We start from the raw sequence: 111,499 nt of genomic DNA, 5'->3' as shown, positions 1-111,499 counted from the left end.
GCACGATCGGCAGCAGCGCGATCACCGACAGGGCGAACATCGGGCCGAACGCGGAGGTGCTGGAGGCGTCCACGAAGGAGCGCAGCGCCAGGGTGAGGGTGAACTTCTCCGGGTCGAAGAGGTAGATGAGCTGGGTGAAGAAGTCGTTCCAGGTCCAGATGAAGGTGAAGATGGCGGTGGTGATCAGGGCCGGCCGGGTGAGCGGCAGCACGACCTGGAAGAAGCTGCGGAACGGCCCGCAGCCGTCGATCCGGGCCGCCTCCTCCAGCTCGCGCGGCAGACCGCGCATGAACTGCACGATGAGGAAGACGAAGAACGCCTCGGTGGCGAGGAACTTCGGCAGGATCAGCGGCCAGTAGGTGTTCACCAGGCCGAGCTGGTTGAAGATGATGTACTGCGGGATCAGCACCGCGTGGTGCGGCAACATGATCGTGGCGATCATGAAGGCGAACAACGGCCCGCGGAAGCGGAACCTCAGCCGCGCGAAGGCGTAGGCGGCGAGCGAGCAGCTGATGACGTTGCCGAGGACCGCACCGCCCGCGATCAGCAGGGAGTTGCCGAGCAGCCGCCAGATGGAGACGTCGTTGACGCCGTCCAGGGCGGTGGCGTAGTTCGACCACTCCAGGCGGCTGGGCAGCAGGTCGAGGCTGGCTATGACCTCGTCTGCGGGTTTGAGCGAGGTGGCCAGGAGCCAGGCCAGGGGGTACAGCATGACCAGCAGGGCGGCCAGGCAGCCGAGGTGTACGGCGGCACGGCCCCACCGAACGGGCTTGTCTGTTGCGGTCGTCGAGGTCACCGGTCCCCCTCGGAGGCGTAGAAGACCCAGGAGCGCGAGGTGCGGAACAGCACCGCCGTGACGACGCCGATCACGAGGAGCAGCACCCAGGCCATGGCGGAGGCGTAGCCCATGTGGGAGGCGACGAATCCGCGGTCGTAGAGGTACATGGTGTAGACGAGCGTCGAGTCGGCCGGTCCGCCCTTGCCGGCGCTGACCGCGAAGGCGGGCGTGAACACCTGGAACGCCTGGATGGTCTGCAGAACCAGGTTGAAGAAGAGCACCGGGGACAGCATCGGCACGGTGACGGACAGGAACTGCCGCCACTTCCCCGCTCCGTCGCACGCCGCCGCCTCGTACAGCTCCGCGGGAATCTGCTGGAGCCCGGCGAGGAAGATGACCATCGGCGCGCCGAACTGCCACACCGTCAGCAGGGCCACGGCCAGCAGCGCCCAGCCGGGCTTGTTCACCCACCCGCCGGTGCCGAGCAGGCTGTCGACGGGGCCGCCGTCGTTGAAGACCGCCCGCCAGACCAGCGCGATGGACATCGACGCGCCGAGCAGGGATGGGGCATAGAACGCGGAGCGGTAGAAGCCCTTGCCCCGCTTCATGCCCTTCAGGGCGAGCGCGACGGCGAGGGCGAGGGCGAGTTGCAGGGGCACGGCGACCGCGACGTACGTCAGGGTCGTCGCGACCGAACGCCAGTAGCGGGGGTCCTCTGTGAACATCTGCGCGTAGTTGCGCAGGCCCACCCACCGCGGCGGGCTGAACAGGTCGTAGTCGGTGAACGACAGGTACAGCGACACGGCCATCGGAAGCAGCGTCAGGACGATCGCGCCGAGCACCCAGGGCGAGAGGAACACCCAGGCGGCGCCCTCGCGTTCGCGCCGGGGGCGGCGCTTCGGGGCGGCGGCGGGGGCGCGCCTCGCCTCCGCCGGGACAGCGGTGGTGGTCATGGCCTCAACTCCGCCTTCGCCTCGGTGACGTAGTTCTCGGCCGCCTCGCGGGGCGACATGCGCGCGTAGGACACCTGGTCGTAGTCGCGCTGGAAGGTGCTCTGCAGGGCGTTGTCGCCGGAGGGCGGCGCCTGGGGCGGATCCTTGAGCTTGCCCTCCAGGGATGCCTGGTAGTCGGCGATGGTCTTGTCGAAGTCCTTGAGCTGCGGGCCGACCTCGTCGCGGATCGTCTCGTTGACGGGGATGCCGCGGCTCGCACCGAGGATCTTCGCGGCCTGCCGGTCGTTGATCAGGAAGTCGACGAGCCGCGCGGCCTCCTTCGGGTGGCCGGTGTCGGCCGAGACCCCCACGAACATGGACGGCTTGAAGTACTGGCCGGGTGTGCCGTCCTCGCCGGACGGCATCGGGGCGAGGGCGACGCCCCCCTCGACGAGGGCGGCGAAGCCGCTGGCCGGGGCGTCCCAGTTGGCGTCGGTGACGGATGTGCCGCGTCCCAGCGGGGTGTTCTCGACGGAGCCGTCGAGCTGGGTGGTCTGCTCGGCGGGCGAGACGGCACCCTCGCGGCGCAGCCGGTCGGTGAAGGTCCACCAGCGTGTGAGGTCACCGGCGGTGAAGCCCAGTCGTCCGTCCTCGGTGTAGAGGGCCTTGCCCCGGCCGCGCAGCCAGACCTCGAAGGCGTCCTCGCTCTGGCCGGGGTCGGTCGCCCCGGGCTTGCCCGTCTTCTTCGCGAGGGCCCGCATGGTGTCGGCCCACTCGCTCCAGGTCCAGCTCTCACCGGGCAGGGGGACGCCCGACCGCTTCCACGTCCGGACGTCGTAGGCGACGGTCTCGGTGCCGCGGCCCTGCGGGATCGCGTACTGCACGTCGTCGACACGGCCGGTGGCGAGCAGACCCGGGTCGATCTCGGAGGTACGCAGGACGGACTTCTGCTCGGCCAGGTCGAGCAGGACTCCACCGGAGGCGTACTGGTCGATCTGGCGATAGTCCAGCTGCATCACGTCCGGGGCGTCACCGCCGGCGGCCTGGGTGGCGAGCTTCTGCTTGTAGGCGTCGTAGCCGGAGAACGACGTCGCCACGTCGATGTCCGGGTGCTGTTTCTCGAACAGCGCGACGGCCTGCTCGGTGCGTGCCGCGCGGTCGGGGTTGCCCCACCACGTGTAGCGCAGCACGACCTTGCCGCCGCCCGCGGACTCGCCGGATCCTCCGCAACCCGCCAGCACGGCACACAGTGCCAGTGCGGCGGCCGACGCGCAGAACCCCTTTGTCCTGTGTCCGGGCATGCCGACGTCACTCCTCTCGACGGAGTTTCGGTTGAGCCCCCCTCAGAGCTTCAGGTCCCCTCGACAGCTCCCTGCCGCTACTCTCCCTGGTACGGCAGCGTGGTGCCGGGCAGCGTGTACTCGTCTCGCCGGCCGCACATGCCGAAGCCGCCGAGCCGGGTGGGCGCCGCCTCGTGGGCGGTGGCCCCGCCGAGGTAGGCGGGATCGCCGGCGGCCAGGGCGTCGAGCTGGGCGCCCGTTCGTTCGGCGGTGGCCCGTGCACCCTCCCGCCACAGGGCCTGCCAGGTGGGCACCTTGTCGCGCACGATCCGGGCGGCGGCCCGCTGGAACTCCAGGTACGGGCCGTTGTCACCGGCGACGAGGGCCTCGCGCAGGACGAGATACCCCTCTACGGCGAGATCCCTGCGGCGCCGGGCCGCCGCGGCCGTCTCGGGTCCGGTACCGGGCGGGAGGGCGGCAGCGGCGGCGTACTTCTCCGGGTCGGCGAGCACCTCGGGCGGGAAGGTGAACACCGCGTCCCCGGCCTCGGGCAGGCCGCTGTTCTGCATCAGCACGGTGATGCGCAAGTCGCCGCCCTGCACCATGCGGTGCACGGTGCCCGGCGTGAACCAGGCGAGGGAGCCGGCTTCGAGGGGAATCTCCCGGTAGTCGTCCGGGCTCAGTGTCTGGACCGCGCCCCGGCCGCCGGTGACGACGTACGCCTCCGTGCACACCAGGTGCAGGTGCGGGCTGCCGCCGCAGACGCCGTCGGCGGCCTCCCAGTCGTAGGCGCTCAGGTGGGACAGGCCGATCGCCCCGGGCAGCGGGTGCGGAAGACCCGTCGGCTCGTGTTCGCTCACCACGCCAGGCCCTTCAGGTGTGCGCCCACGCGGTCGCGGTCCCAGGCGCCGTCGGCGACGACGATGCGGTACCGGTACCCGAAGGACTCCCCCGGCGGCAGTTCGAACTCCTCGAAGAACGCCCAGGAGAACGCGACCGTCGGGAACGGTTCGGAGCGGACGAACCAGTGCGACTCGTGGATCGGGGACGTCCCGTCAAGGTTCTCGGGCGCGTGCGCGAAGATCAGAGTGGAATGGCCGTCGACGTCGTCGTGCTCGGTGGTGAAGGCGAGCCAGGGGCCCTGGGTGCCCATCAGGTTGCCCGCGTCGGCGTCGGCGTCCGGGGCGAAGACCGTGCCGCCGGTGAAATCGCGCGGGCCGCGCCACTGGAGTCCGGTGTAACCGGCCATCTCGCGGCCCGCGGTGGTCGGGGAGCCGAAGGCCAGGGGTTCGGAGCGGGTGTTGGTGAGGTGGATCGACCAGTCCAGGACCCAGGATCCGGCCTCCTCGTCCACCGCATGGACGGTCAGTCCGCGCACCTCGCGGGCCCACTCCTCGCCGCCGTTCTCGATCCAGGTGAGGTTCTCGGTGAAGGCGAGGCGGTCGTCCTCGACGGTGAAGTCCGCGAAACCGTCGTGCCGCATCGAGCCGACGCGCTCGGGCAGGCGGAGGTACCCCTGGCCGTGTACGTAGCAGTTGCCGCCCCAGAAGTTCTGCCCGGACAGATGGCTCGCGGTCATCTGCAGGCCCTTGTGCCAGCGATGGTCGTTCGGGCGGTAGCCGGTGACGGTACGGCCCGAGAGCGTGCGCACGGGGTGGGCGTAGGGTTTGCGGGACTCGAAGGGGTCCGGGTCTGGGCGGTAGACGTAGCGGAGGATCTCCGTGCCGCCTGCGGTGACGGCGATGTCCTCGCCGTGCGTGTGGGTGACGCGGATGGTCATGCGCGCTCCTTGGGGGCCCAGTCGGGGTACTCGCCGTGCATGGCCTCGTAGAACGGGTCGCCGGGGCCGATCTCCCCCGCCTGCACCGAGCGGCCGGTGAAGGCCGCCTTGTACAGGGCGGCGGCGAACTCGAGGGTGGCGCGGGCGTCGTGGCCGCTGCCCGGTGGCCGGGTGCCGGCGTCGAAGGAGTCGAGCAATGCGCCCAGCTGAGCGGTGTGCGAGCTGGGCACGTCACCGGCGGGCGTGCGCCAGGCGGTGGCCCGCTCGGAGGCGACGTGCGGGGCGGGGGTGTAGACCCAGCTGTCGTTGCTGTGGCCGTACAGATGGGTCAGCTCGACCGTGGCGTCGGCGCAGTCGATGCGGATGCGGCTCACCTCGTCCGGGGAGAGCACGCTGTTGACGACGGTGGCGAGGGCGCCGCTGCGGAAGCGCACCAGCGCGGTGGAGACGTCCTCGCTCTCGGTGTCGTGGACCAGACGCGCGGCCATCGCGCGGATCTCCTCCCACTCTCCGAGCAGGTGCAGCAGCAGGTCGTACTGATGGATGCCGTGGCCCATGGTCGGGCCGCCGCCCTCGCTGGCCCACTTCCCGCGCCAGGGCACCGCGTAGTACGCCGCGTCCCGGTGCCAGGTGGTCTGGCAGTGCGCCACGAGCGGTGCTCCCAGCTCGCCGCTGGTGATCAGCTCACGGGCGTGTACGGCGCCGGATCCGTAGCGGTGCTGGAACACGACCGAAGCGTAGGCGCCGGAGGCCTCCTCGGCGGCGGCGATCTCGTCGTACTCGGCGAGCGACAGGGTGAGCGGCTTCTCGCACAGCACCCAGGCGCCGGCCTTCAGCGCGGCCACCGTCTGTTCACGGTGCAGCGAGGGCGGCGTACCGATGAGCACCAGGTCGGGGCGTACGGCGTCCAGCATCGCGTCGACCGAGGTGTATCCGGCGACCTGATCACCGGCCAGTTCGCGGAAGGCGTCGAGGCGCTCCTGGTCCACGTCGACGGCGGCCACCAGTTCCACCCGGTCGGAGTGGGCCCGCAGCGCGGGCAGGTGGCTGCCGCTGACGATGGCTCCGGTGCCGACGACGGCCACGCGGCGGCGGGTGGGGGACAGGGACATGCGGGGGCTCCTCGGACAACCGGCGGACAGGCGCTTGGAAAGCGCTTGCACTCGGAAAGGACCCTAGGCGGGAGAGAATGTCTGGACAACCCCCCTGCAGTGACCTGCACAAGGTCTGCCAGAGCATCGCCCCAGCTTGGGGCGCAGATACGGGTCGTAGCCCGCGCCATGGAAACGGCGTTCCCCCCTCTGTCCGCTCGGGACGGCCCCACCGGGCACCGGCGGGCAGCCGGAGTGAGGGAGCCGCACGCCGCGCCGCCCTCGCCGTGGTCGACTGTCCGGCGCGCGCGGGAGACTCGGGCAGCCAGGAGGTCCGGCGGTTCGTGGGGCGGGGCCGGGCCGGGCGGCACCTACAGTGGCCGTCTGCGATCACAGGGTGAGCGTGCGGCCCGCCGCGCCGGCAGGCCTCCCCAACCGCGCGGGCGACGGGTCCGCTCCCGACGCCGGGCGGGACAAGCCCCGTGCCCGGCCCACCTGCTCGGAGTCACCATGGCCGCGCCCGCACCACCGCCCCACCCCCGCCGCTCCGGGACATCCGTTCTGATGGTCCTGCTCCCCCTCGCGGTCCTGATCCTGGTGGCGGTGTCCGTGGGTCATGGCTGCAGTTCACCGAGCGGCAGGCGAAGGACAAGGTGCACACCGTCGGATCCGGGGCCGCCGACCGGGTGGACGTGGAGGTCACCGCACAGAGCGTCGACGCCGCGGCCAGAGAACTCGTCCTGCGGGTGCGGGTCCGCCCCCGCGGAGCTCTGGGTGCAGCGGAAGGGACCGCCCCGGTGGCCGATCTCCGCCTCCAGACATCCGTGGCGACCCTGGGCGACCTGGCGTTCGCGGCGCACGAGCGGCTCGCGCCCAAGGACGTGCAGGTCGCGCTGACGGGTGGGTCGATCAGCGACTACCCCTTCGACACCTATGACACCGACATCGAGTTCTGGGCGGTGCTGGGTGGCGAGCCGGTGCCGGTGCGGATGCTCTTCTCCAACAACGACACCCTCTTCTCCATCGCCGTGACACCCCCGTCCTCCGGGCGTGAGGCCGTCCTGGGGCTCAGGCTGTCCCGCTCGGGCAGCCTGCTCGTCTTCGCGGTCTTCATGATGGTCGTGATGTGGGCGCTGGCGACGTCCGTGCTTCTCGGGGCCTGGTTCCTGACGATGCGCAGGCAGGGTCTGGTCTGGCCGGCCCTCGCGTGGATGGCCGCCACGCTGTTCGCTCTCGCGGCGTTCCGCAACACGGCCCCCGGTACACCGCCGATCGGGTGCGTGATGGACTGGTTCGCCTTCTTCTGGGCCGAGACCGTCATCGCCGTGTGCCTGATCATCGTGGTCACCGTGGGCATCCGCACCGCTCTGCGGGCGGGTGACGACCGCCCCGCCTAGGACTCTCCACCTCACCCGGACCACGACGGCGGCCGGCCCTGTGGGGCACCGCCAGCGGGCGGTGCCCCACAGGGCCGGCCAGGAAGGTCAGGATTCGACGATCTTGCGTACGTTCTCCACGGAACCGCACCCGGCCTTCAACTGGCGCTCACGCTCCTGCCAGAACGCCACGCCGAGTTCCTCGCGCCGCTCCATCGCCACGTTCTCCCGCGCCCCGTTGAGGATGGTGCGTTCCTCCTCGTCGGCGTGATGGGTCACGGCCTGGACCAGTTCCTCGAGCTTCGAGTCCCACTCCTCGGAGCCGACCTCCTCGACCTCGAGGAGCTCCAGGAGGGCCTCGTTGCCCTCGTCGTGCTCGTGCTCGCCGTGCTCGACCTCTTCGTCATCGATGTTCTTGTACCGCTTGAGCGCCGGGTAGACCTTGGCCTCCTCGGCCTGCGCGTGTGCGATCAGCAGGTCCGCGAACTCGCGCAGGGCTCCTGCCCGGTCGTCCTCGACGCTCCGCATCCGACGGAAGAGGTCTTCCATGCGCCGGTGATCCTGAAGGATGAGTTCTACGACGTCTTTCGTGTCGGCCATGGAAATGGAACGCCTTTCCTGGGAGATCTTCGGGTCACTTTCGTCTACCCCATTCCTGACGATCTGCTCGCCACCGACATGCCGTCGGTCCGCCGGTCTACCAGCGATACCAGCGGCCCTTACGGCCACCGCTGTCCGCGGTGCGCAGCACGAAGCCGAGCAGCCACAGGACCAGCACGATCACCGCGATCCACCACAGGGCCTTCAGTGCGAAGCCCGCACCGAACAGGATCAGGGCCAGCAGCAGGACGAGAAGCAGGGGAACCATAGTCATCAACCTCCGCTCCCTCTGGTGCCCCACCGACAGACGAACACACAGTCGAATTTTCATGTTTCTTCACAAGGATCACGGGAACGTGAATCGCTGCCGTCAGCACCCCGGCTGCGTCTCATGCTTGAGCCCCCCGGCACCCGCAACGGCCTCTTCTCAGTCCGTCCCCACCACGATCACCTCGTCGTCGGCCGTCCAGCGACGGCGCTCGGACTTGGGCGGGTTGACCCGCACGCCGTACCCCGGACTCGTGGAGGCGTCGGCGTGGCTGCGGTAGCCGATGGCGCACTCGCCCCGCCCGCGTGCCGCGGCCACGACGGTGGCGAAGGCCGTCTCGCACCCGGGCAGCACGTAGTCGCCGGCCGGCCGCAGGCGGATGCCGATGCCCTCGGCGGAGAACAGTTCCTCGAAGACCGCCGCCAGGTGCCGGTTCTGGGAGATCTGTGCCATGAGCAGGCCGATGAGCTTTCCGCTGATGATCACGTCGGCTCCGGGCCCGATTGGTGCCAGCGCCCTGTTGCGGTCGTCCACCAGCTCGGTGACGACGGGGAGTTCGCGCCCGGAGGCTTCCTCCAGCTGTCGTAACAACAGCAGGGTGACGAGCGTGCGGTCGTCGGGCCGGTCGGGGGGATGTCCGGCGGCGGGGTCCTCACCCACGACGATCACACTGTCGTAGGAGTGCACGTCCAGACGCCGGAGGGTCTCGGGGCGGGTGACGTCCCCCAGGTGGAGGGTCAGGGCCAGATCGGTGCCATCGGGGGCTCCGGACTCGCGCACCTGCCGGACCGTGGCTTCGCAACCGTCCGCCACGACGTCGACGACCGACCCGGGCCGGGCCCGGCGACGCAGTTGCTCGACCATGAGCGGCGCCCGGCGGTTCCAGCCGAGCAGGAGGATCCTCTCCGGCCGCGCGGGCGTCGCCGGTCCGCAGGCCATCGCCGCCTTCTCGACCCACTGCCCGCACTCCCCCGGCCAGGCCGTGTCGTCGTCGCGGGAGATGACGATGAGCAGATCGCCCGCGGCGACGGTCGTCTGCGGCGGCGGGTTGAGCAGCGGGGTGTCGCCGCGTACCAGCCCGACGACGCTGGACGTCGGGTAGGACAGCAGCGCCTCGCCGAACGGGCGGCCCGTCAGGGATTCTTCGGCGACCAGGTAGAACTCGTCGCCGGCGAAGTCGAGGAGCTCCTGGTGGACGAGGGAGAGCCCGGGACGGCGGGCGGCCTGGACGATCAGCCGGGCGGTGACGGTGTCGCTCTCCAGGACGACACCGCCCGGGCCGGCGGCGAGGCCGGCGGCCAGCCGGTAGCGGTCGTCCCGGACGGCGGCGACGACGGGCGGGCGGTTCTCCACTCCGGCCAGGGCCGCCCGCAGCGCCAGCAGCGTCTTGACGACCTCGGCATCGGCGTCGGGCTCGTCGCGGGGCAGGACCAGCACGACACCGGCCGTCGCCGGGCTGGTCAGGGTGAGCACGGCCGGGTCGGTGGTGGGGCCGCTGCGGCAGATCAGCCGCGTCCGGCCGACGGGGCCCACCTTCGTGCCGAGTGCCTCCTCCATCGCGGTCTTGTCCCGGTCGGCCAGCACCGCCACCGCCGCACGCCGCTGGTTGGCGTTGGCGGCCACGAGCTCGCCGACGACCGTGAACACCTGCTCCGACCAGCCCAGGACCACGACGTGCCCTTGTTCGAGCACGGTCGAGCGGCCGCGCCGCAACGCGGTGAGCCGCTCCGTGAGTGCCGTCGTGATCAGACCGACCAGCGTCGAGACGTACAGCAGCGCGACCAGGGCGAGCAGCACCGACATCGTCACGCGCAGCGGCGTGCCGGTCGTCCCGCCCAGCCGCAGGGTCTCCCCCGTGAGGCGCCACACCTGTGCCAGCCGGTCGGGCAGGGCCTTGGGAGCGTGCGGGTCGGTCCACACCACCAGCGCGCTGGCCGGGACCACGACGGCCAGACACAGCAGCGCCATCCAGCCGACCAGGGCGGAGGCACCACGGGCCAGCGTGCTGTCGAACCAGTAACGGACCCGGTCACCCCAAGCGGTGCGCCGCTGCGCCACCCTTCCCCCTCCGTCGCCCCGGGCTCTCGTGCGGCCGGCCGGTGCCGCGTGCGCGATGCACCGAACAGGACGGCCGGAGAGCACGGTTGTGGATCTGCAGTCGCAGTGTGGAGGCTCGATCGCGGCGACCGACGCCGTTCGCCGCGCTTTCATTCCTTCGGGTGTGCAGGCACGCCGAGAGTGGCGGATCCGCTGCGACGTGAGGGTTTTGCCCCTGATTCGCTCATTGGGGGCAACGCCCTGAAGAACGGCGGCGGCCCGTCACGGCCCCCGTTACAAAGATCGCCATGACTGATGATCACGCGGTGGTGCGCTCCGATTCTGGTTTCTCCCGGCGGGAGTTCGCGGCGGTGGCCGGCACGGCCACGGTGGCGACGGCCCTGGCCGGCGGTACCGCCGCGGCCCTGCCCGCGCCGGCCGTGCCGCTCGCTCCGGCCGCCCCCGGCGGCAGCCGCGGCGCCGACGCCGACCGGTGCCTCGCCGTCGCCCGTGCCCTGCTCGTCCTCGACTCCGACGACCGCCCCCTCGTTCCGCGCTACCTGCGTGTCCTGAAAGACGGACTGCCGGCGCGACGGACCCGCCCCAAGGACGTCCTCGTCATCGGCGCCGGCCCGTCCGGGCTGGTGGCCGCCTGGCTGCTGAAGGAGGCGGGCCACCGGGTGACGGTCCTGGAGGCCAACGGCAACCGGGCGGGCGGCCGCATCAAGACCTTCCGCAAGGGCGGCCACGAGAGCGCCGGGCAGCCCTTCGCGGACCCCCGCCAGTACGCCGAGGCGGGTGCGATGCGCATCCCCGGCAGCCATCCGCTGGTGATGGAACTCATCGACCGGTTCGACCTGAAGAAGCGGCGCTTCCACTACGTCGACGTCGACGAGGAGGGGCGTCCCGCCGCGCGCACCTGGATCCACGTCAACGGCATCCGCATGCGGCGGGCCGACTACGCGCGCTCCCCCCGGCGCGTGAACCGGTCCTTCGGCGTCCCGAAGGCCTACTGGGACACCCCCGCCGCGGCGATCCTGCGTGCCGCGCTGGACCCCGTGCGCGACGAGTTCAGCCACGTCGGTCCGGACGGCAAGCGGGTCGACAAACCGCTGCCGGAGCGGCTGCGGGGCTGGGCACGGGTGGTGAAGCGGTTCGGCGACTGGTCGATGTTCCGCTTCCTCACCGAGCACGCGGGGCTCGACGAGCGGACCGTCGACCTGATCGGCACCCTGGAGAACCTCACCTCACGCCTCCCGCTCTCCTTCATCCACAGCTTCATCGGCTCCTCCCTCATCAGCCCCGACACACCCTTCTACGAGCTGGAGGGCGGCACTGCCGTGCTGCCGGACGCACTGCTCGAACGCGTGCGCAAGGAGGTGCGGTTCGACCGGCGGGTGACGCGCATCCAGTACCACCACCCCGACCGGCCGGCCCCGGACGGCGGGCATGTGCGGAGCAAGGGCCCGCACGTGTGGGTGGACACCGTGTCCGAGGGACGCGACGGCCCGGTCGTGCGCGAGCAGTTCACCGCCGACGTCGCCGTGCTCACGGTGCCGTTCTCCGGACTGCGCCATGTGCAGATCGACCCGCCCCTGTCCTACCGCAAGCGCCGCGCCATCTGCGAGCTGCACTACGACTGCGCGACCAAGGTGCTGCTCGAGTTCAGCCGCCGCTGGTGGGAGTTCGACGAGGACGACTGGCAGCGCGAGCTGAACGCCGTGAAGCCGGGCCTGTACGACGCCTACCGCACCGGCAAGGCCCCCGCGGACGGCAGCCTGCTCGGCGCACACCCGTCCGTGCCCGGCGGGCACATCACGCAGGCTCAGCGCACCCACTACGCCGCGAACCGCGCGATCGGCCGCGACCAGCCGGAGGCGGCCGGTGTCGTGGGCGGCGGCTCCGTGTCGGACAACGCCAACCGCTTCATGTTCAACCCGTCGCACCCGGTCCCGGGCAGCGCGGGCGGCGTGGTCCTGGCGTCGTACAGCTGGGCCGACGACGCCCTGCGCTGGGACTCCCTGGACGACGAGGCACGGTATCCGCACGCGCTGTGCGGTCTCCAGCAGGTCTACGGCCGGCGCATCGAGGTGTTCTACACCGGTGCGGGGCGTACCCAGAGCTGGCTGCGCGACCCGTACGCCTACGGGGAGGCGTCGGTGCTGCTGCCCGGGCAGCACACCGAGCTGTTGCCCGTCATCCCCGGGCGTGAGGGGCCGTTGCACTTCGCCGGGGACCACACGTCCGTCAAACCGGCGTGGATCGAGGGGGCCCTGGAGTCGGCCGTGCGGGCCGCCCTGGAGGTTCACGCGGATCGGTGACCGGTGACCGAGGGGCCCCGGCGCGCATGCGTGCCGGGGCCCCTCGCGCGTCCCGCACGCACCCGGCGGCGCTTCCGGCGACCGCAAAGACCAAAACCTCCGTTGCTTCCGGAAGGCAGACAGCCCGCCGGAGCACGGGCACCATGTGGCCCACGTCACCCTTCCTCACAGGGTCTTTACCTACCCGCATCGACGTACCGACAGGTGGTGGCACTCGTGCGCCTGCGCACCCCCCTCGCCCTGCTCGGGGCCGCCGTGCTCGTGCTCGTCGGACCCCCGCTGCTGAGCACCGGCAGCGGCTCCGAGACCGGCACGCAGATCCCGGGCCTGCGCTTCATGGTCCCCAACACGCCCGGCGGTGGCTACGACATCACGGCCCGGACGGCCGCGAAGAACGCGGAGGACGCCGGGCTCACCCACAACATCGAGGTGTTCAACCTGCCCGGCGCCGGCGGCACCGTGGGACTGAGCCGGCTGGTGAGCGAACACGGCAACGGCAAGCTCGCCATGTCCATGGGGCTCGGGGTGGTGGGCGCCGTCCGTTCCAACGACGCGCCGAAGACACTCGGGGACACCACGCCGATCGCCCGGCTCACCGAGGAGCAGGACGTGGTGGTCGTGGCGAAGGACTCGCCGTACAAGACGATCGACGACCTGGTCGGCGCATGGAAGAAGAACCCGGGCAAGCTCCCGGTGGGCGGCGGCTCCTCGCCCGGCGGGCCCGACCACCTCGCCCCGATGCTGATGGCACGGGCCGCCGGGATCCCGCCGAAGCAGGTCAACTACATCCCCTTCGACGGCGGGGGCGAACTGCTCGCCTCGATCCTCGGCAACAAGGTCGCCTTCGGCGTCTCCGGGGTCGGCGAGTACCAGGACCAGATCAAGGCGGGCGAGCTGCGCCTCCTCGCGGTCACCGGCCCCCAGCGCGTCGACGGGCTCGACGCTCCCACGTTGAAGGAGGCGGGCTACGACGTGAACTTCACCAACTGGCGCGGGATCGTCGCCCCGCCCGGACTGAACGACAAAGAGCGCGACAAGCTCGTGAAACTGGTCGAGGAGCTCCACGACTCGGACGAGTGGCGCAGGTCCCTGGCTCAGAACGGCTGGGACGACGCCTTCCTCACCGGTGAGAAGTTCGGCGCGTTCCTCGACGCCGAGGACAAGCGCGTGGTTTCGGTGCTGAAGGAGCTGGGACTGTGACGACGCAGACCGACATACCCACCGCGCAGACCGGCGGCGAGCGGCGCTCGTGGCTGCGGGAGCACTCCGAACTCGGTGTGTGCGCGCTGCTGCTGGCGCTGGGCGTCCTCGTGCTGACCGACGCGCTCACCATGGACGTGGACATCGCGCAGCGTGGCCCGGTCGGCCCGAGGACCGTGCCGGTCGTGGTCGGCGCCGCTCTGCTGGTCATCGCCGCGCTGCTCGCCGTGGACGTGCTGCGGGGCGGCCGGGGCCAGGCCGAGGGCGGTGAGGACGTCGACCTGTCCGAGCCCGCCGACTGGCGCACGGTGCTGCTGCTCGCCGGGGTGTTCCTCGCTGCGGCCGTCCTGATCGAGCCGCTCGGCTTCCCCATCGCCGGCGCGTTGTTGTTCTGGGGCGCGGCATTCGCACTCGGCAGCCGCCGGACCGACCGCGACCCGCTCATCGCCGCCGGGCTCTCCCTCGTCACCTACACCGTCTTCAACAACCTGCTCGGAGTGCCCCTGCCCGGCGGTCCGCTGATGGGAGTGCTGTGACATGGATGCCTTCAACTCCCTCTTGGACGGCTTCGGTACGGCCCTGACCCCGATCAATCTCCTGTGGGCCGTGATCGGTGTGCTGCTCGGCACGGCGATCGGCGTGCTGCCGGGCATCGGCCCGGCGATGGCGGTCGCCCTGCTGCTGCCGGTGACGTACGGGCTCGACCCGATCGGCGCGTTCATCATGTTCGCGGGCATCTACTACGGCGCGATGTTCGGCGGCTCGACCACCTCCATCCTGCTCAACACACCCGGTGAGAGCGCGGCGGTAGTGGCGGCCATGGAGGGCAACCCCATGGCCAAGTCCGGGCGCGGCGCCCAGGCCCTGGCGGCGGCCGCCGTCGGGCACTTCGCGGGCGGCCTGATCGGCACGCTGCTGCTGGTGGCGCTCGCGCCGACGGTCGCGAAACTCGCCGTCGACATCGGCGCGCCGGACTACTTCGCCATCATGGTGCTGGCCTTCATCGCGGTGACCTCGGTGCTGGGCTCGTCCCGCATTCGCGGTCTGGCCTCCCTGCTGATCGGCCTCACCCTGGGTCTGGTGGGCCTGGACCAGATGACCGGCCAACAGCGCCTGACGTTCGGTTCGCTGCAACTGGCCGACGGCATCGACGTAGTGATCGTCGCGGTCGGGCTCTTCGCGATCGGTGAGGCGCTGTGGGTGGCGGCGCACCTGCGGCGCAGGCCGCCCGAGCCGATCCCGGTGGGACGTCCCTGGCTGGGGCGCGGGGATGTCAGCCGGACCTGGAAGTCGTGGCTGCGCGGCCCGTTCATCGGCTTCCCGTTCGGCGCGATCCCGGCGGGCGGCGCGGAGATCCCGACCTTCCTGTCGTACGTGACGGAAAAGCGCCTGTCGAAGCACAAGGACGAGTGGGGCAAGGGCGCCATCGAGGGCGTCGCCGGTCCCGAGTCGGCGGCGTCGGCCTCGGCGGCGGGCACACTGGTGTCGATGCTGACCCTGGGCCTGCCGACCACCGCGGTCGCGGCCGTGATGCTGGCCGCCTTCCAGCAGTACGGCATCCAGCCCGGCCCGCTCCTCTTCGAGCGCGAACCCGACCTGGTGTGGGGTTTGATCGCCTCCCTGTTCGTCGGCATGGTGCTGCTGCTCGCGCTGAACCTGCCGCTGGCGCCGGTGTGGGCGAAGCTGCTGCGCATCCCGCGGCCGTACCTGTACGCGGGCATCATGTTCTTCGCGGCGGTCGGCGCGTACGCCGTCGGCGGCGAGGTCATCGACCTGGTGATCCTGCTGATCATCGGCCTGATCGGGTTCGGTATGCGCCGCTACGGGCTGCCCGTGCTGCCCGCCGTGATCGGCGTCATCCTCGGTCCGAACGCCGAGCAGCAGTTGCGACGCGCCCTGCAGATCAGCGACGGCAGTGTGACGGGCCTGGTCAACACGCCGTTCGCGGTGACCGTGTACACGGTGATCGTGCTGCTGCTGGTGTGGCCGCTGCTGCGGAGGGCGGTGACGCGCGGCGGCGCCGAGGCCTGAGGTCCGGCCGTCACGGCGCCCGTCCCGGGGGGCCGTGACGGCGGGTCTGTCCCCCCCAACCGGTCGCGGCGGCCCGTACGCGTGTTCCTGAACATCGCGCGTGCGGGTCGCCGTTCTCTCCACGGGCCGCGTACGGCCCGGTCGTCGCGTCAGGCGGAGAGCAGACCTCTGCCCAGCCAGTCGGAGGAGTCCCGCACCCCGGGCAGGGCGAAGAAGTAGCCGCCGCCGGTCGGTGAGATGTAGTCGACGAGGGGTTCGTCGATCAGCCGGGTCTGGGTGGCTTCGAACTGACGGCGCACGTCCTGCTGGTAGCAGCAGAAGACCAGTCCCATGTCGAGGTTGCCGACGCTGTCGACGCCCCGGTCGTAGTTGTAACCCCGGCGGAGGATACGGGAGTTGTCGGTCTTCGGGGTGCGTGGATTGGCGAGCCGGATGTGTGCGTCGAGCGGGATCGCCGTGCCGTGCGGGTCCGCCGCGTAGTTCGGGCTATCCGTCTCCCGGGCGCCGTCCAGCGGAGCGCCGGTGTCCTTGCGACGGCCGAACATCAGCTCCTGCTCGGACAGCGAGACCCGGTCCCAGAACTCGACGAGCATCCGGATGATCCGTACGACCTGATAGCTGCCTCCGGCCGTCCACGCGGGCTCGCCCTGTCCGTCGCCGACCCACACCAGGTGGTCCATTTCACGGGCCGACACGACGTCCGGGTTGGCGATGCCGTCCTTGAAGCCCAGCAGGTTGCGCTGGGCACCGCTGGGCCGGGGCACGTTCTGGAAGCCGTCGACGCGCCACCGGATCTGCAGCGCGCCGCGCGTGTGCTTGGCGATGTCGCGCAGCGCGTGCAGCACGGTGTCCTGGCGGGCGGCGCAGATCTGCAAGGACAGGTCACCGTGGCATTCGGCGGGGTCGAGGTTGTCGTTGGGGAAGGTCCGCATGGGTGTCAGCCGGTGCGGTTTGGCCGGGGTGAGTCCGTAGCGGTCGTCGAAGAGGGAGGCCCCGACCCCCACGGTGACGGTGAGCGCGTCGGCCGGTACGACGGGCCCGAGGATGCCGTTGTCCGAGGGCGGGGCGCCGACGCCGAGGTCCGCCGGCGTGCCGCCGGAGGTGAGGAAGCGGGCCCGGTCGGTGAGGGTCTTCAGCACGTCGGCCAGTTCGGCACGGCGGTCGGCGATGACGTCGAAGGAGACGAAGGCGGCGGCCGGTGGAGCGGGGGTGAGGATCCCGGCCTGATGGATTCCGTGGAAGGGCACCGGACCGGCGCTCTGCTGTCCGGCCGCCCGGGCTGTGCCGCCGCTCTCGGCGAGCGCGAGCGCTCCCCCGGCCAGGACCGCTCCGGCGGCTCCGGCGCCGAGGGCCGTCTTCACGAAGGAGCGGCGGCCGGCGTGGGCGGGGCAGCCCGTCGGCGGGTTGTCGGGGGACGGCATGGGGGTGTTCCCTTCGGGGTCTGCTGCGGGGTGGTGTCGTCGTTCGGCGCTCATGCGGACTTCCTGATCTCCAGCAGGTCCGGCACCGGGGAGAGGTCTTCCAGGAGTTGCCCCGTGGCCCCGTCGATCCGGGCCTTCACCTCCGGGTCGAGCCGGTCGACGGGGGTCCAGCGGCCCCCGTGGTGTTCCGAGTCGAGCAGGCGCTGCAGGCGGGTGAGGTCCGCGTCGACGGTGGGCAGCAGCCGCGGGGCACGCGGGGTGAGCAACGGCCGGAGCACGGTGAGCAGTTCGCGGGTGCCGGCGAGGTTGGCGTCGGCGGTGGCCAGCCCGGTTCCGCTGCCCTGGTCGGTGTCGCCGGTCAGCTCGAACTGGAGGGTGTTCTCCAGGATCTCGTGGGCGCGCAGGGGAAGGTCGGCGGGGTCGAAGTCCTGATGCGGGAAGGCCTTCCGCAGTCCGGCGGCATTATCGGCCAACTGCTGTGCCGGGCCCTTCAGTTCCGCGGCGGACTGACCGTGCCACAGCCCGTACTCGATCCGGTGGAAACCGGTGAAGCCCGGGTCGTGCACGCCGCCCGGCAGCCCGTCGGGCCGACCGTTGATCTTCTGGTCGAAGTCCTCGAAGGTGCCGTAGGCGGCACCGAGGGAGGCATAGGTGCGGTGGGCGGTCAGCCAGTCGGCGCGGGCGGTGTCCAGGTGCCCGGCCCGGATGTCGTCGCCGAGCCGCCGGGTCTGGGCGACGAGCGTCGACAGGCCCCGGTTCACGTACGCCTTGTATGCCGTGAGCGGTGCGGTGAGGTCCCGTTCGCTGACGGGGAGGACGGCGTGGGCACCGGCGGCTCCGGTGACCCGGACCGCCTGCGAGGTGACCGCTCCGCCGTCGGCGGGCACGCAACGCCAGGCGTAGGTGCCGCCCGCCACGGTGGCGACGAGGTCCCGGGTGGTGCCGGGGGCCAGGCCTTCGACCTCTCCGTAGACCGCGTTCGAGGCCGGGTCGATCAGGTACACCTCGGACGTCTGGTTCCCCGTGTTGTGCATCCGGAAGTCCTGCCGCCCCGGCTTCGGTGCCGTGAAGCCCTGGCCGCAGTCCGTCTCGGAGACGGCGACGGTCTGACCGGCGGCGGGCTTGGGGTGAGCCAGGGCCACGACGAGAGCGGCCAGGACGGCGGGGACGGCGACGACGGCGAGGGGCAGGAGCAGGCGGTGGCGCCGTGCCGCGCGGCCGGCGGTGGGGTCGGGCCGCGAGTCCGCGGGCGAAAGTGCCGGGCCGGTCCGACGAGTTCCCGGTACTCCGCGCACGCCCCTGACGAACAGCGGCATCACCACGGCGAGATAGCCGACGTACCCGGCCACCTGGAGCCAGGTCATGGCCGGAGTCAGGTTGAGAACGCCCTGAAGGAGGGTGCTGTACCAGGAGCCGGCGTCGACACTGCCGCTCAGGTCGAAGGCGAACGCCGCCCCGCCGGGCAGGACCCCGCCCTCCTGGAGGTCGCGCAGCCCGTAGCCGAGGACGCCCGCGGCGATGACGACGAGCACCGCCCCGGTGACGGTGAAGAAGCGGGTGAGGTCGATGCGCAGTACCCGGCGGTAGAGCCCCCAGCACAGGAGGGCCGCGAGGGCGAGCCCCACGCCCGCTCCGGCGAGCGGTCCCGCCGATTCGTCGGCGGCGCGTGCGGTGGTCCACAGGAACAGGGCGGTCTCCAGTCCCTCGCGGCCCACGGCGAGGAAGGACGTGAGGATCAGGACTCCGGCGCCCATGGTCAGCGCCTCGGTGACCTTCTCCCGGATCTCACTGGCGAGGCCGCGGGCGGACCGCCGCATCCAGAACACCATCGCGGTGACGAAGGCGACGGCGACGATGCTCAGGGCTCCGCCGAAGGCTTCCTGAGCCGGGGTGGAGAGGGAGGCGGCGGTGAAGGTCAGCACCGCGCCGAAACTCATCGACAGGGCGATCGCGGCCAGCACCCCGGTCCACACCTGCGCCAGCCGCGACCTGGCCCCGGCCCGCACGAGGGTGGCGACCAGCACGGAGACGACGAGCCCCGCTTCCAGCCCCTCCCTCAGCCCGATCAGAAAGCTCGGAAACGAGTCGTCCCACATGTAGCGCGGCCCTCCCGGCCCAACGCCCGGCCCCCGCACAGCGAGTTAGCCAAGGCATGCCTTACCGACGCCGACCATCATGGACTCGTCTCTCTGGGCATCCGGTCATGAATGCCTCATGGCCCGGCAAATATCCCTGCGATCTCGGAAGGGGTGCAGCATGCGGCGCGGCCACGGCAGGAGGCGGGGGGAGGTGAGCAGCGGCGATCGGTCCGCACCTTCCCACCCTCAGACCTCTTGACGCGTCAATGACAACAATGGCTTGATGTGCTGGGAGCGCTCCCACCTCCAGGGAAGGGACCATCATGCGCGGAACCCTCCACCCGCCCCCGCACTTACGGGTCATGTCCGTCCTCGGCCTGCCGGCCGCCCTGCTCCTCCCTCTCGGCATGACGTCCGCGTCCCGTGCGTCAGCCGCGCCCGCGGCGGTCCCCGTCCGCGTCATGCCGCTCGGCGACTCGATCACCGGCTCCCCGGGCTGCCGGCGGGCCGTACTCTGGAACCGGCTGGCCGCCGGCGGGTACACGGACGTCGACTTCGTCGGCACCCTCCCCCCGCAGGGCTGCGGACAGGCGCACGACGGGGACAACGAGGGGCACGGAGGCGAGCTGTTCACCACCGTGGCGGACCAGAACCCGTTGCCCGGCCGGTTGTCCTCGACGCGCCCGGACATCGTTGTCATGCACTTCGGCACGAACGGTCTGGAGCAGCATCGCCCCCGACCGCATCCTCGCCGCCTACACCAAGCTCATGGCGCAGATGAGGGCCTCGAACCCGGACATGCGGATCCTGGTGGCACAGCTGATCCCCATGCAACCCAGTTCCTGCGCGACCTGCGCCCAGCGCGTCGTCGACCTCGACGCACGCATTCCCGGCTGGGCCCGGGCGACCGGCACCGAGCGCTCGCCCGTCAGCGTGGTCGACCAGGGGACCGACTTCAGCACGGCCGGCGGCACCTACGACGGTGTGCACCCCAACGCCTCGGGCGACGCCAAGATCGCAGCCCGCTGGCTCCCGGCCCTGGCGGCGGCCCTCGACGCCGGCGTCCCGCAGGAACCGGGAGGGCCGGGCGGGGAGCCTGGCGCGTGCACCGCGCGTTTCCGGGCCGTCGCCTCCTGGCAGGGCGGCTACCAGGGCGAGGTGACGGTGACGAACACGTCGGGCTCCGCCGTCCCGGGCTGGACCGCGACCGTCGTACCGGCGGGCGGCGCGCGTCTGACCCAGCTGTGGAACGGCTCCCTCACGACGGCCGCCGACGGCACGGCCACCGTCACCGACGCGGCGTGGGACGGCGCCCTCGCGCCCGGCGCGAGCGCCGCGTTCGGCTTCGTCGCCACCGCCCCGGCAGCGGCCGGCTCCCCGGCGGCGAGCGTCACCTGCGCAGGGAGGGCATCCACCGGCTGAACGGCCGTGCCGGGCCGGAAGCGCCCGGCACGGCACATCCAACCCGGCCCACTCACCCGGACCGTACACACCCGAACCGGCCCACCCGTACCGGACTCAGCCGAACCCGGCCGTCCCCACCGGTCCGTCCCGCACGGCACCGACACGTACCGACTTCACCGCACCGCACCCGTACCCGACAGCCGGCCCCGTTCAGCACGACAGCGCGACCGACAACGAGTGTCACTCGACCCCCACTCCTGGAGCCGTCATGAGACTCCGCCCCACCGCTCCACGCCCGGCCACCGTGGCCGCCGCCCTGATCGCCCTCTTGCTGTCCTTCCTCGCTCTCACCCCGCCGGCCCAGGCCGCGCCCACCGGCTTCCGGGTGCAGAACGGCCGGCTGCTGGAGGCCGGCGGGAACGACTTCGTGATGCGGGGCGTCAACCACGCCCACACCTGGTATCCGGACCGCATCAGCTCCCTCGCCCACATCAAGGCCAAGGGCGCCAACACCGTGCGCGTGGTCCTCTCCAGCGGCGACCGCTGGACCCGCAACGACGCCGCCGACGTGGCCAACGTGGTCTCCCAGTGCAAGCAGAACCGGCTGATCTGCGTCCTGGAGGTGCACGACACCACGGGTTACGGCGAGCAGAGCGGAGCCGTCTCGCTCTCCCGGGCCGCCGACTACTGGATCGACGTGAAGAGCGCGCTGGCCGGCCAGGAGGACTACGTCATCGTCAACATCGGCAACGAGCCGCACGGCAACATCGGTTGGGCGGCGTGGACGGCCGACACCAAGGCCGCGATCCGAAAGCTCCGCACTGCCGGGTTCGACCACACGATCATGGTCGACGCGCCCAACTGGGGTCAGGACTGGGCGTTCACGATGCGTGACAACGCCGCCTCGGTCTTCGCCGCCGACCCCGACGCCAACACCGTCTTCTCGGTCCACATGTACGGCGTCTTCGACACGGCCGCCGAGATCACCGACTACCTGAACCGGTTCGTCACGGCCAAGCTGCCCATCGTCATCGGCGAGTTCGGCCACGACCACTCGGACGGCAACCCCGACGAGGACACCATTCTGGCGGTGGCCCAGCAGCTCCGCCTCGGCTACCTCGGCTGGTCCTGGAGCGGCAACGGCGGCGGCGTCGAGTACCTGGACCTGGTGACGAACTTCGACCCGGACCAGCTCACCTCGTGGGGGCAGCGCCTGTTCAACGGCGCCAACGGCATCGCCGCCACCGCCAAGGAGGCCGCGATCTACGGCTCCGGCGGCGGCGACACCACTCCCCCGACGGCCCCCGGCGCCCCCACCGCCTCCGGTGTGACCTCCTCGTCCGCCACGCTGTCCTGGGCCGCCGCGTCCGACGCGACGGGCGTCACCGGCTACGACGTCGTGCGGATCAGCGGCGGCTCCGAGTCGGCCGTCACCAGCACCACGAAGACCACCGCCACCCTCACCGGCCTGTCCCCCGCGACCTCCCACACCTTCGCCGTCTACGCCCGCGACGCCGCCGGCAACCGCTCGCCCCGCTCGGCCACGGTGACGGTCACGACCCCGTCCGGCGGCTCACCGTCGGCCTGCGGTGTCGGCTATCGGGTGACGGGCAGCTGGCCCGGCGGATTCCAGGGCGAGATCGTCCTCCGCAACACGGGCTCGTCGGCGATCAACGGCTGGACGCTGCGCTGGACCTTCCCGGACAGCCAGCGCATCACCAGCCTCTGGGGCGGTACGGCGACCCAGAGCGGCTCCGCGGTGAGCGTGGCGGCCGCCTCGTACACCGCGACGATCCCCGCGTCGGGGTCGGTCACCCTCGGCTTCACGGCCTCCCGGTCGACGGCCAACCCCAGCCCGACGGCCTTCGCCCTGAACGGTGCCGACTGCTCCGTGAGCTGACCGTGCCCCGTGCGGCGGTGCCGCCGCGGCCCCCGGCCCGGCGGCACCGCATTCGATGTGATCCGTGCTACAGCACCACGGAAAGCGGTTTACGTCGTTCCGCAGTGGTCAGGCGGCGGGGATGTCGCACCGGCACCCCATCGCCGTATCTCCGGCAAGACGCGTCTACGCCCGTCCGGGTTCCCCGCTCGCCTCGCGGGAGGCGTGGTGAGCGAGGACACCCTGCGCATCCGCGCGGTCCCGGGCGGAGCGGCGGAAGGGAAGACACCGCCCGCGGCCGAGCCGGCCGGCCGCCGGGACGCGTTCTTCGACAACGCGAAGTACCTGGCGATCGTGCTGGTGGCGATCGGGCACGCGTGGGAGCCGTTGCGGGACGGCAGCCGGGCGGCCTCCGCGCTCTACATGGTCGTGTACGCCTTCCACATGCCGGCGTTCATCGTGATCTCCGGCTATTTCTCGCGTTCCTTCGACGCGAGCCCGGGTCGGATCAAGCGCCTGATCACCGGGCTCGTGGTGCCGTACGTCGTCTTCGAGACGGCGTACACCCTGTTCACCCGGTGGACCGACCAGGAACCGGGCCGCCCGGTGACCCTGCTGGACCCCCTCTATCTGACCTGGTTCCTGATCGCCCTGTTCGTCTGGCGGCTGACCACGCCGATCTGGCAGCGCGTGCGGTGGCCGCTGCCGGTCGCCCTGGTCGTCGCGATGCTGGCGACGCTCTCGCCGTCCATCGGCAACGACCTCGACCTGCAGCGCACCCTGCAGTTCCTGCCGTACTTCGTGCTCGGTCTGCTGCTGCGGCCCGAGCACTTCACCCTGGTGCGGCGCCGTGCGGCGCGGATCCTCGCCGTTCCGGTGTTCGCCGGTGCGCTCCTCGTGGCCTACTGGGCGGTGCCACGGATGAGCGGGGCCTGGTTCTACCACCGTGACAGCGCGGAGGAACTGGCCGCGCCCTCCTGGTACGGGCCGGTGATGACGCTGGTGACGTTCGGCTGCTCGCTGGTCCTGGTCGCCTGCTTCCTCGCCTGGGTGCCCGGCCGCCGCATGTGGTTCACGGTGCTGGGCGCGGGCACGCTCTACGGCTACCTGCTGCACGGCTTCGTCGCGCAGGGCTCCAAGTTCTGGGGCTGGTACGAACAGGCGTGGGTGCACCGGCCCCCGGGCGAGGTCCTCGTGACGGTCGTCGCCGCGCTGCTCGTGACCGTGCTGTGCACCCCTCCGGTGCGGCGGGTGTTCCGCTGGGTGATCGAGCCCGACATGGCGTGGGCGTTCCGCCGGGACGCCCGCGACCAGGCGCGGGAGCGCAACGCCGTACGGGCGTGAGGGAGCCGGAAGGGGCCGGCCGCCGACTCGTTCCGCGGCCGGTCGCGGGGCGAGTGCGGCGGGTCCACGACGCGCTCATTACCCTCTCTTGACGATCCAGGAGTGACCGATCACAATTCTCGGCATGCATGTGACCGGTCACACCAGGCGCCCGGCGAGCATCCGGGACGTCGCCACGGCCGCGGGGGTCTCGTACCAGACGGTCTCGCGGGTGATCAACGGTCATCCCAGCGTCCGGCCGTCCACCCGGGAGCGGGTACAGGCCGCCATCGAGGAGCTGGGCTTCCGCCGCAACGCCACCGCCCTCGCCCTGGCCAGCGGGCGCACCCGCACCCTGACCGTGCTCACCGCGAACACCACCCACTACGGCTACGCCTCGATTCTGCAGGGCATCGAGGAGTCCGCCCGCGCCGCGTCGTACGCGGTCGGCATCGGCGTGCTGGAATCCGCCGAGGAGGCGGCCGTCGCCGCCGAAGTGCAGCGCGCCACGGACACCGGCGGCGGGATCGTCGTGATCGCCTACGATCCGGCCGGTGTGCGGGCGTTGAGCGCCGTGCCCGCCGGGGTGCCGGTCGTGGGCGTGGTCGAGACGCCGGCGAGCCCGCCCGGCGGCGGGAGCCCCTGGGTGTGGACCGACGACCGCGAGGCCGCCTACCAGGCGACCCGCCATCTGCTCTCCCTCGGTCACGAGACCGTGCACTACGTCGCCATCCCCTCCAGCACCCGCCGCACCAGCGCCCGCACCAGCGGCTGGCGGCAGGCGCTGAGGGAGGCGGGCGCCCCGGAACCCCGCCCGGCGCAGAGCGGCTGGGGACCGGCGGGCGGTCATGCCGCGGCGCTGAAGCTGGCGCGTGACCCGTCCGTCACCGCGATCCTGTGCGGCAACGACGACCTCGCGCTCGGCGTGCTGCGCGCCCTGCACGAGACGGGCCGCCCGGTGCCGGGCGAGGTCAGCGTGGCCGGGTTCGACGACGCCCCGCACTCCGCCTTCCTCACTCCGTCCCTGACCACCGTGCGCCTGGACTTCACCGGCCTCGGCCGGGCCGCCTTCGCCCTGTTGCACGGCGCCCTGGAGGAGTCCGCCCCGGTCGCCCCGCATCCCGTGTCCGAACCGGAACTGGTGGTGCGGGAGAGCTCGGGCCCACCGCCGGCCCGCATCTGAGCAGCCCCTGTCCGCGGCCGCGCGTCCCGCCTCCCGACCCCCACCGCGTGCGGCCGAAAGATCGTGTCCGGAATCACCAGTGGAGCCGTCGAGTGACCGGAGGTCCAGCAGCGTGATCACCCCCACCCCCAAGAGATCCCGCACCAGAACCGCCCTGTTCGCAGCACTCCTTGGAGCAGCCGCCATGGCAGCCACCCTTCCCGCAACCGGATCGGCGGCCGCGGTCGCCGACCCGCAGCGTCTGACCGTCGACCTGGACTCGTCCGAGGGCCCGGTGATGCTCGGCGCCAACGGCTCCCTCTACGGGCTGAGCGACGACGGGGTGCCCAGTGACGCCGTGATGGAGCCGCTGAAGATCACCAGCGTCTCGCAGAAGCCGGAGGGCGGGGCCCAGCATCCCAACGGTGACGCACTCACGGTCTCCCGGTCGTTCTTCCGCACCGGCGGCGGCGAGATCAACGTGATGATGCAGGACATCTACGCGAAGTGGCCGTACGAGGACCTCGGCATCGCCGACTACCTCCCCAAGGTCGACAAGATCGTCAAGGAGGTGTCGGCCGACCCGAACAGCGACCGCTTCGTCTACATCCCGTTCAACGAGCCCGACCAGATCTGGTACAAGCTCGACGTCAAGGACCAGGCCCAGTACGAGAAGAACCGCGACCGGTTCTTCGAGGACTGGAAGACGGTGTACCAGCGGATCCGCGCCATCGACCCGGACGCGCGGATCGCCGGGCCCAACGAGGCCGGGTACCACACCCGCCTGTTGAGGGACTTCCTCGCTTTCGCCAAGCGGGAGAACGTGCTCCCCCAGGTGATGACCTGGCACGAGCTCGGCTCGGGTTCGCTGCGTGACTTCCAGGCGCACTACGACGACTACCGCGGGCTGGAGCGCGAGGCGGGCATCGCCCCGCTGAAGATCAACATCGACGAGTACGCCAACCGCCGCGACCTGTCCGTGCCCGGGCAGCTCGTGCAGTGGGTGTCGATGTTCGAGCGCAACAAGGTGTACGCCAACATGGCGTACTGGGACGCCGCCGGCAATCTCAGCGGCCAGATGGCGCGGACCAACATCCCGAACGGCGGCTGGTGGCTGTTCCGCTGGTACGCGGGCCTGACCGGGAACACCGTGAAGGTGACACCGCCCCGGCCGAACACCGTCGACACCCTGCAGGGCCTCGCCTCCCTCGACACCTCCCGCCGCCAGGCCCAGGTGCTGCTCGGGGGCGCGGACGGCGACGCGGACGTGGTCGTGCGGAACGTACCGCGGTCCGCGTTCGGCCGTACGGTCACCGCGACCGTCGCCGAGGCCGCCTGGTCGGGGTACGAGGGGCAGCACGCGGCGCCGCGGGTCCTCGCGCGCACGAAGGTGAAGATCGCACAGGACGGCTCGGCGACCGTCCCGCTGCGCGGCCTGCACAAGATGTCCGCGTACCGGATCGTGCTCACCCCCGGCGGCTCGGGAACCCCGTCCGCCGTCTCCGTCCCGTGGTCGGCGTCGTACGAGGCCGAGGACGCGGCCATCACCGACGGCAAGGTCTACACCCAGGGCACGGTGAGCAACGCCAACGGCTACGCGGCCTCCGGCACCAAGGACGTCGGCTCCCTCGACCAGCCCGGCAGCCAGGTCGAGTTCACGGTGGACGTGCCGAAGGACGGCACCTACGACCTGGCGATCCTCTACGGCAACCAGTCCGGCGGCCCCGCCACACAGAAGCTGACCGTCGACGGCACCGCCCCGGTGACCGTCACCTACGCCTCCACGGAGAACTGGACCTACCGCGCCAAGAAGGACGTCGGCGTCCGGCTGACGGCGGGAACACACCGGTTGGTGCTGGCCAAGGGCGACGCCGAGGTCACGCTCGACCGGATCGACCTGACGGCCCGCACGCAGGCGGCCTCCGCGTCGTACGAGGCGACGCTGGCGGACATCAGCGGCAGGCCGTCCTACGACTACACGTCGTCGGCCGGCGTGGGCACGGGTGCCCTGGTGCTGCGCCCGGGCGACAAGGCCGTCTTCGACGTCTACGCCCCGCGCGACGGCTACTACACGGTCACCCCGCGGGCCTCGGCCTCGGTGAGACTGGCCCTGCACGGCGAGACCGTCCCGGCGGCGCCCGGCCGCTCGCTGCGGCTGTACCTCGTCGCGGGCAACAACCGGGTCGCGATGACATCGGGCCACGCCGCCGTCCGCTCCCTCGACGTCACGGGCGACGGCTCGGCGGCGGGCACCCTCTCCTACGAGGGCGCCTCGGCCACGCTCGCGGGTGGCGCGAAACTCGTCCACTCCCCGCACGCCTCCGCAGGCTCGTTCATCGGGGAGCTGGGCAACGACCCCGACAGCACGGCGCAGTTCACGGTGGACGCCCCCAGGCCCGGCCGGTACGTGCTGGTCGTTCACTACGCCCACAACGACCGCCGGGACAACGGCCACGCCTACAACACGGACATCATGTCCCGCACGGCGGACATCACGGTCGGGGGTGGCGCGCCGCGGAAGGTCACCTTCAAGAACACCTGGAGCGAGGACGACTACTGGACGATCGGTGTCCCGGTCGATCTCGTGATGGGAACGAACAAGGTGACGTTCGGCAACGCCACCGCCTGGGCGCCGAACATCGACCGGATCGAGCTGGGCCGCGTCGTGGGCTGAGCCTTGCGGTGAGGGACGGATCCGGTGCCGCAGTCCGCCGTGGAGGCGGGCTGCGGCACCGTCGTGTCCCGGGGGTGATCCCTTTTCAGCCAATCCCGGCGCGCGGGCACCCACGACACGGTCCCCCGCCGCTTGCACCCCCTATGCTTCTACAGGCTTGTAGAAGACAGCACACGCACATGAAGGAGTGGACGCCACCATGGTGTTCAAACGACTGCTCGGCGCCCTCGGTGTCGGCGGCCCCACGGTCGACACGGTCCTCGACCCCGCTCCCGTCCGGCCCGGCGGCGCCCTCACCGGTCAGGTCCACCTCGCGGGCGGCAAGGCCGACTTCGAGATCGAGCACATCACCCTGGAGCTGGTGGCCCGGGTCGAGGCCGAGCACCAGGGCGGTGAGAGCGAGGGCGTCGTGGCCTTCGACCGGTTCGCCGTCGGCGGCGGCTTCCGGCTCGCGGAGGGCGAGCAGCGCAGCGTGCCGTTCAGCGTCGTCCTGCCGTGGGAGACACCGGTCACCGAACTGCACGGGCAGAACCTGGGCGTGGTCCTCGGGGTGCGCACCGAACTGTCGGTGGCGGGCGCGAAGGACAAGGGCGACCTGGACCAGCTGAACGTCTCGCCGCTGCCCGCGCAGGAGGCCGTACTGGAAGCCCTCGGCGGGCTCGGGTTCGGTTTCAGGTCGGCCGACCTCGAGTACGGGCGCATCGGCGGCACGGGGCAGCGACTGCCCTTCTACCAGGAGATCGAGCTCCTCCCCGCTCCGCAGTACGCGCACCAGATCAACGAGGTCGAGCTGACGTTCCTGGCGAACCCGGGCGGCCTGGAGGTGGTACTGGAAGCGGACAAGCGGGGCGGCTTCCTGTCGCCCGGCCACGACGCGCTCACCCGGTTCACCGTTTCCCACGACGGGGTGGAGCAGCGGGACTGGCCCACGCTCCTCGACGGCTGGATGCGGCAACTGGCCGAGCACCGGGCGTCGTACGCCACCCCCGCCGGGTACGGCTCGCCCCTGAACCACGGCTCCCCCGCCCCCTTCGGCCCGGGCGACCACGGACCCAAGGGGCAGCACCACGACGGCGGCCGCTCGGGCCCCGGTATGGGCACGGCCGTCGCCGCGGGTGCGGCCGGGCTGGCGGTCGGAGTCGTCGGCGGCATGGTCGCGGGTGAAGTCGTCGACGAGGTCGGGGACTTCTTCGAGGGCGAGGAGGAGGACGAGGGCTGAGGCCGCGCCTCGGCGGCTTCCGAGGTGACACTTCCCGCCGCCTGCCGGATGCGGCGCCATCGTGACTCGTCGCGCGGTTCCCCGCGCCCCCTGGGGGCGCGCGCACTGCTCTGGCAGGTTGGTCAGAGCGGTGTCGCGGCGTGCAGGATGAGGACCATCGTCACCGCAGAGTTCGCCGACGACATCGCCGAGGCGGCCGTGCCCGCGGCCGCGCCCCACGCCGCCAGTCCGACCGCCGTGAACGCCGGTGGCCAGTGACGCACGGCGGGGGCGGGGCCGAGCAGCGCCGCCACCCGGCGCGGTACCGGTCCGGGGGCGGCGAGTCCGGCGAGGGTGGGATGCGGGGTGCCCCGCGAGACGAGCGCGGCGGTGCCGATCGCCCGGGCCACCGTACGGCGGCTGCCGACCGCCCGGGCCGCCTCCTCGTCCGCCCACCGCTCCGCCGTGTACGCCACGGCGGTGCGCAGGGGCCGCAGGAACGGGTTGGCACGGGCCGCCAGCTGCACGGCGAGCAGGAAGCGGTCGTGGCGTGCGGCGAGATGCGCCCGCTCATGGGCGAACAGAGCCCGCCGCTCGGCCGGCCGGAGCCGGTCCAGCAGAGCCGTCGTCACCACGACGCGGCCGCGCCCCGCACCACGGGCCGGCAGGCCCCCGCCCCGGCGGACCGCGGGCGGCAGCGCGTACGCGTAGGGCTCGGCGTCGGGCAGTACCGCCACCTCCGTGCCCCGCAGTCCGGCGAGGGCCAGATGCGCCCGGCGGCGCACGCGTCCGTGCCGTCGCACCGTCCGGGCGCAGGCGACGAGGACCGCGCACAGCGCGGGGATCGCGGCCTTGCCCACGACCTCGTCGTAGGGGACCGCCGCCCGCACCTCGGGGTCGGACCAGCCGTCCGGCAGCGGATTGCCGGGCAGTTGGGCGGTGCCGACCACCATCACCAACGCCAGACACACCGTGCTGCACAGTGCCAGCACCACGGCCAGCACCGTCAGCAGCCGGGTCGCGGTACGCGGATGCAGATGCTGTTCGGCCAGGCGCGCCACCGGCCAGGCCGTGAGCGGCAGGACGAGTGGCAGAAAGACGAAGACCCCCATGAGGCTTCAGCCGTCCCCTTCGCCCTGGTCCTGATCGAGCAGCTGACGCAGCAACTGTTCCTCGTCCGGGCCGAGGCCGGTGACGAAACTGGCCAGTACCGCCCCGCGGTCGCTCTCGGCGTCCAGCACCTTGCGCATCTTGCGGGCGGCCAGGCCCGCCTGGTCCGAGGCCGGTGTCCAGGCGAAGGACCGGCCGACCCGCTCCCGGGTCACCGCGCCCTTGCCCAGCAGCCGGGTCAGGATCGTGATCACCGTGGTGTACGCGAGATCACCGCCGAGGCGTTCCTGCACCCAGCCGGCCGTGGCCGGGCCGTCCGCCTCCCGCAGCGCGGACAGCACCAGCGCCTCCAGCTCGCCCTGTCCCCGCCGGGGACGCTGCCCGGGGTCCGTCACCGCCTGCCTCCCTCACGCCGCCGTGTGTCTCCCTCACGGCCATCGTATAGATCCACGGCCCGCGACCCCATCTATTTCTACAGTGCTGTAGATTTCAGAAGGCATCACACCGCATACGTCAAGCGCTCAAGAAGGAGTACCCCGTGGGAGTTTCCCTGTCCAAGGGCGGCAACGTCTCGCTCAGCAAGGAGGCGCCGGGTCTCACCGCCGTCCTGGTCGGTCTGGGCTGGGACGTGCGCACGACGACCGGCGTCGACTACGACCTCGACGCCTCCGCCCTGCTCCTCGACGCCTCCGGCAAGGTCCCCTCGGACCAGCACTTCGTCTTCTACAACAACCTCAAGAGCCCGGACGGTTCGGTCGAGCACACCGGCGACAACCTCACCGGTGAAGGCGAGGGCGACGACGAGTCCGTCAAGGTGAACCTCGCCGCCGTGCCCCCCGGCATCGACAAGATCGTGTTCCCGGTGTCGATCCACGACGCCGGCAACCGCGGCCAGAGCTTCGGACAGGTCAGCAACGCCTTCATCCGCGTCGTCAACCAGGCGGGCGGCCAGGAGATCGCCCGCTACGACCTGTCCGAGGACGCCTCCACGGAGACCGCGATGGTCTTCGGCGAGCTCTACCGGAACGGCAGCGAGTGGAAGTTCCGCGCGGTCGGCCAGGGCTACGCCTCGGGCCTGGCCGGTATCGCCTCCGACTTCGGCGTCAACGTCTGAACACGGACCGACCGCGCCGCCGGGCCCGACCACGTGCGGGCAGGCCCGGCGGCCGCCTCAGCAACCGACCGGGAGACCCTGTGGCCGACCTGTCCCGCCTCCGCCCGGACGACCGCGCGGACTTCGAAGCCGTCCTGCACCACGCGCTGGGCACCGCGGACATCCGCGGCGCCCTGGGCGCCGACCCCACCGGCCGGGCGGCAGCGCACCTGCGCGCCCACGCGCTCGCCCACGCCGACGACATCGCGGCGGCGGCCGAGCAGCCCTACCGCTCGTACCTCGCCGTGCGCCGGGCGGCCCGGCACGAGGCGCGACACCCGCTCGGTACGGGCGAGCTGCTGCCGGCCCTCGCGGTGCTCACCCCGCTCGTGTCCGGCACCTCCGCCGCGGCGCTGCTCCTGATCGGCGGCCTGCTCCACGTCGCCGACGCCCTCGGGCCCCTGCCCGGATCGCTCGTCGCGGCCGGCTGGACGCTGGCGCTGGTGGCGGCTCTGACCGGCCTCGCCGCCCTGGCCGCGCTGTTGCACACGGCCCTGCGCCGGCGCGGCGGGCCCCCGGCCGCCGGCCAGGTGGAGCACACCCGGCTGGTCTGGCGGCAGGAGTTGCTCGACCGCGGGATGCTGCCGCACCTGCGCCGGCACCTGGTGCCGCATCCCGGTACGGCGGTCACGCCGTGCTCCCCGCCCGATACGCTCACGCCGTGCCCGGCCCGGGCGAGAGAGGACAGGACACCATGTTCGGACTGAGCGAACTCGCGATCATTCTCATCGTCGTCATAGCCGTCATCGGGATGAAGAAGCTCCCCGAGCTGACCCGCTCGGCCGGAAAGGCGGCCCGCATCCTCAAGGCCGAGGCGCGCGCGGCGAAGGACGAGGAGGCCGGCACGGCGCCCGCGCCGCGGGTGGTCCAGGGCGAGGTCGTCCCGCCGAACACCGGCACGACCCCGCCCGGCAGCAGGCCGGCGGGCGCCCCGGACCATCCCTGATCCGACGCCGGCTACAGGGTCCGCTCCAGGCGGTCCGCGACGAGCCTGACGAAGCGCGCCGGGTCCTTGGGCTGACCGCCTTCGGCGAGCACCGCCAGGGCGTGCAGGAGCTCCGCTGACTCGGCGAGCTCCGCACGGTCCTCGCTCGCCCGGTAGGCCTCGTGGAGGCCCTTCACCAGCGGGTGGCCCGGATTGAGCTCCAGGATCCGCTTGGTGCGCGGCACCTCCTGGCCCATCGCCCGGTACATGTTCTCCAAGGCCGGGGTCAGGTCGTGCGCGTCGGAGACGATGCAGGCCGGGGAGACGGTGAGCCGCGTGGAGAGACGCACCTCCTTGATGTCCTCCTCGAGCCGCTCACGCATCCAGCCGAGCAGCCCGGCGAACTCCTCGGCCTGCTTCTCCCGCTCCTCGCCGGCCTTCTCCGCGTCCTCGGCGTCGAGATCGATCTCGCCCTTGGTGACCGACCGCAGCTTCTTGCCCTCGTACGCGCCGACGGCGTCGACCCAGACCTCGTCGACGGCGTCGGTGAGCAGCAGGACCTCGATGCCCTTGTCCCGGAACGCCTCCATGTGCGGGGAGTTCTCGATGCTCTGCCGGGACTCCCCGGTGATGAACCAGATGTCGTCCTGGCCGTCCTGCATCCGCTCCACGTACTGAGCGAGCGTGGTCGGTTCGTCGTCGGAGTGCGTGGTCGCGAACGAGGAGACGGCGAGGATGGCGTCGCGGTTCTCGGGGTCGGTGACCAGGCCCTCCTTCAGGGCTGTGCCGAACTCCCGCCAGAACGTGCCGTAGCGCTCGGCGTCCTTGGTCTTGATCTCCTTGACCGTGGACAGCACCTTCTTGGTCAGCCGGCGCTGCATCATCCGGATGTGCCGGTCCTGCTGCAGGATCTCGCGGGAGACGTTGAGCGAGAGGTCCTGCGCGTCGACGACGCCCTTGACGAAGCGGAGGTAGGGCGGCAGCAGCGCCTCACAGTCGTCCATGATGAACACGCGCTTCACGTACAGCTGGACGCCGCGCTTGAAGTCCCGCGTGAACAGGTCGTGCGGGGCGTGCGAGGGGACGAAGAGCAGGGCCTGGTACTCGAAGGTGCCCTCGGCCTGGAGCCGGATCGTCTCCAGGGGCTCACGCCAGTCGTGGCTGATGTGCTTGTACAGCTCGTGGTACTCGTCGTCGGACACCTCGTCGCGCGAGCGCGCCCACAGGGCCTTCATCGAGTTGAGCGTCTCGGGCTCGGGCGCGTCCTCGCCGTCCTTCGCCTCCGGCATCATCCGGATCGGCCAGGTGATGAAGTCCGAGTAGCGCTTGACGATCTCCCGGATCGTCCACTCGGAGGTGTAGTCGTGCAGCTGGTTCTCGGGGTCGGCGGGCTTGAGGTGCAGCGTCACGGACGTGCCCTGCGGCGCGTCGTCGACCCGCTGAAGGGTGTATGTGGCCTCGCCGCGCGACGTCCAGCGGGTGCCCTGGCTCTCGCCGGCGCGGCGGGTCACCAGCGTCACCTCGTCGGCCGCCATGAAGCCGGAGTAGAAGCCGACACCGAACTGGCCGATGAGGCCCTCGGCCCCGCCCGCGTCCTTGGCCTCCTTCAGCTCCTGGAGGAACGTGGCCGTCCCCGAATGGGCGATGGTGCCGATGAGCTGCCCGACCTCGTCGTACGACATGCCGATGCCGTTGTCCCGCACCGTGAGGGTGCGGGCCTCCTTGTCGACGTCGAGCTCGATGTGCAGGTCCGACACATCGGCGTCGAGGGAGTCGTCCCGCAGCTTCTCCAGACGCAGCTTGTCGAGCGCGTCGGAGGCGTTGGAGACGAGCTCCCGCAGGAAGACATCCTTGTTCGAGTAGACCGAGTGGATCATCAGCTGGAGCAGCTGACGCGCCTCTACCTGGAACTCAAACGTTTCGGTCGTCATGGTTAGCGAATCCCTCACAGGTCCCACAGTCGCCTGAACTGGTGGTAGTCACTGTAAAACACCAAGTCAGGCCGGGGCCCCGGAAGTCAGACGAGGTGGGCGAAGACGACCAGGTTCTCGGTGTAGTCCCGCGCCTGACGGTCGTAGGAACCCGAGCACGTGATGAGCCGGACCTGGGCTCTCGGGGTGTCGCCGTACACGCGCTTGCTGGGGAACTCGTCCTTCTCGAACGACTCCGTGGCGTCCACGGCGAAGGTCGCCTTGCTGCCGTCGGCCCGTGTGACCTGGAACCGGTCGCCCTTCTTCAGCGCACTCAGCCCGGCGAACACGGCCGGTGAGGTCGCGGTGTCCACGTGCCCGGCGATGATCGCGGTGCCGGCCTCGCCGGGCGTGTGGCCCTTGGCGTACCAGCCGACGAGGTTGGTGTCGTTCGGCGGCGGGGGCTCCAGCTGGCCGAAGTCGTTGAGGGCGAGGTCGGTGAACGGAGCGTCGACCGAGATCTTGGGGATGAGCAGACGGACCGGCCGGGACCGCGGCAGGCGCGGGCCGTCGGAGCGGTCCGGCGCCGTGGACGCGGGCGTGTCGGGCAGGTCGGGGACAGCCGAGGAGGCGGCCACGGCGGGCGGGGCGTGCGGCGGGCCGGCGTCGTCGGACGAGTCACCGCCGCCTCCGAACAGGTGCACGGTCAGCACGAGGGCGGCCACCGACCAGACCACCGTCACGACGGCGCGGAAGCGCCGCTTCGACGGTGCGGGGCCGAGGCCGGAAAGAGCGGGAGGAGGGGCTGCCATCAGGGACCACCTCATTCGGGCACGGCAGCGGGCACGACACGCGGGGAAGGGGGACGAGCCGGGCCGCCGCGACGTGAGAGGCACGTGCGGCGGCCACGGCGGCCATGACGTCAGGCATCGGTCATGCGGCGCCCTGCGTGGCCTTCCGGCGGCGCAGCGCGTACATGCCGGTGCCGGCGACCGCGAGCGCGGCCAGCCCGCCGGCGGTCACACCCGGCGCGGAGGCCAGCCCGCCACCACCGGTGTGCATGCCACCGCGCGGCTTGTCGTGCTTGCCCTCCCAGGAGCCGTTGTCGTGCTTGTCGCCCCAGTCGCCCTTGTCGCCGTAGCCGTCCTCGTCCTGCTTGCCGCCCCAGTCGTCCTCGTCCCGGTATGTGTCGGGGTCGTGCTTGGGGTTGCCCCAGTCGTCCGAGTTCACCGCGGCCAGCGCTCCGCCGCCGGTGTGCATACCGCCGTGCGGCTTGCCGTGCTCGTGGTGCTTGCCCTCCCAGTCGCCCTTCTCGTGGCCGTTCTCCTTGCCGTGCTCCTCGTGCTTGCCCCCTTCGTCGCCCTTGGCGGCGTCGGCGTCCTCGTCGTGCCGGGAGCCGTCCCAGTCGTCGGCGGTCACCGCGGCCAGCGCTCCGCCACCCGTGTGCATGCCGCCGCGCGGCCCGTCGTGCTTACCGTCCTTGTGGTGCTCCTTGCTGTAGGAAGAGGTGGAGTCGTGGTCCCAGTCACCCGTCGCCTCGGCATAGGCGGCGGGTGCGGCGATCGCGAGGGCGGCCGTGGCCGTGGCCGTCGCGAGCAGCATGCGGGCAGAGCGCATCGGTGAGTCCTTCCGTCGCGGACCGGGCAGCTGACGCCTCGCCAGCTCACCAGACCCGGTCTCGACGTGAACCACCGTCAGTCATGCCGGTCCGTCCCACCATCCGGGGCGATCACACGGGTTACGACAACACTCCGACGGCGGCATGTCCCGGCCGTGCACTCCTCGCCCGGGGCTCTCGAGGGACGCTCCCGTCAGCGGCGTCCGAACCCCCGGCGGGTCATACGGGCCGGGTCCGGGTCCGCCAGCTGGGCCGCCATGCCGACGAGGACCAGGCCGCCCGCGATGAGCAGGCCCTCGGCCAGGGCGATGCCGGAGCCCAGGACGGCCACGCCGAGCGCCAGCCCCCACCAGGCCCCGGTCCGCCGGTACTCGCGGGGCCGTGCGGGGCGGCCGGATCTCATGCCCCGGGTGAACCGGGGGTCCTCCCGCTCGAGTCGTGCTTCGAGAGCGACCAGACGGTGGTCTTCGGACTGGGGCACGGCTTCTCCTTCCCGGAACCCGAGCGCTTCGAGGCAGGGCACGGCCGAGGCCATGACAAGTCCTGGGGTGTCGGGCCCTGTGGCGGCGCGGAGGGAGACAGGCCGTCCTCGCGGTGGTCGCGGCTGTCTCACCCGGGCTTCAGCTTCTCCCCCCTCCACCGGCTGCCGCCATCGGGTCCCACCCTCATCCTGCCCGGTGGCCGCCCCCCACGAACGCGGCTCCGCAAGCGGGGTGTTCGGTGTGAGGATGGGTGCTGTCACGGATGGCGGGAGGGGCCGGGCAGCGCACACGCTGGGTGGTGAGGTCGCGAGGAGGCGGCGCGCGGTGCCTTGTTCCGGCGGACCTCCCTGCCGAGGGGACCCGCCGCGATCCGCCGGCGGCTGCCCCACCGTCCTCGTCCCGCCCTCGTCCCGATCCCGATCCCGAGCGGAACGGCCGACCATGAGCGACTCCCCCGCCCGCATCCTGCTCGCCGACGATCACGCCCTGGTGCGGCGCGGTGTCCGGCTCATCCTGGACGCCGAACCCGACCTCAGCGTGGTCGCGGAGGCCGACGACGGAGCCGAGGCCGTCGCCAGGGCCCGGGAGCACCGGCCCGACCTGGCCGTCCTCGACATCGCCATGCCCCGCCTGACGGGGCTCCAGGCCGCCCGGGAGCTGTCCCGGACCTGCCCGGGGACGCGGATCCTGATCCTGACCATGTACGACAACGAGCAGTACCTCTTCGAGGCGCTCGGTGCCGGGGCCTCGGGCTACGTCCTCAAGTCCGTCGCGGACCGTGATCTGGTCGAGGCGTGCCGGGCCACGATGCGGGGCGAGGCGTTCCTGTATCCCGGTGCGGTCGGCGCCCTGATCCGCGACCATCTCGCCCGGGCCCGGGAGGGCGGCGCGGGGCCCTCCCGGGCCCTCACCGACCGTGAGGAGGAGATCCTCAAGCTCGTCGCCGAGGGCCACACGTCGCAGCAGATCGCGGACCTGCTGGTCATCAGCCCCAAGACGGTGGAGCGGCACCGCGCGAACGTGCTGCAGAAGCTGGGCCTGAAGGACCGTCTGGAACTGACCCGCTACGCCGTCCGCGTCGGGCTGATCGAGCCGTGAGCGCGTCCGCGACCGGTCGCCGGCCGGGGCCTGTCGTTCGGATCAGGCCGGCTCAGAGGCCTTGGCGCTCGGCCTCGGCCGGCTGAGGCGCCGGCGGTGTGCCGTCGCCCGCCGGCCCGGCGTCGTACGCCGGGGTCGTGCGGCGGGTCAGGAAGCCCTGTCCCGTCCGGAGCGCGCGGGCGAGCAGATGTGCGCGTCCGGCGGCGATGGGGCCGAGGACCGCGAGGACGAGGACGTATCCCGCGATGAACGGGGCGAGCCGGGCGTCGAGGCCGGCACCGGCGGCCATGGCGGCCAGGATCAGTGCGAACTCGCCGCGGGCCACGAGGGTGGTGGCGATCTCGGCGGCGGGATCGAGGCCGTGGCGGTAGACGCGGGCGACGAGGAGGCCCGCGGCGACGTTCATGACGAGGGTCAGTGCGGCCGCCGCGGTGACGGGGCCGACCACGGAGACGATGTCGCCGGGGTCGATGGAGAGCCCGAAGGCGAAGAAGAAGATGGCAGCGAAGGCGTCGCGCAGCGGATGCACGAGGTCCCGGATGCGCGGGCCGGAGGGGGTGCCGGCCAGGATCAGGCCGACCATGAACGCGCCGATGGCGTCGGCGACTCCGAGGACCTCGGCGACTCCCGCCACCAGGACGGCCGCGCCGAGGAAGCTGATGACGAGCAGTTCGTTGTCGCGGGTCGCGATGAGCCGCCCCACCGGCTTGGTTCCGTATCGGGCCGCCGCGGCCAGCAGCAGGAGGAAGCCGAAGGCCTTGGCGCCCTGCAGGACCATGTCGCCTACGCCCTGGGCGCCGCCGATGACGGGCTGGAGGGCGGCCAGGTACAGCGCGAGGAAGATGTCCTCCACCACGATGACGCCCAGGATGAGGCGCGTCTCCGGGCGGCCGATGCGGCCCAGGTCGATGAGGATCTTGGTGACGATGGCGGACGAGGAGATCCCGAGGACACCGGCGAGGACCAGTGCCTCGCGGACGCCCCAGCCCAGGGCGAAGCCGAACGCCAGCCCCGCGCCGACGTTGAGCAGCAGATATATCCCGCCCGCCGTCAGCAGGCGCCGGCCGCCGCTCTTGAGGTCGTCGAGGTGGAACTCCAGGCCCAGGTAGAAGAGCAGCAGCACCAGTCCGAGCGCGGAGAGCATCTCGAAGTCGTGTGCGTCCTGGACGATCACGAGGCCCGGGGTGTGGGGGCCGAGCAGGATGCCCGCGAGCATGAACAGCGGGATCGTGGGGAGTCCGATTCTGCCGCCGAGGCGGGCGAGGAGGGCGGCGGCCAGGAAGGCTCCGCCCATGGCGAGAAGGCTGTCAGCGTGTCCCACGGCTCACCACCTTCGCGAACGCGCAGGCGGATCGTTTCACCGAGCGGGGATGGATGGAAGCTCCTCCTTCAGAGGGGACGTGACGGGCAGCGTCGTGCGCCTGCGGGCGCGGTCCCGGACCGCGGCCATGATCATCGGCACACAGGCCCGGGTGGTGCTGCCACCCTCACACGGGCACCGGTGACGTCACCATCGGTGCCCGCACCCAGATCGGGGCGGGGACGGCACCCATGCCGGCGAGGACGGCGCCCGTCACACCTGCCAGTGGTCGATGACCGGCAGGCTCGCGGTGGAACGTTCTTCCGCCGGTTCCCGGTGCACACGGGAGAACAGGGCGCCGTCGGGCCACCCGTGTGTCACGACCGCACCGTGCCGGACGCCGCACCGCTGGGCGCCGCCGCCGAGCCGTTGCCGAAGCGGATCCCCTTGGCCTCCTTGCCGAGCGCGCTCAGCAGGATCACCACGGCCAAGGTGGGCACGATGGTCCACGCCATCGCCGAGGGGTATCCGTGGCGCTCGGCGAGGGCCTCCTGGATCGGCAGGTTGAGCGCGGCGACGAGGTTGCCGAGCTGGTAGGTGACGCCCGGATAGAAGCCCCGGACGGCGTCCGGGCTCATCTCGGTCAGATGCGCCGGGATGACGCCCCACGCGCCCTGCACGCACACCTGCATGAGGAAGGACGACAGCATCAGCCAGCCGACGGTGGTGGACAGCACGAAGAACGGCACCACGACCAGCCCCGCGGCCGCCGCGATCATGATCGTCCGGCGGCGGCCCAGCCGCTCGGAGTACGCACCGAGCAGCACTCCGCCGATCATGGCGCCGATGTTGTAGACCACCGCGATCGCGATCGACGTGTCGGCCGACAGGTCGAGGCCCTTCTTCACGAAGGTGGGGTAGATGTCCTGGGTGCCGTGCGACATCCAGTTGAAGGCGGTCATCAGCGCGACCAGGTAGACGAAGCGTCGCAGCACCGCCGGGTTCCTGAACACCTGGTGCGCGGGAGTGCGGTTGAGCGCGACGCTCTTCTCCCACACCTCGCTCTCCTCCACCCTGCTGCGCACCCACAGCGCGACCAGGGCGGGCAGCAGGCTGAACGCGAACAGACCGCGCCAGCCGAAGAGGGGCTCGATGACGAAGAAGGCCACGGCGGCCAGGAGATACCCCAGCGAGTAGCCGCTCTGCAGCAGGCCCGACCAGAACCCGCGCCGTTCGGTGGGGATCTTCTCCATGGCCAGGGCCGCGCCCAGACCCCATTCGCCGCCCATCCCGATGCCGTAGAGCAGGCGCAGTACCAGCAGGACCGTGTAGTCGGGCGCGAAGGCACAGGCGAAGCCGACGATCGAGTAGAAGACGACGTCGACCATGAGGGGAACGCGGCGGCCCCGGCGGTCCGCCCACATACCGAAGAGCAGCGCGCCGACCGGCCGCATCACCAGGGTCGCGGTGGTGAGGAAGGCCATGTCGGTGAGGGAGACGTGGAAGTCGTCGGCGATCTCGCTGTAGACGAGCACGACCAGGAAGTAGTCGAACGCGTCCATCGCCCAGCCGAGATAGGCGGCCACGAAGGCGTTGCGCTGGTCCCTGGTCAGACCCGCTGCCTGGCCCTTCACGGTCTTCAGCACGTCTGCCTCCCGGAGTTCGCAGCCGAGGCTAGGCACGCGGCGCCGGGAATCGGGCAAAGGACGACCCAGGTTTCGGCCAAGAGCACCGACGGCCCGTCAACGGCGTTCGGGGGGCCGCCTTCCCGGCGCCACGACACCGCCGGACGCCGCCGCGTCGATCAGGCCGCGGAAGGTGGGACATTCCAGGTGGCTGGGCGCGGGGCACGCGACGGCATGCCGCAGGGAATCCCGCAGGGCCGTCAGTTCGTGGATCCTTTGGTCCAGTTCCTCGGCTTTGGCCGACAGCACCCGCCGGTCGATCCGCGGCCGCCCGTCCGGCGCGAACATCTGCGCGATCTCGTCGAGCGAGAACCCGGCCGTCCGCCCCAGCGCGATCAGCGCCAGCCGCTCCAGCACCCCGCTGTCGTACTGGCGCCGCAGGCCGCGTCGGCCGGTCGAGGCGATCAGGCCCTTCTCCTCGTAGAACCGCAGTGTCGAGGCGGGCACTCCGGCGCGGTGCGCCACTTCTGCTATGTCCAGGTCTGTCATTGTCTTGACCTCAAGTCGGCTTGAAGTAGAACGCTGTCATCCCGCCCCGGCGAGGGCAAGCGGGATGAAGGCAGAGCAGAGGAGAAAAGACGATGAACGACGCACGCCGGTCCTACGACGAGCACGCCGCCCGCTGGAACGGGCCCGCGGGCCACGCCTGGGTGGACCTCCAGGAGGTGCTGAACGGGATGTTCGGGCCCATCGAGGAGCTGCTCGTCGACGCAGTGGCCGCCGAACACCCGGCGAGCGTGCTCGACGTGGGCTGTGGCACCGGCGCCGTCACCCGGGCCGTCGCACGCCGGGTCGGTCACTGCGTCGGGGTCGACGTCTCCGGCCCGATGATCGAGGCGGCCCGGGCGCAGGCCGAGCGCGAGGGCGTGGCGGCGTCCTTCGTCCAGGCCGACGCTCAGGAGTACGCGTTCGAGCCGGCCGCCTTCGACGCGGTCGTCTCGCGCTTCGGTGTCATGTTCTTCGACGATCCCGTTCGGGCCTTCGCCAATCTCCGCAGCACGACGAGGGACGGGGCCGGGCTGCGGTGCGCCGTGTGGCGGGGCGCCGAGGAGAACCCGTTCATGACGACGGCGGAACGCGCCGCGGCCCCGTTCCTGCCGGAGCTTCCCGTCCGGCGCGCCGACGAGCCGGGCCAGTTCGCGTTCGCGGATCCGGAGCGGGTCAGGCGCATCCTGGCGGAGAGCGGGTGGGCCGGGATCGACATCCGGCCGGTGGACGTGCTCTGCACTCTGCCCGAGAAGGACCTCGTCACGTACTTCAGCCGGCTCGGCCCGCTCGGCACGGTCCTGCCCGGGGCCGACGAGCGGACCCGGGCGGAGATCGTCGAGGTGGTCCGCCCCGCCTTCGACCCCTTCGTTCAGGGCGCGGACGTCCGCTACACCGCGGCCTGCTGGATGGTGTCGGCGCGGGCCGCCGACGCGAAACTTTCGTGAGGTCCGGCCCCCTTCTCCGAACGCGGGCCACCGGCGCATAGTGAGATCACGATGACGCAGAAGAGAGCGCTGGTGGTCCGAGGCGGCTGGGAAGGTCATCAGCCGGTCGAGACCACGGAACTGTTCCTGCCCTTCCTCCACGGCAACGGGTACGCCGTCCGGGTCGAGGAGTCGACCGGGATCTACGCGGACGACGCCGAGATGGCCGCCACCGACCTTGTCGTGCAGTGCGTGACGATGTCGGAGATCACGCGCGCGGAGCTGGCGGGCCTGAGCTCCGCGGTGGTGGCGGGCACGGGTTTCACCGGCTGGCACGGCGGCATCGCCGACTCCTTCCGCGCCTCCTCGGACTATCTGCACCTGGTCGGCGGCCAGTTCGCCACGCACCCCGGCAAGGAGCCGTGCGAGCGGCGGGGCGAGGCGGCGGACAACTTCCTGCCCCACAGCATCACCCTCACCGAGGCCGGCCGCGCGCACCCGATCACCGCCGGCATCGAGGACTTCACGCTGGACACCGAGCAGTACTGGGTGCTCCACGACGATCTCATCGACGTCCTGGCCACCACCACGCATCCCACCCGGCCGTGGCAGCCGTGGCACCGGCCGGTCACTTCCCCGGCGGTGTGGACCCGCCGGTGGGGTGCCGGGCGGATCGTGGTGACGACGCCCGGGCACAGCGTCGACGTGCTGGAGAACCCCAACGTCCGCACCATCGTCGAGAGGGGCATGCTGTGGGCGACGCGCACCGCGTCGGGGTCGTAGGGCTCGGCGTCATCTCCCGCGCGTACCTGGACACGCTCGCCGGCCATCCCGCGGTGCGGATCACCGCGGTCGCCGACCTCGACGCCTCCCGGTCGGCCGCGGCCGCCGCCGAACTGCCCGGCGCCCGGGCCCTGACGGTCGAGGAGCTGCTGAGCAGCCCGGACGTCGACACGGTGCTCAATCTGACCACACCGGCGGCGCACGCCGGGATAGCTCTCGGAGCGATCCGGCACGGCAAGCACGTGTACGGGGAGAAGCCGCTGGCCGCGGGTCTGGAGGACGGCCGGGCCGTCCTGGAGGCCGCCGCGAAGGCGGGCAGCGGGGTGGGCTGCGCCCCGGACACCGTGCTGGGCACGGGAGTTCAGACCGCGCGGGCGGCCGTGGAGGCCGGGGCCATCGGACGCCCCCAGTTCGCCTCGGCCGTGATGGTGACGCCGGGCCACGAACGCTGGCATCCTCACCCGGACTTCTACTACACGGCCGGCGGTGGCCCTCTGCTGGACATGGGGCCGTACTACCTGTCGTCCCTGGTCCATCTGCTGGGGCCGGTGCGTGCCGTGACGGGGGCGGCCGGGCGGCTGCGGGCCGAGCGCGTCATAGGGTCCGGTCCGCGCGCCGGTGAGCGCATACCGGTCGAGGTGGACAGCCATGTCTCGGGGGTGCTGGAGCACGTGAACGGGACGCTGACCACGCTCACGACGAGCTTCGACGGCGTGGCCACCACGGCCGCGCCGATCGAGGTCCACGGCGAGAGCGGCACGCTCTCGGTCCCCGACCCGAACCGTTTCGACGGGGAGGTCCGTCTCCACGCGCTCGGCGACACCCGCTGGCGCACCCTTCCTGCGTCGGCGGGTTACGCGGACGGTGCCCGCGGTGTGGGCCTGCTCGACTTCCTCACGGCCGACGGTGAGCGGGCGCCGCGCGCGAACGGCCAACTCGCCCTGCACGTACTGGAGACGATGACGGCGCTGCTGCGGTCGGCGGCAGAGGGGCGCCGGATCGAGCTGACGACATCGGCGGAGGTGCCCGCGGCCGTTCCCCTGACGACCGCGGCGCAGTGGCACGGCCGGCAGGAGTGAGTCAGTCCACGGGCCACGTGTGCGCGGGCGCGTTCATGTGCATGTAGTCCATGTACGTCCTGGTCATCTGCCGCAGTGCCTCCCGCCGGTCGGAGATGCCGGCCTTCTCCAGGTGGTGCACCGTCTCCGCCTGCCACGAGGCGCCGTTGCGGCCGGTGACGCACCGCTGCTCGATGATGCCCAGCAGGGGCTCGCGCCACGCGGCGTCCATGCCGGTCAGCTCGAGGCCCCGGTGGGCCAGCGGCAGCAGACGCCGCAACACCAGTTCCGTGACGGGCACTTCGCCCACGCCGGGCCAGTACAGACGGGCGTCGATGCCGTCGCGGGCAGCGGTGTGCAGGTTCTCCTCGGCGACCTGGAAGGACATCCGCGACCACACCGGCCGGTCCTCGTCGACCAGGGCGCGGGTCAGGCCGTAGTAGAAGGCGCCGTTGGCGATGATGTCGGCCACGGTGGGGCCGGCCGGCAGGACCCGGTTCTCGATGCGCAGATGGGGGCCGCTCTCGGTCACGGCGTAGATGGGGCGGTTCCAGCGGTAGATCGTGCCGTTGTGCAGGGTCAGTTCGCCCAGCTGGGGAACACCACCGCTGTCCAGTTCCTTCTGCGGGTCCGCGTCCTCGCACAGCGGCAGCAGGGCGGGGAAGTAGCGCACGTTCTCCTCGAAGAGGTCGAAGACGCTGGTGATCCAGCGCTCCCCGAACCACACCCGGGGCCGTACGCCCTGGGCCTTGATCTCCTCGGGGCGGGTGTCCGTGGCCTGTTCGAACAGGGGGATGCGGGTCTCGCGCCACAGCTCCTTGCCGAACAGGAAGGGCGAGTTCGCCGCGAGGGCGATCTGCACGCCCGCGATGGCCTGGGCCGCGTTCCAGTAGTGCGGGAACTCCCTCGGGTCGACCTGGAGGTGGAACTGGGTGCTGGTGCAGGCCGCCTCGGGAGTGATGGTGTCGGCGTAGGTCGACAGGCGCTCCACTCCGTCGACCTTGATCCGCAGGTCCTCGCCGCGGGCCGCGAAGATCTGCTCGTTGAGGAGGCGGTACCGGGGGTCGCCGGAGAGCGCGGACTCGCTGACGTCCGACTCGCCGAGGGTGGGCAGGATGCCGACCATGATCAGGTGCGCGCCCACCGCGGCGGCGCGGTCCTCGGCGTGGTTGAGGGCGTCCCGGATCGCCTGCTCCCAGGAGCCCGGGCCGCCGGTCGTCAGCAGCCGGGGCGGGATGTTGATCTCCAGGTTGAAGCGGCCCAGTTCGCTCGACCAGGCGGGATCGGCGATCGCCTGGAGCACGTCGGTGTTGCGCATCGCGGGCAGTCCGGCGTCGTCCACGAGGTTGAGCTCGATCTCCAGCCCGACCTGAGGACGCTCGCTCTCGAAGCCGGACTCGCTGAGCATCCGGGCGAGCACCTCGAGGTCGGTGTGCATCTTCTCGCGGTACCGACGGCGGTCCTCCCGGGTGAACACCAGGGCCGGCACGTCACGTCCCATGTGCCCTCCTGCGCTCCTTCGGCGGATACGTCCGCTCCTCGGTGGACGGGTCTCGTCCCAGAGTCGCACCTTGTCCTCGACCCCGCACCCACCTGGCCTGATTTTGTGCCGCAAAGGAACAAACCCCGGACGCTCAAGGACGTGCCGGGCAACAGCAGCTCCCCGACCCGGCTCCGGATCGCCCTCACCGTCTTCTTCCAGCGTGGCGGTCCTGGCCGCGGTGGCGGCGGTCGTGGGTGCGCTGGTGGAGGCGGCGGCCCGGCGGACGGAAACGGGCTGAAGCACGGGGAGCCGCGCAGGGGTACGCCGGTGATCCTGGGTACTCGTGGCCACGCCCGTTGTGATCACCGGGCCGTACCCGAGGACGAGGAGGCAGACCCGTGACCGCACAGCAGGACCCCCAGGAGCAGCACCCGACGCCGGAGTTTCCCTCCCAGGACCAGCCGCACCCCGGCTGGACGGGCCCGATGGACCCGCCCCCGGACCATGGCGAGGAGTCCTACCGGGGCAGCGGCAGGCTGGAGGGCCGCAAGGCCGTGATCACCGGCGGGGACTCCGGGATCGGCCGTGCGGTCGCCCTGGCGTTCGCCCGCGAGGGTGCCGACGTCCTGTTCACCCATCTGGATGACGAGAAGGACGACGCCGCCGAGACCGCCCGGCTCGTCGAGGAGGCCGGCCGGCGTGCCGTGCCCGTCGCGTGCGACGTCCGGGAGGAGGAGAACTGCCGGGCGCTGATCGAGCGGGCCGTGGACGAGTTCGGCCGGATCGACGTGCTCGTGAACAACGCGGCGTACCAGATGTCCCAGCCGGACGGCATCGAGGCGATCACCACCGAGCAGTTCGACCGGGTGCTGCGCACCAACCTGTACGGCATGTTCTGGCTGTGCAAGCTGGCCCTGCCGCACATCCCGAAGGGCGGCAGCATCATCAACTCCACGTCCGTGCAGGCGTACAAGCCCAGTCCGCACCTGCTGGACTACGCCACCACGAAGGGCGCGATCGTCACCTTCACGCAGGGGCTGGCGCAGATGCTGATCGAGAAGGGCATCCGCGTCAACGCGGTGGCGCCGGGTCCGGTCTGGACGCCGCTGATTCCGGCGACCCTGCCGGACACGCAGACGTTCGGCAAGCAGGCCCCGATCGGCCGGCCCGCACAGCCCGCCGAGATGGCTCCGGCGTACGTCTTCCTCGCCTCGCAGGAGGCGTCGTACATCACCGCCGAGATCGTCAACGCGACGGGCGGTACGCCACTGCCGTAGGCACCGCGGCCGGCCTCCGGAAATCCCCGGGCCTCGAGAGCGCTTCATGCGGCAGACTCGTCGCCATGGAGACCGCCGAGTTCCTTCGAGTACTGGAGACGGAAGGCCGGCTGCTGGCCGCGGCCGCCGAGGAGGCCGGGACCGACGCGAAGGTGCCGACCTGTCCCGAGTGGCAGGTGCGCGACCTGCTGCGGCACACGGGCGCCGTGCACCGCTGGGCCGCCGCCTTCGTCGCCGAGCGGCTCACCGAGCGGCGCCCGCTGGTCGAACCCGCCGACCTCGACGGCGCGGAGCTCGTGGCCTGGTACCGCGCCGGCCACCGGGACCTCGTCGGCACGCTGGCCGCAGCCTCGCCGGACGTGGAGTGCTTCGCCTTCCTGCCCGCACCGTCCCCGCTGGCCTTCTGGGCCAGGCGGCAGGCGCACGAGACGGCGGTGCACCGGGTCGACGCGGAGTCGGCGCGCGGCGGGGTCCCGGCCACCGTCGCCCCGGAGTTCGCGACCGACGGTATCGACGAACTGCTGTGCGGCTTCCACGCCCGCTCCCGGAGCCGGGTACGCACCCCGCAGCCGCGCGTCCTGCGGATCCGCACGGAGGACACCGGCGCGGTGTGGACGCTCCGGCTGTCGCCGGAGCCGCCGGTGACGACACGGGACGCGTCCGGGGAGGCCGAGTGCGAACTGTCCGGGCCCGCCGAGCAGTTGTACCTGGCGCTGTGGAACCGGGCGCCCCTCCCGGCCGCAACGGGTGACCAATCGCTCGCCGCCCTGTGGCGGGAGACGTCGGCGATCTGACCGACCCCCGCCAGGCGACCGGCCGACGGCGAGGCTGACGACCGATCGTCGCTCGGCCGACGGAGATGCGAGCGGGCACGCCGCCGGGCGATCAGTCGCCGGCGAGCATCCTCGCCAGCACCGCGCGCTGCACGGGAAGCACCTCTTCGTGCAACGCGCGCCCCTTCGCGGTGAGGCAGACCTTCACGCCGCGCCGGTCCTCGGAACACATGCCGCGCTCGACGAGCCCCTCCTTCTCGAGCCGGGCGATCAGCCGCGACAGCGCGCTCTGGCTCAGATGAACCCGCTCGGAGATCTCCTGCACGCGGTAGGACGGCGTGCCCTTCGGCGTCCGGCACCCGGCGAGGACGTCCAGCACCTCGAAGTCACTGGCGCACAGGCCGTGGCCGTGCAGCGCGCGGTCGAGTTCACACTGTGTCCGCGCGTGCAGCGCCAGGATGTCGCGCCACCGTGCCACGAGGGCCTGCTCGGCCTGCTGAGCCGTCATGCGCCGCACCGTAACAGAGAACCGAGATTGTTGCACCTGAATTAAATGCATTTGCATCTCATGCATACGCATGTAGTCTCAGCGGCATGACCTCTCCGCTCATCTCCCCCACGTCCGAAGGGCGTTGGACGCCGCGACTGTGGGGCACCCTGCTCGTGCTCTGCGCCGCGATGTTCCTGGACGCGCTGGACGTGTCCATGGTCGGCGTCGCCCTGCCGTCCATCGGCGCCGACCTCGGCCTGTCGACCTCGGCACTGCAGTGGATCGTCAGCGGCTACATCCTGGGCTACGGCGGCCTGCTGCTCCTCGGCGGACGCGCCGCCGACCTACTGGGGCGGCGGCAGGTCTTCCTGGTGGCGCTGGGCGTCTTCGCACTCGCCTCGCTGCTCGGCGGTCTCGTCGACTCGGGGCCACTGCTGATCGCCAGCCGCTTCGTCAAGGGCCTGAGCGCGGCCTTCACCGCCCCCGCCGGCCTGTCGATCATCACCACGACGTTCCCCGAGGGGCCGCTGCGCAACCGCGCCCTCGCCATCTACACCACCTGCGGCGCCACCGGCTATTCCATGGGCCTGGTCTTCTCCGGCCTGCTCACGGAGGCCAGTTGGCGTCTCACCATGCTCCTGCCCGCCCCGATCGCGCTGATCGCCCTGTTCGTGGGCCTGAAGCTGCTGCCGCGCAGTGCGCGCGAGCGCGGCCGGGGCGGCTACGACATCCCGGGCGCCGTGCTGGGCACCGCCTCGATGCTGCTGCTCGTCTTCACCGTCGTCGAGGCGCCCGAGGCAGGCTGGGCCTCGGCCCGGACCGTCCTGTCCTTCGCCGCCGTGGCCGTACTCCTGGCGGCCTTCATCGCCGTCGAGCGGCGCAGCCCCAGTCCTCTGATCCGGCTCGGCGTGCTGCGCTCCGGGCCTCAGGTGCGGGCCCAGCTGGGTGCGCTGACGTTCGTCGGAAGCTACATCGGCTTCCAGTTCTTGGTGACCCTGTACATGCAGCAGCTGCTCGGCTGGTCCGCGCTGCACACGGCCCTTGCCTTCCTTCCGGCGGGCGCTCTGGTGGCGCTCTCCGCGACGAAGGTCGGATCCGTCATCGACCGGTTCGGCACGGCCCGGCTGATGGTGCTGGGCTTCGCCCTGATGGTCACCGGGTACGTGCTCTTCCTGCGCATCGACCTCGACCCGGCCTACGCGGCGGTGATCCTGCCGACGATGGTGCTGGTCGGCTCCGGTTTCGCGCTGACCTTCCCCTCCCTCAACGTCCAGGCCACCAACGGCGTCGGCGAACACGAGCAGGGCATGGTCTCCGGGCTGCTCAACACATCGGTCCAGGTCGGTGGCGCCATCTTCCTCGCCGTGGTGACGGCGGTGGTGACCGCGAACGCCCCCGGGGGCGCCCACCCCTCCCCGCAGGCCGTCCTCGACAGTTACCGGCCCGGCCTGCTGGTCGTGACGCTCGTCGCCCTCGCCGGACTGCTGATCACCCTCACGGGTCTGCGTCCTCGCCGGGGCCGGCCGTCCGCCGGGCCGTCCGTCGTCGTCGCCAAGTCCATCCCCGAGGAGGCGGAGCGCGTCGCCGTACGCGACTAGCGCGACCGGGGGGCGCCTCCGACCGTGCGCCCGGCGGGCCGCCTTGCCCGCCGGGCGCACCCCTGTTTGACTCGCGGCATGACCAGTCACGGGGGACGGCGCAGTCAGGCCGAACGGGATGCCATCACCGTCGAGATCGGGTACGCGCTGTGCAGTGCGGCCTTCGCGGCGGCGGTGGTCTTCGGGGCCGTGGCCGGGCCCGCGGTGGTCTTCGACCTGCCCGAGACGGCGGAGCGCTTGCTGGTGCGGGCCGCTCTGGTGCTCGCGCCGGTGCTCTTCGCGGCCCGGGTCGTCAGCGTGCTGCTCCGGTTCCGCAAATCCGACGAGCCCAGCCGGCCCGGTCGCACCAGCCCCGACTCGTAGGCGCGCACCACCAGTTGGGCCCGGTCGCGAGCGCCGGGCTTCACCATCGTCCGGCTGACGTGGGCCTTCGCGGCGAGCGGGCTGACGACTGCGTACTCCCGGGAAGTACGCCCGTCCGCCGGACCGGTGGCCTATACGGACCCGGGCACCAGCCCCACCCCCCTGGCCAGTTGCTCCGCCGCGTGCCGGAAGAACGTCTCGCGGTTCTCCACCACCCGGTTGAACTGGCCGAACAATTCGAAGCCGACCAGCCCGTAGAGCTGGGCCCAGGCCGCGACGAGTGCGGTCACGACCTCCGGGGGGAGATCCGGGGCGAGGTCGGCGGTCATCCGCTCGGCATCCGGCCGGAGGTCGGCCGGCAGGGAGGTGGGGGCGAGGCCCGGACCGTGGTGGGCGTCGCGCGTGATGGCGATGAACAGGAGGCCGACGCGGGCGGCGGCCGGGACGGTGACCTCGGGGGCCGTATACCCGGGCACGGGCGATCCGTAGATCAGCGCGTACTCGTGCGGATGGTCCAGCGCCCAGCGTCGCACCGCCCGGCAGACGGCGATCCAGCGCTCGAAGGGGCCGGCCGCCGCCTCGTCGGCGGCCTCGGCGCTCTCGCCGAGAGAGTCGTAGGCGTCGATGATGAGTGCGGTGAGCAGGTCGTCACGGCTGGGGAAGTACCGGTACAGCGCGGAGGAGACCATGCCCAGTTCACGGGCGACGGCCCGCAGGGAGAGCCGGGCGGCGCCCTCCGCCGCGAGTTGTCTGCGAGCCTCGTCCTTGATGGCCGCGGTCACTTCGATCCTGGCCCGGGCACGGGCGCCGTGTGCGGTGCTCATGGCGGCAGTCTCCCACGAGCCAGATCACCGCACACATATGAGAGCGGCGCATCAAAACGAGAGCAATGCTCTTGCTCCCCCGTGCCGGTCTCGTGCAGACTGACAGCAGAGCGAGAGCAGTGCTCACAAGAGGGAGCACCGCTTCGCCACCACCCGAGGGGGCCCGATGTCCACGCACGTCCAGAAGCCCGGCTGGTTCACCGTCAACGTCCTCAATCGCTCCGTGGCCTGGCTGACCCGCCGCGGCATCAGCGTCTGGGGCTCCCGGCTCCTCGCCGTCCGCGGCCGCAAGAGCGGTCAGTGGCGCACCACCCCGGTCAACCTGCTGACCCTGGGCGGCAAGCAGTATCTGGTCGCCCCCCGCGGACATGTGCAGTGGACGCACAACATGCGCGCCGCGGGCGGCGGTGAACTGCACCTCGGCAAGCACGTGGACACCTTCACCGCGGCCGAGGTGGGCGACGACGACAAGACCCCGATCCTGCGCGCCTACCTCCAGCGCTGGAAGGCGGAGGTAGGGGTCTTCTTCAACGGCGTCGGGCCCGACTCCTCGGACGACCAGCTGCGCCGCATCGCACCGGACCACCCGGTCTTCGAGATCACCGTGAAAGGCTGATCACCGCGTGCGGGCCGCGGGCGGTCCGATCACTCCGCCGGGGTGGCCTCGCCGCTCGCTGCGGGACGCCGGTCCAGCGCGGTCAGGGCCCGCTGGGCCACCGGGTAGGTGCGGACGATCTCGCCCAGCGACGTCCTGCCCTGCGTGATCTCCTTGAACGCCCTCCACGCCGGCCGGAAGCCCGTCAGCGCCGCGTGGAACAACCCGGGACGGCGCTCGAACACCGTCAGCAGCCGCCTGCCGACGCTCATCTCCACCCCGAGGCCCGCCTTGATCGCGAACGCGTAGTTGAGGGCCTGCCGGCGCGTGTCCACGGCGTCGTGGGCCTCGGCGATCCGCACCGCCCACTCCCCCGCGAGACGGCCGGAGCGCAGCGCGAAGGAGATGCCCTCCCGGGTCCACGGCTCCAGCAGCCCCGCCGCGTCACCGCACACCAGCACCCGCCCGCGCGAGAGCGGCGAGTCGTCGGCGCGGCAGCGGGTCAGGTGCCCCGAGGAGAGGCCCGGTTCGAACCCCGCGAGACCCAGCCGGCCGATGAACTCCTCCAAGTACCGCTTGGTCGCGGCGCCTTCGCCCCGGGCCGAGATGACCCCGACCGTCAGGGTGTCGCCCTTGGGGAACACCCAGCCGTAACTGCCGGGCATGGGGCCCCAGTCGATGAGAACCCGGCCCTTCCAGTCCTCCGCGACGGTGTCCGGCACCGGGATCTCCGCCTCCAGGCCGAGATCGACCTGGTCGAGTTTGACCCCGACGTGCGCCCCTATCCGGCTGGCGCTGCCGTCCGCCCCGACGACGGCCCGTGCGAGCACGACCTCGCCGCCCTGCAGGACTACGGCGACCATGCGCCGGTCCGGCACCGTCGAGCCGTGCTGCTCGACCCGCTGGACGGTGACGCCCGTGCGCAGCTCGGCGCCCGCCTTCTGTGCGTGCTCGACCAGCTGCTGGTCGAACTCGGGCCGGTTGATCAGCCCGAAGAGCATCTGCTTGGAGCGGCGCGTGCGCGTGAAGCGGCCGTTGCTGGAGAACGTCACGGCGTGCACCCGGTCCCTGAGCGGCAGCTCGAAGCCGGGCGGCAGGGCGTCGCGCGAGGGGCCGATGATGCCCCCGCCGCACGTCTTGTACCGCGGCAGCTCCGCCTTCTCCAGCAACAGCACGCGTCTGCCGGCCACCGCCGCCGCGTACGCGGCCGAAGCGCCCGCGGGTCCCGCGCCCACCACGACGACGTCCCACACCTGCCGCACGTCGTCCGCCGAAGAGTTCTCGCTGCTCACGATGGTCTGTTGCTCCCGATCAAAGCCGCCTGCCGCTGTCTCCCGCATCCTACGGCGGCGGTCACCGCAGGCCGCTGTGGGAGGATCGGCAGCGTGGGTGGCCCTTACACAGGGACGCGCCCGCACCACACGATCATGCGTACCGAGAGGTACGCATCCTTACAACGTCGCACCCACGAGGAGCGTGCCCATGTCGTCGAATCCGGTCGCCGAGACCGTCGCCTCGCTGATGCCCAGGGCGAAGCAGGAGCTCACCGAACTGGTGGCCTTCCGGTCGGTGGCGGACTTCGACCAGTTCCCCAGGAGCGAGAGCGAGGGCGCCGCCCGCTGGGTCGCCGACGCTCTCGCCGCCGAGGGCTTCGAGGACGTGGCCCTGCTCGACACCCCCGACGGCACGCAGTCGGTCTACGGCTACCTGCCCGGCCCCGAGGGCGCGAAGACCGTCCTGCTCTACGCCCACTACGACGTACAGCCTCCGCTGGACGAGGCCGCCTGGACGACGCCGCCCTTCGAACTGACCGAGCGGGACGGTCGCTGGTACGGGCGCGGAGCCGCCGACTGCAAGGGCGGCTTGGTCATGCACCTCCTGGCGCTGCGCGCACTGAGGGCGAACGGCGGTGTGCCGGTGCATGTGAAGGTGATCGCCGAGGGCTCGGAGGAGATGGGCACCGGCGGTCTGGAGCGGTACGCCGAGGAGCACCCCGGGCTGCTGGAGGCGGACACCATCGTCATCGGCGACACGGGCAACTTCCGCGTCGGCCTGCCGACCGTCACCTCCACCCTGCGCGGCATGACGATGGTGCGCGTCCAGGTCGACACCCTCGCGGGCAATCTGCACTCGGGCCAGTTCGGCGGTGCCGCACCCGACGCGCTGGCCGCGCTGATCCGCGTGCTGGACTCGCTGCGCGCCGAGGACGGCTCGACGACCGTCGAGGGGCTCTCCGCCGACGCGGGCTGGGACGGACTGCAGTACGACGAGGAGCAGTTCCGGCAGGACGCCAAGGTGCTGGACGGTGTCGGGTTGATCGGGTCCGGGACGGTCGCGGACCGCATCTGGGCGCGCCCCGCCGTCACGGTCCTCGGCATCGACTGCCCGCCCGTGGTCGGCGCCACCCCGTCCGTGCAGGCCGGTGCCCGCGCGCTGATCAGCCTGCGCGTGCCGCCGGGCGTGGACGCGGGCGAGGCGACCAAGCTGCTCCAGGCGCACCTGGAAGCGCACACGCCGTGGGGTGCGCGGGTGAGCACCGAGCAGATCGGCCAGGGCCAGCCCTTCCGGGCGGACACCACCAGCCCGGCGTACCAGGCCATGGCGGCCGCGATGGCGGTGGCCTACCCGGGTCAGGAGATGCAGTACGCGGGGCAGGGCGGCTCCATCCCGCTGTGCAACACGCTGGCCGCGCTGTACCCGCGTGCGGAGATCCTCCTCATCGGGCTGAGCGAGCCGGAGGCGCAGATCCATGCGGTGAACGAGAGCGTGTCCCCCGAGGAACTGGAGCGGCTGTCGGTGGCGGAGGCGCTGTTCCTGCGCAACTACGCCGCGAGCTGACCGCGCTCTGCCCTCGGCAGAAGGCCCTCGTCCGCGGACGGGGGCCTTTCCTACGGTCCTCCCATGGATGTCATCGAGCTGTTCCCCCGTCTGCACCTGCTGCGCTTCCCGGTCGGCCAGGCCTACCTCTGGCACGACGACGGCGAACTGACCCTGGTCGACGCCGGGCCGCCCGGCTCAGGCGCCCCGATCGCCGAGGCGGTGACGGCCCTGGGCATGCATCCCCGGGACGTGCGGCGGATCGTGCTCACCCACTTCCACGAGGACCACGCCGGCGGGGCGGCCGAGTTCGCCGTGCTCAGCGGCGCCGAGGTGCTCGTCCACCGGCTGGACGCACCTTTCGTGCGGGGCGAAGCCCCGGGTCCGCAGCCGGTGTTCGAGGAGTGGGAGCGGCCGCTGCACGAGCAGGCGGTGAGGCTTCTGCCCGCAGGTGACGTCATCCGGCCGCGGGAGGTCACCGAAGTGTCGGACGGTGACGTGCTGGACCTGGGCGGCGGGGCGCGGATCGTGCACGTGCCGGGGCACACACACGGCAGCATCGCGCTCCATCTCCCGCGGCACGGCGTGCTGTTCACGGGTGACACGGTCGCCGCCTCGCCCGTCGACGGCGCCGTGATGCCCGGCGTGTTCAACCTCGATCGCGCACAGGTCCTCGCGGCCTGCCTGCGCCTGGCCGGACTGGACCCGGACGTGGCCTGCTTCGGTCACGGCGCCCCCGTGACCGCGCAGGCGGGCCGGGCGCTGCGCCGCTCGGCGCACGGATGGCCCGCCTGAGGCCGCAGTACGTCCCGGCCGGCCTGCCCGTACACGACCTAGCCGAGAGCCGGGTCCAGGACGATGTCCTCCTCGCGTGCGGTGACGGACGGCTCCTCGGGGAAGTGGCAGGCGGTCAGATGCCCCGAGGGGCTGCCCTCGACGCGCACCAGCGCCGGCTCCTCCAGGGCGCACTTGTCCTGCGCCTTCCAGCAGCGGGTGCGGAAGCGGCAGCCGGAGGGCGGGTCGATCGGGGAGGGCACGTCCCCGGCCAGCCGGATGCGTTCCCGCCGTCCGACGGCATCCGGGTCGGCCTCGGGTACGGCGGACAGCAGCGCGTGCGTGTAGGGGTGCCGTGGCCGCGTGTAGAGCGACTCCCGGTCGGCGACCTCGACGATCTTTCCGAGGTACATGACGGCGACCCGCTCGGAGAAGTGCCGTACGACGGCCAGGTCGTGGGCGATGAAGACGAAGGCGATGCCGAACTCCCGCTGGAGGTCCTGAAGCAGGTTGACGACCTGCGCCTGGATGGAGACGTCCAGCGCGGAGACGGGCTCGTCCGCCACGATCAGCTTCGGCCTGAGGGCGAGGGCGCGGGCGATGCCGATGCGCTGGCGCTGACCGCCGGAGAACTCGTTCGGGTAGCGGTTGTAGTGCTCGGGGTTGAGCCCGACCGTCTCCAGGAGTTCCTGGGCGCGCTTCTTGTGACCCTGGGGCGGGTTGATGCCGTTGAGCCGCATCGGCGTCTCGATGATGGTGCCGACGGTGTGCCGGGGGTTCAGCGACGAGTAGGGGTCCTGGAAGATCATCTGGAGGTTGCGGCGGGCCTCCTTCATCCGCGCGGCGGGTCGGTGCGTGATGTCCTCGCCGTCGAACACGACGGACCCGCCGGTGGGTTCGAGCAGCCGGGTGATCAGACGGCCGGTGGTGGACTTCCCGCAGCCGGACTCGCCGACCAGGCCCAGCGACTCGCCGGGGCCGACCGAGAAGTCGATGCCGTCGACGGCGCGGACGGCTCCGATCTGCCGTTGGAAGATGATGCCCTGCCGGATCGGGAAGTGCTTCCGCAGACCGCGTACCTCCAGCAGGTGCTCGCCGGAGTTCTCGCCGCCGGGGCGGTCGGTGCTCTGCCCGGTGCGGGGCTCGGTGGTGCTCACGGCATGGTCCCTTTCGTCCGCCGCCGTCATCGCGCGGCCCGTGCTGCCGCGGCGTCCCGGTCGTCCGGACCGGCCCCGCCGCGGATCTCCTGCTTCGCGTCATCGCTGAGATGGCAGGCGGCGAGGTGCCGTTCGCTGCCGGAGACGAGTCGCAGTTCGGGCCGTTCCGCCGTGCAACGGCCCTCCGTCGCCCAGCCCTTGTAGGCGCAGCGGGGGTGGAAGGCGCAGCCGTCCGGCAGGTTGATCAGGCTCGGCGGGGTGCCGGGGATCGGGTTGAGCCGCTCGCCGACGTCGCCGCCGAGGTGCGGCATCGACTGCAACAGGCCCCAGGTGTAGGGGTGCTGGGGCTGCTTGAGCACCTCACGGGTGGTGCCGTACTCGATGCGGCGCCCGCCGTACATCACCAGGATGTCGTCGGCGACGTCGGAGACCACGCCGAGGTCGTGCGTGATGATGACGACGGCGGAGCCGAACTCTTCCTGGAGGTCGCGGATCAGGTCCAGGATCTGCGCCTGGACGGTGACGTCCAGGGCGGTGGTGGGCTCGTCGGCGATGAGGAGGGCCGGGTCGCACACCAGCGACATGGCGATCATGGCGCGCTGGCGCATACCGCCGGAGAACTGGTGCGGGTAGTCCCCGACTCGGCGCTCGGGCTGCGGGATGCCGACTCGCTTCAGCATCTCGACCGCGCGGTCCCTCGCCTCCTTCTTGGAGACCTTGTGGTGCACCCGGTAGGCCTCGGCGATCTGGGAGCCGACGGTGAAGAAGGGATGCAGCGCGGACAGCGGGTCCTGGAAGATCATGGAGACGGTACGGCCGCGCAGGGCGCGCATCCCGGCCTCGGGCAGGGCCACGAGCTCCCTGCCCTCCAGCCAGATCTCGCCGGACACCTGGGCGCGGGTGCCCTTATGGAGTCCCAGCAGGGCCAGTGAGGTCACCGACTTGCCGGATCCGGACTCGCCGACGATGCCGAGGGTCTGGCCCTTCTCCAGGGTGAAGGAGACGCCGTCGACGGACTTGACGAGGCCGTCCTCGGTCGGGAAGTGCACCCTCAGGTCGCGTACGTCGAGGAAGGGTGCGGGCGCGGGGGCGACGTCCGCGGGCTGCGGTGAGGTCGATACGGACACGGGTGTTCCTAAGGACGAAGAAGGGCTCAGGCGAGGCGCACGCGCGGGTCGACGAGGCCGTACACCAGGTCGACGACGACGTTGGCGAGGACGACGAACGTCGCGGCGAAGAGCGTGGTGCCGAGGATGACCGGCAGGTCTGAGTTCTGGACGGAGTCGACGGCGAGTTTGCCGATGCCGTTGATACCGAACACCGACTCGGTGATGACCGCGGAGCCGCCGATCAGGGAGCCCACGTCCATGCCGAAGATGGTGATGATCGGGGTGATCGCGGCCCGCAGTCCGTGTTTGAGGACGACGGTGGCGGCGGGCAGGCCCTTGGCGCGGGCGGTGCGCATGTAGTCCTCGGCGAATACCTCCAGCATGGAGGACCGGGTGAGCCGCGTGTACATGGCGAGGTAGACGATGACAAGGGTGACCCAGGGCAGGATCAGCCCCTGGAACCAGCCGGCCGGGTCCTCGGTGAACGGCGTGTAGCCGGAGGTCGGCAGGATCTGGAACTTGTCCACGAAGAGGTACAGCAGCAGCAGACCGATGAAGTAGATCTGCACCGACACCCCGAACAGGGCGAGTCCCACCGCCGCCTTGTCGGCGGCCCGGCCCCTGCGCACCGCCGCCACGGTGCCGAGGCCGACGCCCAGGATCAGGAACGCCACGGCGGCGCCGAGCCCGAGGGAGAGGTCCGCCGGGAAGTCCTGGAGCAGGGTGGTCAGGACGGGGGTGTCGGTCTGGAAGGAGATGCCGAGGCAGGGCGCGCCGCAGTGGATGCGCACGCTCTGGTCGCCGTAGTCGCGGCCCACGACCAGCCCCTTGACGAACTCCCAGTACTGCGTCAGGTAGCTCTGGTCCAGGCCCAGCGAGTGCTTGATCTCCGCGAGGCGGGAGGGTGAGCAGGTCTTTCCGCAGGCCAGGAGCGCGGGGTTGGACGGCAGCGCGAAGAAGATGAAGAAGGTGATGGTGGTGATCACCAGCATGATGACGGCCGCTGCCAGCAGGCGTCTGATGAGGTAACGAAACATGGGGTGCCGGGACCTGACGTGAGTGGGATGCCCGCCGGCGGCCGGAGCCGCCGGCGGGATGCGGTGGAGACGGTTCCGTCAGTGCTTGATGTAGACGTGGACCAGGCTCGGCTCGGCGAGGATCGTGTCGGGGATGACTCCGCCGACCTTGGAGCCGGACATGTCGCTGAAGTTCATGTACGTCAGCGGGACCACGGCGGCGTCCTTGAGGATCTGCTGGTCCATCTGCCCGTAGGTGGCGTTCCGCTGCTTGACGTCCGTCATCGTGGCGGCCTTGTCGACGAGCGCGTTGACCTTCGGGTCGTTCAGGTAGGACAGGTCCTGGTTGGCCTGCGGGTTCTTCTTGATGAGCCGGCCGTCGAAGAGGGTGGGCAGCACCGTGGAGGCGTTGGGCCAGTCGGCGATCCAGTCGCCCCAGGTCAGGTCGTACTGGTTCTTCGTGTTGTTGACGGTGCTGAAGTAGTTCGCCGCGTCGATCGGGGAGATGTTGACGTGGATTCCGATGTGCTCCAGCGAGGTCTTCACGGCGTCGGCGAAGTGCTCCTGGGTGGGCGTGTTCTCCACGGCGATCGACATGGTCGGCTTCGGGTTGCCCGCCTGCTTCATCAACTGCTTCGCCTTGGCGAGGTTACCCGCCGGGTTGGCGCCGTACAGGTTGAACTTCTTGTAGCCGCCGATGCCGGGGCTCAGCATGGTGGTGGCGTAGTCGCCGTAGGCGGAGCCGCCGAAGGCACCGCGGACGGTCGTCTTGTCGAGGGCGTACTCGATCGCCTGGCGGACTTTCAGGTCCTTCACACGCGTGGTGTTGATGGCCAGGTAGTTGATGCCCGGCGCGGGGATCTTGTAGTAACGGCTCTTCAGTGAGGGGTCGTTGGCCAGCTGCGCCAGGTCGGAGCCGGCGATCGGCCACTGCTGGATGGACGTCTGCGCGGTGCCGGCGTCGGCCTTGATCTGCTGGTCGATGGCGGCCTCGTCCTGGCCGAACTTGACGTCCATCTCGTCGACGTTCTGCTGCCGGATGGGGTCGGTCGACTGGGACCAGTACTTGTTCCGGGTGAGGACGAGTTCCTTGTTCTTCGCGTACGACTTGATCATGTACGGGCCGTCGGACCAGACCTTGGTGTCGTACGTCGAGCCCGTGTCGTGGGCCTTGGGCACGGCGGACCAGCCGGGCATCGCGGTGGTCTCGTTGAAGTCGGCCACCGGCTGGTTCAGGTGGAAGACGATCGTGTACTTGTCCGGCGTCTGGATGGAGGCGAGCTCCTTGCCCTGGTAAGGGCCCTTGTAGTCGGAGCCGCCGACGAGCCACTGGGACGCGTAGGGCGGGCCACCGTTGATGTCGGAGGAGAAGAACCGCTCCACTCCGTACTTCACGTCGGGCGCGGTGACCTCGGTGCCGTCCTGGTACTTGACTCCGTGCCGCAGGTGGAAGGTCCAGACCGTGGCGCCCTTGGACGGCGTTCCGGTGTCGGTCGCGAGGTCGCCGACCAGCTTGGGGGCCGAGCCCGTCTCGTCCCAGCCGGTGAGGGTGCGGACGATCTCCTCGTCCATGCTCGAACCCTCGGTCGTGTAGACGCGTTGCGGGTCGAGGTGGTCGAAGTCCGCCTTGTTGAGGACGGTCAGCGTGCCGCCCTTTCCGGGGGCGCCGCTTCCGCTGGTGCTGGAGGAACCCCCGCATGCGGTGGCCCCCAGGGCGATGACCACGGCGGTTGCCGTGAGAGCGACCGTGCGCGATCTGCGCGTTCTGCGCGTCATTGAGGAGTACTCCGTTCTTGCTACGGGCTCGGCGGCCGTTCGTGGGACCACCGGGCCGACACTCGTCAGGGGGTGGCGTGTTCAGCCGCGTCGGGCGCGGGGATCCAGGGCGTCCCGGACGCCGTCACCGAGCAGGTTGAGCGCCAGGACCAGGAGGAGGAGCAGGGCACCGGGCACGAAGAGGTACATCGGGTCCTGGAGGAAGAACTGGGAGGCGTCCGACAGCAGCGCGCCCCAGTCGGGGTTGGGCGGGATGACGCCCACGCCCAGGTACGACAGCGCCGCCTCGGTGGTGATGTTCTGCGGGACGGCGAGCGCGAAGGAGATCAGGATCGGCGCCCACAGGTTGGGCAGCAGCTGCCGGAAGAGGATGTGCCGGCGGCCGGCGCTCATCAGCCGCGCGGCGTCGACGAACTCCCGCTCGCGCAGGGACAGCACCTGCCCGCGCACCAGACGGGCGGTGTACGCCCAGGCGAAGACCGCGATGTTGAGGACCAGGACGAGCAGCCGGAGGTTCTCGTCGGTGCCGCCGTGGCTGTTGGTCTGCAGGGCGTTCTGGATCACCGGGGTGAGCGCGATGATGAACAGCAGCTGGGGGAACGCCAGCATCACATCCATGATCCGGGACAGCAGGGAGTCGACCCAGCCGCCGAAATATCCGGCGGCGAGCCCGGCCACCACACCGACCACGGTGGACAGCAGGGCCGAGGCGAATCCCACGTAGAGCGAGGTGCGCAGGCCGTAGACGATACGGGCGAACAGGTCATAACCCGTGCCCGGTTCGACGCCGAGCAGGTGTTTGGCGCTGATGCCGCCCAGCGATCCGTAGGGGAAATTACCCGTGTCCGGATTGATCGCCTTGTTGTCGGGGGTGATCGGCCCCCACCCGGTCAGTGCGGTGAGCACCGGGGCGAGGAGCGCGATCGCGATGAACAGGAGGGTGGCCGCCAGGGCGACCGTGGTGACCTTGTCCCGCCTGATCCGCCGCCAGGCCATCCGGGCCGGTGAGCGGCCGGCGACTGCCGTGCCGTCGGATCTGGAGCCTTGGGCCGACGGTTCGGTCAGCAGCGTGGTGCCGCCGCCGGTGTCGACCGGCTGGTGTTGCGTGGTCATCGTACGGACATCCCGGATCTGCCCCTGGGGCAAGGAAATTGGGTGGCGGTCGTTGCTTCCGCCGTGAGACTCTGCGGACTTTCGCAACGGTGTGCGAGCCCGGTCAAGCCGCTCAGGGGCGAGAAAAGGGATTGTTTGCTGAGATGGAAAAGTGTTGACGAGCGCGGGGAATGTGATTACCCGCGGCGTGAAGGTTCGCGGGAGATTCCTTGGGCAGCGATTGGCCGTGGCCGCGCCGTTGTTTCCTCTTGCTTTTCCCTCGGAATCCCCCGTACCGGGTAAAGGGGCGGTCGACGGGTCCAGCTCAGCCGACCGGCACCCCGGCCTCCAGGTAGAGCGCCGCTCCCCGTTCACGGGCGCGCAGGGCCCAGCGCAGCCGCTCGTAGCGCACGGGGGGCAGCAGGTCGGCGGCCTCCGCCTCGGTGACGAAACGCCAGGCGCGCAGCTCCGGGCCGGGAAGCAGCAGCCGGCCCGCCTCGGCGGAATGCAGCACTCCGCCGTCGAAGAGGAGACGCAGACCGCCGAAGGCGGGGGGCGCGGGGCGCTCCCAGTCGACGACGAGCAGGCGCGGCACCTCGTCGAGGTGGAGGCCGGTCTCCTCGGCGACCTCCCGCACTCCCGCGCGCGCGGGTGCCTCACCGGGTTCGACGACACCACCGGGGAACTCCCAGCCGGCCTTGTACGTGGGGTCGACGAGCAACACGCGCTCCTGCTCGTCGAAGAGGAGCACTCCGGCGGCGACGGTCTCGGCGGTGGGCTCGGGCGTCTGCACGATGTCGCACACGGGCACCGACCCGTCGGTGACGGCCCCGGCGATCCGCACGGCCGTCTCGTACGGCGAGAGGTCGCTGGTGTCGACCGGGTGGGCGTCCGCGGTGAGCCAGGAGGCGAGGGCGGTCCGGTACGGCTCGATGTGGTCGAAGGACCACTGGCGTATTCGTGCGTCGCCGTCGGGAAGGTCCCGCGGTACCTCCCGACCCGCTATTCGTTCCCGCAGTATCGTTTCGGCCGGGGCGAGCAGGATGTGGCTGACCGAAATCCTGCGCGCGGCGAGCCCCCCGAAGATCTCGTCCCGGTACTCCTGGCGCAGCAGAGTCATGGGCACGACGAGGGTCCCGCCGAGTTCGGCGAGCATCGCGGCCGCCGTGTCGATCACGAGCCGTCGCCAGATCGGCAGGTCCTGGAAGTCGCCGACCTCGGCGAGGCGTTTGGGCGGCAGCAGGTGGGCTAGCGCACCGCCGATGACCTCCGGGTCGAAGAGCGTGCTGTTCGGGATCAGTTCGATCAGTTCCCGTGCGGTGGTGGTCTTCCCCGCACCGAACGCGCCGTTGATCCAGACGACGGTCACAGGTCCCCCTCTTCTGTTGGCCCCATGAGGCTTGCCCGCTCCACCCTGCCATGGAAACCAGCCGCAGTTGAGGGCGCATGACGACGGCGCCGGCGCCCCCTCTCACGCGGGGAGCGCCGACGCCGTGAGCCGTGGCAGGTGCGGCTCGTCAGCCCTTCTTCTGGGCGCCCTTCTTGTGCGCGCCCTTCTTCTGGACGCTCTTCTTCTGTACGCCGTTCTTCCCCTCCACGGCCAGGCCCTCTCCGGTGACGGTCTGGTCGAGCGTCTTGAGGGTCTCGTCCACGTTGATGGCGGGGAGCTTCTCTCCGACGGCGTGCGACGGGGTGATCGCCGCGACGGCGAAGCCGGTGGCCAGGGAGGCGATGGCGAGCATGCTGCGCTTCTTCATGCCCCACCCAACTGCCGGACGGGCCCCGGGGTCACGCCACTGGGCCGTTCGGGCGATGCGGCGGCTTCATACGGGACCCGTGCCCCAGGTGCCGGAGCCACCGCCGCGCCACTCGATCAGCCCGGACGCCGCCACATACGCCTCGTCCGCGTCGTCGATCCCCGCCCGCCGCAGAAACTCGGCGACGTCGAGCGGCCCGTAGGCGATGCCGAGGAACTGGTCGTCCACACGGACCCGGCGGCCGCCGTCCGCGGCGGGCGGGTAGACCACGACGGGTTTCTCGGACGCCATGGCACCAGGGTGGGCGGGAACGGCGGCGGCCGCGCGCCGGGTGGGCCGTTCAGCCCGCCTTCCGCGTCGGCCGGAACTCGTGGACGTCGGCGGTGAGGGTGCCGTCCTGCTGCTCGTAGTGGGACAGGGCGAGGCCGAGACCGAAGAAGGTGGGTGCCCATTCACCGACGAAGATGCCCCAGCGGTCGGCGCGGGCGAGGCCGGTGCCTGCTTCCATCTTCATGGATCCGATCCAGGCGACGACGCTGAGACCGATGGAGGCCATGCCGGCCATGTAGGCGTGTTCGCTGCGGACGCCCATCTCGTGCATCTTCCGGATGATCATCTGCGGCTCCGTTCCGTGGGGGATTCAGGAGACGGAGTGCCCTGGACCGGCGCCGATATTCGCCGCATTTGTACTTGATGTCCGACATGGGGGCCGTGAGGTGAGGCGTGAGGTGAGCGCTGCGCTGATCACCTCACGCCTCACCTCACGGCCCCGAAGACCACCGTCAGACGCCCACGTAGGCCGCCAGGTGCTCGCCGGTCAGCGTGGAGCGGGCCTCGACGAGGTCGGCCGGGGTGCCCTCGAAGACGATCCGGCCGCCGTCGTGGCCCGCACCGGGGCCGAGGTCGATGATCCAGTCGGCGTGCGCCATGACCGCCAGGTGGTGCTCGATCACGATGACCGACTTGCCGGAGTCGACGAGCCGGTCGAGGAGGCCGAGCAGCTGCTCCACGTCCGCGAGGTGGAGCCCGGTGGTCGGCTCGTCGAGGACGTACACGCCGCCCTTCTCCCCCATGTGCGTGGCCAGCTTGAGCCGCTGCCGCTCGCCGCCGGACAGCGTGGTGAGCGGCTGGCCGAGGGTGAGGTAGCCGAGCCCGACGTCCGCGAGCCGCTGCAGGATCCGGTGTGCGGCGGGCGTACGGGCCTCACCGCTGCCGAAGAACTCCTCGGCCTCGGCCACGGGCATCGCCAGCACCTCGCTGATGTCCCGGCCGCCGAGGCGGTACTCCAGCACCGACGCCTCGAAGCGCCTGCCCTCGCATTCCTCGCAGGGCGTGGCCACGCTCTGCATGATCGCCAGGTCGGTGTAGATGACACCGGCTCCGTTGCAGGTGGGGCAGGCGCCCTCGGAGTTGGCGCTGAACAGGGCCGGCTTCACACCGTTGGCCTTGGCGAAGGCCTTGCGGATCGGGTCGGCCAGTCCGGTGTACGTCGCCGGGTTGCTGCGCCGCGAGCCGCGGATCGGGGTCTGGTCGATCGCCACCACGCCCTCTCCCCCCGCTTGCCGGGGCAGCGCGCCGTGCAGGAGCGAGCTCTTGCCGGAGCCCGCGACGCCGGTGACGACGGTGAGGACGCCGAGCGGGATGTCGACGTCGATGTCGCGCAGATTGTTGGCCGAGGCGCCCCGGATCTCCAGCGCGCCGGTGGGCTTGCGGACGGTCGCCCTGACCTTGGCCCGGTCGTCGAGGTGACGGCCGGTGACGGTGCCGCTGCTCCGCAGTCCCTCCAGGCTGCCCTCGAAGCAGACGGTGCCCCCCGCCGTGCCGGCGCCGGGACCGAGGTCCACGACATGGTCGGCGATGGCGATCGTCTCCGGCTTGTGCTCCACGACCAGCACGGTGTTGCCCTTGTCCCGCAGGCGCAGCAGCAGGTTGTTCATCCGTTCGATGTCGTGCGGGTGCAGCCCGATGGACGGCTCGTCGAAGACGTAGGTGACGTCCGTGAGCGAGGAGCCGAGGTGGCGGATCATCTTGGTGCGCTGTGCCTCGCCGCCGGAGAGCGTGCCCGAGGGCCGGTCGAGCGAGAGGTAGCCGAGGCCGATCTCCACAAACGAGTCGAGGGTGTGCTGGAGCTTGGTGAGCAGCGGGGCCACGGACGGCTCCTCCAGCCCGCGCACCCACTCCGCCAGGTCGCGGATCTCCATCGCACAGGCGTCGGCGATGGAGACCTCGCCGATCTTCGAGGAGCGGGCGAGCTCGCTCAGCCGGGTGCCGTCGCACTCGGGGCACCGGGTGAAGGTGACCGCCCGGTCGACGAAGGCCCGGATGTGCGGCTGCATCGACTCGCGGTCCTTGGACAGGAAGGTCTTCTGCAGCTTCGGGATCAGGCCCTCGTAAGTGAGGTTGACCCCGTTGATCTTCACCTTGGTCGGCTCGCGGTACAGGAAGTCGTGCCGCTCCTTCCTGGTGTAGTCGCGGATCGGCTTGTCCTTGTCGAAGAAGCCCGACTCGGCGATGACCCGCACCACCCAGCCGCCCCCGGTGTAGGTGGGGATGGTGAACGGGTCCTCCGAGAGCGACTTGGAGTCGTCGTAGAGCTGGGTGAGGTCGATGTCGGAGACGGTGCCCCGGCCCTCGCAGTGCGTGCACATACCGCCGGTGCGGCTGAAGGACACCTTCTCGGTCTTGGTCTTGTCGGCCCCCCGGTCCACCGTGAAGCCGCCGCTCGCCGAGACCGAGGCGGTGTTGAACGAGAACGCGCCGGGCGGGCCGATGTGCGGCGTGCCGAGCCGGCTGAAGAGGATGCGCAGCATCGCGTTGGCGTCGGTGGCGGTGCCGACGGTGGAACGGGGGTCGGACCCCATGCGCTGCTGGTCGACGGCGATCGCGGTCGTCAGCCCGTCAAGGACGTCGACCTCGGGCCGGGCCAGGTTCGGCATGAAGCCCTGCAGGAAGGCGCTGTAGGTCTCGTTGATCAGCCGCTGCGACTCCGCGGCGATCGTGTCGAACACCAGCGAGCTCTTGCCCGAGCCGGAGACCCCGGTGAACACCGTGAGCCGGCGCTTCGGGATCTCGATGCTGACGTCCCTGAGGTTGTTCTCGCGCGCGCCGTGCACGCGGATCACGTCATGGCTGTCGGCAACGTGCGGCCCGGGCGACTGTGTGTCCGTCGTCGTGGCCTTGCTCATGGTGTCTCCATCTGTCGGGCGGCGCTGCCGCGCTCGGGCGATCTCGTGCCCCCGCGCCGCTCGCGGGGGGCGGCGCGGGGAGTGCGGTGCGGTGGCTGCTACGCCTTCAGCTGCTGGATGCGGACCATGTTGCCCGCGGGGTCCCGGAAGGCGCAGTCGCGGACGCCGTAGGGCTGGTCCACCGGCTCCTGGACCACCTCGGCGTCGCCCGCCTGCACCCGCTCGAAGGTGGCGTCGACGTCCGTGGTGGCCAGGACGATGCTGGCGTACGTGCCCTTGGCCATCATCTCGGCGATGGTGCGGCGCTCGTCCTCGGTGACGCCGGGGTCGGCGGCCGGCGGGTGCAGCACGATGTTCGTGCCGGGCTGGCCGACGGGGCCGACCGTGATCCAGCGCATGCCCTGGTACCCGACATCGTTTCTGACCTCGAATCCGAGGGTGTCGCGGTAGAACGCCAGGGCGGCGTCCGGGTCGTCGTGCGGAAGGAAACTGGCGTGAATGCGAAGGTCCATGGCCCTCACGCTAGTTTCGGCCCGGGGCGGGCGCTTCTCGATTCCTGATCGGTCTGGTCACCTGCTTCGCCACGCACGACGGGATCCCCGCCGTCGCACGCGCCGCCTCACGCCGGTAGGCGCTGGGCGGCATACCCACCAGCTCGGTGAAACGGGTGCTGAAGGTGCCCAGCGACGCGCAGCCGACCTCGAAGCACACCTCGGTGACACTGAGATCACCCAGGCGCAGCAGCGCCATGGCGCGCTCGATGCGCCGCGTCATGAGATAGCTGTACGGCGACTCGCCGTACGCCTGACGGAACTCGCGGCTGAGGTGCCCGGCCGACATGTGCACGCCCCGCGCGAGCGCCTCGACGTCCAGGGGCTTCGCGTACTCCCGGTCGATGCGGTCCTTGACGCGCCGCAGTCGGGCCAGGTCGCGCAGATGCTGCGCCGAGGCGGGTCTGCTGCTCACAAGCGCGATCGTGCCACACCGCACGCACGTGCGGTTGATTTCCGGCTATACGGAGCGGACCGGTCCGTATCACCGCGGGCCGGGCCGCCGTCACGCCGGCCCCCGCACGGGCCGGTTCACGACACCACGGGCGTGACGTTCCTGCGGGATCGGCCGGGCTCGGTCTCACACCACGGCAGCCGCCGTGTCCGTCCGCTTCGCCAGCGCTGCGGCCGCCGCGCCCACCAGCCCGGCGTCGGTGCCCATCTGCGCCGGCGCGACGGTCAGACGCCGGACGAAGGACAGGGTCGCGTACCTGCTCAGGGCCTTGCGCAGGGGGTCGAACAGCACGTCGCCCGCCTTGGCCACTCCCCCGCCGATCACCGCGATGTCGATCTCCACAAGCGTCGCCGTGGCGGCGATCCCGGCGGCCAGGGCCTGGGCGGCGCGCTCGAAGGAGGCGACGGCGACCGGGTCGCCGGAGCGGGCGGCGGCGGCCACCGCGGCGGCGGAGGTGTCCCCGTCCGGGCCTGGCCGCCAGCCGTTCTCCAGGGCGAGCCGGGCGATGTTGGGGCCGCTCGCGATGCGTTCCACACAGCCGTGCGAGCCGCACGGGCACAGATCGCCGTCGAGGTCGACGCTGATGTGGCCGATGTGGCCGGCGTTGCCGGTGGGCCCGGGGTGCAGCCGGCCGCCGAGCACGAGGCCGCCGCCGACGCCGGTGGAGACGACCATGCACAGCGCGTTGTCGTGCCCCCGTGCGGCGCCCAGCCAGTGTTCCGCCGCGGTGATCGCCACACCGTCGCCGATGAGCTCGACGGGCAGGCCACCGGAGACGTCCCGGACGCGCGCGACGAGGGGGTAGTCGCGCCAGCCGGGCACGTTCACCGGGCTCACCGTGCCCGAGGAGGCGTCCACGGGTCCGGCGCTGCCGATGCCCACGGCCGAGGCACGCTCCCACAGCGGCGACGCGGCGAGCTCGCCGAGCACCTCCGCCACGGCCCGCATCACGACGTCGCCGTCCTCCTGGGCGGGCGTCGGCCGCTGGGCCCGGACCAGGAGCCGGCCACCGCCGTCCACCAGAGCGCCGGCGATCTTGGTGCCGCCGATGTCGAGCGCGGCCACGAGGTCGGTGTGCATCAGTGTCGGATCTCCCCGTCGGGCATGAGAAAAACGCCGGTAAAGGCCATCAAGCAGGGCAAGCGGCCGGCCCGGCCCGCAGCGGTGCGCGGGCCGGACAACGCGGCGGCCAGTGTCCCCCGAGCCTGACAACGTTGTCCAGGCTCTATGCTCGACGCCACATCCTCATACAAACCGAGGATCGACGCACCCCCCGTGGACGACAGGACAGGACACCCACCGTGCCCCAGAGCCCCCTCCGATCCGCAGCGCGCTACGGCACCCGGCCGACCATGAAGGACGTAGCGGCACGCGCCGGAGTGGGCCTCAAGACGGTCTCCCGTGTGGTGAACGGGGAGCCGGGGGTCACTCCGGAGACGGAGCAACGGGTCCAGGAGGCGATCGGCGCCCTCGGCTTCCGCCGCAACGACAGCGCGCGGGTGCTGCGCAAGGGCCGCACGGCGAGCATCGGCCTGGTCCTGGAGGACCTCGCGGACCCGTTCTACGGGCCGCTGAGCCGGTCGGTCGAGGAGGTGGCCCGCGCGCACGGCGCCCTGCTGATCAACGGCTCCAGCGCGGAGGACCCCGAGCGGGAACAGGAGCTGGTGCTGGCCCTGTGCGCGCGGCGGGTGGACGGGCTGGTGGTGATTCCGGCCGGGGACGACCACCGGTATCTGGAGCCGGAGCTCAAGGCGGGGGTCGCCACGGTGTTCGTGGACCGCCCGGCCGGGCACATCGACGCCGACGTGGTCCTGTCGGACAACTACGGCGGCGCCCGCGGCGGTGTCGCGCACCTCATCGCGCACGGCCACCGCCGGATCGGCTTCATCGGCGACATGCCCCGGATCCACACCGCCGCCGAGCGGTTGCGCGGCTACCGGGCCGCCATGGAGGACGCCGGCATACCGGTGGCGGACTCCTGGATGTCCCTCGGCGTCACCAATCCCGAGCGGGTGCGCAGGGCGGCCGAGGAGATGCTGACCGGCCAGGACCCGGTCACGGCGATCTTCGCGGGCAACAACCGGGTGACGGTGACCGTGATCCGGGTGCTCGCCGAGCAGGACCGCCCTGTCGCCCTGGTCGGTTTCGACGACATCGAGCTCGCCGACCTGCTCCAGCCGGGCGTCACGGTCGTGGCCCAGGACGCGGCGGACATCGGCCGTACCGCGGCGGAACGTCTCTTCCGGCAGCTGGACGGCGCCCCGGGCACCCCCGAGCGCATCGAGCTGCCGACCCGGCTGATCGCCCGCGGCTCGGGCGAGATCCCTCCGGCGGACTGAGCGGCCGATGGACGACGCCACCGATCGCACGCTGCGGGCACTCGGCCTGGCCGAGGCTCCGCGCGAGCACCCCCTGCTGTACCCGGGGGCCTGGCCCGCCGGCTCAGGGCTGCTCGACGGGGACCGTTTCCTGCCGCTGGAGCGGCTGGTGCACGAGGACCGCACTCCGGTCATCGCCATCGGCTCGAACGGCTGCCCGGGGCAGTTGCGGCACAAGATGGTGGAGTTCGGCATCGGGGCGCCGCTGCCCATGGTGAGGGCGCAGGTGGCGGGCATCGACGCCGGTGTCTCCGCGCACGTGAGCCGCATGGGGTACGTCTCCGCCTCGCCGGTCGGCGCCCCGGGCACCGTGCGGGAGTTGTTCGTCCTGTGGCTGGACGCCGAGCAGCTCGCGGTGATCGACGCGAGCGAGGGCGTGCCGGTGCCGGGCGGCAACTTCGACCGGGCCTGGCTGCCGTCGCCCGACGTCCGGATCGACCTCGCGGACGGCACCCGGCTGCCCGGCGCGTACGCCTACGTCAACCGGCACGGTGTCCTCCACGACGGCACGGGCACGCCGCGCACCCACCCCGGTGAGCGGGAGCTGCTCACCGAACTCCTCGTCGGGCTGCCGCGGCTGCGGGAACTGTTCGGTGTCGTGCCCGAGGAGTTCTGCGCGCGGGCCCGGGGCGACCGGCGGCTGTGCGAGCGGGGCACGCGGCTGTTCGTCGAGGAGAAACTGGTGACGGCTTCCGGCCTCGAACGGTACGTGGCCGCCTCGGCCCGGCGTCAGCAGACCGGCAGCCCGGGGACCGGCCCGTCGTTGTCGCCGCCCCTGATGTAGACGTCGCTGACCCAGACGTCCGTGTTGCCGCTGTCGTCGTCGGTCTTGGCCCACCAGACGTTGGTCCACTCCCCGGACGTCTCGCGACGGCCCAGGTTCTGCTGGCAGTAGAAGTAATTGGTGCCCGCCTTGAGGATGCCGGCCTTGTCGCCGGCGGCGGTGTAGGAGCCGGCGGTCTTCCAGACCTGGCAGTTGTACCTGCCGCCGCCGATGGCGTGACAGGCGGGGGCCGGGGTGGCCGAACCGCCGCCGGTCGGAGCGCCGCCTCCCGAACCGCCACCGGTCGGTTTCCCCGGGGCCGGGGTGGTCTCCCGGCCGGTGGGCTCGGCGTCCTTCCGGTCAGCGGTCTCCTCCGAGGGAGCCCTGCCCCCGGCGTCACCCTGTTCCGTGGACCTCGGGGCGTGCGAGCCGTCGTCCGGCCCGGCCGGCCCGGAGGACCGGCCCTGCGCACCGGCCGCGCCGGACCGCCTGCCGGCCTCCTTGCCGGCGGAGTCGTCGCTCCGCAGGGCGACCGTGGTAGCCGCGGCGGCCAGAACGACGGTGGCGGCCGCCGCGGCCAGCAGGACGCGCGCCCTGCGGCGGGGCGCGGCGCGACCGGGGTTCATCGAGCCGGTGGGCGCGGTGCCGCCGGATGCGAGCGGGCCGACGCCCCGGGGAGCGGTGCCGGGGCCCGGCGGCGTGGGGTGGCCGGGACCCGAGGCCTGCGTGTCGGTGCCTGCCTGCGCGGGATGCCCGGACGCCGACGGCCCCGGGGTGTCGCCGCCCTCGTGAACTCCGGGCGCGCCCTGCTGCGGTGGCCCGAACCCCGGCGGCACCGAGGGGACACTGCGCTCCGTCTCCGCCCGCCGGGGCGGGACCGCCGGGCCCCTCAGAGTCGACGTCGGCGTGTCCGAGCCGTCGGCGTCCGCGACGGCCTGGAGCAGCGCGCGGGCCTGATCGGCCTCCGGACGGGATTCCGGGCGTTTGTCCAGCAGCCGGTGCAGGACGGGCCCGAGGGCGCCGGCGCGGCGGGGCTCCGGCAGCGGCTCGGAGACGATCGCGGTGAGCGTGGAGAACGTCGACGTACGGCGGAAGGGCGAGGAGCCCTCGACGGCCGCGTACAGCGTGGCTCCCAGGGCCCAGATGTCGGAGGCGGGGCCCGGGTCGGCGCCCTGGGCCCGCTCGGGTGCCAGGTAGTCCAGGGATCCGACGAGTTCGCCGCTGCGTGTGAGGTGCGTGGCCGAACCGTCCGCCGGATCGTCCATCGTGGCGATGCCGAAGTCGGTGAGGACGACCCGGCCCGTGCGGTCGAGCAGGATGTTGCCCGGCTTGACGTCCCGGTGCAGGACGCCCGCGCGGTGGGCCGCGGCCAGCGCGTCCATGACCTTCGCGCCGATCCCGGCCGCCTCCCCCGGGTCCAGCGGGCCGCGCTCGCGCAGGACGTCGTCCAGGGACGGTCCGTCGACCAGTTCCATGACGATGACCGGGCGGCCGTCCACCTGGGCGATGTCGTGCACGGCGATGACACCGGGGTGGCGCACCCGGGCCGCGGCACGCGCCTCGCGTTGCATCCGCAGCCGCAGAGCGGCCAGTTCGGGGCCGGCCGCGTCGGTGTAGGTGCGCAGTTCCTTGACCGCGACCTCACGGCCGAGGACCTCGTCGACGGCCTTCCACACGACGCCCATGCCGCCGCGCCCCAGCGCCGCCGTGACGCGATAGCGGCCTGCCAGCAGCCGTCCGGTCCCGTCCGTCCGCCCCTGCTCCCCCGTCGACACCGCTGCCCCGTTCCTGTGACCCCACCGGATGCGCCGACGACCGACACCGTCAGTGCGTGGCGTACAGACTACGGGGCGGCGGTGACGGCGGCGGGCGTCGGTGACGGCTGTGACAGGGCCGGTACGTGCCGGCCGGTCCGCCGAACGGCACGGTCAGGCGAAGGCCGTCAAATCCCCGCGCCAGGGCGCGGCGAAGCTCTCCAGGTCCGCCCGGGTCAGGCCCGCCAGGCGGGCGACCTCACCGTTGTCCAGGGCGCCGCAGTCCAGGCCGCGCAGCAGGTAGCCGCTGAGGGCCTTGGCGGTGGCGGGCTCGTCCATGACATCGCCGCCGGTGCGGTTGACGTAGCGGGACAGACGGGCGGCGGCCTGCTCGAAGCCTTCGCGGTAGAAGGCGAAGACGGCCGCGTAGCGGGTGGGGAGGTGGCCGGGGTGCATGTCCCAGCCCTGGTAGTAGGCGCGGGCAAGGGCGCGGCGGGTGAGGCCGTAGTGCAGGCGCCAGGCGTCGTGGACCTTCGCGGTCGGGCCGACCGGCAGGACGTTCGTCGAGCCGTCCGAGACGCGTACGCCCGTGCCGGCCGCCGCGACCTGCATGACGGCCTTGGCGTGGTCCGCTGCGGGGTGGTCGCTCGCCTGGTGGGCGGCGGAGACGCCGAGGCAGGCGCTGTAGTCGAACGTGCCGTAGTGCAGGCCGGTGGCACGGCCGTCGGCGGCCTGGATCATGCGGGCGACGGTGGCGGTGCCGTCGGCGGCGAGGATGGACTGGCTGGTCTCGATCTGGATCTCGAAGCCGATCCGGCCCGGCTCCAGGCCGTGTGCCTTCTCGAAGGCGTCCAGCAGCCGCACCATGGCGGTGACCTGCTCGGCGTACGTCACCTTCGGCAGGGTGAGGACCAGGCCGCCGGGCAGGCCGCCGGACTCCATCAGGCCGGTGAGGAAGACGTCGAGGGTGCGGATGCCCCGGGCACGTACGGGCGCTTCCATGCACTTCATGCGGATGCCCATGTACGGGGCGGCGGTGCCGTCCCGGTAGGCCTCGGCGATCAGCCGGGCGGCGCGGGCGGCGGTCTCGTCCTCCTCGGGGCCGGGACGGTTGCCGTAGCCGTCCTCGAAGTCGACGCGCAGGTCCTCGATCGGCTCGCGCTCCAGCTTGGCGCGCACGCGCGCGTGGACGGGCTCGGCGAGTTCCTCGGAGAGGCCGAGGACGGAGGCCAGGGAGGCGGCGTCCGGGGCGTGTTCGTCGAGTGCGGCGAGGGCCCGGTCGCCCCAGGACCGGACGGTATCGGCGGCGAAGGCGTCGCCGGGGACGTAGACGGTGTGGACGGGCTGGCGGGTACCGGGGTCTCCGGGATAGCGGCGCTCCAGCTCGGCGTCGACCGGCGCGAGGGAGGCGCTGATCTCCTCGCTGACGGCTCCCGCGAGGCTCGTCGCCACGTGCTCCTGCCGGCCCTGACCCATTACGAGACCCTCCATTTTCCGCACAGCGGAATCAACAATCCGTAGAACGAAGTTATCGGCCGACCTTCGGCCTGGTCAACACCATCCTGGCGTGGAATTCCCCGTCCCTCCCTCTTGATCGCTGTCGATCGGCCCTCTCCATCCGTACTCAGAGGGCAAGCTTCATCCTGTCGTGCAAGGGGAGGGAGACCACGTGCCGAACGAGGCCGGCGTGACGCGCCGCCACGGGCTCAAGGCGGCGGCCGCAGCCGCCGTCGCCGGGCCACTGCTCACCACCGCGGGCCCCACACACCGCGCTGCCGCCGGCGAGCACGCGGGCGCTCTGAACGTCATGACGTTCAACGTGCGCTTCGGGACCGTCGTCGACCGGACACCGCGCTGGGCCGTGCGCCGACCGGTGATGCGGGAATTGCTGCGTCACGAGCGACCGCACGTCATCGGCACCCAGGAAGGGCTGTACGGGCAGGTGCGCGCGATCGAGAAGGATCTCGGCGAGCACTACGACTGGATCGGCACCGGACGCGCCGGCGGCAGCAAGGACGAGTTCATGGCGATCTTCTATGACACGCGCAGACTCGATCCGATCGAGTTCGATCACTTCTGGCTGTCCGACACCCCTTACACGATCGCCTCGAACACCTGGGGAGCGGACTGGCTGCGCATGGTGACCTGGGTCCGTTTCGCCGACCTCGCCGGCGGGGGCCGGGAGTTCTACGTCCTCAACACCCACCTGGACAGCGTCAGCCAGTACGCCCGGGAACGCTCGGCGGGGCTCATCGGCGAGACGATCGCCACGTGGGACCGGTCGTCGCCGGTCGTCGTCACCGGCGACTTCAACGCGGCCGCCCACGACAACCGGGTGTACGACCTCATGCTGGACACCGGCCTGGTGGACGCCTGGGACGCGGCGGCCTCGCGGGGCCCGGCGTACGGGACGCACCACGGCTACCGGACGCCCAGGCCCGGCGGGCGGCGCATCGACTGGATCCTCACCACGCCCGGTGTGACCACGCACCGGGCCTGGATGAACCCCTTCCACAGGGACGGGACGTACCCGAGCGACCATCTGCCGGTGCAGGCCTCGATGACCCTGGGATGAGAAGAGGCCCCCGTGACCGTTCGCGCGGTCACGGGGGCCTTTCACGGCCGGGGTCGATCAGCCCTTGCGGGTCTTGATCTCCTCGGTCAGCGCCGGGACGACGTCGAACAGGTCACCGACGACGCCGTAGTCGACGAGGTCGAAGATCGGGGCCTCGGCGTCCTTGTTGACGGCGACGATCGTCTTCGAGGTCTGCATACCGGCACGGTGCTGGATCGCGCCCGAGATGCCGTTGGCGATGTAGAGCTGCGGCGAGACCGACTTGCCGGTCTGGCCCACCTGGTTGGTGTGCGGGTACCAGCCGGCGTCCACCGCGGCGCGCGAGGCGCCGACGGCCGCGCCGAGCGAGTCGGCGAGGGCCTCGATGATCGCGAAGTTCTCCGCGCCGTTGACGCCACGGCCACCGGAGACCACGATCGCGGCCTCGGTCAGCTCCGGACGGCCCGTCGACTCACGCGGCGTACGGCCGGTGACCTTGGTGCCGGTGGCCTGTGCGGAGAAGGTCACGGACAGGGCCTCGACCGCACCGGCGGCCGGGGCGGCCTCGACGGCCGCGCTGTTGGGCTTGACCGTGATGACCGGGGTGCCCTTGGAGACGCGCGACTTGGTGGTGAAGGACGCGGCGAACACGGACTGCGTGGCCACGGGGCCCTCGTCGCCGGCCTCCAGGTCGACGGCGTCGGTGATGATGCCGGAGCCCAGACGCAGCGCCAGGCGCGCGGCGATCTCCTTGCCCTCGGCGGAGGAGGGCACCAGCACGGCGGCCGGGGACACGGCCTCGTGGGCGGCCTGGAGGGCGTCGACCTTCGGTACGACCAGGTAGTCGGCGTACTCGGCGGCCTCGTGGGTGAGGACCTTGACCGCGCCGTGCTCGGCGAGCGTGGCGGCGGTGTCGGCGGCGCCGTTGCCCAGCGCGACGGCGACGGGCTCGCCGATGCGGCGGGCCAGGGTCAGCAGCTCCAGGGTGGGCTTGCGGACGGCACCGTCCACGTGGTCGACGTAGACGAGAACTTCAGCCATGGGACTTCTTCTCTCCTGCTTGCGAAAGATGAGGGGCGGTCAGCGAAGGGGCTCAGATGAACTTCTGGCCCGCGAGGAACTCAGCGAGCTGCTTGCCGCCCTCGCCCTCGTCCTTGACGATCGTGCCCGCGGTGCGGGCCGGGCGCTCGGCCGCGCCGTCGACCGTGGTGTAGGCGCCCTCCAGGCCGACCTCCTCGGCCTCCAGGTCCAGGTCGGACAGGTCCCAGGACTCCACCGGCTTCTTCTTGGCCGCCATGATGCCCTTGAAGGAGGGGTAGCGCGCCTCGCCCGACTGGTCGGTCACGGACACGACCGCCGGGAGGGAGGCCTCCAGGTTCTCGGAGGCGGCGTCGCCGTCGCGGCGGCCCTTGACCGTGCCGTCCTCGACGGAGACCTCGGAGAGCAGCGTGACCTGCGGGACGCCCAGACGCTCGGCGAGCAGCGCGGGCACGACGCCCATGGTGCCGTCGGTGGAGGCCATGCCGGAGACGACCAGGTCGTAGCCGGCCTTCTCGATGGCCTTCGCCAGGATCAGGGAGGTGCCGATGGCGTCGGTGCCGTGGATGTCGTCGTCCTCGACGTGGATCGCCTTGTCCGCGCCCATGGACAGCGCCTTGCGCAGGGCGTCCTTGGCGTCCTCGGGGCCCACCGTCAGAACGGTGATCTCCACGTCGTCGTCGGAGTTCTCGGAGATCTGCAGCGCCTGCTCGACCGCGTACTCGTCGAGCTCGGAGAGCAGACCGTCCACGTCGTCCCGGTCGACGGTCAGGTCATCGGCGAAGTGCCGGTCGCCAGTGGCGTCGGGCACGTACTTCACAGTGACAACGATCCTCAAGCTCACGCCGGCTCTCCTACTGCATCGTCATTTCCATGCTGCCTACTTGCAGGCAGCATAGGCGCCTCTAGCGTCCGATCCCGGTCGGGGCGAACCCACGCCCCGAGCGAAATATTACTCGTCAGTACACCCAGTTCGTTCCCGCTAAGCAAGCGCTTTGAACTGTGACCTTCGCAACGCAGCGTAACCGGAACTCGACGGTCACGCAGCCCGGGGTGCACCCGGTTCAGTCGCCCAGACGCTGGAAACGTCCCTGGTGGTAGAGGAGCGGACGGCCGGTGCCCGAGGGGTCGCCGTCCACGACCTCGGCAATCACCAGCCGGTGGTCCCCGGCAGGTACGCGCGCGACGACCCGGCCCACCAGCCAGGCGAGCACGCCGTCGAGGACGGGGACGCCCTCGGGGCCCTCCCGCCAGGCGGTGGGCGGGCCGAAGCGGTCGGCGCCGCTGCGGGAGAAGGTGGCGGCGAGCTCCCGCTGGTGCTCACCGAGGATGTGGACACCGACGTGGTCCGCCGTCGCGATGGCGGGCCAGCTGGAGGCTCCGGTGCCGACACCGAAGGACAGCAGCGGCGGCTCGGCGGACACGGACGTCAGGGAGGTGGCGGTGAAGCCCACCGGGCCGGCTTCGCCACGAGCGGTGATGACGGCGACTCCCGCCGCGTGCCGCCGGAAGACCGAGCGCAGGAGGTCGGTCGTGGCAAGAAGGTCCGCAGGCATGGGGTCAGGCTGACGATAAATGGTTCGCGCAGTCAAGTTCGTTCCGTGATGTGGGAGATGACTCACTGAAGCCGTCACGCCCGTCACACCGCCTCTCCCAGTGCCGCGATCACGTCGGCCTTGCGCGGCTGCCCCGTGGCACGCCGCACCACCCGGCCGCCGGCGTCCAGCACGAACACGGTCGGGGTCTTGAGGACGTCCAGCCGCCGCACGAGGTCGAGATGGGCCTCGGCGTCGATCTCGACATGGGTCACGCCCGGCACCACGCCGGCCACCTCGCCGAGGACCCTGCGGGTCGCCCGGCAGGGCGCGCAGAACGCGCTGGAGAACTGCACGAGCGTGGCCCGCTCGCCGAGTTCCGTGCCGAGGTCCGCCGCATCGAGCCGCTTGCCGTCGTCCCGCCCGCGCACCCGCACCCTCCCGCTCCGCCGCCGTTGCAGCACTCCGTAGGCGCTCGCCACCACGAGCACCACCGCGCACACCATCAGTCCGGTCATCACCTGCTGCAAGCGTTCACGAGACCGCAAAGATTCCCGCCCCCGCAATGCGGCCGCGCTGCGGAATGCTTGGTTCCCATGGACATCGATGCGAGAGGGCCGCGTTTCGGCGCGGCCGTCACGACCGCCGTGCTGGCGGTCGTGCTGGTCACGGGAAGCGCCTGGCTGCTGGCCTGGCAGACGCTGGCGTTCCTGCTGGGCGCGGCGGGCGGGGTCGGCCGCTCCCCGTACGGCCTGCTGTACGCCAAGGCGGTCCGGCCGCGACTCGGGCGGCCGACGGAGTTCGAGGCGCCCGAGCCGCCGCGCTTCGCCCAGGCGGTGGGACTGCTTTTCGCCGGACTCGGGCTCGTCGGCTACACCCTGGGGCCCGGCTGGCTGGGTCTCGCGGCGACCGGCGCCGCGCTCGCCGCCGCCTTCCTGAACGCGGCGTTCGGGTACTGCCTGGGTTGCGAGTTGTACCTGCTCGTGCGGCGGGTGGCGGTCCGCGCGGAGTAATGGGGACGCAAAAGCACGAGGTGGGAACCTGCGGACGACGTGACGAGAATCTCGCCGCATACGGGCACGAGGACTGGCTACCCGGCCGTTCTTCGGGCACGATCTGCGACAAGCCGTAAACCTACGGCTGCGTAACTTCTCCACTGGGAATCCCTTCCCAGGCAGAGCAGGAAGGGTCCGAACCGCCCATGGCAGAGCTCGTCTACCGTCCCGTCGTCGGTCTCGCCCGCACGCTGTTCAAGGTGTGGGACCTCAAGATCGACCTCCAGGGTTCGGAGAACATCCCGCGCTCGGGCGGCGCCGTGCTGGTGAGCAATCACATCAGCTACCTGGACTTCGTCTTCGACGGCCTGGCGGCCCTGCCGCAGAAGCGTCTCGTGCGCTTCATGGCGAAGGAGTCGGTCTTCCGGCACAAGATCTCCGGCCCGCTGATGCGCGGGATGAAGCACATCCCGGTGGACCGCAAGCAGGGCGAGGCGGCCTACGCGCACGCCCTGGACTCGCTGCGGTCGGGCGAGATCGTCGGGGTCTTCCCGGAGGCGACGATCTCGCAGTCGTTCACGCTGAAGAGCTTCAAGTCGGGCGCCGCGCGCCTGGCCCAGGAGGCCGGCGTCCCGCTGGTCCCGATGGCGGTGTGGGGCACGCAGCGGCTGTGGACCAAGGGCCACCCGCGCAACTTCAAGCGCAGCCACACCCCCATCACGATCCGGGTGGGCGAGGCGATCGAAGCCTCCCGCGACAAGTACGCGGGCGCCATCACGCGTCAGCTGCGCGAGCGCGTCCAGGAGCTCCTCGAGGCCGCCCAGCGCGCCTACCCCGTCCGCCCCAAGGGCCCGGACGACACCTGGTGGATGCCGGCCCACCTCGGCGGCACGGCCCCGACGCCGGAGCAGGTGCGGGCGGCCGAGGCGCACTGAGCCCCGCCCGCACCGCTCTCAGGCAGAGGACTCCGGAGCGCGTACGGCGATGTCCGCGCCCGGGCTGAATTGCGCCAGCAGCTCGGCGAGTTCCTCCGCCGCGGCCGTGACCTCGGAGACCGGCATCGGCGCCAGGCTCTCCAGCAGGAAGATGCCCGACGTCGTCTCCTCGGTGAGCCGGGTGCGCGGGCCCTGACGCCAGTTCCAGCGGCGGCAGGTCACGCCCGCGTCGTCACACCACACCACTTCGCCCGCGTCGGGGTGCTCGACGGTCTCCGCGCCGCCGGCGACGGTCACGAACCGCTCCTCCCCCGTGGCCCGGATCAGCCGCATGCCGCCCTCGATGCGGTCGAGGTCCTCGCCGCCGACAGGGATCAGATGAGCGACGGAGACGGCGTTGTAGAGGTCGACGAGCAGGTTGACGCGGGGCAGCCCGGCGTCTGCGAGGGCGCGCTTGGCGAGTGCCTCCGCGGAGTTGCGGGTGCGGGACGGCTTCGAGCCGAACGCCGCGTAGGTGGCGCGCCAGGCGGCCATGTGCGGGTCCTCGTGCGGGGCGCGGCCGCCCAGTCGCAGGGCGAGCCGGCGCGCCGCGTCATCGAGGAGCTCCGCACTGGCCCGGTTGCTCGGCCCGTTGACCAGGCCGTGCGCTTCGATCGCGACGTGCGTGAAGCCGGGCGCGAGGCTGCGTACGTCGTCGGACACGGTCAGCGTGAGCGTCATGGTCGCCTCGCCTCAGAGTGCGGTGGGGAGCGTCTGCCACAGGTGCGGCCGGTCGCGAGCCGCTGTAAGAGCGTTCAGCACGAGAGGATGCGGTGCAGCATACAGCACCGAGTAGTCCAACTCATTGGACTCGCGATCGGGCGTGAAGGCGAGCCGCTCACCGTCGAGGGAGAACTGCGCGTCGACGCCGGGTTTGTTGCCCCTGGGGTCCTGCCGGTGCCACGCACCGTGGAACCGTACAGCGACCAGCCCGTGCACCTCGTCGAACTTCTGATAGCAGAGCGCGGTGGGGATGTCCTCGGCCCGCAGCAGGGCGGCCAGCGCATGGGCCTTCGCGTAGCAGATGCCGGTGCGCTGCTCCAGGACGTCGGAGGCGCGCCAGGTGACGCGAAGATCCCCCGCGTCCTGCGAATGCGGAATGGTGTCGCGCACGAACTCGAACGCCGCGCGCGCATACCCATACGAGTCATCGACCCCGTGCGCAAGCCTCGCCGCGGTCTCGCGGACCAGCGGGTGATGGTGGTCGATCACCTCGTCAGCAGCCAAGTAGGCGGACAGGTCGGGCGTTTGCTGGATGAGCTGCATACAGGCAGAGCGTAGACAGGGAGCACCCTCCCCGCAATCGATTTACGCTCTGCCGAATATTTATGCATACACTCAGCGAGCCGTCTCCTCCTTGAGGGCCGCCAGGAACGCGTCCACGTCCTCCTCGGTCGTGTCGAACGAGCACATCCAGCGGACCTCGCCCGCGGCCTCGTCCCAGAAGTAGAAGCGGAACCGCTTCTGGAGGCGTTCGCTCACGTCGTGCGGCAGGCGGGCGAAGACCGCGTTGGCCTGCACCGGGTAGAGGATCTCCACACCGTGCACGGCCCGTACACCCTCGGCGAGGCGCTGGGCCATCTCGTTGGCGTGCCCGGCGTTGCGCAGCCACAGGTCCCGGGCGAGCAGGGCTTCCAACTGCACCGAGACGAAGCGCATCTTGGAGGCGAGCTGCATGGACAGCTTGCGCAGGTGCTTCATGTGGCTGACGGCGTCCTGGTTGAGGACCACGACGGCCTCGCCGAACAGGGCGCCGTTCTTGGTGCCGCCCAGGGAGAGGATGTCGACGCCGGCGGCGTTGGTGAGCGTCCGCATCGGGACGTTCAGGCTTGCGGCGGCGTTGGCCAGCCGGGAGCCGTCCAGGTGCACCTTCATGCCGTGCGCGTGGGCGTGCTCGCAGATGGCCCGTATCTCGTCCGGCGTGTAGACCGTGCCCAGTTCGGTGGCCTGCGCGATGGAGACGACCTGCGGCATCGCGCGGTGCTCGTCGTCCCAGCCGTAGGCCTGCCGGTCGATCAGCTCGGGTGTGAGCTTGCCGTCCGGCGTCGGAACGGTCAGCAGCTTCAGGCCGCCGACCCGCTCCGGGGCCCCGCACTCGTCGACGTTGATGTGCGCGCTCTCCGCGCAGATCACCGCGCCCCAGCGATCGGTGACCGCCTGGAGCGCGACGACGTTCGCGCCCGTGCCGTTGAAGACCGGGAACGCCTCGGCCGTCGGCCCGAAGTGGCTGCGGATCACGCGCTGGAGGTTCTCGGTGTAGGTGTCCTCGCCGTAGGCGACCTGGTGCCCGCCGTTGGCCAGGGCCAGGGCGGCGAGCACCTCCGGGTGGGCCCCGGCGTAGTTGTCGCTGGCGAAACCGCGGACCTCGGGGTCGTGATGACGGCGGGCGTCGGTCTTCGGCGGGTTCACGGCTTCTCGGTGAGCCACAGACGGTTTCCGTTCACTTCGGCGGCGGGCTTCTCCCAGACCTCGGTGATGGCCTCGGCCAGATCCTTGACGTCGGTGAAGCCCGCGAACTTCGCGTTGGGCCGGTCGGCGCGCATCGCATCGTGGACCAGCGCCTTGACCACCAGGATCGCGGCAGCCGAGGTCGGCCCCTCGGGCCCCCCGGCCTTGCGGAAGTAGTCGGCCATGGCCAGCGTCCACGCCTCCGCCGCCGCCTTGCCGGCCGCGTAGGCGGCGTTGCCCGCCGTGGGCTTGCTGGCCCCGGCGGCGCTGATCAGCACGTACCGGCCGCGGTCGCTGCGCTGCAGCGCCTCGTGGAAGGCGAGGGAGGTGTGCTGCACCGTGCGCACCAGCAGCATCTCGAGGAAGTCCCAGTCGTCGAGGCTGGTCCGGGTGAAGGTCTCGCTGCCGCGCCAGCCGCCGACGAGGTGGACCAGGCCGTCGACGCGGCCGAAGTCCTTCTCGATGCGGGTGGCCCAGTCACGGGTGGCCCCGAGATTCAGCAGATCGACCGTGTCGCCGGTGACGGTGGCGCCGCCGGACGCGAAGCTCGCCGCGTCCACCGCCTCCGCCAGCCGCTCCGGATCGTTGTCCGAGCCGATGACGGTGGCTCCCGCCTCGGCCAGCCTGAGCAGCGCGGCCCGGCCGGCGGGTCCGCCCGCTCCGGCCACCGCGATCACCGCACCGCTGAGCGCCCCGTTCCCCATGATCTTCGCCTCCTGAGCAGTGTTCCCGGTACGCCGATCGCTCACGCGGCGATCCGCTCGGCGCCGTCCGCCGTGATGCCCTTGGTGGAGGCGATCACGTTCTTCAGCTTCTTGGACAGTGCCTCATAGAACATGCTCAGCGGAAACTCGTCCGGAAGCACGTCATCGACGAGTTTGCGCGGCGGCTGCGTCGTGTCGAGGGCGTCGGGGCCCTTGGCCCACTTGGAGCCCGGGTGCGGGGAGAGGTAGGTCGAGACCAGCTCGTAGCCGGCGAACCAGTGGACGAGCTTGGGGCGGTCGATGCCGTCGCGGTAGAGGTCCTCGATCTCGGCGCACAGCTGGTTGGTGACCTGCGGGGCGCGCTCCCAGTCGATGGTGAGCTTGTTGTCGGTCCAGCGGACGACGTCGTGCTTGTGCAGGTAGGCGAAGAGGAGCTGGCCGCCCAGGCCGTCGTAGTTGCGCACGCGCTCGCCGGTGACCGGGAAACGGAACATGCGGTCGAAGAGGACCGCGACCTGCACGTCACGGGCCTGCGGGACGCCCTCCGCCGAGAGCTTCACGGCCTCCTTGAAGGCGGTGAGGTCACAGCGCAGTTCCTCCAGGCCGTACATCCAGAACGGCTGGCGCTGCTTGATCATGAAGGGGTCGAAGGGCAGGTCGCCGTGGCTGTGGGTGCGGTCGTGGACCATGTCCCACAGGACGAACGCCTCCTCGCAGCGCTTCTGGTCGTGGACCATCGCGGCGACGTCCTCGGGCAGCTCCAGGCCCAGGATGTCCACGGCGGCGTCGGTCACGCGGCGGAAACGGGCGGCCTCGCGGTCACAGAAGATGCCACCCCAGGTGAACCGCTCCGGGGCCTCGCGCGCGGCGATGGTCTCGGGGAACAGGACGGCGGAGTTGGTGTCGTAGCCGGCCGTGAAGTCCTCGAACTTGATGCCGCAGAACAGCGGATTGTCGTAGCGGGTGCGCTCCAGCTCGGCCAGCCAGTCCGGCCAGACCATGCGCAGCACGACCGCCTCGAGGTTGCGGTCGGGGTTGCCGTTCTGCGTGTACATCGGGAAGACGACGAGGTGCTGAAGGCCGTCCGCGCGGTTCGCGGCGGGCTGGAAGGCCAGCAGCGAGTCGAGGAAGTCGGGCACCCCGAAGCCGCCGTCGGCCCACCGGGTCAGGTCCTTGGCCAGGGCCTGGTGGTAGGCGCCGTCGTGCGGGAGCAGCGGGGAAAGCTCCAGGACGGCGTCGGCGACCTGGCGGACCGCGAGCTCGGCGTCGGCCGGGTCGGGCGCGCCCTCGGCGTCGAAGTCGATCGACCCGTCCTTGGACTGCCATGGCCGGATCCGCTCCACGGCATCCTTGAGCACGGGCCATGCCGGGTGGTCGACCACCCTGGCCACGGGAGGAAGACCTTCCTCCGAACCCACCTGCACAAGAATTTCCGTCATGTCCCACCTTCCACGGGAGAATCTCACGTATGCAGACCGTATACACACGAGGTTCCTCCCAGCAAGGGTGAACCCGGGAAATTATCCTGCCCGACCCTGTGCTTCACCGCACTTTTTCCTGCCGGTCACGCTTCTGCCCGAATGCGCCGCAACCATGCCCTCACTCTCTGCACAGGGCGGGCCCAGACGATACGGTCAGGGGGGCCGTCAGGCCCCCACTGCCGCCTGTCGACGGAAGAGAGTCGCGTCTTGAACTTCCTCACCATCGGTCACCGCGGAGTCATGGGTGTGGAACCCGAGAACACCCTCCGGTCCTTCGTCGCCGCCCAGGAGGCGGGCCTCGACGCCATCGAACTCGATCTGCACCTGAGCAAGGACGGCGCGCTCGTCGTCATGCACGACACGGATGTGGACCGCACGACCGACGGCTCCGGCCCGATCGCCGAGAAGACCCTCGCCGAGCTGCGGGCCCTGGACGCGGGCCGGGGCGAGCGCGTCCCCGAGTTCGAGGAGGTCCTGGAGGCCGTCCACACGCCGCTCCAGGCGGAGATCAAGGACAAACAGGCGGCGCGGGCACTGGCCGAGGTGATGAACCGCCGCGATCTGGCCGGCCGCGTGGAGGTGTCGTCCTTCCACGACGAGGCGATCGCCGAGATCAAGCCCTTGGTGCCGGGGGTGCGCACGGCACTGATCGCCAGCCGCTACGGCACCGACATCGTGGACCGCGCGGTCGAGGCCGGCGCCGAGACCGTGTGCCTGAACATCCGCCGGCTCACCCTGGAGATCGTGGAGCGGGCCCGCAAGGCGGACCTGAGGATCATCGGCTGGGTGGTGAACACGCAGGACCAGCTGCGACTGGTCCGGGCGTTCGGTCTGGACGGCGCGACCACCGACCACCCGGACATCAAACGCACCGGCCGTTTCACGGCCTAGCCGAGTTCCTTGACCAGCAGCTCGAACTGCAGGTCGTCGCGCTGCGGGATCCCGAAGCGCTCCTCGCCGTACGGGAACGGGGTCATCCGTCCCGTACGGCGGTAGCCGCGACGCTCGTACCAGGCGATGAGGTCGTCACGTACGGAGATCACGGTCATCTGCATCTCCTTCGCGTCCCAGGTCTCCCGGGCCCGGCGCTCCGCCTCCGCGATGATCAGCTTGCCGAGGCCCGCGCCCTGGAGCAGAGGGCTGACGGCGAACATCCCGAAGTAGGCGTTCTCGCCCCGGTGCTCCAACTGGCAGCAGGCGACGATCCTGCCGTCCCGCTCCACCGTGAGGAGCCGGCTGTCGGGCGACTTGATGACCGCTCGCACGCCCTCCGGGTCGGTCCGCTGCCCTTCGAGGATGTCCGCCTCGGTGGTCCATCCGGCCCGGCTGTCGTCGCCCCGGTAAGCCGACTCGACCAGCGCGACGAGCTCGTCCACGTCGGCGTCGGTGGCGTCGCGGTACGTCAGTGCGGTGGCGGTGGCGGCGGTCTCCATGGGCGTACGTCTCCGTCTTCCTGGCACGGCTCGGGCAGGGATGAGCGTAGCGCCACCAGGCCCTAAGCTCCGCTGCATGGTGCATGTACTCAGCAGCCGGATCCTGCTCCGTCCCACCGACCCCGAGCTCTCCCGTGCTTTCTACGGCGAGCAACTGGGCCTCGCCGTGTACCGCGAGTTCGGCACGGGTGCCGAGCGCGGCACCGTCTTCTTCCTGGGCGGTGGCTTCCTCGAGGTCGCGGGCCGGTCCGAGACGCCCCCGGCGCCCGCCGTACGGCTGTGGCTGCAGGTCGACGACGTGGCCGCGGCACAGGAGGAGCTGCGGGGTAAGGGCGTGGACATCGTGCGGCCGCCGGTGCGGGAGCCCTGGGGGCTGATCGAGATGTGGATCGCCGATCCGGACGGGACGCCGATCGTGCTGGTGGAGGTTCCAGCGGACCATCCGATGCGTTACCGGCCGGGCATCTGAGCTCCGTCGGGGCGGTGCTCCCAGCCCCGGTCCGTGCGGGTGAGTTCGCTGAAGCCGGCACCGGTCAGCAGGGCGAGCCGGGCGCGGTCGGCGGCCGGTTCGCAGGCGACGAGACGGTCGACGCCGCACAGCCGAAGCCAGTCGGCGGCCCGGGCGAGCAGCCAGTGCTCCAGCCCGGTGCCGTCCTGCGCGGGCTCGATGTGCAGATTGCCGATGTCGGCGACGCCCGCGGCGCGTGCATGGCGTTCCGGGCGGGCCGGTGCCGTGTCGATCTCGATGAAGCCGAGGCTCTTCCCCTCGGCCCGGGCCGTGAGGCGGGTGCCGCACTCACCAGGGGTGCGCTCGGCCGTGACGCCCGGCCGGGGCTCGGCGGCCGGCAGGTCGGCCACCCGGGCGATCAGGATGACCTCGGTGTCCCCGGTGTGCCGGAACCCCGCGCGTTCGTAGAGAGCCCGGATGTGGGGCCAGTTGCGGGGCAGGCCGTACAGGAGCGGGGCGGGCAGCGATCCGTCGGCGTACCGGACGCGGGGGTTCCATCGGACGAACCGTGCGAGGCACGCCCGCATCAGCAGGTCCGCGGCGAGGTCGGCGTCCGGCCAGAGGGACGCCGCCGGGCGGTACACGAACCAGTTGATCTCGGCGGCGTCCCGGTAGTGCGCGCCCACCTCGGCGTCCGCCCGGTAGCGCAGCAGGTGGGCCGCGGCGACGACGTGCTCGCGCTGCTCGGCGACGAGCGTCGTCCGCTCGGCCACCCATGGGTCGGTGATGAACTCGCCGGGCTGCCGCTCCAGGTCACCGAGGACGGTGTTCACGGAGACGGAGACGCCGGGGACGACGGCCGCCACATGCAGGTTGACCAGGTCGGTCAGCTGGTCGCGGTCGGTCCGGCGGAAGGGACGCACCTGGGGGTGGGGCATGGGGAACCTCCGGGCAGGGTGAAGGAGCCGGTGGCCGCCACGCGGTGCGGTACGGGGTGAGGGTACGCCGGGGACACCGCGGCACACCACCGGGTTGCCCCGGATGGCAGGGAGACGGGGAGGCGGCTTAGCGTGCTGGAGGGGACCCCGGGGGCCTGCCTCCATCGCTCGCGGAAGGAACGCCATGAAGCTCGACGCACCGGTGACCGGCGGTCCCTGCTGGGCCGAGCTCGGGACCAGCGACCTGGACGCGGCCCGGCGGTTCTACACGCGGCTGTTCGGCTGGCGGCCCGAGACGGACGCGCGTCAGGAGGCCGGCGGCTACACCGTGGCGCACCTCGGGGACGCGGCCGTGGCGGCGCTCGCCCCGCTGTACCAGCCGTCGCAACCGGTCGCCTGGAACGTGTCGTTCGCGGTGACCGACGCGGATGCCACCCTCCGTGCGGTGAGCGAGGCGGGCGGGTCGGTGCTGTTCGGGCCGGCGGACGTGTTCGACGTGGGCCGTTTCGCGGTGGCCGCCGATCCCGGCGGTGCCGTGTTCCAGCTGTGGCAGGCGGGAACCTTCCCGGGCGCCGGACTGTTCAACGCGCCCGGCTCGCTGGGCTGGGTGGAGCTGATGACACGGGATCCGGAAGGAGCCGTGTCCTTCTACACGCGGGTGTTCGGCTGGACCGTCGCCCCGTCGGACCGTTACACCCAGTGGGGCGTCGGCGGAGCCGACTTCGGCGGCATGGTGACCATGGACGACAAGTTCCCGTCCGAGGTACCGGCGCACTGGCTGCCGTACTTCGCCGTGGCCGACGTGGACGACACGACCGCCGTCGTGCAGCGGCACGGCACGGTCCTGATGGTGCCCACGTCCGTGCCCGACGGCCCGCGCATCGCGGTGCTGCGGGACCCGCAGGGGGCGATGTTCGGCGTGTACCGGGCGGACCACGAGCGCTGAGACGGCGGTGTGTGACGGCGAGGGGGCCGGGCGGGACTTGCGCTGAAGTGCGCTCCAGCTCCTAGCGTTCTGCGCACGACCACCCCGGAGAGGACAACGTGCGTTACACACTGTTCGGCAAGACCGGTCTGCGCGTGAGCGAGCTGAGTCTCGGCGCGATGACCATCGGCGACGACTGGGGCTGGGGCGCCGGCGAGGAGGCCAGCGGCCGGATCGTCGACGCCTACGCGGATGCGGGCGGCAACTTCGTCGACACCGCCAACAACTACACCGACGGCAGCTCGGAACGGATCCTCGGCGAGCTGCTCGAAGGCCGGCGCGACAGGTTCGTGCTGGCCAGCAAGTACACCTGCGGCATCCGTGACGGTGACGTCAACGCCGCGGGCAATCACCGCAAGAACCTGGTGCAGTCGGTAGAGGCGAGCCTGCGGCGGCTGCGGACCGACCGGCTGGACGTGCTGTGGGTGCACGCCCGGGACAACTTCACACCGGTCGAGGAGGTCATGCGGGCCCTGGACGATCTGGTCCGCACGGGCAAGGTGCTGTACATCGGTGTCTCGGACTGGCCCGCCTGGGAGATCGCCCAGGCCAACACGCTGGCGGAACTGCGGGGCTGGACGGCGTTCGCCGGTTCGCAGCTGCGCTACAGCCTGTTGGAGCGGACCCCGGAGCGCGAACTGCTGCCGCAGGCCCGGGCGTTCGACCTGGCCGTGCTGGCGTGGGCGCCGCTCGCGGCCGGGAAGCTCACCGGTAAGTACCGCAAGGGCGAGGCGGGGCGTCTCGACACCACCGGCGGGGACACCGACCCGCGCGAGGAGGCGGTGATCAGCGCCGTGCTCGAGGTCGCCGAGCAGGGTGGCTGGAGCCCGGCGCAGGTGGCCCTGGCCTGGCTGCTGGCCCGGCCGGGCAACGTGGTGCCGATCATCGCGGCGACCAGGGAGAGCCAGCTCACCGACAATCTGGGCAGTGTCGACGTCCGCCTCGACGCGGACGCCCTCGCCCGGCTCGACGAGGTGAGCGCGGTGCCGCTCGGTTTCCCGCACGACTTCATCCGTGAGCCGGTCATCACCCGGAACATCTACGGTGACCGGTGGGCGGACCTGGACGACCGCCGCTCCACCCATCGCCGCACCGTGCACGAGGTGCTGTGACCATGCGCCGACGCACCCCGGCAGGTGGCCGCATCAGGTCCTCGGCACGCCCAGCCGCCCCTCCAGCTGGCTGAGCAGCTCCCCGAGCAGGGAGGCGAGTTCGCCCTGCTCGGAGCCGTCGAGGCCGGACAGCACGGTGGTCTCGTAGGCGAGCTGGACGGGCAGGATGCCGTCGACGAGGTCGCGTCCGGCGTCGGTGAGGCGCAGGTGGACGACCCGCCGGTCACGGGTGTCCCCGCGCCGTTCGACCAGCCCGCGCTCGGTCAGCTGCTTCAGGCGTTTGGTGACGGCGGCCCCCGAGGAGAAGGTCTCCCGGGCCAGCTCCCCCGGCGTCAGCTCGTGCCCGGTACGACGCAGCGCGCCCAGCAGATCGAACTCGGGCCGGCTGAGCCCGGCCCGGCGCAGGGGAGCGTCCTCGGCCTGCTGCAGCAGGGCGGCACAGCGGTTGATCCGCCCGATGATCTCCATCGGCCCGGTGTCGAGCCCGGGACGCACGGTCTGCCACTGCCGCACCACGGCAGCGACGGTGTCGTCCCGGCGGCCGCCGCCCGGGTCGCTCCCCTCGGTCGCCGCGCCCGTTGCCCCGGCCTCGCCGGCCGCCCGTGCTTCCGCCGCCGGCTGCGGGCCGTGCCCGGTGTCGCTCCGCTCCGGCGATGGTCCTTCGGTCGGCGTCATGACCGTGCGTCCTCCGATTCTGTGGCCGGGTCCCGGTCCGGGAGCAGGCCCTGTCGTCGGGCCGTCGCGGCGAGCGTACGGTGTCCGCACTGTTCGGCGAGCACGACCCGCTCCTGGGGCAGGGCCCGCTGCCACCATTCACCGGCGGCGGCGTCCGCGGTGGCACGCAGATCGGCCAGAGCGACGGCGAGGCCGCGGCGGGCGGTTTCCAGGGCCCCCGCGCCGGGATCCGGCTCGGCCAGGAGGCGGGCGGCCTGCTCGCGGGCCCGGTCTGCGGCGGTCAGCGCGTGTTCGACACGGTCGCCCGCACGCCGGTCGGTGACGGCCACGGCGGCGACGAACCCCACCAGCGCGCCGACGACGGTGTCCACCACCCGCTCCGTCATCAAGGTCCTCGGCTCCTGGTGTCCGGCGAATTCCGTGATGAGCAGGGCCATGGGCGTCACGCAGACGCTGCCGAGCCAGTAGTTCCGGCTGATGAGCGCCTCCGCGCCGAAGCTGCATGCCAGGCAGCACAGCACGAGCGCCACGGGCCCCAGCTGCGCGAGCGGCACGACGGCCAGGAAGACGAGCACGCCGACGACGTTGCCCACGACCCTTTGGACGGTCCGGCTCCAGGTCAGCGTGATGTTGGCCTGGTAGAGCGAGGCGGCGGTGACCAGCGCCCAGTAGGGGCGGCCGATGCCGAGGGCGAGGGAGGCGTAGCCGGCGAGTGCGCAGCCAAGCGCGGTACGCACCGCGAGCGGGGTCAGCGGACCGAGCCGTGCCCATGAGGGGCGGAGCGCGGCCACGCCGAGCGGTTCGTCGGCGCCGGTGTCCGGCAGACCGGCCTCGGGGACAGGTCCGTTGCCGCGCAGCGAGCCCGCCCACGCGCGCAGCCGGCCCGCGTCCGCCTCCGCAGGCGCCGCGAGGGCGACCTCGGCACGGACCACGAGCCGTTCGAGCGCCCGCCGGGTCCGGGAGGGAGCGTGGGTGGAAAGCAGCGACTGGCGGGCGGCCTGCACCGCGGCACAGCCCGCGGCGCGCACCCGGGCGTGGTCCTCACCCGTGCCGGCGGTGCCGGCGTATCCGGCGGCGGCCTTCAGGGCGGCGGCGGTGGCGCGGCGCTCCGGTCCGTGGGGCCTGAGAAGCGCGGGCGCCATGCAGACCAGCCAGGCCCAGGCCCCCGTTCCGGCGGCCAGGGCCAGGTGTCCGGGCACCTGACCGAGGGTCTGCGGTGCGAACAGGGACGCCGAGCTGACGAAGGTGAGGACGACGTTGCCCGGCGGACCGATCCGGGTGGCGTCGCACAGCACCTTCTGGGCGGCGGCCAGCAACGCGCCCACGGTGACCAGGACGACGGCACTGCCGGTGAGCGAGGCCGCGACCAGGGCTGCGCCGAGCCCGCCGAGCATGCCCAGCACCACCCACACCAGCACCACGGCCCGGGCGGCGTAGGGGCGGTTGTGGGCGTACAGCGCGCACAGGGAGCCGGCCATCGCGTACATCACCAGGTCGAGCCGGCCGAGCGCGAGCAGGGTGAAGGCGGGTGGGGCCATCGCCGCGACCACGCTCAGCGCGGGCTTGAACCAGATCTCCGAGGGCCTGCCCGGGCGCAGCACTCCCGCGAGGGGGAGACGCGTGACGGGCCGGGTGACGTGATGGGCGGGCGCACTGCTCATGACCGCAACCTTAACACGTGTTTTACTTGTAAAATATCACTCCCTCGTGGGCGTGCTCCGTCGAGTGCTCCCGCTGTACACCCTTGCGCTTGCGTGCGCGCCGCATGGCCCGGGCATCGATGGTCCGACCGCCGAAGGGGGAGGTGCGCGTGCACGGACCGGCTTCGTCCGGCTGGCTGCTGGTGGCGCTCTGCGCGGTGACCGGCGTCTACTGCCTGGCGCGGATGCGCAGCGGCGCCGAGGGGCAGCGCGGCGCCGCGGGCGGCGAGGCGCTGATGGGTTTCGGGATGGCGGCGATGGCCGTGCCGGCGGCGGTGTTCACGCCACCCGCGTGGGCGTGGCCCGTCTACGCGGCGGTGTTCGGCGCGGCGGGCGTCCATGCGCTGTGGGCGGCACGGGCCGGCGCGCACCATCTCCATCACTCGGTGGGGGCTGTCGCGATGGTCTACATGTCCGTCGTCATGGCGGGCTCCCCCGGGCACGCACACGGTCAGGGCGGAGCGGGGGTTCCGCTGCTGACCGGGGCGCTGCTGCTCTATTTCGCCGGTTACGTGCTGCTGACCGGCGTCCGCCTGGTGCCGGTGGCCGCCGTGGCCGCGGGTTCCGGCCCCGCCGGGTGGGGCGACCGGCCGGAACTGGCGCGGGCCTGCCGCCTTTCCATGGCGATCGCGATGGTGGCGATGCTGCTGACGCTGTGAGCGGAGCGGGTGGCCTCCCGGTACATCCCGTCGGCCCGGCGTTCGGCCCCGAGCCCGCGGCGCTCCAACGGATCCGTTGTCTGCGTCACTTTGGCGTCGCAAGTCGTACCCCTGAGCGGGGCGGCGCTCATAGGCTGCCCCCATGATGCTCACCGCCGCGCTGCTGCTGCTCGGCGCCCTCACCGCCGTGGCCGCCCCCCGGCTGCTCGCCCGGGCGGACTGGCCGGACCGTGAGCCGGTGGTGGCGCTGTGGGTGTGGCAGTGCGTGGTGGCGGCCGTCCTCGTGTGCTGCGCGCTGTCGATGACGCTCAGCGCGGCCGCCGCCTGGCAGGCGGTCGGCGGGCATCTCTTCGCCACGGCCCCGCGTGCGGTCGTCGAGGCCTACGCCCTGGGCACCGCGGGCCCCTGGGCGGCGACGACGGCGCTCGCCCTGGCCGGCGGCGGGCTGTGGAGCGCGGCGATGCTGCTGCGCGAGATCGGCCGCGCCCGCGCGCGGCGGCGCCGTCGACGCGCCGATCTGCTGGTCCGGGCTCCGCTGCTGCCCGGGGAGGTAGCCGTCTCCGGCCGGCTGGTCGTCCTGGAGAGCGATCAGCCTGATGCCTGGTGGCAGCCGGGCACTCCCCCTCAACTGGTCGTCACCACCGCCGCGTTGTGCCGGCTGAAGGGCCGGCAACTGGACGCCGTGCTCGCCCACGAGCAGGGCCACGCCCGGGCCCGGCACGACTGGCTGCTCAACTGCTCCTCGGCGCTGGCCGGCGGATTTCCGCAGGTGCCGGTGTTCGCCGCGTTCCGTGACGAGATGCACCGTCTGGTGGAACTCGCCGCCGACGACACGGCATCGCGCCGCTTCGGCCGGCTCACCACGGCCCTGGCGCTGGTCGAGCTGAACGAGCATCGCGGCGTGTTCGGGCCGTGCCCGACCCCGCAGGCCCACGTCCCGGCGCGGGTGAACCGGTTGCTCACTCCCCCGGACCGTCTGACGGCGGCCCGGCGCCTTCGGCTGACGGCGACGGCCGCGCTGGTCCCGGTGGTGCCGGTGCTGCTGGCGTTCATGCCGGGATTGCGGGCACTGGGGTAGCGGAGGGCCCCGGACACCCCGCGGAGGACACGGCATGACCGAAGCACGTCGCCCCGGTGACGGAGGATCATCCCCGTACTGGATCCGGAGCCCCCGGTTCGGCGAGGATCGGCGTATGCACACCTCGTCCGTCGACTCCCCGCCCCGCCCGGAACACCGCACCACCGCTGCTCTCGCCGGCACCCTGGCCCTGTGCTCGGCGCTGCTGCTGGTCCTCGTCGCGGCCAGATGGAGCCCGTTGATCGGCGTGGACGGGGACATCTCCGGCACCACCCACCGCTGGGCGGTCGACGAACCGGTCCTCACCCAGACGTGCCGCATCCTCACGGACTGGGTGTGGGATCCCTGGACGATGCGGTTGCTGTGCGCCGCCGCCGTCGTGTGGCTGGTGGTGCGGTGGGCGGCCCGCTGGACGGCGGTCTGGCTGGCGCTGGCCGTGGCGCTGGGCACCGTGCTGCAGCAGGGCATCAAGGCCGCGGTGGACCGGCCCCGCCCGGTCTGGCCCGACCCCGTCGACTCCGCCCACTACTCGGCGTTCCCGTCGGGCCACGCCATGACCGCCACCGTGGTCTGCGGCCTGTTGCTGTGGCTGCTGCACCGGCACGGCGTGGGCCGGGCCGTGTGGCGTACCGCCGTGGCAGTGGCCGTCGTCTCCGTGATCGGGGTCGGGCTCACGCGGATCTGGCTCGGTGTCCACTGGCCGTCGGACGTGATGGGCGGCTGGCTGCTGGGCATGACGGTGGTGGCCCTCGCGGTGTGGGTGCACCGACGCTGGCAGCCCTCGCCCCGGGATCTTCCGGAAGAGCGCCGGAGCACCGTCGGCACCGGAAGGTAGCCCGAGGCCACCACTGGGGCGAGTGCTCGCCCACCTCGGACGATCCCCCGCGTCGCCCGAGGCAGACGGCATCGCCGGCCGGGACCTGGCAGGTCGTGGCCGGACCCCACTGATTATAGTTGGCTGGCAGCCAGTCAACACGGGAGTTGCAGCATGTCTCCGCGTAGCGCCTCGGTGAACGAAGAGTTGCGGCGGCGTTCCCGTGAGCGGCTCCTGCAGGCGGCGGTCGAGCTGGTGAGCGAGCGAGGCTACGACGCGACCACACTCGGCGACATCGCCGACCGGGCGGGATCGGCCCGCGGCCTGGTGTCCTACTACTTCCCCGGCAAACGGCAGTTGGTGCAGTCCGCGGTGCACCGGCTGATGCACCGCACGCTGGAGGAGGCGCTGGAGCGCGAGCCGCGCACCGAGGACGGCCGGGAGCGGATGGCCCGGGCCATCGACGCGATCCTGGGCCTGGCCAGGGACCGGCCCGTGCTGATGCGCCAGCACATGGCCGGGATTCTGCAGGCCGAGGGCTTCATGCAGTGCCCGGAGCAGCGGCGACTCGCCGAGCTGCTCCGGGACACCATGGCCCGGCACGGGTCGTCGGACGTCGCGAGCGACTACCCGATGTTGCGCGCCCTGCTGATGGGGGCCGTGTACGCCGCTGTGGTGCCGGGGGCCCCGATGCCGGTGCCGGTGCTGCGGGCCGAGCTGTTCAAGCGCTACCGGCTCGACCGGGAGCTGGGCCTCCCGCCGGAGGCCGGAGCCCGCGGCGGGAGGGGCGACGAGGATCTGTCGCGTTTCTTCGCGACCGGAGGCGCACCGGAGTGCGGCCCCCGGGATCAGTCGAAGTAGTCCGGCTGCGTCTGGACGTTGAGCTCACGCACGTGGACCCGGCGGGCCGGGTCGGTGCGCCGGTCGTCGATCTTCAGGACGTCGAAGCCCCGGGCGTACTCGTTGGAGTAGATGTAGCCGTTGTAGTAGTACGCCGACCACGAGCCGCCCGACTTGATCGCGTCGGTGGTCAGCGGGCCGCGGTCGAAGTAGGCGATCTCCTTCGGCTTGTCCGAGTCCGTGAACTCCCAGACGGACACGCCGCCCTGGTACCAGGCCTGGACCATGATGTCCCTGCCCTTGACCGGGATGAGCGAGCCGTTGTGGGCGACGCAGTTCTCGGTGTCGGCCTGGTGGCGGGGGATCTTGAAGTAGCTGCGGAAGACGAGCTTGCGCTTGTCGCCCTTGCCGACGATGTCGTAGATGCCGTCGGCACCGCGGTCCGGGCCGATCTCCGCGTTGCAGGTGGCCGCTCCGCCGCCGCCCAGCTCGTCGGTGTAGACGACCTTGTTCGCCTTCTGGTTGAAGGTCGCCGAGTGCCAGAACGCGAAGTTCACGTTGTCCTGCACGCGGTCGATGACCTTCGGGCGTTCCGGGTCCTCGATGGAGAACAGGATGCCGTCGCCCATACAGGCGCCCGCGGCCAGGTCCTTCGAGGGCAGCACGGTGATGTCGTGGCAGCCGGTGGTCTTGGACACGCCCGGGTTGGTGGGCCCGCCCGGGTTGCCACCGCCGTCCGGGCCCTCACCCGGGAACAGCACGGGGAAGCCCACGACCTTCGCCTTCTCGGGCGCCTTGCGCGGCACCTTGATGACGGAGATGCCGTCGTGCGGCGGCTGGCAGTCGGGGTAGGCGGCGTTCGGCGAGTACGAGGAGACGTACACGTAGACGTTGCGGCGCTCGGGCACCAGCGTGTGGGTGTGCGAGCCGCAGGCGGTCTCGACGGCCGCGACATACCTCGGATTGCGCTTGTCGCTGATGTCGAAGACCTTCATGCCCTCCCACGAGGACTTCTCGGTCGCCGGCTGGGTGGTGCTGGAGCAACTGCTGTCACTGCGCGAGGAGTCGGTGGACAGGAACAGCAGGTCGCCGGAGACGGAGATGTCGTTCTGCGAGCCGGGGCACAGCACCTGGGCGACGGTCTCCGGCGCCTTGGGGTTGCTGATGTCGAAGATGCGGAAGCCGTCGTAGTTGCCCGCGAACGCGTACCTGCCCTGGAAGGCGAGGTCCGAGTTCGTGCCCTGCAGCACGTCCTTGGGGACGTGGGCCAGGTGCCTGATGTTGTCGGAGTGGACGATCTCGTCCTGGCCGGGTATCTCGCCGCTCTCGATGGCCTCTCGGACTTCGGCCTGGGCGCTCTTGGAGACCTTCTTCGGTGCGGGCGGCGCGTCCCCCGGGTCGGGGGTGGCCCCTGCCGGCGAGACGGTGAGGAGCGCGGCGAGCAGTCCACCGGCGGCTGCCACAACTCCCATGCGTCTGCGGCGCGTTCTGCGGTCGTTCAACAGGATCACTGTTTTCCTCCCTGGTTCCGTTCGCTGCGGAACGGTTCACGCACCACGCAGTATCGTCTTCGCCATGCACATACCAACAGGGGGCAACAGAATCGCAATGAAGTTTTCTGATCAATGACCCGCGGAAGCGTGCCAGTACGTCGTCCGCAACTCGAGGTGCTCTTCAACACGTCTGCCACAGGAGGTCGTTGTGCTGTTCCGCCGTGCGTCCCGGGCGTCCGCCGTCGCGACGGGGCTGGCCGTCCTGGCCGTGCTCACGACCGGAGGCTGTGACTCCGGTCCGGACCGGAAGCCGGCCGCCGACGACGGGCCCGCCGTGATCGCGCCGGGTGAGCCCGGCGAGGCGAACCGCACCCTGTCCGCCGAGGAGGCCACCGACCGGCGCTCGGAGAACGACTCCCCCAACTCGGCCGACGTCTCCTACGTCCGCATGATGATCGAGCACCACGCCCAGGCCCTGGTGATGACCGAACTCGTCCCCGAGCGGGCCGAGTCGAAGGCTGTGCAGCGGATCGCCGAGCGCATCGCGGCCGGCCAGAGGCCCGAGATCGAGGCGATGAAGGGCTGGCTGAAGTCGTACGGGAAGCCGCTGAAGGCCGAGCGGCACGAGCACACCACAATGCCCGGCATGGCGACGCCGGCCCAGCTGAAGGAGCTTCGCACCGCCGACGGGCAGGCGTTCGACCACCTTTTCCTGACCCTGATGACGACCCATCACCAAGGCGCGATCACCATGGCCACGGATGTGAAGGGGCAGGGCAACAACATCCGCGTGGAGGAGATGGCCGACGAGGTGATCGCACAGCAGACGAGTGAGATCACGCGGATGCGGACCATGCTCTGAGCTTGTTCGTCATGGCCGCCGGTGACCGGCTGCGACGGTCCGCGGGATCCGCCGTCGTGGTCCTACCGGTGGGTCACGTGGCCCGAACGAGCGTGCGACATCCCAGCCCTCGCCGGCGGTGGAGGCGGGTGAGCACGCTCGTACTGGTCGTGCCAGGCGTGGATCGTGAGGAGCAGGGCGACGGCGGCCAAGAGCAGTTGGACCGCGCCCGCCAACGGATGTGCCGAGTACAGGAAGATCACGGCGATCACGAGCACAGCCAAGGTGAACCCGCCGAACCAGAGGACCGGAACCCAGTCCACCGGGGGTGCCACGGTCTGCTCGTCCGCACGGTCCCATCCACGGAGGACCGAGGCCGACCCCAGCAGAAGAGCGACCGGGATCTCGATGAGCAGCACGATCAGGCTGACGCAACCACCTGCGAACCCATCACCTCGCACATCCGAAGGCTGCCCGAGGCGGGACCCGGTCTCCGGCAAGCGCGGTACACGCGTACTCCGCTCGAAGCGCACGGTCACACACTCGTACGTGACACCTCCCGACGGATCACGGTTCACCAGGCCGAAACCGAGTCGTGGCCGAGCCGAGTGCCCAGCGCCCCTGCGCCCTCGGCTCCCGGAGTCACCCGCTCGCGCCGAGCCTCAGGCGTCCGAGTCCCTCAGCGCCGGGGACGGCGCGGTGACAGCAGGCCCGCGTCGCGGGCCTGGCCGATCAGGCGGAGGGTCGCGCGGCGGCTGTGGCCGGTCGCGCCCATCACGGCGAGGACCGGGTCGGCGCCCTCGCGCTGGGCCGCGCGGTACTCCCGCGCCACCAGCTGACTCCCCTCCTGCCCGCGCGGCCAGGCCGGCCTGGCCCTGCGCCCCCGGCCGCCGCAGCCGTCGGGTCCGCCACCCGGTCCGCATGCCTCGGCCACCGCGTCCTCGATCCAGTCGGCGAGCACGGCCAGGTCGTCGAGGGACAGGGCGGGCTGAGCACGCACTTCCTCGACACAGACGCATCCGCCGCCCACGACGGCCAGCGCATCGATCCGGGCACCGTCCGCGAACACCAGCCGGAACTCGAACCACCGCGTGGTGCCCTCGTTCTCCCGCACTTCCCACGCGGGGCGCACGGACACCGCGCCGTCCTCCGGAGAGCGATCAGAAAGGTTCAGAAAGGACGCTTTCAGCACATACCGAACGTAACCGCATGATCACATTCCCCACAGATCGGACACGCGCCACGCGTGGAGCACAGCACCCTGTCAGCGGAGCCCGGCCGGTGCGATGCTGGAGGCGTCAGCGCTCTCCTGAGATCCGTCGGTTCGCCCGGGTGAGGAGTTCCGCCGTGCTGCGAGTCGCCGTCGTAGGCTCCGGGCCGAGCGGGTGCTACACCGCCCAGAGCCTCGTCCAGCTGGACTCCGACGTGCGCGTCGACGTCCTGGACCGGCTGCCGTGCCCCTACGGCCTCGTCCGCTACGGCGTGGCACCCGACCACGAGAAGATCAAGTCGCTGCAGAACAACCTGCGCGCCGTCCTCGAGCACGACCGGGTCCGCTTCCTCGGCGGCGTGCAGGCCGGCCCCGGTGGAGTGACCGTCCCGCGGCTGCGGGAGCTCTACCACGCGGTGGTGTACTGCCTGGGCGCCGCCACCGACCGGCGTCTGGGCATCTCCGGGGAGGACCTGCCGGGGAGCTGGTCGGCCACGCAGTTCGTCGCCTGGTACAGCGCCCACCCGGACGCCGTGGACGCCGGTTTCCTGCGGGACGCCCGGTCGGCCGTCGTCGTCGGCGTGGGCAACGTCGCCGTGGACGTCACGCGGATGCTGGCCCGGGGCCTGGCCGAGCTCACCCCGACCGACATGCCCCAGGCCGCCCTGACCACCCTCGCGGACAGCCGGGTGACCGAGATCCACATGGTGGGCAGGCGCGGACCGTCCCAGGCCCGGTTCACCACCAAGGAACTGCGCGAACTGGGCACCCTGCCGGAGACCGACGTCGTGGTGGATCCGGCGGAGCTGGCCCTGGACCCCGGGTACACGGACCCCTCCGCACTGCCCGCACCCCAGCGCCGCAACGTGGAGGTGCTGCGCGCATGGGCGCGGACACCCCCGAAGGGCGCGCCACGCCGCATCCACCTCCGGTTCTTCCTCCGCCCGGCCGAACTGCTCGCCGAGCGGGGCCGCGTGGGCGCCGCGCGGTTCGAACGCACGGCCCCGGACGGCCACGGCGGCGTGACGGGTACGGGCCGGCACGAGGTCATCGAGGGGCAGCTGGTCCTGCGCTCGGTGGGCTACCGCGGAGTGCCTCTGGAGGACCTGCCGTTCGACCCGGTCACCGCCACCGTGCCGAACCTGTCCGGCCGCGTCCTGCGCGAGGGGGCCGTCGCCCCGGGCGAGTACGTGGCGGGCTGGATCAAGCGCGGCCCCACCGGCGTCATCGGCACGAACCGCCCGTGCGCGAAGGAAACAGTGACGTCCCTCCTCGAGGACGCCCCCGCCCTCGCCGCGAAGACGGTCCCCGACGACCCCCTGCCGGTGCTGCGCGCGGAAGGTGTCGATCCGGTGGACTGGGCGGGCTGGCGGTCCATCGAACGGGCGGAGGCGGCCCTGGGCGCTTCGCTGGGCCGGGGCGTGGTGAAACTCCCCGACCGGCAGTCGCTCCTGGAAGCCGCTCGGGCCGAGGTTCACTGAGGACGCGCGTCAGGCACCCGGACGGGAGCTCTGCCGGGCGGCCGCATCACCGATGCGGAGCAGGCCGAGAAGATCCTGGCCAACGGCGAGGCGGACGCGGTCCTGCTGGGCCGCGAGCTCCTGCGCAACCCCTCGTGGGCGCGGCACGCGGCGCGCGAGCTCGGCGGCGAGGTGCGGGTGCCGGACCAGTACCACCGGTCGGTCTGACCGGCCGGTGGTACTGGTCCGGTCGGCCTGATCCGGTCGGCCTGATCCGGTCGATTCGACCCGGCCGCTCCGACCCGGCCGCATTGGCTTGATCCGGCCCTCCGGTCCGGCACCCGTCGACGTACGTCAACCGCTCGCGCACACCGTCCCGTTGAGCGTGAACCCAGCCGGAGCGGCGCTGTTGCCGGCGTGAGAGGCCTGGTAACCGAAGCTCACACTCGCGCCCGGCGCGATGGTGCCGTTGTACGAGACGTTGGTGGCGGTGACCGACCCGGACGAGGGCGCGTACGTGGCGCCCCAGCCGCCCGTGACCTTCTGCCCGGTGGGCAGCGTGAAGCCGAGTTTCCAGCCGTTGACGGTCGTCGTGCCGGTGTTGGTAAGGGTCACCGTGGCGGTCAGGCCGGTGCTCCAGGCATTCACCGTGGCCGTCACCCGGCAGGCGCCCGGCTGGGGTTGGGGCGCGGGGCCGGAGCCGTCCAGGCCGAAGAAGGTGAGCACGCGGGACGCCATGCCCTGGGCGTACAGATTGTGGCCGACGCCCTGGAGACTGATGGCCTCCACGGGAGCCCGGTCCCCCGTGCCGCCGTAGCGGGTACGGGTCCAGCCGGACTGGGGCGTGTCGGTGCGGGTGGGCGTCTGGCTCACGCCCTGCACGTTCGTCCACTGCTTGATCTGCTCCCCGAAGTTGGGGTAGCGCAGGACGTCGTCCTCGGTGCCGTGCCAGATCTGCATGCGGGGCCGGGGGCCGTTGTAGCCGGGGTACGCACCCCGGGCGAGGTCGCCCCACTCCTTCGCGGTGCGGGTGACCGTGCCGCCCGAGCAGGCGCTGTTCCACTCGGAGCCGTCGCTGGTCGCGAAGCAGCCGAACGGGACGCCCGAGAAGGCGGCGCCCGCCGTGAACACGTCCGGGTAGTCCCCGAGCAGGACGTTCGTCATCATCGCGCCGGAGGAGATGCCGGTGGCGAACACCCGGCTCGTGTCCGCGTCATACGTGCGCGTGACCCAGTCGATCATCGACTTGACTCCGACGGGATCGCTGCCTCCTCCGCGTCGCAGGGCCTGGGGCGAGGAGACGTCGAAGCACTTGCTGCTGCGGGTGACGGACGGATACAGCACGATGAATCCGTACCGGTCGGCGAGTGTGTCGTACTCGGTCCCGTTGTACATGTCCGGGCCCGAACCGGTGCACCAGTGCACGGCGACCACGACCGCCGGCTTCGGGGTCACGCTCTCCGGCACGTACACGTACATGCGCAGGTTGCTGGGGTTGGTGCCGAAGTTCGTGACCTCGGTGAGGGCCGCGGTGGGTACGGCGTTCCCGCGTGCGGAGGCAGGAGTGGGCCCGTCGGCGGCGGCCGCGGGCCCGGTCGGAGCGGTGGTCGCGACCAGGGTCAGCAGCACGGCGACGAGCGCGAGGAGGAGCGACCGCAGGAGTCTCGTCGTCATGCGGTGGGGGGTGGCGGGCACGTCCGGTTTCCTTCCGTCGTGGGAGGCGTCCGTTGCGGCATGGTGGCATGGACATGGCCCCCATGGAAGCGCTCCCACAGGGTCCCGGGCGTGACCAGCGGCAACGGAATCCGCTCTGCGCGAGGCGTTGACTAGAAAGCGCTTGCACCCTACGTTCCGTTCAGCACTGTGACCAACGCATACGGATAGAGCGGTCTTGGTGCGCACAACGAGCAGCACTCTGAATGCTAGTCATGTATGTGTTCCGCCCCCACGACAGAAGGACTCGGGACATGGCTTCTGCGACACGTCCGCGCGCCCGCAGGCGCGCACTGGCCGGAACCGTGGCCGCACTCGGCTTCTCGGTTGGCATGATCATGACCGTCAACGCGCCCGCTGCGAGCGCCGCCACCTGGCCGGCCCCCAACGGCAGTCAGGGGACCTCGTCCACCATCTCCGTGTCCGGCACCAAGGACTACGGGATGAAGCGGTACTACGGCACCGGCGCCCTGGCCGGTGACGGCCAGGAGGAGGGGCAGGACCCGATCTTCAAGCTCGCCGACGGCGCGGTGCTGAAGAACGTCATCCTCGGCGCCCCCGCGGCCGACGGCATCCACTGCGAGGGCAGTTGCACGCTGCAGAACGTCTGGTGGGAGGACGTCGGCGAGGACGCCGCCACCTTCCGCGGCGGCAACGGCGCCACCTACCAGGTGATCGGCGGTGGGGCCAAGAAGGCGGCGGACAAGGTCTTCCAGCACAACGGCGGGGGCACCCTGACCATCTCGAACTTCGCGGTGCAGGAGTTCAAGACGCTGTACCGCTCCTGCGGTGACTGCTCCACTCAGTACACCCGCAAGGTCAACCTCAACACCATCGACGTGACCGGCACCGGCTCCACCGCCCGGCTCGTCGGCATCAACGTCAACCGCAACGACGTGGCGACGCTGCGGAACATCACCATCCGCAACGACTCCGGCCGCAAGGTCGTCCCCTGCCAGAAGTACAACAACAACACCGCTGTCGGATCCGGACCCGACAGCAAGAACTGCCTGTACTCCACCTCGGACATCACCTACAGGTAGTCCGGGGCAGACGGTCCCCCCACGGTGAAGGCGGCCGTGCGCAGCGTCCCGGCGGGCGCCGCGCACGGCCGTCCGCGTCAGGTGCCGCACTCGTCCGGCACGCCCCGCCGGCCGTCGCCGACGCGTTCTGCGCGACGCGGCTGGGGGGCGACTGGGGGCACGCGTTCGGGACGCTGCCGCGGACCGCGGACCGCGGACCTGGACAGGATCGTGGGCCTGGACAGGATCGTGGAGCGGGCGCTGCCCGGCGGCGGGGACTGAGGCGCCGGAGCCGGGCGCCCCGGACGCCGCGGGCGGGCGGGCCGGGGCAGGGCCGACTCCAACTCAAGCCAACGAACGCACAGTTCGCGCACAGTCACCCCCCGATTCCGCCTCGTTGTCAGTGCGGTGGTGCAGACTCCCCGTCGTCGGCAGGTCGTCTGGGGGAGGACAACGTGTTCAGGGGGATGGACGAGGTCGACCGGGCCTCGCTGCGCCAGGCGTACGGCAGCGCGGAGGACGTGCCCGGATTACTGCGGGGGCTGGGCTCCACCGACCCGGCCGAGCGACAGACCGCGCTCGACGGGATGTACCACGCCCTGCACCACCCGGACGACGGCATCCGGGAGTCGACGCTCGCGTGTGTCCCGTTTCTCCTCGTGCTCGCCGGCCGGGAGGACGTCCGGGACCGGGCGGAGGTGGTGGAGTTCCTCGTCGGCATCGGTGACGTCGCCGGTGCCCGCGGAGACCGCGCGGCAGAGGTGCGCGGCACTCTGCGCGCGCATGCCGACGTCTTCGTCCGTCTCACGGGGGACCGGGACGCAGCAGTGCGCCGGGTGGTCCCGGGCGCACTGGTGCGGTACGTGGACCAACCGGCGCGCGTGCTCGCGCTGTTGCGGGAGCGGATCACCGTGGAGCGCGACGACCGTGTCCTGCTCGCCCTCGCCGAGAGCCTCGGGGAGTTCGCGCGGCGCCTCCGCCCGGCCGAGCCTCACACAGCCGAGGCGATACGCCTGCTGACCGATTTGAGCGGACCGCCTCACGACCCCGGCCTCCGGCTCGCCGCGCTGGGCCAGCTCGCGCAATGCGCCCCGGATCTGCTCCCTGCAGATCTCGTACCGACCGTCGTCCGGCTGCTCAGGGACAGATCGGGGAGGCGGCTCCGGAAGGCCCGCCCGGACGACGCTCCCGGTCCGGACACGCTCGCCGTCCGGCTGCGGCGGCTGCGCCCCTCGGACGAGGAGGGCTCCCGGCTGCTGCGGACCCTGCACTCCGCGCTCGGCAGCCGGGTGGCCGACCGTGTCTCCCTGCTGTGCGGGCAGTTGACCAGCCCGGATCCCCTCGACCGGTGCAACGGGGTGTGGATGTCGGCCGGGCTCTTCCGTGAGCGACGCGTCCGGCACGATGGGCCGGTCGCCCTCATCGGCAACCAGCTGGGGGCCGAGGAGGACCGACTGCACGACGCGGCGGTCACCGTCCTCCTGGAGCTTTCCGAGCTGGCGGCGCCCGCCGCCGACCATCTCCACGCCTTGGTGACGTACCGTCCCGAGCTGCGTGTACGGCATGCCGAGCGGGGTGCGCCGGCGCTGGGCGGCCCGCTCAAGGCACTGGCCGGGACGGGGGACGGGCGGGCCACGCCGGTGCTGGCCGAGGTGCTTGCGGGTCCGGTCGTACCGCACGATCTGGCGCTGGCCGTACCCCACCTCGGCCGCGCGGCCGAGCCGCTCGTCCCCGCGCTGCGAAGACGGCTCGCGCGCGTGCCGCTCGACGCGTCCGACACCTGCGAACGGGCCGTTCCCCTGTTGTCGGCACTCGCCGCACTGGGCGACGTCGCCTCCGTACCCGCCATGTTGCGGCTGCTGCGCGGCATGCCGGACGGACTGCGGAGGCGCGGCACCGTCACGGAGGCGGCGGTTCACGCCCTCGGCGCGTTCGGCGGCTCCGCGAGCGAGGCGGTACCGGATCTGCGCGGACTGCTGGAGAGCGACTGCGCGGTCGCGGCGGCGGACGCGCTGTGGTCGATCACGGGCGACGCGGGTGCCGTGCTGCCCGTGCTGCTCCGCGCGTTGACGGACACGTCGACGGCCGGGAGCGGCGGCCGGCGCCGCGCGGCGGCCGTACTGGGGCGGCTCGGACCGGTCGCTCGCCAGGCCCTGCCCGGGCTGCGCGACCTGGCCGACCGCGGTGACGCACGGGCCCGGGCCACCGCCGTCTGCGCGGTGTGGCGGATGACGGGGCAACCGGAACGGTTCCTCCCCGTCCTCCGCTCGGTGTGGAGGGAGCATCCCCGCACGCGCGCGACGATCGCCGCCTGCGTCTCCGTCCTGGGACCGGCGGGAGCGCCGCTGCACGACCTGCTCCGAGCGGAGCTCGCCTCTCCCCTCCGGCATCGCACCGGCGCCGGAGGCAACGGCATACGTGAAGACCTGGCGCTGCTCCGGGTGTGCGGTCAGGCGCTGGCGGGAGCGGGGCAGCAGTAGGGGCCGCACCTGCCGATGGCCGGAGGGGACCGCAGGAAAGGCCGACCACTGCCCGCGGCCGGACGCGACCGCACCAAGGGTCCACGCCCGCCGATGACCCGACAGGACAGTGGGACGGGCCGACGCCCGCGATGCGGACCGTCAGGGGCAGTGGTGGCCGGACAGGGGCGTCGACACGGTCGCTCACCCCGTCGTGCGCCCCCACATCGGGCCGAAGCGGGCCCATTCCGCGCCCCACTGGTCGATGCGGCGGCGCTCCAGGCGACCGCGAAGGGCACGGCCGGCGGCCAGGGGGACGGCCGCGGCGCAGAGGCCCGCCACGCTCCCGATCAGCGAGGCCCGTACACGGGCCTCGGGCTCGGTGACGGGCCTCGTGACCTGGCGGCCCTCGGGGTCGGTCCACACGGTGACCGGCGCCCCGACGGCACTGCCCGCCGGGACCCGCAACTGGCCGGAGTGCTCGGACCCGTCCGCGGCGCTCCACCGTGCCGTCGCCCACACCGTCTCGACGCGGGACACACGGCCGTTCTCGGAGGCAGCCCCGGGGGCGCGCTCGGCGAGCCGTGCCACCAGGGGACGCCACTCGGCGCGTTCCCGGGCCAGTCCGTCCTCGACGGAACGGCTCACCGTCGTCCCGGCGAGCGTCCCCACGAACACGGTGAACACCCACATGCCCAGGACGACCCAGGCCTCCACCCGGTCGCCACGGCGCTTGAGCGGATTGCGCCGCCAGCGCCACAGCCACACCTTCGGACCACGTAACGCCATCGAAGGCCTCCTCCTCACGAGCCCACGACCATCCCGCCGCTCTCCCCATACGGACGGCGGCCCCTGGATGCTCACTGCACCTACCCGGCGTGACGATCTCCGCGGTTCCCGCTCCGGCCGCGCCCGGCCGAGGGGGCCCGCGAAACCCCGCGTCCCCCTCGCCGACACCCCGCTGACCTGGGCCGCAGCCCGTTCCGGAGGTGACTGTCAGTGGTCGGGTGCAGACTGGCCGGTGTTCGGGACGAGGGCGTCAACGACGACGCCGCGGAGGTGATCGGCATGACCGAGGTACTGCTCGCCGTGGGCACGCGCAAAGGCCTGTTCATCGGGCGCCGGCGAGGTGGCGGGGCCTGGGAGTTCGACGAGAGCCCGTACTTCAACGCGCAGGCCGTGTACTCGGTCGCCCTCGACACCCGGGCCGGGACCCCGCGGCTGCTGGTCGGCGGCGACAGCGCGCACTGGGGCCCGTCCGTGTTCCACTCCGACGACCTCGGCCGGACCTGGACCGAACCGGCCCGCCCGGCGGTCAAGTTCCCCAAGGACACGGGGGCGTCCCTGGAGCGGGTGTGGCAGCTGCATCCGGCAGCCGCCGAGCCGGACGTGGTGTACGCGGGCACCGAGCCGGCCGCGCTGTACCGCTCGCAGGACCGCGGGGAGACGTTCGAGCTGGTCCGCCCCCTGTGGGAGCACCCCACACGCTCGAAGTGGGTCCCGGGCGGAGGCGGTGAGGGACTGCACACCGTGCTCACCGACCGCCGCGACCCGAAGGCGGTGACGGTCGCCGTCTCGACCGCCGGCGTGTTCCGCACCCTGGACGGCGGCGTCAGCTGGGCACCTTCCAACTCCGGGGTGTCCGCGGTGTTCCTGCCCGACCCGAACCCCGAGTTCGGCCAGTGCGTGCACAAGGTCGCGCGGGACGCGGCCACCCCGGACCGGCTGTACCTGCAGAACCACTGGGGCGTGTACCGCAGCGACGACGCCGGCGCGCACTGGACGGACATCGGCGAGGGCCTGCCGTCCACGTTCGGCTTCGCGGCCGTGGCGCATCCGCACCGGGGCGACACGGCGTACGTGTTCCCGATCAACGCCGACGCCGACCGGGTCCCGGCCGGCCACCGGTGCCGGGTCTACCGGACGTCGGACGCGGGCAAGAGCTGGGAACCCCTGTCGGCGGGACTGCCCCAGGAGGACCACTACGGCACGGTGCTGCGCGACGCGATGTGCACGGACGACGCCGACCCCGCGGGCATCTACTTCGGCAACCGCAACGGTGAGGTGTTCGCGTCCGCCGACGACGGCGACAGCTGGCGGCAGCTCGCCTCGCACCTGCCGGACGTGCTGTGCGTGCGGGCCGCGCTCGTCGGCTGAGGCAACGACGAGGACGGGGGACGCGGCAGAGGGACAGACGGGAGGCGAGGGTGCCCACAGGCGTTGGCCACCGGTTGATCGCCGCTGTCCGCACGGCAGTAGGGTGACGCCCGTGGCACCACGACCCTTGCATGAAATCGTCGAAGCGGGCTGGGCGAAGGCCTTGGAACCGGTGGCCGAACGCGTCGCCGCGATGGGGGACTTCCTCCGCGCGGAGATCGCCGCGGGACGCACCTACCTCCCGGCCGGGCCGAACGTCCTGCGGGCCTTCCAGCAGCCCTTCGACGACGTACGCGTCCTGATCGTCGGTCAGGACCCGTATCCCACTCCGGGACACGCGGTGGGGCTGTCGTTCTCGGTGGCGCCGGAGGTGCGGCCGCTCCCCGGCAGCCTCGTCAACATCTACCGCGAGCTGCACGCCGACCTGGGGCTCCCCCAGCCGTCCAACGGCGACCTCACGCCGTGGACGCGCCAGGGTGTGCTGCTGCTCAACAGGGCGCTGACCACCGCGCCGCGCAAGCCCGCCGCCCACCGGGGCAAGGGCTGGGAGGAGGTCACGGAGCAGGCCATCCGGGCCCTGGCCGGGCGCGGCAAGCCGCTGGTGTCCATCCTGTGGGGCCGTGACGCCCGCAATCTGCGCCCGCTCCTCGGTGACCTGCCCTCCGTCGAATCCGCCCACCCCTCCCCCATGTCGGCCGACCGGGGCTTCTTCGGCTCCCGTCCGTTCAGCCGGGCCAACGACCTGCTGATCCGTCAGGGCGGCCAACCGGTGGACTGGCGCCTGCCGTGACCGGGGCGGCGGAAGGCTCCGGTTTTCTCGCCGTGGACTCCGGCGGCTCCGGGCTCCGGGCGGTGATCGGGACCGCCGAGCGCGGCCCGCTGGCCCGCCGGGCGTCCGGTGAACCGGTGCGCACGGGCGAGCGGGGCATCGATCCCGGGCACTTCATGGCCCAGCTCGTGCCGTTGGTGCGTGCGCTGACCGCGGAGGCGGGAGCGGTTCCGCTGACCACCGTCGCCGTGGGTGCGGCCGGGATGGCCTCCCTGGGGGACGGGCTGCGCGCCGAACTGCCCGGCGCCCTGGCCCGGGAGTGGGGGGTGCGCCGGGTCGCACTGGCCGCCGACGCCGTGACCGCGTACGTGGGCGCGCTCGGGCCCCGCCCCGGTGCCGTGGTCGCCGGCGGCACGGGGCTGGTCGCGGTGGGCACCGACCTGACCGGCTGGCGGCGAGCGGACGGCTGGGGGCATCTGCTCGGCGACTGCGGGGGCGGTGCCTGGATCGGCCGGGCCGGCCTCGAGGCCGCGCTGCGCTCCCACGACGGGCGGCAGGACGGCTCGGCCCGTCTGCTGGCCTGCGCCGAGGAGCAGTTCGGGCCGGTCGCGAAGCTGCCCGGCGCGCTGTACCCGCGGCCCGACCGGCCGGCCGTGCTCGCCTCCTTCGCGCCCCGCGTGGCCGCCTGCTCGGACGAGGATCCCGTCGCCGCGGACATCCTGCGTACCGCCGCCCGGCACATCGCGGACTCCGCGGCAGCCGTGTGTCCCTCCGGCGGCGAGGCGTGCGTCGCCGTCACCGGCGGCCTGTTCGAGCTGGGCGACCCGCTGCTGGAGCCCCTGGACGAGGAACTGGCCCGGCGGCTCCCACAGGCACCGCGGGTACCGGCCGAGGGCGATCCGCTGCACGGCTCGGTGCGCCTCGCGGCGGAACTGAGCACGGGTTCCCTCACGCTGCCCGGTGACGAGAGGATGCTGTCCGTGACCATCCGTTCGGGTGATTGATCCGATCGCGTCCGATCCGTACGTAACTCAATAGACAAAACGGGACGGATACCGCTCACCTGCACCCTCCCCGAACAGAGGAACCCAGGAAGCCAGTAACATGCGGCGCCATGAGTTCCCCCACTGGGCCCGCGGATGGCCTGCCCGTACGAATGCCGCGCCCCCGCCAGCCCGGACGGCACCGCCGTCCCGAGCCGCTGGTTGCTCCCGAGGGCGCGCCCGCGCTCGTCCTCGCCGTGCCGGGGACGCCCAGTAACACCACGCGCAGCCTCGCCGAAGAGGTCGTGAGCATCGCCCGCTCCGAGCTGCCCGGCCTCGACGCCCGCATCGGGTACCTCGACGGGGACAACGCGGAGTTCCCCTCGCTGCAGGCCGTCCTCGTGCACGCGGCCGAGGAGCGCACGGCCCGTTTCGAACAGGCCCGTGCCGCCGGCATGGACGTCAAGATGCCCGACGGTCCCGTCGCCGTGGTCGTGCCGCTGCTCGCCGGCCCGGACGGTTCGCTGCTGCGTCAGGTCCGCCAGGCCCTCATGGAAAGCCGGGTCGCCGCCGAGCTGACCGATGTCCTCGGCCCGCACCCGCTGCTCGCCGAGGCGCTGCACGTGCGGCTGTCCGAGGCCGGCCTGGCCCGTGCCGACCGTGCCCGGCTGTTCACCGTCGCGACGGCCGCGGACGGCATCATCCTCGCTTCGGTGGGCGGTGACGAGGCCGTGCAGGCCGCAGGCATCACCGGCATGCTGCTCGCCGCGCGTCTCGCCGTTCCGGTGATGGCCGCGGCGCTGGACCAGGAGGGCTCCATCGCGTCCGTCGCCGAGCAGCTGCGCTCCTCGGGCTCGCAGCAGCTGGCGCTCGCGCCGTACCTGATCGGCCCGGAGATCGAGCAGGTCCTGCTCGAGGAGGCCGCGAAGGAGGCCGGTTGCTCCGCCGCCGAGCCGCTCGGCCCGTACCCGGCGATCGGCAAGCTGGCCCTGGCCAAGTACACGACGGCGCTCGGTATCGCGCCGCAGCAGGCGCAGAGCGCACCCGTGCGCTGACGCCGGCGGCGCGCGCAACACCGTGAAGGCCCGCTCCGGTTGGGAGCGGGCCTTCCTCGTACTGTGGGATGCCGCGCGGGGATCGGCTGTCACAGGCCGGCCCCGGTGCCGTGAGGCGGCAGCGGGGATGTGATGCGTCCCGCGGGTGCGTGGGGGCTTGTCGCGCAGTTCCCCGCGCCCCTGCCGGGCGCCCGGCAGGGTGGGGCGGCTGGTCCCCCCCCTCAGCCGAGGGCCACCCAGGACACCGCCGGCACCTTGATCGAGCCGCCTCGTCGTGGAACGCCCGTGACCGGGTCGACCGCGAACCAGGTCACGTCGCCGGAGCGCTCGTTGGCGACGTACAGGACGTTGTCGCCGGCGGTGAGGGCGCGTGGCCAGTGGCCGCCGCAGGGCACCGTGGTGACGAGGCGCAGCTCCTCGCCCTCGACGGCGAGCACGGACAGGACGTCCTCGCCGCGCGTGGCGGTCCACACGAAGCGGCCGTCACGTGAGGCGGCGATGCCCGACGGGTAGGCGTCGCCCGCCGGTGCGCCGGGCAGGACCGGGGCTTCCGACAGCGGCGTCAGGGCGCCCTCCGCCGCGTCCCAGCGGCAGACGGTGACGGAAGGGCTCAGTTCGTTGACGACGTACGCGTGGCGGCCGTCCGGGTGGAAGGCCAGGTGGCGCGGCCCCGAGCCGGGGCGCAGGGCGGTCTCCCGGTGCACGTGCAGGGCGCCGTCGGTCAGCGTGCACACCCGCACCGAGTCCGTGCCCAGGTCCACACTGACGGCCCACCGGCCGCTCGGGTCGGGCTGCACCTGGTGGGCGTGCGGCCCCTGCTGGCGGGGCGTGTGCGGACCGGCGCCGCTGTGCCGGAGCACACGGGACGCGGAGCGGGCGAGTGTGCCGTCGGGGCGGAGGGGGACGGCGGTGACGCTGCCGGAGCCGTAGTTGGCGGTCAGGACGTGCCCGGCGTACAGAGTGAGGTGGGTCGGGCCGCTGCCGTCGACCGGCACGGGCCGCCCCGCAGGCTCGGGCTTGTCCCCGCCCACCCGGTACGCGGCCACCGCGCCCTCGGCGGTCTCACTGACCGCGTACAGCATCTTCCCGTCCGGTGAGAGCGTCAGGCAGGAGGGGTCGGGAACGGCGTTCACGCTGCTCAGAACGGTCAGCGCGCCGGTGCCGGCGTCGGCCTCCGCGGTCACGATGCCGGGGCCGCCGGCCGCCGTGAACGATCCGATGTACGCCCGCCGCCCGCCGTCCGCCACCGCTGTCCCCTCTCGTCCGCGCGGCCGGGTGGGCCGCGCAGTCGATCATGCGCGGTCTAGACCATACGGTCAAGGGCGTGTCGCTCGGTCGGACCCCCGGTCCGGCCGAGCGCGCATCACCACCGCGCCGGACCGGGGCCGCCCGGCGGAGCGGGCACGGCCGGCCGGAGAGCGCTCGGCTCTCGCGCTTCTCCGTCAGGCCCCCACCAGCGGGGAGCCCGACGGGGTGCGCAGGGGGCGGGCCAGATCGGCCAGGGCGCGCTCCAGACCGTGCAGATGGGCCAGGGCGGGTTCCGCGTGGGCCAGGCCGTCCGCGTGGACCGCGATGTCCCTGCCCTCGGTCAGGGCCTCCACAGCGGCCTCCACCCGCCGGCAGGCCGTGGCGAGACGGGCGTCGTGGCTGGCCTCCGGGTCCGCCGCGACGGCGACCAGGCCACGGATCTCGCGGGCGCAGTCGTCGAGGAGGGCCAGCACGTGCCGGGCCCGCCGCTTGCGGCCCAGCATCGGGTTCAGCGGGTGCACGAGCGGGGCGACCGAGAGCCGTACCCGGGCGAGGAGCTGTTCCAGCTCCGCCACCCGCGGGGCCGGGTCGGCGTCCGCCGCGCCCGCCAGGCGCCGTGCGGTCTCCACGGCGCAGGCGTGCACGCAGCGCAGGGCCCGCCGGATCCAGGCGTCGGTGACGCTGTGGGTGGTCACGGGCAGGACGAGGATCACGGCCAGGGCCGCGCCGAGCGCCCCGACGCCGGTCTCGGCGAGCCGCAGGGCGAGCAGTCCGGGGCCGAGCACACCGAGGAGGCCGTAGAGCAGTCCGGCGAGGAGGGTGACCCAGAGCATCATCCAGGTGTAGGACACGGCTGCCGTGTAGAAGATGCCGAACACGCAGACGGCGGCCAGCGCGGCCGTGAGAGCGGGGTCGCCGTGCACGGGCACGGCCACGAGCAGGCCCAGGGCGATGCCGATGACCGTGCCGAGCAGCCGCCGGAAGCCGCGGACCAGGGTCTCGCCGCGCGAGGTGGTGTTGACGAAGATCCACCAAGTGGCGCCGACGGCCCAGTACCAGCGCTGACCGGACACCAGCTGGCCCACGACGAGGGCGAAGCCGGCCCCGGCGGTCGCCTGGATCGCCTGGCGGGTGGTCACCCGGGCCAGACCGGCGCCGGCCGGCGGAGCGGGCACGGCCGGCGGGGGCATACGGCGCTCGTAGCACCAGAGGCCGAAGCGCACCGCGGCTGCGGCGAGGACCGACAGCAGGACAGCGGCGTACAGCTGGGGCAGCAGGCCGGTGGTGGCGTGGAGGAACTGCGCCACGAAGAAGGTCATGAACGC

General features: G+C 71.7%; 104 protein-coding genes and 3 pseudogenes (2 of these 107 only partly in view). 47 read left to right on the top strand and 60 right to left on the bottom strand.

Annotation, left to right across the window (positions count from 1 at the left end; translation table 11 throughout):
- From ADK65_RS05060 to ADK65_RS05035, 6 genes are all read right to left on the bottom strand, one after another.
- Positions 1-796, bottom strand: the 5' portion of a protein-coding gene (locus ADK65_RS05060; protein WP_053668571.1) for a carbohydrate ABC transporter permease. It extends 65 nt beyond the left edge of the window; only the first 796 of its 861 coding nucleotides appear in the window; the start codon lies at positions 794-796; the stop codon falls past the left edge of the window.
- Positions 793-1,731 carry a carbohydrate ABC transporter permease gene (locus ADK65_RS05055; RefSeq protein ID WP_053668570.1) on the bottom strand — a complete coding sequence of 313 codons (939 nt, stop codon included), beginning with the start codon at positions 1,729-1,731 and terminating at the stop codon, positions 793-795. Before ADK65_RS05055 ends, ADK65_RS05060 begins: the two co-directional genes overlap by 4 nt.
- Complete coding sequence (locus ADK65_RS05050; RefSeq protein WP_053668569.1) at positions 1,728-3,011, bottom strand: ABC transporter substrate-binding protein; 1,284 nt, start codon at positions 3,009-3,011, stop codon at positions 1,728-1,730. Before ADK65_RS05050 ends, ADK65_RS05055 begins: the two co-directional genes overlap by 4 nt.
- Before the next feature lie 77 nt (positions 3,012-3,088).
- Positions 3,089-3,853 carry a cupin gene (locus ADK65_RS05045; RefSeq protein WP_053668568.1) on the bottom strand — a complete coding sequence of 255 codons (765 nt, stop codon included), beginning with the start codon at positions 3,851-3,853 and terminating at the stop codon, positions 3,089-3,091.
- On the bottom strand, positions 3,847-4,770 hold the full coding sequence (locus ADK65_RS05040; RefSeq protein WP_053668567.1) for a PmoA family protein: 924 nt from the start codon (positions 4,768-4,770) through the stop codon (positions 3,847-3,849). The genes ADK65_RS05045 and ADK65_RS05040 overlap by 7 nt, the downstream gene beginning before the upstream one ends.
- Entirely contained in the window at positions 4,767-5,882 is a 1,116-nt protein-coding gene (locus tag ADK65_RS05035; RefSeq protein ID WP_053668566.1) for a Gfo/Idh/MocA family protein, read from the bottom strand. The genes ADK65_RS05040 and ADK65_RS05035 overlap by 4 nt, the downstream gene beginning before the upstream one ends.
- Before the next feature lie 632 nt (positions 5,883-6,514).
- On the opposite strand from ADK65_RS05035, the gene ADK65_RS05030 reads away from it, so the two are divergent.
- On the top strand, positions 6,515-7,258 hold the full coding sequence (locus ADK65_RS05030; RefSeq protein ID WP_234352793.1) for a DUF4436 family protein: 744 nt from the start codon (positions 6,515-6,517) through the stop codon (positions 7,256-7,258).
- 87 nt (positions 7,259-7,345) lie between these two features.
- On the opposite strand, the gene ADK65_RS05025 is transcribed toward ADK65_RS05030, so the two are convergent.
- The 3 genes from ADK65_RS05025 to ADK65_RS05015 all read right to left on the bottom strand — a co-directional run bounded on the left by ADK65_RS05025 (position 7,346) and on the right by ADK65_RS05015 (position 10,163).
- Positions 7,346-7,837, bottom strand: a complete 492-nt coding sequence (locus ADK65_RS05025) for a hemerythrin domain-containing protein (protein WP_053668565.1) — start codon at positions 7,835-7,837, stop codon at positions 7,346-7,348.
- A gap of 97 nt (positions 7,838-7,934) precedes the next feature.
- The gene (locus ADK65_RS05020; RefSeq protein ID WP_010043305.1) at positions 7,935-8,105 is read right to left on the bottom strand and encodes a DUF5670 family protein; all 171 of its coding nucleotides are present in this window, start codon (positions 8,103-8,105) and stop codon (positions 7,935-7,937) included.
- 159 nt (positions 8,106-8,264) lie between these two features.
- A complete protein-coding gene (locus tag ADK65_RS05015; RefSeq protein WP_053668564.1) occupies positions 8,265-10,163 on the bottom strand; it encodes a CASTOR/POLLUX-related putative ion channel in 1,899 nt (632 codons plus the stop codon).
- Positions 10,164-10,450: 287 nt separating this feature from the next.
- On the opposite strand from ADK65_RS05015, the gene ADK65_RS05010 reads away from it, so the two are divergent.
- From ADK65_RS05010 to ADK65_RS04995, 4 genes are all read left to right on the top strand, one after another.
- Positions 10,451-12,463, top strand: a complete 2,013-nt coding sequence (locus ADK65_RS05010; RefSeq protein ID WP_053668563.1) for a flavin monoamine oxidase family protein — start codon at positions 10,451-10,453, stop codon at positions 12,461-12,463.
- 216 nt (positions 12,464-12,679) lie between these two features.
- The gene (locus tag ADK65_RS05005) at positions 12,680-13,663 is read left to right on the top strand and encodes a Bug family tripartite tricarboxylate transporter substrate binding protein (RefSeq protein ID WP_053668562.1); all 984 of its coding nucleotides are present in this window, start codon (positions 12,680-12,682) and stop codon (positions 13,661-13,663) included.
- Positions 13,660-14,199, top strand: coding sequence for a tripartite tricarboxylate transporter TctB family protein (locus ADK65_RS05000; RefSeq protein ID WP_053668561.1), 540 nt, complete (start codon positions 13,660-13,662; stop codon positions 14,197-14,199). The genes ADK65_RS05005 and ADK65_RS05000 overlap by 4 nt, the downstream gene beginning before the upstream one ends.
- 1 nt (position 14,200) lies before the next feature.
- On the top strand, positions 14,201-15,694 hold the full coding sequence (locus tag ADK65_RS04995; RefSeq protein ID WP_053668560.1) for a tripartite tricarboxylate transporter permease: 1,494 nt from the start codon (positions 14,201-14,203) through the stop codon (positions 15,692-15,694).
- Between the two features lie 149 nt (positions 15,695-15,843).
- On the opposite strand, the gene efeB is transcribed toward ADK65_RS04995, so the two are convergent.
- Both efeB and efeU read right to left on the bottom strand, forming a co-directional pair.
- Positions 15,844-17,115 carry an iron uptake transporter deferrochelatase/peroxidase subunit gene (gene efeB / locus ADK65_RS04990; protein ID WP_053668559.1) on the bottom strand — a complete coding sequence of 424 codons (1,272 nt, stop codon included), beginning with the start codon at positions 17,113-17,115 and terminating at the stop codon, positions 15,844-15,846.
- Between the two features lie 50 nt (positions 17,116-17,165).
- Positions 17,166-19,211 (bottom strand): iron uptake transporter permease EfeU, encoded by a 2,046-nt coding sequence (gene efeU / locus ADK65_RS04985; RefSeq protein ID WP_053668558.1) that lies wholly within the window; start codon positions 19,209-19,211, stop codon positions 17,166-17,168.
- A gap of 305 nt (positions 19,212-19,516) precedes the next feature.
- Here efeU and ADK65_RS04980 point away from each other — a divergent pair.
- The 6 genes and pseudogenes from ADK65_RS04980 to ADK65_RS04955 all read left to right on the top strand — a co-directional run bounded on the left by ADK65_RS04980 (position 19,517) and on the right by ADK65_RS04955 (position 28,854).
- Positions 19,517-20,615 (top strand): annotated as a pseudogene (locus ADK65_RS04980) (GDSL-type esterase/lipase family protein).
- 250 nt (positions 20,616-20,865) lie between these two features.
- Positions 20,866-22,497: a cellulase family glycosylhydrolase gene (locus ADK65_RS04975; protein WP_053668557.1), complete on the top strand. Its 1,632-nt coding sequence runs from the start codon at positions 20,866-20,868 to the stop codon at positions 22,495-22,497.
- Between the two features lie 228 nt (positions 22,498-22,725).
- Positions 22,726-23,820, top strand: a complete 1,095-nt coding sequence (locus ADK65_RS04970; protein WP_053668628.1) for an acyltransferase family protein — start codon at positions 22,726-22,728, stop codon at positions 23,818-23,820.
- Positions 23,821-23,944: 124 nt separating this feature from the next.
- Positions 23,945-24,982 (top strand): LacI family DNA-binding transcriptional regulator, encoded by a 1,038-nt coding sequence (locus ADK65_RS04965; RefSeq protein WP_053668556.1) that lies wholly within the window; start codon positions 23,945-23,947, stop codon positions 24,980-24,982.
- A 184-nt stretch (positions 24,983-25,166) separates the two neighbouring features.
- Positions 25,167-27,635: a CBM35 domain-containing protein gene (locus ADK65_RS04960; RefSeq protein ID WP_053668555.1), complete on the top strand. Its 2,469-nt coding sequence runs from the start codon at positions 25,167-25,169 to the stop codon at positions 27,633-27,635.
- A gap of 199 nt (positions 27,636-27,834) precedes the next feature.
- The gene (locus tag ADK65_RS04955) at positions 27,835-28,854 is read left to right on the top strand and encodes a sporulation protein (RefSeq protein WP_053668627.1); all 1,020 of its coding nucleotides are present in this window, start codon (positions 27,835-27,837) and stop codon (positions 28,852-28,854) included.
- 122 nt (positions 28,855-28,976) lie between these two features.
- Here ADK65_RS04955 and ADK65_RS04950 read toward each other — a convergent pair whose 3' ends face one another.
- Together ADK65_RS04950 and ADK65_RS04945 are read right to left on the bottom strand one after the other, a co-directional pair.
- Entirely contained in the window at positions 28,977-29,945 is a 969-nt protein-coding gene (locus ADK65_RS04950) for a M56 family metallopeptidase (protein WP_053668554.1), read from the bottom strand.
- A 6-nt stretch (positions 29,946-29,951) separates the two neighbouring features.
- Positions 29,952-30,338, bottom strand: coding sequence for a BlaI/MecI/CopY family transcriptional regulator (locus ADK65_RS04945; protein ID WP_053668553.1), 387 nt, complete (start codon positions 30,336-30,338; stop codon positions 29,952-29,954).
- Positions 30,339-30,481: 143 nt separating this feature from the next.
- On the opposite strand from ADK65_RS04945, the gene ADK65_RS04940 reads away from it, so the two are divergent.
- The 3 genes from ADK65_RS04940 to ADK65_RS04930 all read left to right on the top strand — a co-directional run bounded on the left by ADK65_RS04940 (position 30,482) and on the right by ADK65_RS04930 (position 32,042).
- Positions 30,482-31,057 (top strand): TerD family protein, encoded by a 576-nt coding sequence (locus tag ADK65_RS04940; RefSeq protein WP_053668552.1) that lies wholly within the window; start codon positions 30,482-30,484, stop codon positions 31,055-31,057.
- An 80-nt stretch (positions 31,058-31,137) separates the two neighbouring features.
- Entirely contained in the window at positions 31,138-31,803 is a 666-nt protein-coding gene (locus ADK65_RS04935) for a hypothetical protein (protein WP_053668551.1), read from the top strand.
- The gene (locus ADK65_RS04930; RefSeq protein ID WP_053668550.1) at positions 31,791-32,042 is read left to right on the top strand and encodes a twin-arginine translocase TatA/TatE family subunit; all 252 of its coding nucleotides are present in this window, start codon (positions 31,791-31,793) and stop codon (positions 32,040-32,042) included. The genes ADK65_RS04935 and ADK65_RS04930 overlap by 13 nt, the downstream gene beginning before the upstream one ends.
- Before the next feature lie 11 nt (positions 32,043-32,053).
- Here ADK65_RS04930 and htpG read toward each other — a convergent pair whose 3' ends face one another.
- The 4 genes from htpG to ADK65_RS04910 form a co-directional block, all read right to left on the bottom strand.
- A complete protein-coding gene (htpG, locus tag ADK65_RS04925; protein WP_053668549.1) occupies positions 32,054-33,952 on the bottom strand; it encodes a molecular chaperone HtpG in 1,899 nt (632 codons plus the stop codon).
- Positions 33,953-34,038: 86 nt separating this feature from the next.
- A complete protein-coding gene (locus ADK65_RS04920; RefSeq protein WP_078955811.1) occupies positions 34,039-34,743 on the bottom strand; it encodes a class F sortase in 705 nt (234 codons plus the stop codon).
- A gap of 121 nt (positions 34,744-34,864) precedes the next feature.
- The gene (locus ADK65_RS04915; RefSeq protein WP_053668548.1) at positions 34,865-35,548 is read right to left on the bottom strand and encodes a hypothetical protein; all 684 of its coding nucleotides are present in this window, start codon (positions 35,546-35,548) and stop codon (positions 34,865-34,867) included.
- Between the two features lie 194 nt (positions 35,549-35,742).
- Positions 35,743-36,030 (bottom strand): DUF3040 domain-containing protein, encoded by a 288-nt coding sequence (locus ADK65_RS04910; protein WP_053668625.1) that lies wholly within the window; start codon positions 36,028-36,030, stop codon positions 35,743-35,745.
- 442 nt (positions 36,031-36,472) lie between these two features.
- On the opposite strand from ADK65_RS04910, the gene ADK65_RS04905 reads away from it, so the two are divergent.
- A complete protein-coding gene (locus ADK65_RS04905; RefSeq protein WP_053668547.1) occupies positions 36,473-37,129 on the top strand; it encodes a response regulator in 657 nt (218 codons plus the stop codon).
- A gap of 52 nt (positions 37,130-37,181) precedes the next feature.
- Here the strand turns inward: ADK65_RS04905 and ADK65_RS04900 are convergent, their stop codons facing one another.
- The 3 genes from ADK65_RS04900 to ADK65_RS04890 form a co-directional block, all read right to left on the bottom strand.
- Positions 37,182-38,450, bottom strand: a complete 1,269-nt coding sequence (locus ADK65_RS04900; protein ID WP_053668546.1) for a cation:proton antiporter — start codon at positions 38,448-38,450, stop codon at positions 37,182-37,184.
- Positions 38,451-38,806: 356 nt separating this feature from the next.
- Entirely contained in the window at positions 38,807-40,075 is a 1,269-nt protein-coding gene (locus tag ADK65_RS04895; protein WP_053668545.1) for an MFS transporter, read from the bottom strand.
- 96 nt (positions 40,076-40,171) lie between these two features.
- Positions 40,172-40,603: a helix-turn-helix domain-containing protein gene (locus ADK65_RS04890; RefSeq protein WP_053668544.1), complete on the bottom strand. Its 432-nt coding sequence runs from the start codon at positions 40,601-40,603 to the stop codon at positions 40,172-40,174.
- Between the two features lie 92 nt (positions 40,604-40,695).
- On the opposite strand from ADK65_RS04890, the gene ADK65_RS04885 reads away from it, so the two are divergent.
- From ADK65_RS04885 to ADK65_RS04875, 3 genes are read left to right on the top strand one after another with little or no spacing between them, the layout of a single operon-like run.
- Positions 40,696-41,547, top strand: a complete 852-nt coding sequence (locus tag ADK65_RS04885) for a class I SAM-dependent methyltransferase (RefSeq protein WP_053668543.1) — start codon at positions 40,696-40,698, stop codon at positions 41,545-41,547.
- A 51-nt stretch (positions 41,548-41,598) separates the two neighbouring features.
- Complete coding sequence (locus tag ADK65_RS04880) at positions 41,599-42,309, top strand: ThuA domain-containing protein (protein WP_053668542.1); 711 nt, start codon at positions 41,599-41,601, stop codon at positions 42,307-42,309.
- Positions 42,279-43,388 carry a Gfo/Idh/MocA family protein gene (locus ADK65_RS04875; RefSeq protein ID WP_053668541.1) on the top strand — a complete coding sequence of 370 codons (1,110 nt, stop codon included), beginning with the start codon at positions 42,279-42,281 and terminating at the stop codon, positions 43,386-43,388. The genes ADK65_RS04880 and ADK65_RS04875 overlap by 31 nt, the downstream gene beginning before the upstream one ends.
- Before the next feature lies 1 nt (position 43,389).
- On the opposite strand, the gene ADK65_RS04870 is transcribed toward ADK65_RS04875, so the two are convergent.
- On the bottom strand, positions 43,390-44,868 hold the full coding sequence (locus ADK65_RS04870; RefSeq protein ID WP_053668540.1) for a glutamate-cysteine ligase family protein: 1,479 nt from the start codon (positions 44,866-44,868) through the stop codon (positions 43,390-43,392).
- A gap of 380 nt (positions 44,869-45,248) precedes the next feature.
- Here ADK65_RS04870 and ADK65_RS04865 point away from each other — a divergent pair, with 380 nt between their 5' ends.
- Together ADK65_RS04865 and ADK65_RS04860 are read left to right on the top strand one after the other, a co-directional pair.
- Positions 45,249-46,127, top strand: coding sequence for an SDR family oxidoreductase (locus ADK65_RS04865; RefSeq protein ID WP_053668539.1), 879 nt, complete (start codon positions 45,249-45,251; stop codon positions 46,125-46,127).
- Positions 46,128-46,192: 65 nt separating this feature from the next.
- Positions 46,193-46,921 carry a maleylpyruvate isomerase family mycothiol-dependent enzyme gene (locus ADK65_RS04860; RefSeq protein ID WP_053668538.1) on the top strand — a complete coding sequence of 243 codons (729 nt, stop codon included), beginning with the start codon at positions 46,193-46,195 and terminating at the stop codon, positions 46,919-46,921.
- Positions 46,922-47,012: 91 nt separating this feature from the next.
- Here ADK65_RS04860 and ADK65_RS04855 read toward each other — a convergent pair whose 3' ends face one another.
- Positions 47,013-47,408, bottom strand: coding sequence for a MarR family winged helix-turn-helix transcriptional regulator (locus ADK65_RS04855; RefSeq protein ID WP_053668537.1), 396 nt, complete (start codon positions 47,406-47,408; stop codon positions 47,013-47,015).
- Positions 47,409-47,494: 86 nt separating this feature from the next.
- Between ADK65_RS04855 and ADK65_RS04850 the strand changes: the two genes are divergently transcribed.
- Positions 47,495-48,988, top strand: a complete 1,494-nt coding sequence (locus ADK65_RS04850; RefSeq protein ID WP_053668536.1) for an MFS transporter — start codon at positions 47,495-47,497, stop codon at positions 48,986-48,988.
- A gap of 78 nt (positions 48,989-49,066) precedes the next feature.
- Positions 49,067-49,351, top strand: a complete 285-nt coding sequence (locus tag ADK65_RS04845) for a DUF6332 family protein (protein ID WP_053668535.1) — start codon at positions 49,067-49,069, stop codon at positions 49,349-49,351.
- On the opposite strand, the pseudogene ADK65_RS36750 reads toward ADK65_RS04845, so the two are convergent.
- Together ADK65_RS36750 and ADK65_RS04840 are read right to left on the bottom strand one after the other, a co-directional pair.
- Positions 49,315-49,440, bottom strand: a pseudogene (locus ADK65_RS36750) (DNA-binding response regulator); the annotation flags it as partial. The gene ADK65_RS04845 and the pseudogene ADK65_RS36750 overlap by 37 nt on opposite strands.
- 42 nt (positions 49,441-49,482) lie before the next feature.
- Positions 49,483-50,175, bottom strand: coding sequence for a TetR/AcrR family transcriptional regulator (locus ADK65_RS04840; RefSeq protein ID WP_053668534.1), 693 nt, complete (start codon positions 50,173-50,175; stop codon positions 49,483-49,485).
- 166 nt (positions 50,176-50,341) lie between these two features.
- On the opposite strand from ADK65_RS04840, the gene ADK65_RS04835 reads away from it, so the two are divergent.
- A complete protein-coding gene (locus ADK65_RS04835; protein ID WP_053668533.1) occupies positions 50,342-50,791 on the top strand; it encodes a nitroreductase family deazaflavin-dependent oxidoreductase in 450 nt (149 codons plus the stop codon).
- Positions 50,792-50,820: 29 nt separating this feature from the next.
- Here the strand turns inward: ADK65_RS04835 and ADK65_RS04830 are convergent, their stop codons facing one another.
- Positions 50,821-52,062 (bottom strand): geranylgeranyl reductase family protein, encoded by a 1,242-nt coding sequence (locus tag ADK65_RS04830; RefSeq protein WP_053668532.1) that lies wholly within the window; start codon positions 52,060-52,062, stop codon positions 50,821-50,823.
- A 190-nt stretch (positions 52,063-52,252) separates the two neighbouring features.
- Between ADK65_RS04830 and ADK65_RS04825 the strand changes: the two genes are divergently transcribed.
- Positions 52,253-53,608 carry a dipeptidase gene (locus ADK65_RS04825; protein WP_053668531.1) on the top strand — a complete coding sequence of 452 codons (1,356 nt, stop codon included), beginning with the start codon at positions 52,253-52,255 and terminating at the stop codon, positions 53,606-53,608.
- Positions 53,609-53,671: 63 nt separating this feature from the next.
- Complete coding sequence (locus ADK65_RS04820) at positions 53,672-54,382, top strand: MBL fold metallo-hydrolase (protein WP_053668530.1); 711 nt, start codon at positions 53,672-53,674, stop codon at positions 54,380-54,382.
- Positions 54,383-54,420: 38 nt separating this feature from the next.
- Here ADK65_RS04820 and ADK65_RS04815 read toward each other — a convergent pair whose 3' ends face one another.
- The 13 genes from ADK65_RS04815 to ADK65_RS04755 all read right to left on the bottom strand — a co-directional run bounded on the left by ADK65_RS04815 (position 54,421) and on the right by ADK65_RS04755 (position 67,538).
- Entirely contained in the window at positions 54,421-55,548 is a 1,128-nt protein-coding gene (locus ADK65_RS04815) for an ABC transporter ATP-binding protein (protein ID WP_053668529.1), read from the bottom strand.
- Positions 55,545-56,645 carry an ABC transporter ATP-binding protein gene (locus ADK65_RS04810; RefSeq protein ID WP_053668528.1) on the bottom strand — a complete coding sequence of 367 codons (1,101 nt, stop codon included), beginning with the start codon at positions 56,643-56,645 and terminating at the stop codon, positions 55,545-55,547. Before ADK65_RS04810 ends, ADK65_RS04815 begins: the two co-directional genes overlap by 4 nt.
- A gap of 26 nt (positions 56,646-56,671) precedes the next feature.
- Positions 56,672-57,664, bottom strand: a complete 993-nt coding sequence (locus tag ADK65_RS04805; protein ID WP_053668527.1) for an ABC transporter permease — start codon at positions 57,662-57,664, stop codon at positions 56,672-56,674.
- A 78-nt stretch (positions 57,665-57,742) separates the two neighbouring features.
- A complete protein-coding gene (locus tag ADK65_RS04800) occupies positions 57,743-59,419 on the bottom strand; it encodes an ABC transporter substrate-binding protein (RefSeq protein WP_053668526.1) in 1,677 nt (558 codons plus the stop codon).
- Positions 59,420-59,500: 81 nt separating this feature from the next.
- A complete protein-coding gene (locus tag ADK65_RS04795) occupies positions 59,501-60,532 on the bottom strand; it encodes an ABC transporter permease (RefSeq protein ID WP_053668525.1) in 1,032 nt (343 codons plus the stop codon).
- A gap of 304 nt (positions 60,533-60,836) precedes the next feature.
- The gene (locus ADK65_RS04790; RefSeq protein WP_053668524.1) at positions 60,837-61,880 is read right to left on the bottom strand and encodes an NUDIX hydrolase; all 1,044 of its coding nucleotides are present in this window, start codon (positions 61,878-61,880) and stop codon (positions 60,837-60,839) included.
- Between the two features lie 148 nt (positions 61,881-62,028).
- Positions 62,029-62,268 (bottom strand): hypothetical protein, encoded by a 240-nt coding sequence (locus tag ADK65_RS04785; RefSeq protein ID WP_053668523.1) that lies wholly within the window; start codon positions 62,266-62,268, stop codon positions 62,029-62,031.
- Between the two features lie 66 nt (positions 62,269-62,334).
- On the bottom strand, positions 62,335-62,559 hold the full coding sequence (locus ADK65_RS04780; RefSeq protein ID WP_053668522.1) for a hypothetical protein: 225 nt from the start codon (positions 62,557-62,559) through the stop codon (positions 62,335-62,337).
- Positions 62,560-62,608: 49 nt separating this feature from the next.
- Positions 62,609-62,884, bottom strand: coding sequence for a hypothetical protein (locus tag ADK65_RS04775; protein WP_053668521.1), 276 nt, complete (start codon positions 62,882-62,884; stop codon positions 62,609-62,611).
- A gap of 166 nt (positions 62,885-63,050) precedes the next feature.
- Positions 63,051-65,453, bottom strand: coding sequence for an ATP-binding cassette domain-containing protein (locus ADK65_RS04770; RefSeq protein ID WP_053668520.1), 2,403 nt, complete (start codon positions 65,451-65,453; stop codon positions 63,051-63,053).
- Between the two features lie 98 nt (positions 65,454-65,551).
- Positions 65,552-65,965 carry a VOC family protein gene (locus ADK65_RS04765; RefSeq protein ID WP_053668519.1) on the bottom strand — a complete coding sequence of 138 codons (414 nt, stop codon included), beginning with the start codon at positions 65,963-65,965 and terminating at the stop codon, positions 65,552-65,554.
- A gap of 10 nt (positions 65,966-65,975) precedes the next feature.
- Positions 65,976-66,419, bottom strand: coding sequence for a helix-turn-helix transcriptional regulator (locus tag ADK65_RS04760; protein ID WP_053668518.1), 444 nt, complete (start codon positions 66,417-66,419; stop codon positions 65,976-65,978).
- Positions 66,420-66,584: 165 nt separating this feature from the next.
- On the bottom strand, positions 66,585-67,538 hold the full coding sequence (locus ADK65_RS04755) for an ROK family protein (RefSeq protein WP_053668517.1): 954 nt from the start codon (positions 67,536-67,538) through the stop codon (positions 66,585-66,587).
- A 272-nt stretch (positions 67,539-67,810) separates the two neighbouring features.
- Here ADK65_RS04755 and ADK65_RS04750 point away from each other — a divergent pair, with 272 nt between their 5' ends.
- The gene (locus tag ADK65_RS04750; RefSeq protein ID WP_420708957.1) at positions 67,811-68,797 is read left to right on the top strand and encodes a LacI family DNA-binding transcriptional regulator; all 987 of its coding nucleotides are present in this window, start codon (positions 67,811-67,813) and stop codon (positions 68,795-68,797) included.
- Between the two features lie 7 nt (positions 68,798-68,804).
- Positions 68,805-69,620 carry a hypothetical protein gene (locus tag ADK65_RS04745; RefSeq protein ID WP_053668515.1) on the top strand — a complete coding sequence of 272 codons (816 nt, stop codon included), beginning with the start codon at positions 68,805-68,807 and terminating at the stop codon, positions 69,618-69,620.
- Here the strand turns inward: ADK65_RS04745 and ADK65_RS04740 are convergent.
- Both ADK65_RS04740 and ADK65_RS04735 read right to left on the bottom strand, forming a co-directional pair.
- Positions 69,566-71,374 carry a serine/threonine-protein kinase gene (locus ADK65_RS04740; protein WP_053668514.1) on the bottom strand — a complete coding sequence of 603 codons (1,809 nt, stop codon included), beginning with the start codon at positions 71,372-71,374 and terminating at the stop codon, positions 69,566-69,568. The genes ADK65_RS04745 and ADK65_RS04740 overlap by 55 nt on opposite strands.
- Positions 71,375-71,527: 153 nt before the next feature.
- The gene (locus ADK65_RS04735; protein WP_053668513.1) at positions 71,528-72,829 is read right to left on the bottom strand and encodes a DUF6986 family protein; all 1,302 of its coding nucleotides are present in this window, start codon (positions 72,827-72,829) and stop codon (positions 71,528-71,530) included.
- 193 nt (positions 72,830-73,022) lie between these two features.
- On the opposite strand from ADK65_RS04735, the gene ADK65_RS04730 reads away from it, so the two are divergent.
- Entirely contained in the window at positions 73,023-73,928 is a 906-nt protein-coding gene (locus ADK65_RS04730; protein ID WP_053668512.1) for an endonuclease/exonuclease/phosphatase family protein, read from the top strand.
- 57 nt (positions 73,929-73,985) lie between these two features.
- Here ADK65_RS04730 and ADK65_RS04725 read toward each other — a convergent pair whose 3' ends face one another.
- The 4 genes from ADK65_RS04725 to ADK65_RS04710 all read right to left on the bottom strand — a co-directional run bounded on the left by ADK65_RS04725 (position 73,986) and on the right by ADK65_RS04710 (position 76,998).
- Positions 73,986-74,948 carry an electron transfer flavoprotein subunit alpha/FixB family protein gene (locus ADK65_RS04725; RefSeq protein ID WP_053668511.1) on the bottom strand — a complete coding sequence of 321 codons (963 nt, stop codon included), beginning with the start codon at positions 74,946-74,948 and terminating at the stop codon, positions 73,986-73,988.
- A 52-nt stretch (positions 74,949-75,000) separates the two neighbouring features.
- A complete protein-coding gene (locus tag ADK65_RS04720) occupies positions 75,001-75,789 on the bottom strand; it encodes an electron transfer flavoprotein subunit beta/FixA family protein (protein ID WP_053668510.1) in 789 nt (262 codons plus the stop codon).
- 220 nt (positions 75,790-76,009) lie between these two features.
- Entirely contained in the window at positions 76,010-76,501 is a 492-nt protein-coding gene (locus ADK65_RS04715; protein ID WP_053668509.1) for a flavin reductase family protein, read from the bottom strand.
- An 83-nt stretch (positions 76,502-76,584) separates the two neighbouring features.
- A complete protein-coding gene (locus ADK65_RS04710; RefSeq protein ID WP_053668508.1) occupies positions 76,585-76,998 on the bottom strand; it encodes a TlpA family protein disulfide reductase in 414 nt (137 codons plus the stop codon).
- A 78-nt stretch (positions 76,999-77,076) separates the two neighbouring features.
- On the opposite strand from ADK65_RS04710, the gene ADK65_RS04705 reads away from it, so the two are divergent.
- Together ADK65_RS04705 and ADK65_RS04700 are read left to right on the top strand one after the other, a co-directional pair.
- Positions 77,077-77,493: a DUF4395 domain-containing protein gene (locus ADK65_RS04705; RefSeq protein WP_053668507.1), complete on the top strand. Its 417-nt coding sequence runs from the start codon at positions 77,077-77,079 to the stop codon at positions 77,491-77,493.
- Positions 77,494-77,681: 188 nt separating this feature from the next.
- Positions 77,682-78,410 carry a lysophospholipid acyltransferase family protein gene (locus tag ADK65_RS04700; RefSeq protein WP_053668506.1) on the top strand — a complete coding sequence of 243 codons (729 nt, stop codon included), beginning with the start codon at positions 77,682-77,684 and terminating at the stop codon, positions 78,408-78,410.
- A gap of 18 nt (positions 78,411-78,428) precedes the next feature.
- Here ADK65_RS04700 and ADK65_RS04695 read toward each other — a convergent pair whose 3' ends face one another.
- The 5 genes from ADK65_RS04695 to ADK65_RS04675 all read right to left on the bottom strand — a co-directional run bounded on the left by ADK65_RS04695 (position 78,429) and on the right by ADK65_RS04675 (position 83,040).
- Positions 78,429-79,130 (bottom strand): B3/4 domain-containing protein, encoded by a 702-nt coding sequence (locus ADK65_RS04695; protein WP_053668505.1) that lies wholly within the window; start codon positions 79,128-79,130, stop codon positions 78,429-78,431.
- A 12-nt stretch (positions 79,131-79,142) separates the two neighbouring features.
- Positions 79,143-79,715 (bottom strand): transglutaminase domain-containing protein, encoded by a 573-nt coding sequence (locus ADK65_RS04690; RefSeq protein WP_053668504.1) that lies wholly within the window; start codon positions 79,713-79,715, stop codon positions 79,143-79,145.
- 72 nt (positions 79,716-79,787) lie between these two features.
- Positions 79,788-80,858 (bottom strand): threonine aldolase family protein, encoded by a 1,071-nt coding sequence (locus ADK65_RS04685; RefSeq protein WP_053668503.1) that lies wholly within the window; start codon positions 80,856-80,858, stop codon positions 79,788-79,790.
- Entirely contained in the window at positions 80,855-81,601 is a 747-nt protein-coding gene (locus ADK65_RS04680) for an SDR family oxidoreductase (protein WP_053668502.1), read from the bottom strand. The genes ADK65_RS04685 and ADK65_RS04680 overlap by 4 nt, the downstream gene beginning before the upstream one ends.
- A 41-nt stretch (positions 81,602-81,642) precedes the next feature.
- A complete protein-coding gene (locus ADK65_RS04675; RefSeq protein ID WP_053668501.1) occupies positions 81,643-83,040 on the bottom strand; it encodes a DUF6421 family protein in 1,398 nt (465 codons plus the stop codon).
- Positions 83,041-83,289: 249 nt separating this feature from the next.
- Between ADK65_RS04675 and ADK65_RS04670 the strand changes: the two genes are divergently transcribed.
- Entirely contained in the window at positions 83,290-83,973 is a 684-nt protein-coding gene (locus ADK65_RS04670) for a glycerophosphodiester phosphodiesterase (RefSeq protein ID WP_053668500.1), read from the top strand.
- On the opposite strand, the gene ADK65_RS04665 is transcribed toward ADK65_RS04670, so the two are convergent.
- Positions 83,970-84,515: a GNAT family N-acetyltransferase gene (locus ADK65_RS04665; protein ID WP_053668499.1), complete on the bottom strand. Its 546-nt coding sequence runs from the start codon at positions 84,513-84,515 to the stop codon at positions 83,970-83,972. The two genes, ADK65_RS04670 and ADK65_RS04665, sit on opposite strands and share 4 nt — an antisense overlap.
- Before the next feature lie 76 nt (positions 84,516-84,591).
- Here ADK65_RS04665 and ADK65_RS04660 point away from each other — a divergent pair, with 76 nt between their 5' ends.
- A complete protein-coding gene (locus ADK65_RS04660; protein WP_053668498.1) occupies positions 84,592-84,984 on the top strand; it encodes a VOC family protein in 393 nt (130 codons plus the stop codon).
- Here the strand turns inward: ADK65_RS04660 and ADK65_RS04655 are convergent.
- Positions 84,966-85,901 carry a hypothetical protein gene (locus ADK65_RS04655; RefSeq protein WP_053668497.1) on the bottom strand — a complete coding sequence of 312 codons (936 nt, stop codon included), beginning with the start codon at positions 85,899-85,901 and terminating at the stop codon, positions 84,966-84,968. The genes ADK65_RS04660 and ADK65_RS04655 overlap by 19 nt on opposite strands.
- A 184-nt stretch (positions 85,902-86,085) precedes the next feature.
- Between ADK65_RS04655 and ADK65_RS04650 the strand changes: the two genes are divergently transcribed.
- Positions 86,086-86,847: a VOC family protein gene (locus ADK65_RS04650; RefSeq protein WP_053668496.1), complete on the top strand. Its 762-nt coding sequence runs from the start codon at positions 86,086-86,088 to the stop codon at positions 86,845-86,847.
- Between the two features lie 98 nt (positions 86,848-86,945).
- Positions 86,946-87,998 (top strand): aldo/keto reductase, encoded by a 1,053-nt coding sequence (locus ADK65_RS04645; RefSeq protein ID WP_053668495.1) that lies wholly within the window; start codon positions 86,946-86,948, stop codon positions 87,996-87,998.
- Between the two features lie 33 nt (positions 87,999-88,031).
- On the opposite strand, the gene ADK65_RS04640 is transcribed toward ADK65_RS04645, so the two are convergent.
- Entirely contained in the window at positions 88,032-88,673 is a 642-nt protein-coding gene (locus ADK65_RS04640) for a MarR family winged helix-turn-helix transcriptional regulator (protein WP_063787991.1), read from the bottom strand.
- Positions 88,670-90,334: an FUSC family protein gene (locus ADK65_RS04635; RefSeq protein ID WP_053668494.1), complete on the bottom strand. Its 1,665-nt coding sequence runs from the start codon at positions 90,332-90,334 to the stop codon at positions 88,670-88,672. The genes ADK65_RS04640 and ADK65_RS04635 overlap by 4 nt, the downstream gene beginning before the upstream one ends.
- A 149-nt stretch (positions 90,335-90,483) precedes the next feature.
- Between ADK65_RS04635 and ADK65_RS04630 the strand changes: the two genes are divergently transcribed.
- From ADK65_RS04630 to ADK65_RS04615, 4 genes are all read left to right on the top strand, one after another.
- Entirely contained in the window at positions 90,484-91,032 is a 549-nt protein-coding gene (locus tag ADK65_RS04630) for a DUF5134 domain-containing protein (RefSeq protein ID WP_053668493.1), read from the top strand.
- A 142-nt stretch (positions 91,033-91,174) separates the two neighbouring features.
- On the top strand, positions 91,175-92,110 hold the full coding sequence (locus ADK65_RS04625; protein WP_053668492.1) for a M56 family metallopeptidase: 936 nt from the start codon (positions 91,175-91,177) through the stop codon (positions 92,108-92,110).
- A 115-nt stretch (positions 92,111-92,225) separates the two neighbouring features.
- Positions 92,226-92,945, top strand: coding sequence for a phosphatase PAP2 family protein (locus ADK65_RS04620; RefSeq protein ID WP_053668491.1), 720 nt, complete (start codon positions 92,226-92,228; stop codon positions 92,943-92,945).
- A 153-nt stretch (positions 92,946-93,098) separates the two neighbouring features.
- Entirely contained in the window at positions 93,099-93,785 is a 687-nt protein-coding gene (locus ADK65_RS04615) for a TetR/AcrR family transcriptional regulator (protein ID WP_053668490.1), read from the top strand.
- On the opposite strand, the gene ADK65_RS04610 is transcribed toward ADK65_RS04615, so the two are convergent.
- On the bottom strand, positions 93,773-95,275 hold the full coding sequence (locus tag ADK65_RS04610; RefSeq protein WP_053668489.1) for an LVIVD repeat-containing protein: 1,503 nt from the start codon (positions 95,273-95,275) through the stop codon (positions 93,773-93,775). The two genes, ADK65_RS04615 and ADK65_RS04610, sit on opposite strands and share 13 nt — an antisense overlap.
- A 190-nt stretch (positions 95,276-95,465) precedes the next feature.
- Here ADK65_RS04610 and ADK65_RS04605 point away from each other — a divergent pair, with 190 nt between their 5' ends.
- Positions 95,466-96,119 (top strand): DUF305 domain-containing protein, encoded by a 654-nt coding sequence (locus tag ADK65_RS04605; protein WP_053668488.1) that lies wholly within the window; start codon positions 95,466-95,468, stop codon positions 96,117-96,119.
- Positions 96,120-96,181: 62 nt separating this feature from the next.
- Here ADK65_RS04605 and ADK65_RS04600 read toward each other — a convergent pair whose 3' ends face one another.
- On the bottom strand, positions 96,182-96,559 hold the full coding sequence (locus ADK65_RS04600) for a DUF6234 family protein (RefSeq protein WP_159038720.1): 378 nt from the start codon (positions 96,557-96,559) through the stop codon (positions 96,182-96,184).
- Positions 96,560-96,777: 218 nt separating this feature from the next.
- On the bottom strand, positions 96,778-97,236 hold the full coding sequence (locus ADK65_RS04595; RefSeq protein WP_053668486.1) for a DUF6214 family protein: 459 nt from the start codon (positions 97,234-97,236) through the stop codon (positions 96,778-96,780).
- Between the two features lie 209 nt (positions 97,237-97,445).
- Between ADK65_RS04595 and ADK65_RS04590 the strand changes: the two genes are divergently transcribed.
- Together ADK65_RS04590 and ADK65_RS37870 are read left to right on the top strand one after the other, a co-directional pair.
- Entirely contained in the window at positions 97,446-98,789 is a 1,344-nt protein-coding gene (locus ADK65_RS04590) for an FAD-dependent oxidoreductase (RefSeq protein ID WP_053668485.1), read from the top strand.
- A 39-nt stretch (positions 98,790-98,828) separates the two neighbouring features.
- Positions 98,829-98,996 (top strand): annotated as a pseudogene (locus ADK65_RS37870) (NADH:flavin oxidoreductase/NADH oxidase); the annotation flags it as partial.
- A gap of 126 nt (positions 98,997-99,122) precedes the next feature.
- On the opposite strand, the gene ADK65_RS04580 reads toward ADK65_RS37870, so the two are convergent.
- Positions 99,123-100,442, bottom strand: coding sequence for a PHB depolymerase family esterase (locus ADK65_RS04580; RefSeq protein WP_053668623.1), 1,320 nt, complete (start codon positions 100,440-100,442; stop codon positions 99,123-99,125).
- 293 nt (positions 100,443-100,735) lie between these two features.
- Here ADK65_RS04580 and ADK65_RS04575 point away from each other — a divergent pair, with 293 nt between their 5' ends.
- Positions 100,736-101,524 carry a pectate lyase gene (locus ADK65_RS04575; protein ID WP_053668483.1) on the top strand — a complete coding sequence of 263 codons (789 nt, stop codon included), beginning with the start codon at positions 100,736-100,738 and terminating at the stop codon, positions 101,522-101,524.
- 434 nt (positions 101,525-101,958) lie between these two features.
- The gene (locus tag ADK65_RS04570; protein ID WP_053668482.1) at positions 101,959-103,983 is read left to right on the top strand and encodes a hypothetical protein; all 2,025 of its coding nucleotides are present in this window, start codon (positions 101,959-101,961) and stop codon (positions 103,981-103,983) included.
- A 183-nt stretch (positions 103,984-104,166) separates the two neighbouring features.
- Here ADK65_RS04570 and ADK65_RS04565 read toward each other — a convergent pair whose 3' ends face one another.
- Positions 104,167-104,751: a hypothetical protein gene (locus ADK65_RS04565; RefSeq protein WP_053668481.1), complete on the bottom strand. Its 585-nt coding sequence runs from the start codon at positions 104,749-104,751 to the stop codon at positions 104,167-104,169.
- A gap of 210 nt (positions 104,752-104,961) precedes the next feature.
- Here ADK65_RS04565 and ADK65_RS04560 point away from each other — a divergent pair, with 210 nt between their 5' ends.
- The 4 genes from ADK65_RS04560 (at position 104,962) to ADK65_RS04545 (ending at position 108,926) form a co-directional block, all read left to right on the top strand.
- The gene (locus ADK65_RS04560; RefSeq protein ID WP_053668480.1) at positions 104,962-106,119 is read left to right on the top strand and encodes a WD40/YVTN/BNR-like repeat-containing protein; all 1,158 of its coding nucleotides are present in this window, start codon (positions 104,962-104,964) and stop codon (positions 106,117-106,119) included.
- A gap of 112 nt (positions 106,120-106,231) precedes the next feature.
- Positions 106,232-106,909 carry a uracil-DNA glycosylase gene (locus ADK65_RS04555; protein WP_053668479.1) on the top strand — a complete coding sequence of 226 codons (678 nt, stop codon included), beginning with the start codon at positions 106,232-106,234 and terminating at the stop codon, positions 106,907-106,909.
- Positions 106,906-107,892 (top strand): N-acetylglucosamine kinase, encoded by a 987-nt coding sequence (locus ADK65_RS04550; protein WP_053668478.1) that lies wholly within the window; start codon positions 106,906-106,908, stop codon positions 107,890-107,892. The genes ADK65_RS04555 and ADK65_RS04550 overlap by 4 nt, the downstream gene beginning before the upstream one ends.
- 110 nt (positions 107,893-108,002) lie before the next feature.
- The gene (locus ADK65_RS04545; protein ID WP_053668477.1) at positions 108,003-108,926 is read left to right on the top strand and encodes a sirohydrochlorin chelatase; all 924 of its coding nucleotides are present in this window, start codon (positions 108,003-108,005) and stop codon (positions 108,924-108,926) included.
- Positions 108,927-109,147: 221 nt separating this feature from the next.
- On the opposite strand, the gene ADK65_RS04540 is transcribed toward ADK65_RS04545, so the two are convergent.
- Together ADK65_RS04540 and ADK65_RS04535 are read right to left on the bottom strand one after the other, a co-directional pair.
- On the bottom strand, positions 109,148-110,173 hold the full coding sequence (locus ADK65_RS04540; protein ID WP_053668476.1) for a lactonase family protein: 1,026 nt from the start codon (positions 110,171-110,173) through the stop codon (positions 109,148-109,150).
- A 195-nt stretch (positions 110,174-110,368) separates the two neighbouring features.
- Positions 110,369-111,499, bottom strand: the 3' portion of a protein-coding gene (locus tag ADK65_RS04535; RefSeq protein ID WP_053668475.1) for an FUSC family protein. Its footprint extends 360 nt past the window's final position; only the last 1,131 of its 1,491 coding nucleotides appear in the window; the start codon falls outside the window, past its right edge; it ends in the stop codon at positions 110,369-110,371.

It is taken from the genome of Streptomyces sp. NRRL B-1140 (assembly GCF_001280065.1).
Taxonomy (GTDB): Bacteria; Actinomycetota; Actinomycetes; order Streptomycetales; family Streptomycetaceae; genus Streptomyces.
This window is presented reverse-complemented; position numbering and strand designations above follow the sequence as displayed.

What these genes read in the sequence shown, in the direction of transcription:
- ADK65_RS04855 (WP_053668537.1), bottom strand. Translation starts at nt 47,408, where the DNA reads ATGACGGCTCAGCAGGCCGAGCAGGCCCTCGTGGCACGGTGGCGCGAC.
- ADK65_RS04850 (WP_053668536.1), top strand. Translation starts at nt 47,495, where the DNA reads ATGACCTCTCCGCTCATCTCCCCCACGTCCGAAGGGCGTTGGACGCCG.
- ADK65_RS04870 (WP_053668540.1), bottom strand. Translation starts at nt 44,868, where the DNA reads ATGGGACGTGACGTGCCGGCCCTGGTGTTCACCCGGGAGGACCGCCGT.
- ADK65_RS04710 (WP_053668508.1), bottom strand. Translation starts at nt 76,998, where the DNA reads ATGACCGGACTGATGGTGTGCGCGGTGGTGCTCGTGGTGGCGAGCGCC.
- ADK65_RS04960 (WP_053668555.1), top strand. Translation starts at nt 25,167, where the DNA reads ATGGCAGCCACCCTTCCCGCAACCGGATCGGCGGCCGCGGTCGCCGAC.
- ADK65_RS04675 (WP_053668501.1), bottom strand. Translation starts at nt 83,040, where the DNA reads ATGACGGAAATTCTTGTGCAGGTGGGTTCGGAGGAAGGTCTTCCTCCC.
- ADK65_RS04905 (WP_053668547.1), top strand. Translation starts at nt 36,473, where the DNA reads ATGAGCGACTCCCCCGCCCGCATCCTGCTCGCCGACGATCACGCCCTG.
- ADK65_RS04725 (WP_053668511.1), bottom strand. Translation starts at nt 74,948, where the DNA reads ATGGCTGAAGTTCTCGTCTACGTCGACCACGTGGACGGTGCCGTCCGC.
- ADK65_RS04660 (WP_053668498.1), top strand. Translation starts at nt 84,592, where the DNA reads ATGGTGCATGTACTCAGCAGCCGGATCCTGCTCCGTCCCACCGACCCC.
- ADK65_RS04975 (WP_053668557.1), top strand. Translation starts at nt 20,866, where the DNA reads ATGAGACTCCGCCCCACCGCTCCACGCCCGGCCACCGTGGCCGCCGCC.
- ADK65_RS04665 (WP_053668499.1), bottom strand. Translation starts at nt 84,515, where the DNA reads ATGGAGACCGCCGCCACCGCCACCGCACTGACGTACCGCGACGCCACC.
- ADK65_RS04815 (WP_053668529.1), bottom strand. Translation starts at nt 55,548, where the DNA reads ATGACGGCGGCGGACGAAAGGGACCATGCCGTGAGCACCACCGAGCCC.
- efeU (WP_053668558.1), bottom strand. Translation starts at nt 19,211, where the DNA reads ATGTGGGACGACTCGTTTCCGAGCTTTCTGATCGGGCTGAGGGAGGGG.
- efeB (WP_053668559.1), bottom strand. Translation starts at nt 17,115, where the DNA reads ATGCCGTCCCCCGACAACCCGCCGACGGGCTGCCCCGCCCACGCCGGC.
- ADK65_RS04770 (WP_053668520.1), bottom strand. Translation starts at nt 65,453, where the DNA reads ATGAGCAAGGCCACGACGACGGACACACAGTCGCCCGGGCCGCACGTT.
- ADK65_RS04805 (WP_053668527.1), bottom strand. Translation starts at nt 57,664, where the DNA reads ATGTTTCGTTACCTCATCAGACGCCTGCTGGCAGCGGCCGTCATCATG.
- ADK65_RS04795 (WP_053668525.1), bottom strand. Translation starts at nt 60,532, where the DNA reads ATGACCACGCAACACCAGCCGGTCGACACCGGCGGCGGCACCACGCTG.
- ADK65_RS05025 (WP_053668565.1), bottom strand. Translation starts at nt 7,837, where the DNA reads ATGGCCGACACGAAAGACGTCGTAGAACTCATCCTTCAGGATCACCGG.
- ADK65_RS04745 (WP_053668515.1), top strand. Translation starts at nt 68,805, where the DNA reads ATGGACGACGCCACCGATCGCACGCTGCGGGCACTCGGCCTGGCCGAG.
- ADK65_RS04635 (WP_053668494.1), bottom strand. Translation starts at nt 90,334, where the DNA reads ATGAGCAGTGCGCCCGCCCATCACGTCACCCGGCCCGTCACGCGTCTC.
- ADK65_RS04880 (WP_053668542.1), top strand. Translation starts at nt 41,599, where the DNA reads ATGACGCAGAAGAGAGCGCTGGTGGTCCGAGGCGGCTGGGAAGGTCAT.
- ADK65_RS04835 (WP_053668533.1), top strand. Translation starts at nt 50,342, where the DNA reads ATGTCCACGCACGTCCAGAAGCCCGGCTGGTTCACCGTCAACGTCCTC.
- ADK65_RS04690 (WP_053668504.1), bottom strand. Translation starts at nt 79,715, where the DNA reads ATGCAGCTCATCCAGCAAACGCCCGACCTGTCCGCCTACTTGGCTGCT.
- ADK65_RS04565 (WP_053668481.1), bottom strand. Translation starts at nt 104,751, where the DNA reads ATGGCGTTACGTGGTCCGAAGGTGTGGCTGTGGCGCTGGCGGCGCAAT.
- ADK65_RS04965 (WP_053668556.1), top strand. Translation starts at nt 23,945, where the DNA reads ATGCATGTGACCGGTCACACCAGGCGCCCGGCGAGCATCCGGGACGTC.
- ADK65_RS04615 (WP_053668490.1), top strand. Translation starts at nt 93,099, where the DNA reads ATGTCTCCGCGTAGCGCCTCGGTGAACGAAGAGTTGCGGCGGCGTTCC.
- ADK65_RS04735 (WP_053668513.1), bottom strand. Translation starts at nt 72,829, where the DNA reads ATGGGTCAGGGCCGGCAGGAGCACGTGGCGACGAGCCTCGCGGGAGCC.
- ADK65_RS04885 (WP_053668543.1), top strand. Translation starts at nt 40,696, where the DNA reads ATGAACGACGCACGCCGGTCCTACGACGAGCACGCCGCCCGCTGGAAC.
- ADK65_RS04860 (WP_053668538.1), top strand. Translation starts at nt 46,193, where the DNA reads ATGGAGACCGCCGAGTTCCTTCGAGTACTGGAGACGGAAGGCCGGCTG.
- ADK65_RS04800 (WP_053668526.1), bottom strand. Translation starts at nt 59,419, where the DNA reads ATGACGCGCAGAACGCGCAGATCGCGCACGGTCGCTCTCACGGCAACC.
- ADK65_RS04705 (WP_053668507.1), top strand. Translation starts at nt 77,077, where the DNA reads ATGGACATCGATGCGAGAGGGCCGCGTTTCGGCGCGGCCGTCACGACC.
- ADK65_RS04625 (WP_053668492.1), top strand. Translation starts at nt 91,175, where the DNA reads ATGATGCTCACCGCCGCGCTGCTGCTGCTCGGCGCCCTCACCGCCGTG.
- ADK65_RS04955 (WP_053668627.1), top strand. Translation starts at nt 27,835, where the DNA reads ATGGTGTTCAAACGACTGCTCGGCGCCCTCGGTGTCGGCGGCCCCACG.
- ADK65_RS04950 (WP_053668554.1), bottom strand. Translation starts at nt 29,945, where the DNA reads ATGGGGGTCTTCGTCTTTCTGCCACTCGTCCTGCCGCTCACGGCCTGG.
- ADK65_RS05020 (WP_010043305.1), bottom strand. Translation starts at nt 8,105, where the DNA reads ATGGTTCCCCTGCTTCTCGTCCTGCTGCTGGCCCTGATCCTGTTCGGT.
- ADK65_RS04845 (WP_053668535.1), top strand. Translation starts at nt 49,067, where the DNA reads ATGACCAGTCACGGGGGACGGCGCAGTCAGGCCGAACGGGATGCCATC.
- ADK65_RS04545 (WP_053668477.1), top strand. Translation starts at nt 108,003, where the DNA reads ATGAGTTCCCCCACTGGGCCCGCGGATGGCCTGCCCGTACGAATGCCG.
- ADK65_RS04650 (WP_053668496.1), top strand. Translation starts at nt 86,086, where the DNA reads ATGAAGCTCGACGCACCGGTGACCGGCGGTCCCTGCTGGGCCGAGCTC.
- ADK65_RS04930 (WP_053668550.1), top strand. Translation starts at nt 31,791, where the DNA reads ATGTTCGGACTGAGCGAACTCGCGATCATTCTCATCGTCGTCATAGCC.
- ADK65_RS04765 (WP_053668519.1), bottom strand. Translation starts at nt 65,965, where the DNA reads ATGGACCTTCGCATTCACGCCAGTTTCCTTCCGCACGACGACCCGGAC.
- ADK65_RS04655 (WP_053668497.1), bottom strand. Translation starts at nt 85,901, where the DNA reads ATGCCCCACCCCCAGGTGCGTCCCTTCCGCCGGACCGACCGCGACCAG.
- ADK65_RS04755 (WP_053668517.1), bottom strand. Translation starts at nt 67,538, where the DNA reads ATGCACACCGACCTCGTGGCCGCGCTCGACATCGGCGGCACCAAGATC.
- ADK65_RS04620 (WP_053668491.1), top strand. Translation starts at nt 92,226, where the DNA reads ATGCACACCTCGTCCGTCGACTCCCCGCCCCGCCCGGAACACCGCACC.
- ADK65_RS04750 (WP_420708957.1), top strand. Translation starts at nt 67,811, where the DNA reads ATGAAGGACGTAGCGGCACGCGCCGGAGTGGGCCTCAAGACGGTCTCC.
- ADK65_RS04915 (WP_053668548.1), bottom strand. Translation starts at nt 35,548, where the DNA reads ATGCGCTCTGCCCGCATGCTGCTCGCGACGGCCACGGCCACGGCCGCC.
- ADK65_RS04780 (WP_053668522.1), bottom strand. Translation starts at nt 62,559, where the DNA reads ATGGCGTCCGAGAAACCCGTCGTGGTCTACCCGCCCGCCGCGGACGGC.
- htpG (WP_053668549.1), bottom strand. Translation starts at nt 33,952, where the DNA reads ATGACGACCGAAACGTTTGAGTTCCAGGTAGAGGCGCGTCAGCTGCTC.
- ADK65_RS05040 (WP_053668567.1), bottom strand. Translation starts at nt 4,770, where the DNA reads ATGACCATCCGCGTCACCCACACGCACGGCGAGGACATCGCCGTCACC.
- ADK65_RS04840 (WP_053668534.1), bottom strand. Translation starts at nt 50,175, where the DNA reads ATGAGCACCGCACACGGCGCCCGTGCCCGGGCCAGGATCGAAGTGACC.
- ADK65_RS05035 (WP_053668566.1), bottom strand. Translation starts at nt 5,882, where the DNA reads ATGTCCCTGTCCCCCACCCGCCGCCGCGTGGCCGTCGTCGGCACCGGA.
- ADK65_RS04580 (WP_053668623.1), bottom strand. Translation starts at nt 100,442, where the DNA reads ATGACGACGAGACTCCTGCGGTCGCTCCTCCTCGCGCTCGTCGCCGTG.
- ADK65_RS04825 (WP_053668531.1), top strand. Translation starts at nt 52,253, where the DNA reads ATGTCGTCGAATCCGGTCGCCGAGACCGTCGCCTCGCTGATGCCCAGG.
- ADK65_RS05010 (WP_053668563.1), top strand. Translation starts at nt 10,451, where the DNA reads ATGACTGATGATCACGCGGTGGTGCGCTCCGATTCTGGTTTCTCCCGG.
- ADK65_RS04695 (WP_053668505.1), bottom strand. Translation starts at nt 79,130, where the DNA reads ATGACGCTCACGCTGACCGTGTCCGACGACGTACGCAGCCTCGCGCCC.
- ADK65_RS04820 (WP_053668530.1), top strand. Translation starts at nt 53,672, where the DNA reads ATGGATGTCATCGAGCTGTTCCCCCGTCTGCACCTGCTGCGCTTCCCG.
- ADK65_RS04785 (WP_053668523.1), bottom strand. Translation starts at nt 62,268, where the DNA reads ATGAAGAAGCGCAGCATGCTCGCCATCGCCTCCCTGGCCACCGGCTTC.
- ADK65_RS04715 (WP_053668509.1), bottom strand. Translation starts at nt 76,501, where the DNA reads ATGCCTGCGGACCTTCTTGCCACGACCGACCTCCTGCGCTCGGTCTTC.
- ADK65_RS04920 (WP_078955811.1), bottom strand. Translation starts at nt 34,743, where the DNA reads ATGGCAGCCCCTCCTCCCGCTCTTTCCGGCCTCGGCCCCGCACCGTCG.
- ADK65_RS04640 (WP_063787991.1), bottom strand. Translation starts at nt 88,673, where the DNA reads ATGACGCCGACCGAAGGACCATCGCCGGAGCGGAGCGACACCGGGCAC.
- ADK65_RS05055 (WP_053668570.1), bottom strand. Translation starts at nt 1,731, where the DNA reads ATGACCACCACCGCTGTCCCGGCGGAGGCGAGGCGCGCCCCCGCCGCC.
- ADK65_RS04575 (WP_053668483.1), top strand. Translation starts at nt 100,736, where the DNA reads ATGGCTTCTGCGACACGTCCGCGCGCCCGCAGGCGCGCACTGGCCGGA.
- ADK65_RS04680 (WP_053668502.1), bottom strand. Translation starts at nt 81,601, where the DNA reads ATGGGGAACGGGGCGCTCAGCGGTGCGGTGATCGCGGTGGCCGGAGCG.
- ADK65_RS04995 (WP_053668560.1), top strand. Translation starts at nt 14,201, where the DNA reads ATGGATGCCTTCAACTCCCTCTTGGACGGCTTCGGTACGGCCCTGACC.
- ADK65_RS05050 (WP_053668569.1), bottom strand. Translation starts at nt 3,011, where the DNA reads ATGCCCGGACACAGGACAAAGGGGTTCTGCGCGTCGGCCGCCGCACTG.
- ADK65_RS04700 (WP_053668506.1), top strand. Translation starts at nt 77,682, where the DNA reads ATGGCAGAGCTCGTCTACCGTCCCGTCGTCGGTCTCGCCCGCACGCTG.
- ADK65_RS04890 (WP_053668544.1), bottom strand. Translation starts at nt 40,603, where the DNA reads ATGACAGACCTGGACATAGCAGAAGTGGCGCACCGCGCCGGAGTGCCC.
- ADK65_RS04775 (WP_053668521.1), bottom strand. Translation starts at nt 62,884, where the DNA reads ATGATCATCCGGAAGATGCACGAGATGGGCGTCCGCAGCGAACACGCC.